This is a genomic window from Pseudomonas jinjuensis (assembly GCF_900103845.1).
In the GTDB taxonomy this organism is placed as follows: domain Bacteria; phylum Pseudomonadota; class Gammaproteobacteria; order Pseudomonadales; family Pseudomonadaceae; genus Pseudomonas; species Pseudomonas jinjuensis.
The window spans coordinates 1-109724 of record NZ_FNIJ01000007.1; the positions used below are offsets into that span (position 1 = coordinate 1).

Below are 109724 nucleotides of genomic sequence, written 5' to 3' on the forward strand. Positions count from 1 at the left end.
CATGGCCGCTCTTCGTAGGAGCCAGCTTGCTGGCGATCCATGGCTTCGACCGGTACTCACATCACCAGGGGAAACACCGGGTCGCGAGCAAGCTCGCTCCTACAAAAAGCATGCAGCTCGCCAGGAATGGTGGCGCTCAGAGGCTATCCGGATCCCCCGCGAACCGCGCGATCAGTACATCGCGTTGGCCAGCTTGCGCCGGTAGGCGCCCACCAGCGGGTGGTCGTTGCCGAGCAGGTCGAATACCTGCACCAGGGTCTTGCGCGGCAGGTCCTCGCCGTAGGCGCGGTTGCGCTGGAACAGGCGCAGCAGGCCGTCCAGCGCCGCCTCGTACTGCTGGCGCGCCAGTTGCTGGATGGCCAGCTGGTAGGCGGCCTCGTCGTCGCCGGCGTCGGCGGCCAGGCGCGTTTTCAGGGTCGCCGCGTCGGGCAGGTCGGCGGCCTGGCGGAGGAAGGTCAGTTGCGCCCTGGCGGCGGCCAGGGCCTGCTTGTGTTCGTCGCCCGTCACCGCGCCCAGCACGGTTTCCGCCTCGCCCAGTTCGCCGCGCTCGGCCAGGCAGCGGGCGTAAAGGATCAGCGCGCCAGCATTGCCGTTGTCTTCGCTGAGCAGCGCCTTGAGCTGCGCCTCGGCCTCGGCGAAGCGGCCTTCCTTGAACATTTCCTGGGCGCTGTCCAGCGGATTGCCGGCCGGTGCCGCGGGCTGCTGCACATGGGGTTCGAGCATGCTGCGGATCGCCGATTCCGGCTGCGCGCCGGCGAAGCCGTCGACCGGCTGGCCGTCCTTGAACAGCACCACGGTCGGCAGGCTGCGGATGCCGAAGCGCATGACGATGTCCTGCTCGATGTCGCAGTTGACCTTGGCCAGCAGCAGTTCGCCCTGGTAGGACTCGGTGATCTGCGCCAGCAGCGGCATCAGCGCCTTGCACGGTGCGCACCAGTCGGCCCAGAAGTCCACCAGCACCGGCTTGTGGAAGGAGTTCTGGATCACCAGTTGGTCGAAATTGCTGGTGCTGACATCGAAGATGTAGGGCGAATCGCTCATGTAGGATCTCGGTGTACGAAAAGGGCGACGGAATGGCCTGCCACTATAAGTGGGGTCGCCGCGCGGCGAAACAAGTCACTGGCGACGGGCGTGGTACAGGCTCACCCGGCGAAACTCCGCCGGCTCGGCCAGGTCCGGCCAGGTGCAGGCGTCCAGCACCGCCAGGCGCCGGTACAGCGGGTGCTGGAAGTCGCGCACGCGGGAGTCGGCGACCAGCGCCTCGCGGCCGCGGCTGAGGAATTCGTCGAGCAGGGGCAGGTTGGCGCGGTCGTAGAGCACGTCGGCGACGATGATCAGGTCGTAGCGGTCCTCTTCCTTGAAGAAGTCGTCGGAGTAGCTCAGCTCCACGCCGTTCAACGCGGCGTTGGCGCGGCAGGCGTCCAGCGCCAGCGGGTCGAGGTCGCAGGCCACCACCTCCGCCGCGCCGGCCCTGGCCGCGGCGATGGCGGCGATGCCGGAGCCGGCGCCGAAGTCCAGCACGCGCTTGCCGCGCACCCATTCCGGCTGCCCGGCCAGCCAGCGCGCCAGCACCAGGCCGCTGGCCCAGCAGAAGCACCAGTAGGGCGGTTCCTCGAGGATGCGCCGGGTTTCGTCGGGGCTGAAGGCGCGGTCCATGTTCGCCGCATCGATCAGCCACAGGTCGATATCGGTGCCGGGCAGGCGCTCGGCTGTCAGACGGGCGTCGCCGAGCAGTTCGCCGAGGGCCTGTTGCAGGCTGGCCGGCGGGGTCATGGCGCACGCTCCAGGCGCAGCTCGCCGAGGGCGCGGGATTCCGCCTGGAAGATGCGCACTGGCGGCAGGCGCCAGGCCAGTTGGCCGGACTGGCTGACGCGGGCGCGCAATTCGACGCGGGCGTGATTGGGGAAGGATTCTGGATTGAACACCAGGCGGAACGGCAGGGCCGCGCCGGTGGCCAGCAGCTTCGCGCTGGCGAGCAGCCGCTGCGGGCGGTCGCGCTCGTCGATCACCAGCAGCGCCACTTCCACTTCGCCGCCGGCGGGCAGCGGCCCCTGGATGCTGCTGAGCATGCCGGTCAGCTCGCGCATGTGGGCGGGCAGGGCGGGGGCGGCCTGGACGGTATTCGCGGTGGAGGCCTCGGCTTCGGGGGCGGGCTTGTCGCTGGAACAGGCGCCCAGCAGGACGAGCGCGAACAGGCAAAGCAGGCGTGGCGGCATGTGGGAGCTCCCTTGCAAGGTATTCCGGGCGGGCGCCTGTATAGCCTAGTTGCCCATGCCTTGTCTCGCGGCGGCGCAGGATGCGCTACCATGAAGCCCCTTTCCGCCCTGGAAGCCCCGCCCCATGCACTGTCCGTTCTGCAGCGCCCACGACACCAAGGTCATCGACTCGCGCCTGGTCGCCGAGGGCGACCAGGTCCGCCGCCGCCGCGAATGCCTGGCCTGCGGCGAGCGCTTCACCACCTTCGAGACCGCCGAACTGGTGATGCCGCGCCTGATCAAGCAGGACGGCAGCCGCCAGCCGTTCGACGAGGAGAAGCTGCGCGCCGGCATGCAGCGCGCGCTGGAGAAGCGTCCGGTCAGCGTCGAGCGCCTGGAAGCGGCGCTGGCGCACATCAAGCACAAGCTGCGCGCCACCGGCGAGCGCGAGGTGAAGTCGCGGGTGGTCGGCGAACTGGTGATGGCCGAGCTGCAGAAGCTCGACGAGGTCGCCTACATCCGCTTCGCCTCGGTCTACCGGCGCTTCCAGGACCTCAACGAATTCCGCGAGGAAATCGAACGCCTCGCCCGCGAGCCGGCCAAGCCATGAACCACTCCGACGAGATCTACATGGCCCGCGCGCTGGAACTGGCGCGCAAGGGACTGTATTCCACCCACCCGAACCCGCGCGTCGGCTGCGTGCTGGTGAAGGACGGCCAGGTGATCGGCGAAGGCTGGCACCTGCGCGCCGGCGAGCCGCACGCGGAAGTCCATGCCTTGCGCCAGGCCGGCGCGGACGCCCTCGGCGCCACCGCCTACGTGACGCTGGAGCCGTGCAGCCACTTCGGCCGCACGCCGCCCTGCGCCAACGCGCTGATCGAGGCCGGCGTGGGCCGGGTGGTGGCGGCGATGCAGGACCCCAACCCGCAGGTCGCCGGCAGCGGTCTGCAACGCATCGCCGAGGCCGGCATCGCGGTGCAGTCGGGGATGCTCGAAGCCGAGGCGCGGGAGATCAATGTCGGCTTCATCAAGCGCATGGAAACCGGCCTGCCGTTCGTGCGGGTGAAACTGGCGATGAGCCTCGACGGCCGCACCGCCATGGCCAGCGGCGAAAGCCAGTGGATCACCGGCCCGGCCGCGCGCCGCGCCGTGCAGCGCCTGCGGGCGCGCTCCAGCGTGGTGCTGTCCGGCGCCGATACGGTGCTGATGGACAACGCCCGGCTGAACGTCCGCGCCGAGGAACTCGGCCTGGACGACGAACTGACCGCCCTGGCCGCGCAGCGCCAGCCGTTGCGCGTGCTGGTCGACGGCCGCCTGCGGGTGCCGCTGGATGCACCCTTCTACCAGGCCGGCCCGGCGCTGGTCGCCAGTTGCGCGGCGGACGAAGGCATCGCCACCGCCGGCCATGAACTGCTGACGCTGCCGGGCGACGACGGCCACGTCGACCTGCGCCGGCTGCTCGCCGAGCTGGGCGCGCGCGGCGCCAACGAGGTGCTGGTGGAAGCCGGGCCGCGGCTGGCCGGCGCCTTCGCCCGGCTCGGGCTGGTGGACGAATACCGGATCTTCGTCGCGCCCAGGCTGCTGGGTTCCAGTGCGCGCCCGCTGCTGGAGCTGCCGCTGGAGCGCATGGCCGAGGCGCGGGAGCTGAAGATCGTCGACATCCGCGCGGTGGGTGAGGACTGGCTGGTCACGGCGCGGCCGGTGGTGCAGTAACTGCGGGGCGGTCATTGTAGGAGCGCGCCATGCGCGCGACCCTTTGGCCGGACATGTCGCGGGCATGGCCCGCTCCTACAGATTCCTGTCCGCCGTGCCAGGACGTGGGGACGATCGGCTGAGAAGTTTCCTACCGGTTCCTTCCCCACCGGCAACTGTGGTAAAACGCCACACGCGGTTGCATCGGCAGCCGCACGACGTTCTCAGGGCGGGGTGCAATTCCCCACCGGCGGTAATGGCGCGCAAGGTGCCTAGCCCGCGAGCGCTTGCCGGCAGCGGCAAGGTCAGCAGACCCGGTGCGATTCCGGGGCCGACGGTCACAGTCCGGATAAAGAGAGAACGGGAGCCAGCGGAAGCGCGTCATCGCGCGGCCGCGTCGTCCCTTCGATCCGATTCGCCCTGTTTTTTCCAAAACAGGAGTTGGCAAATGCAACATCCGATTCGATCCGCCACCGCCCTGCGCCTGCGCACCGCGGTGTCGGCTGCTGTCCGGGAGGGCGCATGTTCACAGGCATAATCGAAGCCATCGGCACGATCCGTTCGATCACTCCGAAGGGCGGTGACGTCCGTCTCTACGTGCAGACCGGCAAGCTCGACCTCGGCGACGTCAAGCTCGGCGACAGCATCGCCGTCAACGGCGTCTGCCTCACCGCCGTGGAACTGCCCGGCGACGGCTTCTGGGCCGACGTCAGCCGCGAGACCCTGGCGCGCAGCGCCTTCCACGCTCTCAAGGTGGGCAGCCGGGTGAACCTGGAAAAGGCCCTGACGCCGACCACCCGCCTCGGCGGTCATCTGGTCAGCGGCCACGTCGACGGCGTCGGCGAGATCGTCAAGCGCGAGGAGAACGCCCGCGCCATCCAGTTCACCGTGCGCGCGCCGCGCGAGCTGGCCAAGTACATCGCCCTGAAGGGCTCGATCACCGTCGACGGCACCAGCCTGACGGTCAACGCGGTGAACGGCGCCGAGTTCGAGCTGACCATCGTCCCGCACACCCTGGTCGAGACCATCATGGACGACTACCGTCCGGGCCGTCCGGTCAATCTGGAAGTCGACCTGCTGGCGCGCTACCTGGAGCGCCTGCTGCTCGGCGACAAGGCTGCCGAGCCCAGCGCATCCGGCATCACCGAAGCTTTCCTGGCCGAAAACGGCTACCTGAAGAAATAAGGAACCGCCCATGGCACTCAACAGCATCGAAGAACTGCTCGAGGACATCCGTCAGGGCAAGATGGTCATCCTCATGGATGACGAAGACCGCGAGAACGAAGGCGACCTGATCATGGCCGCCGAATGCGTGCGCACCGAAGACATCAACTTCATGGCCAAGCACGCCCGCGGCCTGATCTGCATGCCGATGGACCGCGAGCGCTGCGAGCGTCTCGGCCTGCCGCTGATGGTGCAGCGCAACGGCTCCGGCTTCGGCACCAAGTTCACCGTCTCCATCGAGGCCGCCGAAGGCGTCACCACCGGCATCTCCGCCGCCGACCGCGCGCGCACCGTGCAGGCCGCCGCGGCAAAGGACGCGGTCGCCGCCGACATCGTCAGCCCCGGCCATATCTTCCCGCTGATGGCCCAGCCTGGCGGCGTGCTGGCCCGTGCCGGCCACACCGAGGCTGCCTGCGACCTGGCGCGCATGGGCGGCTTCGAACCCTCCGGCGTGATCTGCGAAATCATGAACGACGACGGCACCATGGCCCGTCGTGCGGAGCTGGAAGCCTTCGCCGAACAGCACGGCATCAAGATCGGCACCATCGCCGACCTGATCCACTACCGCCTGATCCACGAAGGCACCGTCGCCCGCCTCAGCGAACAGCCGCTGGACAGCGAACTCGGCCACTTCAACCTGATCACCTACCGCGACTCGGTGGCCGATCAGGTTCACCTCGCGCTGACCGTCGGCGAGATCAGCCCGGAAGAGCCGACCCTGGTGCGCGTGCACAACATGGACCCGCTGCGCGACCTGCTGCAGGTCAACCAGCCGGGGCGCTGGAGCCTGCGCGCGGCGATGGCCAAGGTTGCCGAAGCCGGCAGCGGCGTCGTCCTCCTGCTCGGCCACCAGAGCGCCGGCGACGACCTGCTGGTGCAGGTCCACGACGGAGCGACGGCCAAGGCGCCGACCACCTACAGTACGGTGGGTACCGGTTCGCAGATCCTCCGCGATCTCGGCGTGCGCAAGATGCGCCTGCTGAGCGCGCCGATGCGCTTCAACGCGATATCCGGCTTCGACCTGGAAGTTGTAGAATACCTGCCCGCTGAATGAACCTCGCCGCCGTGCCCAGGCACGGCGGGCGGTTTCTTCTACCCTATCTCTCACGGGGCGCCATCGCCGCTGCCCCGGCTCTTTGACAGACGAGACCTGCACATGACCCTGAAGACCATCGAAGGTACCTTCATCGCCCCCAAAGGCCGTTACGCCCTGGTGGTCGGCCGTTTCAACAGCTTCGTGGTTGAAAGCCTGGTCGACGGCGCCGTCGACGCCCTGGTACGCCATGGCGTGTCGGAAGACGACATCACCATCATCCGCGCTCCGGGCGCCTTCGAAATCCCGCTGGTGACCCAGAAGGTCGCCCAGCAAGGCCAGTACAGCGCCATCATCGCCCTCGGCGCGGTGATTCGTGGCGGCACCCCGCACTTCGAATACGTCGCCGGCGAATGCACCAAGGGTCTGGCGCAGGTTTCCATGGAGTTCGGCGTACCGGTCGCCTTCGGCGTGCTGACCGTCGACTCCATCGAACAGGCCATCGAGCGCTCCGGCACCAAGGCCGGCAACAAGGGCGCCGAAGCCGCTCTCTCCGCCCTGGAAATGGTAAGCCTGCTGGCGCAGCTGGAGGCCAAGTGAGCAACAGCGAAGGCGGCGCCCCGGCGCCCAAGGGCGGCAAGCCGAACAAGATCGCCATGCGTCGCAAGGCCCGCAGCCTCGCGGTGCAGGCCCTGTATTCGTGGCAGATGGCCGGCCAGCCGCTCAACGAGATCGAGGCGCAGTTCCGCACCGACAACGATTTCAGCGAAGTCGACGGCGCCTACTTCCACGAGATCCTGCACGGCGTGCCGCGCCTGAAGAGCGAGCTGGACGAGGAGTTCACTCCCTGCCTGGACCGCCCGCTGGACGAAGTCGACCCGGTCGAGCTGGCGATCCTGCGCCTGTCCACCTACGAGCTGCGCAACCGCGTCGACGTGCCGTACAAGGTGGTGATCAACGAAGGCATCGAGCTGGCCAAGGTCTTCGGCGCCACCGACGGCCACAAGTTCGTCAACGGCGTACTCGACAAGCTGGCGCCGCGCCTGCGCGCGGCCGAGCTGCGCGGCGGCAAGCGCTGAGCCACCGCCGCGCCTGATGGGTGAGTTCGAACTGATCCGCCGCTTCTTCGCCTCGGCCGCCTGCGCGGCCGGGGCCGAAGGCGTGGCACTGGGAATCGGCGACGACTGCGCCCTGCTGGCGCCCGCACCCGGCGAGCAGATCGCGGTATCCACCGATACCCTGGTCGCCGGCGTGCATTTCCCCGAATCCTGCGACCCGTGCCTGCTCGGCCAGCGCGCCCTGGCGGTTTCCGCCAGCGACCTGGCGGCAATGGGCGCGGCTCCCCTCGCGTTCACCCTCGCCCTGACCCTGCCGCAGGCCGATGCCGCCTGGCTGGAAGGTTTCGCCCGCGGGCTCGACCTGAAGGCGCGCGAATGCGGCCTGGTGCTGGCCGGCGGCGATACCACACGCGGTCCGCTGTGCATGACCATCACCGTGTTCGGCCGGGTGCCGGCCGGGCAGGCGCTGACCCGCGCCGGCGCGCGCCCCGGCGACCTGCTCTGCCTTGGCGGCCGTGTCGGCGAGGCGGGCGGCGCACTGGAGCTGGTGCTCGAACGCCGCCAGGCCGCGGCGGAAATCGCCGAACCGCTGCTCGCCCGCTACTGGTCGCCGCGGCCGCAACTGGCCTTCGGGCAGGCCCTGCGCGGCAAGGCCACGGCGGCGCTGGACGTCTCCGACGGCGTGCTCGCCGACTGCGGCCATATCGCCCGCGCATCCGGCGTGGCCCTGCTGATCGAGGCCGAACGCCTGCCGGCCAGCCCGGCGCTGGAAGCGCTGCTCGGCGCCGAGCTCGCCCTGCGCCAGAAGCTGACGGCCGGCGACGACTACGTGCTGGCCTTCACCCTGCCGCCGCAGTATCTGCCTGAGCTGCAGGCGCAATGGCCGGAGCTGGCGGTGATCGGCCGCGTCGAGGCCGGCGAGGGCGTGCGGGTGCTGGACGGCGAGGGACAGGACATCACGCCGCGCCAGGGCGGCTATCTGCATTTCATGGAGTAGCAGTGACCGAGCATCCCGATCAGGCACCGGCACAACCGGTACCGCATTCCGTCTGGCACAACCCCTGGCACTTCATCGCCTTCGGCTTCGGCTCCGGCACCCTGCCCAAGGCGCCGGGCACCTGGGGTTCGCTGGTGGCGCTGCCGTTCATTCCGCTGTGGCAGATGCTGCCGGACTGGGGCTACTGGCTGATGCTCGGGGTGACCATGCTGTTCGGCTTCTGGCTGTGCGGCAAGGTGGCCGACGACCTGCGCGTGCACGACCATGAAGGCATCGTCTGGGACGAGATGGTCGGCATGTGGATCACCCTCTGGCTGGTGCCGGAAGGCTGGTGGTGGCTGCTGATCGGCTTCGTCGTGTTCCGCATCGTCGACATCGCCAAGCCCTGGCCGATCAGCTGGATCGACCGCAACGTCCACGGCGGCGTCGGCATCATGCTCGACGACGTGCTGGCCGGGGTGTTCGCCTGGCTGGTGATGCAGGGGCTGGTCTGGGGCTGGGTGCACTGGCTGGTGTGACCGGCGTCCCGACGCTGGGTTATCTTCATCGAGCGCCAATGGACCTGATCGCCAAGGAGACCCGAATGCTGCGCACCGTGCTCGCCCTGACCCTTTCCGTTCTCGCCACGCTCGCCCTGGCCGCGCCCCAGGTGCGGGTGGTCGGCCTGTTCTCCGGCGCGGCGGTGCTCAACATCGACGGCCAGCGGCGCCTGCTCAAGGTCGGCCAGACCAGCCCGGAAGGCGTGCAGGTGGTCAGCGCCGACAGCCGCAAGGCGGTGCTGCGTATCGACGGCGTCGAGCGCACCTTCGAACTTTCCCGCGAGTACAGCGACGGCTACTCGGTGCCGCAGCAGCAGGCGCTGAGCATCGCCCGCGGCGTCGGCGGGCACTACTGGGTGGCCGGTTCGATCAACGGCCAGTCGGTGCAGTTCCTGGTCGACACCGGCGCCACCGCGGTGGCGATGAACGAGGCGCAGGCGCAGCGCCTCGGCCTGGATTTCCGCGTCAACGGCCAGCCGATGCTGGTCAACACCGCCAGCGGCTCGGCCAGGGCCTGGCGGATGAAGCTCGACCGGGTCAAGGTCGGCAGCCTGGAAGTGCTCGGCGTCGAGGCGATCATGATCGAAGGCGGCTCTCCCGCCGACGTGCTGCTCGGGATGAGCTACCTCAACCGGGTCGGCTGGCGCGAAGACCAGGGCATGCTGATCCTCGAGGCCAAGCACTGACCTACAGGTAGCGGCTCCACAGCAGGGTGGCCTGGCTGGTCTGCTCGCCTTCCTGCCCGCAATCGCCCTGGCACGGGTCCTCGCCACCCATGCCGGGGATGCCGCCCGGGTCGAAGCTTTCCGGCAGGTTCTCCAGGTCGATGGTGGTGTTGCCGCGCCAGTCGGTGCCGGTCGCGTTGCCCTGCTTGGCTACGGTGACGTAGCCCTTGATCAGGGACTGGCCATTGGTTTCCAGCACATTGCCGGCGATCACGCTGCCATATACCTGCGTCGAGGCCCCGAGGGCGATGTTGCCGCCGTTGAAGGCGCTGCCGACGTAGCCGCCGGCGAGCAGGCCGATATTGCCGAGGGCGTTGGACTTCAGCTTCTGTGTGCCGATGTCGCAGAAATTGCTCGGGTACAGGCCGGAGTAGAAGGCGCTGTTGCAGGTCTCGGCATAGCCCGCGAAGTTGACCGACCAGGTGCGGTGGCTGCCGCGGGTGGCGATATTGCCGGTGGCGAGGATGGTGTTGCGGTACTTGCCGCTGTCCAGGTCCAGATTGCCGTCGAACCAGAGCGCGCCCGGGGCGACCACTGCGGGAGCGTTGTCCCCGCCGTCGCCGCTGAGCCTCCAGGTGCCATTGTCGTAGGCGATGCTCTGGGCGCCGTCCCAGGTGCCCTGGGTGATCTTGCGCAGCCTGTCGGCACCGACACCGGCGCAGCTGCCGTTATTCACCGTCGAACACTCTTCCCGGCAATAGCCGTTGCCGTCCAGCGCCGAGCACAGGTAGCCCCAGCGGTCGTTGTAGTTCTGCCTGATCTTGCCGAGACGGTAGGCGCCGTCGGCGATGCCATTGACATTGCGCACGCTGACCTGGACCTGCCCGTTGCGGTACTCGAACACGTAGTTGGCGAGATCCTTCAGTTCGTAGGCGTCGACGCGCGGCTTGGGCGGGACGAAAGGCTGCAATGGCTGCATCTCGTCGAGCCTGTTCTCCGCGATCCGGTCCGGAGCGAGCGGGCAGTCGAAGACGCTCTTGCCGGCGCGGATGCTCACGAAACGGCTCCACGAGGTGTCGACGCAGTAGACGTTCCCCAGCGCATCCACCGTGCCCACGCTGCCGCCGCCATTTCCGAACCGCACGTTGCCGTTGGCGTAGAACTTCCCCTGGCTGCCGGCGCTCTGGACATTGATGTTGCCCAGCGCGGAAGCCTTGGTGGCGGCGGAAGAACCATGCAGGGTGATATTGCCGTTGGTGAACAGCTCGTAGACCTGCACGGCTCCGCCAAGCTCGATGTCGCCGGTGGCGCGCATGGTCTTGATGCCGGTGACGCTGCCGCCGAGGTCGATCCTGCCGTCGACGTTGAAGTTCGCGTTGTCGCCGCCTTTCACGTCGACGCTGCCGCGCATGTCCAGGTCGCCGCTGATGTTGATCACGTTGTCCCAGGGATTGGACGGGTTCGACTGGCCGCCACCGGGCGCCACCGCGTACACCGCCTGGATGGTCGAGGTGGCGCGCGCGGCGTCGTCCTGGTTGCGGATGTTGGCGGTCACCCGGTAGCGCCCCGCGTCGATCTCTTCCGGGCTGCTGGCGATGCTGGCGTGCAGTTCCCGTTCACCGACCGTCATGACGATGTCGTCGCCTTCCTGCAGCTGCCCCAGTTCAGTTTCGTCGAGCTGTTCGAGGTACTGGCGGAAGATTTCCGTGCCCGCCCAGGCGCCGGCCTGGGCGTGGGTGCTGGCGTGCACCGCCACCTGCTTCTGCTGGGCGCCGCGCACCGCGTGCATCACGCCGAGGGCGGTGGCGGTGAGGGCGAGGCCGGCGAGCAGGACGATCAGGATGGTCGCCATGCCGCGCTGGCGGGTGGGAGAGGGGGTTCGGGTGATCCTGGGCATGACCAACTACTCCGCGATGTTGGACAGGCAGATGCGGTAGCTGAGCAGGTCGATCTCATCGTTGCCGGCGAGCCGCACGCTGTTGTGGGCGCTGAGCGTCACCTGCGGGTGCCGCGCCGCTTCGCCGAAGCCGAAGGGCGTGCATTCGACGCTGGGGGTGATGAGGAACCCGGTCAGGGGCTGCGCTGCCGGGTGGTGCTCGGGCACGACCTGGCGGGCCAGGTCCTGGCGCACCTTCCATTGCAGTCCGCCCAGGCTGGCATTCGCGGTGCAGTCGTCGGCCTGCAGCAGGGACAGGATGCGCAGCGCCTTGCCGCTGGCGGAGTCGGTGCCGGGGCGGTCGGTGAGGCCGCGGCACTGATAGCCGAGGCTGTCCTGGTAGCGCCAGAGCAGCGCGCGCTGGGTGCTGCCGCCCACGGTTATGCCGGGATCGTCCAGGTTGATGCCGGACTCCATGCCGAAACCGGCGCTCTGCAACTTGAGCTGCGCGGTGAGCAGGCCGGCGGCGATCTGCCCGTCCTGGTTGGCGTCCTGGGTGGCGACCACCGCGGTATGCACCAGGTTGCGGTACAGACCGAGCATGGCGAGGATGCACAGGCTCGACAGGAGCATGCCGATCAGCAGGCTGATCAGGGTGAGGCCGCGCTGGCGACGCATCACAGTCCGCCTCCGACGCGCACTTCGCCGCCGAGAGCCGGGTCGCTGACGGAAAGCGTCAGCGGCACCGGCACTGCATTGAGCTCCTTGAGGTCGCCGTTCTTGCCCACCCGGGCGCTCTGCGTCGCGCAGCCGTCGACGCTGACCGGCAGGCTGAGCTGCCTGGTCAGCCTGATCTGGTGGCTGCCGCTGCACAGGTCGAGGGTGCCGCTGCCATTGCTCTGCAGCAGGTCGCGCAGCTGGCTGACGGCCATGGCCTGCAGGTTCATGTCCTTCTGGCTGACCGCCACCCGTGAGGTGGAATACACCACGCCGAGGCCGACGATGCAGGTCAGCAGCATGCCGATCAGCGCTTCGATCAGGACGTCGCCGCGCTGGCGCCGGCTAGTTGAACGTGACATCCACATGTTCGTTGCCTGCGCTGAGGGAGAAGGTCTGGCCGCTGCCGCAGTTGCCCGTGTCGATGGGCAAGGCCCGGCCGTCCAGGGCCAGGCAGTGGAAGTCGCTGGCGTCGTTGCCCACGGCGACCCGGATGGGCAGCTGGGCGCTCCAGGTCCGGGTCGTCGAGCAATTGGCCGGCTGGCTGGGCGAGGCCGCTTCGTGGAGGCTGAGCAGGTTGTCCTGGCTCAGGCACAGCAGCGCCGCCGGCTGGACATCGATCATCCCGTAGCGGTTGCGCAGGGCGCTCGCCTTGGCGCGGCCGATGCCCTGGTTGAGGGCGCCCTCGGCCTCGCGCAACTGGGCGCTGTCGGCCCAGTGCGCGGTGAAGGGCGCGGCGATCCCGACCAGGATGCCGACCAGCGCGACCACGATCATCAGCTCGATCAGGCTGACGCCGGCCTGGCGTTTCATTGCCAGCTCCCGTTGTAGCTGCCGCAGCTGGCGATGCTGCGCACGTGGTCGTGGGTCAGGCTGATGGTGCAGCCGGCGAGCCGGCCGCCGTTGCCGGTGGCGGTTACCGTATAGGCCGCTGCCGAGGCGTTGACGCTGTAGCCGAAGCTGCTCTCCGCCGGATGCCAGGCGGGGAATCTGTCCTTGACGGCGGTAGTGCTGGCCAGCGTCGCGGCGGGGTAGGCGAGGGTGCGCTGGTAGGCGTTCTCCAGGTTCAGGCTGAGCGCCACCAGGTCGGCCTGGGCGGCGCGGATGCGGCTCCTGTCGATGTGCGAGTGGTACGCCGGCAGGGCGATGCTGGCGAGGATGGCGACGATCGCAACGACGATCATCAGCTCGATCAGGGTGAAGCCTCTATGCTTTCCGGGCATGGATCATCCTCCGGAGTGGGGGTGGGGATGTCCCGTAAATGTGATGGAGTTGGCAATATGCTGGCCGATATGCCCGCAAACGGGCCTGATCCAGGGCAGGGTTTGTGGAACTGTCGTGCCTGTTCGCGAACAAGCCTTGGCAAACGCCGGGGTATCGGGCGTTTCGATCCGAATGAGCCGCTTTTTGCCTGACTGCCGGGCGTTCGCTGCTGTTACAATGCCTGCCCTTCGAAATTTTCAAGACAGGAGCATCCGGTGTCCGTCGTCTTCGTCGCCGCCTCCAAGCTGCCCACACCTTTCGGCGAATTCACCATGCACGGCTTCCTCGACGAGGACACTGGCAAGGAACATGTCGCCCTGACCATGGGCACGATCGACGACGGCCAGCCGGTGCTGGGTCGTCTGCACTCCGAGTGCCTGACCGGCGACGCCCTGTTCAGCCTGCGCTGCGACTGCGGCTTCCAGCTCGAAGGCGCGCTCGCCGCCATCGCCCAGGAAGGCCGCGGCGTGCTGCTCTACCTGCGCCAGGAAGGTCGCGGCATCGGCCTGCTGAACAAGATCCGCGCCTATGACCTGCAGGACCAGGGCGCCGATACCGTGGAAGCCAACCTGCAGCTGGGCTTCGGCGCCGACCAGCGCGACTACGCCATGTGCCTGCCGATACTCCAGCATCTGGGCGTCTGCTCGCTGAAGCTGATGACCAACAACCCGCGCAAGGTGAAGGCGCTGGAAGGCTACGGCCTGACGGTCGCCAAGCGCGTGCCCCTGCAGAAGGGCCTGAACCCGCACAACAGGCATTACCTGGCGACCAAGGCCGGCAAGCTCGGCCACCTGCTGGGCAACATGCACCAGGGCGAAGCCGAGGCCGAGATCCAGTGAACCGCAGCGTTATTCGCAACCGCCTGGCCCTGCGCTGGTGGTTGCACCTGATCCTCGCCATTGCGCCGCTGGTGCTGGTAAGCGTGCTGGCCGGCGACAACACCTGGCTGGCCGAACTGGCCACCCCCGCCTTCGTCGTCGGCCTGATGTCGATGTTCCTCACCCTGTCGCTGTTCCGCGGCTACAAGAAGGCGCTGGTGGCGACCCAGCAGGCCCTCGATACGCCTGCCGAGGAATCCGCCTGGGTGACCCTGGGCGAGGCGCGCCGCAGCGGCGCCCTGGGCGCCAGCATCCCGGCCTGGATCGGCGCGGTGGCGGCACTCTTCGGGCTGAACGGCGTGGCGCTGTTCCTGCTCGGACTGACCAGCGTGATCATCCTCTGCCTGTACCGCATTCCCCGCCAGCTGCGTTGATGCGCCAGCTCTTCGCCGCGCTGTGCCTGCTCGCCGCGCTGCCTCTGGCGGCGGCCGAGCGGGTGATCAGCCTGGCGCCCTCGCTGACCGACATCGTCCTCGAACTGGATGCCAGCGAGTGCCTGGTCGGCGTGCTCGACGGCGGCGAGCGCAGCCCCGCGCTGGCCGGCCTGCCGTCGGTGGGTCGCTACGGGCAGGTCAATCTCGAACAGCTCCTCAGCCTGCGCCCGGACCTGCTGCTGGTCTGGCCCGGCAGCGTGCCGCAGGCGCAGTTGGAAAAGCTGAAAGGCTTCGGCATTCCGATGTACGTCGCCGATCCGCACCGGATGCAGGACATTTCCCGGCAACTGGCGGAAATGGGCGAATTGCTCGGTCATGGCGACCAGGGCCGGCGCCTGGCCCGGAGCTTCGACCAGCGCGTGGCAGACCTGCGCGACCAGTACCGCCGCGAGCGGCCGCTGCGGGTGTTCTACCAGGTGTGGAACCGCCCGCTGTACACCCTCGGCGGCCGCCAGGTGATCAGCGATGCGCTGCAGGTCTGCGGCGCCGAGAACCTGTTCGCCGATCTCGCCCTGCCGGCGCCGCAGGTCAGCACCGAATCGGTGCTGGCGCGCGATCCGGACGTGATCCTCGGCGGCAGCCACGCCGAGCTGGACGGCTGGCGCGACATGCCGCAACTGACCGCAACCCGCCTCGGCCAGCTCTGGCCGATCCCCGACAAGAACCTGGAACGGCCGAGCTACGGCATGCTCGAGGCGACCGAGAAGCTCTGCCGGCTGCTGGCGACGGCGCGGAACTGAGAAGCGGCGGATGACGCTGGCGCGTCATGCGTCCTACGAAAGCCCCGCCGAACCCTAGGGTGGATGAGTCTCCTTTCATCCACCATTGCGGGGCCGCATGCGCGGCCATGGTGGATCGATGGAGCCTGATCCACCCTACGCGAACCCCTCCAGCACGATCTTGCCCTTGGCCCTGCCGCTCTCCAGCAGCGCATGGGCGCGGCGCAGGCTGGCGGCGTCGATGCGGCCGAAGTGTTCGCCGAGGGTGGTCTTCAGCACGCCCTGGTCGATCAGCTCGGCGACCCGCTCCAGCAGGCGGTGCTGCTCGATCATGTCCGGGGTCTGGAACATCGAGCGGGTGTACATGAACTCCCAGTGCAGCGACAGGCTCTTCTGCTTGAGCAGCCGCACGTCGAGGCTTTCCGGATCGTCGATCAAGGCCAGCCGGCCCTGCGGGCGCAGCGCCGCGACCAGTTGCGGCAGGTGCGCGTCGGTGTGGGTGAGGCTGGCGACGTGGGTCACCTCGGGGTGGCCGATCCGCCGCAGTTCCTCGCCCAGCGGCTTGTCGTGGTCGATCACGTGGTGGGCGCCGAGTTCGAGCACCCACTGGTGGGTTTCCGCGCGGGAGGCGGTGCCGATCACCGTCATCCCGGTCAACTGGCTGGCCAGTTGGGTGAGGATCGAACCCACGCCGCCGGCGGCGCCGACGATCAGCAGGCTCTGCCCGGCGCTGGACTGGCCCTCGGTGATCTGCAGGCGGTCGAAGAGCAGTTCCCAGGCGGTGATGCCGGTCAGCGGCAGCGCCGCGGCCTGGGCGAAGTCGAGACTTTGCGGCATGTGCCCGACGATGCGCTGGTCCACCAGCTGCAATTCGGCGTTGCTGCCCGGGCGGGTCAGGTCGCCGGCGTACCAGACCCGGTCGCCGGGGCGGAACAGGTGCACGTCGCTGCCCACCGCGCGGACCACCCCGGCGGCATCCCAGCCGAGCACCTTGTATTCGCCCGCCGGCGGTTCGGCGCGCATGCGTACCTTGGTGTCCACCGGGTTCACCGAAATCGCCCGCACCTCCACCAGCAGATCGTGCGGCCCGGGCGTGGGCTCGGGCAGCTCGATGTCGAGCAGCGCCTCGGGGTGGTCGATGGGATGGCTGCGGGTGTAGCCGACGGCTTTCATGGGGCGGACCCTCGATGCGGTTCGTCAGGCATCTCAGTGTAGGGCGAATGGCGCGGCGATGGCGGCGGATGACGCTGGCGCGTCATGCGCCCTACGCGGAGCACGGCACCCCTGTAGGAGCGGGCCATGCCCGCGACCGCGCGGACAGCGCGTCTCTACAACGTCAAAGCGGCCGATAACGCAGCATCGCCTCGCTCAGTCCCCAGCCACTGCCGACCGCGAGCACCGCCAGGGCGGCCGGCAGGATCAGCCACCAGATGCGCGGCGACAGCGCCGGCAGCGGGTCGCGCCACTGGGTCAGGCCCAGGCAGGTGGCGCACACCGCGGCGGCGAGCAGGGCGCCGGCGATGATGTCGCTCGGCCAGTGCGCGCCGAGGTAGACCCGCGACAGGGCGATGCTGGCCGCCGGGATCAGCGCCAGCAGCAGCCAGGTCAGGCGCACCCGCGGGGATTTCTCGCGGCTGGCGAGCAGGCCGAGGACCAGGAAGAAGGCGAAGGACGCCGAGCTGTGCCCGCTGGGCATGCTGAAGGCGGCCAGCGGATCGGCGATCACCTCCGGACGGGCGCGGCCGAAGAGCTTCTTCAGGGGGTCGTTGAGCAGCGCGGTGCCGAGCATGCAGGCCGCGGCGAAGGCCGCGTGGCGCCACTGGCGCAGGATCAGCAGGAGGACCGCGAGCAGCACGCCGGCGGCCAGTTGGGTGCGCAGGTCGCCGATCCGGGTCACCGCCACCATCAGCTGGTTCGCCCAGGACGAGCGGTTCTCCTGCACCAGCGCCATCAGGCCGTGGTCAAGGGCGTCGAGGTGTGGCCAGCCGATCAGCAGGGCGAGCAGCAGGACGAAGCTCAGCCCGGCGCCCAGCGCGGAGGTCCAGCGGTGCTGGCCGAGGTTGGCGCGGATCAGCAGGCCGATCAGCAGTGCCAGGCAGCCCGCCACGACCCCGGCTTCGGCCCAGAAGCCCGGCGGCAGCGGCAGGCGCATCGCCGCACCGGTGGCCCAGCCCGGCAGCAGGTAGGCGACCGACCAGCCGGCGGCGGCCAGCGTCGACACCGCGAGGAAGCGGCCGAACGGCATGTCGAGCATGCCGGCGACCATCGGCAGGAACGGCCGCAGCGCGCCGATGAAACGGCCGACAAGCAGGCTGGCGACGCCGTAGCGGGCGAAGAAGGTTTCCGCGCTGGCGATCCACACCGGATGGTGGCGCAGCACCGGCAGGCGGCGGATGTTCTGGTGGAAGTGGCGGCCGATCCAGTACGACGAGATGTCGCCGAGCATGCCGCCGGCGAAGGCCAGCAGCAGGGTTTCGCCGAGGCCCAGCGTACCGCTGCCGGCCAGCACGGCGATGGCGAAGAGCATCACCACGCCGGGCAGGAGGATGCCGACGATGGCGGCGCATTCGAGGAAGGCGACGACGAACAGCACCAGCGCCAGCCACTGCGGGTTGGCGCCCATCCAGGCGTTGAAGGCTTCGAGGTTCATCGCAGGTGGGCGTCCTGGCTGCCGAGAAGGTGGAAATCCCTGCCTTCGACCTGTCCGCGGCGCAGCGGGTTGCGCGTGCAGAAGGGCGCGAAGGCGGCGTCGACGAAGCGGTAGGGCAGGTGCTCGTCGCGGCCGTGGGGAATGCCCAGGCGGGTGGTCTGGATGACCTGCGCGGGATGTTCGCCGATGTCGTCGACGAACAGCCGCTGCGGGTCGAAGCGCCGCGCGTCCCAGTCCGGCACCTTGAGGCCGAGGGCCTTGCAGAGGAGCGTCTGGCCGGCGCAGAGCCTGCCGTTCGGGCGCGCGCCGCCCTGGCTGTCGGGATTCAGGCGCTGCATGCAGGCCAGCGCCTCGTCGCCGGAGACGCGGTCCAGCCAGGGATGCCCGGACTTGATCAGCACCGCGTTGCCGGCGCCGCCGGCGCTGAAGTTCAGCGAGTCGCCGCCGCGCGCGTAGTACATATAGATATGCCCGCCGTCGAGGAACAGCGCCTTGCGCTTCTCGGTGTAGCCGAGGGAGGCGTGGCTGCCCCGTTCCGCCAGGTAGTAGGCCTCGGTCTCGATGATGCGGGCGGACAGCCAGAGGTCGCCGCGGCGGTGGCGGATCACCTTGCCGAGCAGTTCGCGGGCGACCTGCAGCGCGTCGCGGTCGAAGAAGCTGTCCGGCAGCGGATTGGCTTCCGGCCAGGGCAGGCTGGGGATGGTCATGGTTCGAGTTCCGGGTCGGCCATCGAGGCCGGGGATGATACTTTGCACGCCCGCCGCCGGTCACGACGCAGGCTTTCTGTAACGGAGGGTTGCATACCGGCCGGCTGCTGTGGCTGGGCGGGAGGGGGCGGGGTCGCTATAATCGCGCATTTCCCTCACGCCAGACGCCGAGACCATGACCGAGTCCGTCCTCGACTATATGAGCCGCCTGGGCCGCGCCGCCCGTGAAGCGTCGCGCGTCGTCGCGCGCGCAACCACCGCGCAGAAGAACCGTGCCCTGCTGGCCGCCGCCGATGCCCTGGACGCCGCCCGCGCCCAGCTGACCGCCGCCAACGAAAAGGACCTGGCCAACGGCCGCGCCAACGGTCTGGAGCCGGCCATGCTGGATCGCCTGGCCCTGACCCCGGCGCGCATCGACGACATGATCGAGGGCCTGCGCCAGGTCGCCGCACTGCCGGACCCGATCGGCGAGATCCGCGACATGCGCTACGTGCCGTCGGGCATCCAGATCGGCAAGATGCGCGTGCCGCTGGGCGTGGTGGGGATCATCTACGAATCGCGGCCGAACGTGACCATCGATGCCGCCAGCCTGTGCCTGAAGTCGGGCAACGCGACCATCCTGCGCGGCGGTTCCGAGGCGATCCACTCCAACCAGGCGATCGCCGCCTGCATCCAGGCCGGTCTGGCCGAAGCCGGCCTGCCGGCGAGCGCCGTGCAGGTGGTGGAAACCACCGACCGCGCCGCCGTGGGCGCGCTGATCACCATGCCCGAGTACGTCGACGTGATCGTCCCGCGCGGCGGCAAGAGCCTGATCGAGCGCATCAGCCGTGACGCCAAGGTGCCGGTGATCAAGCACCTGGACGGCATCTGCCACGTCTACATCGACGTCGCCGCCGACCTGGACAAGGCGATCCGCGTCGCCGACAACGCCAAGACCCAGCGCTACGCGCCGTGCAACACCATGGAAACCCTGCTGGTGCACGCCGCCATCGCCGAGCGCGTGCTGCCGCCGCTGGCCGCGATCTACCGCGACAAGGGCGTGGAACTGCGCGGCGACGCCGCCACCCGCGCGCTGCTGGGCAGCGACGTGCTGGTGGCGACCGAGGACGACTGGCGCACCGAGTACAACGCGCCGATCCTGTCGATCCGCATCGTCGACAGCCTCGAACAGGCCATCGAGCACATCAACACCTACGGCTCGCAGCACACCGACGCCATCATCACCGAGAACTTCACCGACGCCCGCCGCTTCCTCACCGAAGTGGATTCGGCCTCGGTGATGGTCAACGCCTCGACCCGTTTCGCCGATGGCTTCGAATACGGCCTGGGCGCGGAGATCGGCATCTCCACCGACAAGCTGCACGCACGCGGTCCGGTCGGCCTGGAAGGCCTGACCAGCGAGAAGTACGTGGTGTTCGGCGACGGTCACGTACGCACCTGATGGGCAACGCGGGCTCCCGGCGGATCGGCCTGTTCGGCGGCACCTTCGATCCGGTGCACATCGGCCACCTGCGCAGCGCGCTGGAGGTCGCCGAACAGCTCGGGCTCGACGAACTGCGCCTGCTCCCCAGCGCGCGGCCGCCGCACCGCGAGACGCCGCAGGTGTCCGCCGCGCAGCGGCTGGCGATGGTCGAGCTGGCGGTGATCGGGGTCGATCCGCTACGGGTCGACGACCGCGAGCTGAAGCGCGACAAGCCGTCCTACACCATCGACACCCTGGAATCCGTGCGCGCGGAACTGGGCGGGAACCACCCGCTGTTCCTGCTGATGGGCTGGGATGCCTTCTGCGGGCTGCCGACCTGGCATCGCTGGGAAGAACTGCTGGAGCACTGCCACATCGTCGTGCTGCAGCGCCCGGATGCCGACAGCGAGGCACCGGAAGCCCTGCGCGACCTGGTCGCGGCACGCAGCGTGGCCGATCCGGGCGCGCTGGGCGGGGCGGGCGGGCAGATCGCCTTCGTCTGGCAGACGCCGCTGGCGGTCTCCGCCACGCAGATCCGCGACCTGCTGGCGCAGGGACGTTCGGTCCGCTACCTGGTGCCGGACGCGGTATTCAACTACATCGAGGCGCACGGGCTGTACCGGGCGCCAAACTGAACCAAGCAATTAGAGAGTCACTCATGCAAACCGAACAACTGGTCGATCTGACCATCCTCGCTCTGGAAGACCTGAAGGCGCAGGACATCACCGTCATCGACGTGCGCGACAAGACCAGCATCACCGACGTGATGGTGATCGCCACCGGCAGCTCCAGCCGCCAGGTCAAGTCGCTGGCCGACAACGTGCTGGAGAAGGTCAAGGAACAGGGCGTCAAGCCGATCGGCAGCGAAGGCCAGGAAGGCGGCGAGTGGGTGCTGATCGACCTGGGCAACGTCGTGGTCCACGTCATGCAGCCGGCCACCCGCCAGTTCTACGACCTGGAGCGCCTCTGGCGCGGCGCCGAGCAGAGCCGCGCACACCACCAGGAGTGATGCGGCCGTGCGTCTGCGTCTGATCGCCGTCGGCTCGCGCATGCCGCGCTGGGTGGAGGAGGGCTGGCAGGAGTACGTCAAGCGCCTGCCTTCCGAGCTGTCCCTGGAGCTGGTGGAGATCCCGCTGAACACCCGTGGCAAGAACGCCGACGTCGCCCGCCTGATCCGCCAGGAAGGCGAGGCGATGCTGGCGAAGGTGCAGCCCGGTGAACGGGTGGTGACCCTGGAGGTCGAAGGCCGTCCATGGAGCACCGAGCAGCTGGCGAAGGAGCTGGACCGCTGGCGTCTCGATGCGCGCACCGTCAACCTGATGGTCGGCGGCCCCGAGGGCCTGGCGCCGGAGGTCTGCGCGCGCAGCGAGCAGCGCTGGTCGCTGTCGCCGCTGACCCTGCCGCACCCGCTGGTGCGCATCCTGGTCGGCGAGCAGATCTACCGGGCCTGGACGTTGCTGTCCGGGCACCCCTATCACAAGTAGTCGTCGATGCCCCAGCCGATCCAACTGAAAGACCACGAGAAGGACGCGCGCCAGGTCCGCAGCCGGGTCATCGTCGGCGCGGTGGCGATCTTCCTTCTTGCGCTGGTGCTGGTGGCGCGCATGTACCACCTGCAGGTGACGCAGTACGACTACCACTCCACCCTGTCGGAGAACAACCGCGTCCACGTGCAGCCGATTCCGCCGAATCGTGGGCTGATCTTCGACCGGAACGGGGTGATCATCGCCGATAACCGCCCCAGCTTCAGCCTGACCATCACCCGCGAGCGGACCCAGAACCTGTCCGAGGTGATGCAGACGCTGGTCGAGGTGCTGGGCCTGACCGAGGAAGACCGGGCGATCTTCGAGAAGCGCATGAAGCAGGGGCGCCGACCGTTCGAGCCGGTGCCGGTGATGTTCGAGCTGTCCGAGGAGCAGATCGCCCGCGTCGCGGTGAACCAGTACCGCCTGCCCGGCGTCGAGGTCACCGCGCAGTTCGTGCGCCACTACCCGATGGGCGAGCACTTCGCCCATTCGGTCGGCTACGTCGGGCGGATCAACGAGGCGGAGCTGAAGAAGCTCGACCCGGTGGCCTATTCCGGCACCCACCACATCGGCAAGACCGGCGTGGAGAAGTTCTACGAGAACGAACTGCACGGCACTGTGGGCTACGAGGAAGTCGAGACCAACGCCCGCGGCCGCGTGCTGCGCGTGCTCAAGCGCACCGAGCCGGTATCCGGCAAGGACATCGTGCTGAGCATCGACAGCAAGCTGCAGGCCGCCGCCGAGGAGGCGCTGGCCGGGCGCCGCGGCGCCATCGTGGCGATCCAGCCGTCCACCGGCGAGGTTCTGGCGATGGTCAGCCAGCCGAGCTACGACCCCAACCTGTTCGTCACCGGCATCAGCTTCAAGGCCTACGCCGAGCTGCGCGACTCCATCGACCGTCCGCTGTACAACCGCGTGCTGCGCGGGCTGTACCCGCCGGGCTCGACGGTGAAGCCGGCGGTGGCCATCGCCGGTCTCGATGCCGGCGTGATCACCCCGACTTCGCGGGTGTTCGACCCCGGTTATTACCAGTTGCCCAACTATGACCACAAGTACCGCAACTGGAACCGCTCGGGCGAAGGCTGGGTGAACCTGGAGCTGGCGATCATGCGCTCCAACGACACCTACTTCTACGACCTCGCCCACAAGCTCGGCATCGACCGCCTGCACGACTACATGAGCCGCTTCGGCTTCGGCCAGCGGGTGGCGCTGGACATGTTCGGCGAGGCGGAAGGGCTGATGCCGTCGCGCGAGTGGAAGCGCGCGCTGCGCCGCCAGGCCTGGTTCCCCGGCGAGACGCTGATCCTCGGCATCGGCCAGGGCTACATGCAGGCCACGCCGCTGCAGCTGGCGCAGATGACCTCGCTGATCGCCAACCATGGCAAGTGGATCCGCCCGCACCTGGCCAGGACCATCGACGGCCAGCCGCCGGTCGACCCCGATCCGATGCCGGACATCGTCCTGCGCGACCCGGGCAACTGGGAAATGATCGACAACGACATGCAGCAGGTGGTGCACAACGCCCGCGGCACGGCGAAGAAGGTCGGCGACAAGGCGCTCTACCGCATCGCCGGCAAGTCCGGTACCGCGCAGGTGGTGGCGATCCGCCAGGGCGAGCGCTACGACCGTTCCAAGCTGCTCGAACGCCACCGCGACCACGCGCTGTTCGTCGGCTTCGCCCCGGCGGACAATCCGCAGATCGCCATCTCGGTGATGGTGGAGAACGGCGAGTCCGGCTCCGGCGTCGCCGCGCCGATCCTCAAGGCGGTGGCCGATGCCTGGCTGCTGGACGAACAGGGCCGGCTGAAGCCCGAATTTGCCCCGCAGGTGACGGCGGAGTCGAAGCCGTGAGTGAATCCACATGACGATGAACGCCAACTTCGACCGCACCCTGTCCAACGAGGACGTGATGCGCCGCCGTGCCAGCCTGCTGCAGCGCCTGCACATCGACGGCCTGCTGCTCCTGCTGCTGCTGATCCTCGGCGCGGCGGGGCTGTTCGTGCTGTATTCGGCCAGCGGCAAGAGCTGGGACCTGCTGCTCAAGCAGGCCACCTCCTTCGGCCTCGGGCTGGGCGCGATGATCGTCATCGCCCAGCTGGAGCCGCGCTTCATGGCGCGCTGGGTGCCGCTCGGCTACCTGATCGGCGTGGCGCTGCTGGTGGTGGTGGACGTGATGGGCCACAACGCCATGGGCGCGACGCGCTGGATCAACATCCCCGGGGTGATCCGCTTCCAGCCGGCGGAGTTCATGAAGCTGCTGATGCCGATGACCATCGCCTGGTACCTGTCCAAGCGCAGCCTGCCGCCGGGGCTGAAGCACAGCCTGATCAGCCTGGCGCTGATCGTGGTGCCCTTCGTGCTGATTCTCAAGCAGCCGGACCTCGGCACGGCGATGCTGGTGCTGGCCTCCGGCTCCTTCGTGCTGTTCGTCGGTGGGTTGCGCTGGCGCTGGATCATCATGGCGGTCTCGGCGGCGGTGCCGGTGGCGGTGGCCATGTGGTTCTTCGTCATGCACGACTACCAGAAGCAGCGCGTACTGACCTTCCTCGACCCGGAAAGCGACCCGCTCGGCACCGGCTGGAACATCATCCAGTCGAAGGCGGCGATCGGTTCGGGCGGCGTGTTCGGCAAGGGCTGGCTGCTCGGCACCCAGTCGCACCTGGATTTTTTGCCGGAAAGCCACACGGACTTTATCATTGCCGTGCTCGGCGAAGAGTTCGGCATGGTCGGCGTGTGCCTGCTGCTGGTGCTCTACCTGCTGGTGATCTATCGCGGCCTGGTGATCACCGTCCAGGCGCAGACGCTGTTCGGCAAGCTTCTGGCCGGCAGCATTACCATGACCTTCTTCGTGTACGTATTCGTCAACATCGGCATGGTCAGCGGCCTGTTGCCCGTCGTGGGCGTGCCGCTGCCCTTCATCAGCTATGGGGGAACTTCGCTGGTGACGCTGATGTCAGGGTTCGGGGTTTTGATGTCGATCCACACTCACCGGAAATGGATCGCCCAGGTTTGAAGACAAAAGTGAATAAAGGAATGCAGACACTGCGCGCATGGGCGGCCAGGGGCGTCCATTGGCTTGGTCTTGCGGGGATGATCGGCCTGTCCGGCACCGTCCACGCGGGCGACTACGATGGCTCGCCGCAGGTGGCGGAGTTCGTCGGCGAGATGACCCGCGACTACGGCTTCGCCGGCGAGCAACTGGTCGCGCTGTTCCGCGACGTCGAGCGCAAGCAGTCGATCCTCGATGCCATTTCCCGCCCCGCCGAGCGCGTCAAGACGTGGAAGGAATACCGGCCGATGTTCATCAGCGACGGGCGCATCTCCCGTGGCGTGAGCTTCTGGAACGAGCACGCCGACGCCCTGGCCCGCGCCGAGAAGGAATACGGCGTGCCGGCGCAGTACATCGTCGCGATCATCGGCGTGGAGACCTTCTTCGGCCGCAATACCGGCAACTTCCGGGTGATGGACGCGCTGTCCACCCTCGGTTTCGACTATCCGCCGCGCGCCGATTTCTTCCGCAAGGAGCTCAAGCAGTTCCTCCTGCTGGCCCGCGAGCAGCAGGTCGACCCGCTCAGCCTGACCGGCTCCTACGCCGGCGCCATGGGCCTACCGCAGTTCATGCCGAGCAGCTTCCGCGCCTACGCCGTGGATTTCGACGGCGACGGCCACATCAATATCTGGAGCGACCCGGACGACGCCATCGGCAGCGTCGCCAACTACTTCAAGCAGCACGGCTGGCAGACCGGCGAACCGGTGGTGTCGCGCGCCGAGCTGGGCACGCAGAGCGCCGAGGAAGCGCTCACCCAGGGCCTCGACCCGCAGATGAGCCTCGGCCAGCTGCGCAGCGCCGGCTGGCGCACCCATGACGTGCTGCGTGACGACCAGATGGTCACCGCGATCCGCTTCGAGGGCGGGCAGGGCGTCGAATACTGGGTCGGGCTCCCCAACTTCTACGTGATCACCCGTTACAATCGCAGCGCCATGTACGCCATGGCGGTCCATCAGCTGGCCGGCGAGATCGCCCGCGCGCGAGGTGTCCATTGAACGACCGACTGAGCAGTCCGGGCCTCTGGTCCGCCGCCCTGTGCTTCGGCCTGACCGCCGCCCTGCTCGCCAGCTGCACCAGCAGCCGCGCGCCGCAGCCGACCCAGCCCAGCGCTGGAATTTCCGGCCCGTCCGACTACAACCGCCCGCACCGCGACGGCGCGCCCTGGTGGGACGTGGACGTCTCGCGCATTCCCGACGCCGTGCCGATGCCGCACAACGGGCCATTCAAGAACAACCCCTACACGGTGCTGGGCAAGACCTACTACCCGCTCAACGACTCGCGCAGCTACAACGTGGTCGGCACCGCGTCGTGGTACGGCACCAAGTTCCACGGCCAGGCCACCGCCAACGGCGAGCAGTACGACCTCTACGGCATGACCGCCGCGCACAAGACGCTGCCGCTGCCGAGCTACGTGCGGGTGACCAACCTGGACAACGGCAAGAGCGTGATCGTGCGCGTCAACGATCGCGGGCCGTTCTATTCCGACCGGGTCATCGACCTGTCCTTCGCCGCGGCGAAGAAGCTCGGCTATGCCGAAACCGGCACCGCGCGGGTCAAGGTCGAAGGCATCGATCCGCAGCGCTGGTGGGCGCAGCAGGGCCGCTCGATGCCGCTGGTCATGGCGCCGCCGAAGATGGCTGCGGCGCAGCCCGCCGCCGTGCAAGCGCAGGCGGTGGCCATGGCCCAGCCGGTCGAGGTCTATACTCCGCCGCCGGCACAGCACGCCGCGCCGGTCGTGCCGGTACAGATCGACGCAAAAAAAAACGCTTCACTACCAGCCGATGGCCTGTATCTCCAGGTGGGTGCCTTCGCCAACCCGGACGCTGCAGAGCTGCTCAAGGCCAAGATCGGCAGCCTGACGGGAGCCCCGGCGTTCGTCAGCTCGGTCGTGCGCAACCAGCAGACCCTGTACCGGGTGCGCCTGGGGCCGATCGGAACGCAGGCTGAAGCGAGCCGGATGCAGGACAGCATCCGCGTAGCCAATCTAGGGACCCCCACACTGGTGCGGCCGGACTAGCCCGCGCGGCCCCCAGGCTCTTTCCCGCAAGGGATCATTTGACCATTAGTTAGCGACCCAGAGAGACGGATGAACATCACCACCTTCGCCAAACGCCTGTCAATGCTCGTCCTGCTGGCCACTCCGGTGGCCGGCTGGGCGGCTGAATCCATGGTTCCGGCCGCGCCGCAGCTCGCAGCCAAGGCCTACGTGCTGATGGACGGGGCCAGCGGCCAGGTCCTGGTCGAGAACAACGCCGACGAGCGCCTGCCGCCCGCCAGCCTGACCAAGCTGATGACCGCCTACATCGCCACCAAGGAAATCGAAGGCGGCCGCATCAAGGAAAGCGACCTGGTCACCGTCAGCGAGCACGCCTGGCGCACCGGCGGTTCGCGCATGTTCATCCAGGTCGGCAGCCAGGTTTCGGTCAGCGACCTGCTGCACGGCATCATCATCCAGTCCGGCAACGATGCGTCCGTCGCCCTGGCCGAGCACATCGCCGGCAGCGAAGACGCCTTCGCCGACATGATGAACACCACCGCGCAGAAGCTGGGCCTGAGCAACAGCCACTTCATGGACGCCACCGGCCTGCCGAATCCGGATCACTACTCCTCGGCCCGCGACATGGCGACCCTGGCCCGCGCCATCATCTACGGCGAGCCGAGCCACTACGCGATCTACGCGCAGAAGGAATTCCTCTGGAACAACATCAAGCAGCCGAACCGCAACCTGCTGCTGTGGCGCGACAAGACCGTCGACGGCCTGAAGACCGGCCACACCGAGGAAGCCGGCTACTGCCTGGTGGCCTCCGCCATGCGTGACGGCCAGCGCATGATCGCCGTGGTGTTCGGCACCAACAGCGAGCAGGCCCGCGCCGCCGAGACCCAGAAGCTGCTGACCTACGGCTTCCGCTTCTTCGAATCGCAGACCTTTTACAAGAAGGGCACCGAGCTGACCAAGAGCCTGGTGTGGAAGGGCGCCGAGTCCGAAGTGAAGGCCGGCCTCGCCGAAGACCTGACCATGACCGTACCGCGCGGCCAGCTGAAGAAGCTGCAGGCCAGCATGGTGCTCGAGCCGCAACTGATGGCGCCGATCCAGCAGGGCCAGGTGATCGGCAAGGTCGAAGTGAAGATGGACGACAAGGTGATCCGCACCTCGGACCTGATCGCCCTCAACGCGGTCGAGGAAGGTGGCTTCTTCCGCCGCATGTGGGATAGCATCCGTCTATTCTTCTACGGCCTGTTCAACTGATCGTTCCACTCCAGGACGCCCCAACCCGGGGCGTCCTTCCTGATGCGGACCACGAGCCCGCCGCAGCCATGACCGATACCGAAACTCCTGCCCCGAAAATCGAATTTCCCTGCGAACGCTACCCGATCAAGGTGATCGGCGACGCCGGCGACGGTTTCTCCGATCTGGTGATCGAGATCATCCAGCGCCATGCGCCGGATTTCGACAGTTCCACCCTGACCATCCGCGACAGCCGCAACGGCCGCTTCCTCTCCGTGCAGGTGTTCATCACCGCCACCGGCGTCGAGCAGCTGCAGAACATCCATGCGGACCTGCGCGCCACCGGCCGCGTGCACATGGTGCTTTGATGCGCTATCCGGTGCTGGGTTTTCGCGAACTCGGCGTGCTTCCCTACGAGCCGACCTGGCATGCCATGCAGCGCTTCACCGCCGGGCGGGATGCGCAGACGCCCGACGAGGTCTGGCTGCTCGAACACGAACGCGTGTTCACCCAGGGCCAGGCCGGCAAGGCCGAGCATGTGCTGTTCCCGGGCGACATTCCGGTGGTCAAGGTCGACCGCGGCGGCCAGGTGACCTACCACGGCCCCGGCCAACTGGTCGCCTACCTGATGCTCGACGTGCGGCGCTCCGGCATCGGCGTGCGCGAACTGGTGTCGCGCATCGAGCGAAGCCTGATCGCCCTGCTCGAAGGCTACGGCGTGCAGGCGGCGTCCAAGCCGGACGCGCCGGGCGTCTACGTGGACGGCGCGAAGATCGCCTCCCTCGGCCTGCGCATCCGCAACGGCTGCTCCTTCCATGGCCTGGCCCTGAACGTGGACATGGACCTGGAACCCTTTCGTCGTATCAATCCCTGCGGCTACGCAGGCATGGCAATGACCCAGCTCAGCGAGCTGGCAGGCCCCCTCACCGTGGCCGAAGTGCGCGAGCGTCTGCGTGGCGAACTCGTTTCACACCTTGGCTACGCAGAACAGAAGACCCTCATGGGCGGGATCGAAATCTGATGAGTACCGTTGAGACTGCCGGCAAGCCGGCCAAGGTGGAAGTCGGCGTGAAATTGCGCGGCGCCGAGAAGGTGGCGCGCATTCCGGTGAAGATCATCCCCACCGAAGAACTGCCGAAGAAGCCTGACTGGATTCGCGTGCGCATCCCGGTATCGCCGGAAGTCGACCGCATCAAGCAGCTGCTGCGCAAGCACAAGCTGCACAGCGTCTGCGAAGAGGCGTCCTGCCCCAACCTCGGCGAGTGCTTCTCCGGCGGCACCGCGACCTTCATGATCATGGGCGACATCTGCACCCGCCGCTGCCCGTTCTGCGACGTCGGCCACGGCCGGCCGAAGCCGCTGGACGTCGACGAGCCGAAGAACCTCGCCATCGCCATCGCCGACCTGCGCCTGAAGTACGTGGTGATCACCTCGGTGGACCGAGACGACCTGCGCGACGGCGGCGCCCAGCACTTCGCCGACTGCCTGCGCGAGATCCGCCAGCTGTCCCCGGGCGTCCAGCTCGAGACCCTGGTCCCGGACTACCGCGGGCGCATGGACATCGCCCTGGAAATCACTGCCAACGAGCCGCCGGACATATTCAACCACAACCTTGAAACCGTACCGCGCCTGTACAAGTCCTCGCGCCCGGGCTCCGACTTCGAATGGTCGCTGGACCTGCTGCAGCGCTTCAAGCAGATGGTCCCGCACGTGCCGACCAAGTCCGGCCTGATGCTCGGCCTGGGCGAGACCGACGACGAGGTCATCGAAGTCATGCAGCGCATGCGCGAGCACGATATCGACATGCTCACCCTCGGCCAGTACCTGCAGCCGTCGCGCAACCACTTGCCGGTGCAGCGCTTCGTCCATCCGGACACCTTCGCCTGGTTCGCCGAGGAAGGCGCGAAGATGGGCTTCAAGAACGTCGCCTCCGGCCCGCTGGTGCGTTCCTCCTACCATGCCGACCAGCAGGCACACGGCGAGAAGATCGGCTAGTCCGCCGATACCTCTGCAAAGGAACGCCGCTTTCCCGTGAGGGAAAGCGGCGTTTTCGTTTGTGGGTTATGCACCGTCATGGTGCTGCACGCACTGCAATGGTGCGTCCAGTGTCAGCTAAAAAGCTTTTGGATATAAGGGGTTACGTCAACTCGTGATGTGAACTGCTGCCGATTGCCAAGTATTTCGGAGTTATTGGTATTACCAGATCAGAAATTTCCTTCAACTGTGCTGGAAAGGCCTGATTCCTCCTCGTATTTGCTCCCCGATAGAGTCGTCCCAGGCATGGACGATGGTCCCAGGATGGATCCGGTCCTGCCGAGTGAGCCTCCTTCAGGAGGCGCCAGCACAGAGCCAATCGAGGAAATTTGAGATGAAAAAGCTTCATGCCGCCGTCGCCCTGGTCGCCCTGGGGTTGGGCAGCAACGCCTTCGCCTATGACGCACTGGTGAACTTCAATGGCGAGGTGACGGACCAGACCTGCAAGATCGACGGTAGCGACAGCGCTGTCACCAAGACCGTCAACCTGCCCACCGTGAGCGTCAATGCGCTGGCAAACGTGGGCGACTGGGCGGGGCGGACTCCGTTCAACTTCCAGCTGACCGACTGCAGTTCGGCGCGTGCCACGGCGCACTTCGAGCCGGGCCCGACCATCGATACCGGGAACGGCAACCTGAATAACCAGGCTTCCGGTGGTTCGAACGCGCAGATCCAACTCCTCAACGACGGCTTCACGCCGATCAACCTGGCCACCAATACCGGTTCCCAGACGGTGGACACCTCCAGCGGCAGCGCGACTCTGCAGTACTACGCCCAGTACTACGCCAAGGTCGCACCAGCGACCGCCGGTCTCGTGACGTCCAGCGTCTACATGACCCTCGACTATCAGTAAGCCTCGTTCCGGGGCCTCGGCCCCGGACGTTTTTCGCGATTTGAATTGTGGTGATGCGATGCGCAGGTCCCTTTCCCGTACGCTCCTGACTTCCCTGGCCGTTACCGTTGCCCTGTCGTCCATGGCGGCGCAGGCCAATGTGGTGATCACCGGAACCCGCGTGGTCTATCCCGCGAACGAGCGGGAAGTCACCGTGAAGCTGACCAATGCGGGGACAACCCCCGCCCTGGTGCAAGCCTGGGTGGACAGGGGAGACCCCAAGACCCGTCCCGAGAAGTCCGACGCTCCGTTCGTGGTGACCCCACCGGTCGCCAGGATCGACGCAAGCAAGGGACAGACGCTGCGCGTCGCATTCACCGGCGAGTCCCTTCCCGGCGATAGAGAGAGCGTGTTCTGGCTGAATGTTCTGGATGTCCCGCCACTGCCCACGCAGAAGGACATCAACTACATGCAGGTGGCCTACCGCTCGCGGATCAAGCTGTTCTATCGCCCGGCGGGCTTGCCCGGCAATCCCTCGCAGGCGGCCGAAAAGCTGGCATGGACACTGACGCCGGACGGTCACGGTCTGGCTCTGCATTGCACCAATGCCAGCGCCTACCACCTGTCCCTCGGCAAGGTGACGTTGCACATCGCCGGCAAGCGCTTCACCAGCGATGTCGATGGCATGGTCAGGCCGGGTTCCGCCATGAATTTTCCGTTGAAGGGACTTGCCACTCCACCAACCGGCGAGATGAAGGTCACCTACAGCTGGATCAACGACTACGGTGCGTCGATCCAGGGTGAGTCTCTACTGCGACGCTGATCCAAGTATTACAGCCCATCGCTTCTTCCTTATTTCTCGCGTCTTTCCGGGATGAACGTCCCGGCTGCCGCACGGCATTCGCATGCCCGGCAGGCGAAGGGGAATCATGAACAGGATCAGAAGTTTTCAACGAATTTCCCGCCTTGGAAATGCTGGGAGGCGGGAGTGCGGACTGCGTTCCGCCAGGCCATGGTTGATGCTGGGAATGCTGTCTGCCGTCGGCCTCTGTGCCGAGGCGCTGGGGGATGTTTCCAACCAGTTCGCTGCCTTCAACCCCAGCTTCTTCGGCAATGGCGAGGGTGACACCTCCGTCGACCTCTCGCGCTTCGAGAATGGCAACCCCGTCGATCCGGGCAACTACCGGCTGGATGTCTACGTCAATGGCAACTGGATCGGCCGGCAGGACGTGCGGGTCGTCAGCGGGGAGGGCAAGAACGCTGCGCCCGGCTACTGCTTCAAGCGCAGCCAGCTTCGCGCCATGGGTGTCGATTTCACCAAGCTGCCCGAGGGCAGCCAGGGTAACGGCACTGAGCCGGAATGCCTGGATCTGCAGCAGACCGTTCCCGGCAGCACACTGGATGTCGACATGTCCGAACAGCGCGCCAACATCAGCGTGCCGCAGGCTTATGCAGGCCGGCGCGCGCGCGGGTATGTCGATCCCGGTGAATGGGACGGGGGCGTGACCGCCGGCTTCCTTTCCTACAATGCCAACGTCTTCCGGACCGACAGCAGCGATGGCGCCGATAGCACCCAGTACTACACCGGCCTCAATGCAGGCTTGAACCTGAGCGACTGGCGTTTGCGCTACAACGGCTCGTACAACCGCAGCCAGACCCAGGGCGCTCCTTCCACCAGCAATTACGACTCGCTGAACGCCTATGCGCAGCGGGATATCACCGCCCTGAAGTCGCAACTGACCCTGGGTGAGTACTACAGCCCGAGCGACCTGTTCGACAGCGTTCCCTACACCGGCGTCCAGCTGGGATCGGACGATCGCATGCGTCCGGATTCGCAGAACGGCTTCGCGCCGACGATCCGAGGCGTTGCCGATACCAATGCGCGGGTCACGGTCAAGCAGGGCGAGAACACCCTGTACGAGACCACGGTGGCGCCCGGCCCGTTCGTCATCGATGACCTGTACAACACTGGCTATGCCGGCGACCTGACGGTGGTAGTCACGGAATCAGACGGTCGTGTGAAGTCATTCCTCGTACCCTATGCGTCGGTGTCGCAGTTGGTGCGCCCCGGGGTTAGCCGCTACAACATCACAGCCGGCCAGTATCGCGACGACAACCTGCACGATGCGCCCAACTTCCTGCAGGGCACCTACCAGTACGGCGTCTCCAACCTCATGACCGCCTATGCCGGGGGCATCGTCGCGGAGAACTACCTGTCCGGACTGGGCGGCTTGGCTTTCAGCACGCCGTTCGGCGCATTGGCGGCGGATGTCACTCATTCCCAGGCCAGTGGCCTGCCGGACACCATCGACACCAGCAGTTCCATGAGCGGGCAGAGCTACCGGCTCACCTACAGCAAGCTGCTGGACGCCACCAGCACCAACTTCACGGTGGCTGCCTATCGGTTCTCCAGCGAGGGTTTCCTGAGCCTGCAGGACTATGCATGGCTCAGCGACAGCGACGATCTGAACTATCAGATATATCGCCAGCGCAACCGTTTCCAGCTCAGCGTCACCCAGCCGCTGGGTGAGTACGGCAGCTTCTACTTTACCGGTTCCAAACAGAACTACTGGAATCGCAGTCAGGCCGATACCACCTTCCAGGCCGGCTACAACACCGGCTTCAGTTGGGGCAGCCTCGGTTTGTCGGCCTCGCGCACGCGAAATGAGGACGGCAACTTCGACAGCACCTACATGGTGACCGTCAACCTGCCCATCGGCGCCGCCTCGTCGAGTCCGATGTACCTGAGCACCACCGCCAGCTATTCCGACAGCCGGAACAACAACCTCCAGACCAACCTTGGCGGCACTTTGGGCGAGCAGCACCAGCTCAGCTACAACCTCTACGCTTCGTCGTTGAAGAACGATGGCGACAGATCCGGCAGCGAAGGGTTGTCCGCCACCTACAACGCGCCGATGGCCGCCTTCAGCGCCAGTGCGAGCAATGGCGATGGCTACAGACAGGCCAGTTTCGGTGCACGTGGCAGCCTCGTGGCGCACCCCGGCGGGGTCAACTTCACCCAGGACCAGGGCGAGACCATGGCCATCGTCGAGGCCAAGGGCGCGGGCGGTGCGAAGGTGCTCAACAACGTTGGCGCCAAGGTCGCCGACAATGGCTACGCGGTGGTATCCGGCCTGATGCCCTACCGGCAGAACGATGTCGAGATCGACCCGAAGGGAATCTCTCAGGACGTGGAGCTGGAAGTGACCTCGCAATCGGTGGCGCCCCGTTTCGGCTCCATCGTCCTGCTCAAGTACCCGACGGTGACGGGAAGGCCGCTGCTCTTCCAGGTAACCCGGGATGACGGTATCGCCATTCCGCTCGGTGCCGAGGTGCTGGACGCCGATGGCAAGTCACTGTCGATGGTCGGCCAGGGCGGGCAGGTATTCCTTCGCGGCATCAAGGACCAGGGTCGGCTTCTGATTCGCTGGGGTGAAGGGGATGGGCAGAGCTGCCGCGTCGGCTACAGCGTGCCCTCCGAGCCTGAGAAGGGGGCTGCCGTGCAGAAAGTCGTAGTGCGCTGCCAGGTCGTTACCCGCGGCGGCGCCCTGGCGCTTTCCGGGACATGAGCAACCCCATCAATCGAAATGAGGTTTGACGGATGCATTGCAACCCTTTCTTCAAACTGCCATGCAGGCAGTTGGCTCTCGCACTGCTCATGCTGGCAGCGGCTCTTTCACAGAGCGGTCCAGCCTGGGCGGACTGCAAGGCGTTCAGCGGCAGCCTGCCGCAGAGCCTGAACTACAACATGAGCGTGGTGGTGCCAGCAGGCCTGTCGGCCGGGGCGACCATTCCCGGTACCTATCGACCCTTCAACATCACCGGCGCCTGCACGCCGGATGCGTGGGCTGGCCGTCCCGCTCCGGCGGTCGGTTCCACTATCGTGGCCTGCGTGGTCAGTGGAACGGCCAGCCCTGTACCGGGCATTCCCGGCGTATATACCACCGGTATCGCCGGCGTGGGCATGGCCCTGCTGGATGCGTCGGGCAACCGCCTCCTGAATGCACAGAACCAGCAGTGCGCCTCGCATTTCGGTCAGCTCCAGGGCGGCGGCGCGGCACCGTACACGCTCACCTACAACCTCAATGGGGCCATGGAGCTGGTCAAGACCTCTTCGGCCGGAACTCCGGTGGGTTCCGGCGTGCTGACCAGCGTCAACGCGGCGTGGCTGTTCGGTGTCTATGAGACGCTCTGGGTACTGAACTACAGCGACGGTGCCCTGGGGCCCTCCATGATCTCTCCAGCGGGAAACCTGCAGATATCCAGCGTGACCTGCACGGTCACCAGCCCGAGCACGGTGCAGTTGCCCAAGGTAGGGCTCTCCGCGCTGTCCCAGGTGGGGGATGTCGCCGGTGGCACGCCGTTCAATATCGGCCTGCTCTGCAACAAGGACCTGAAAGTCGGGATCAGGATGGAAGCGGCGCCTGGCGTGACCGCGATAGATCCACAGTCCGGGATACTGAGCTCCCAGGGTTCCGCCCAGGGCGTCGGCATTCAGTTGCTGAAAAGCGACTTCTCGCCCATGCCGCTCGACCAGCGCGTGGACCTGGGCAACATTTCCGCCAATGGCCAGGTCAGTTTCGGCTATTACGCCCGGTACAACAGAACGGGTACCACCCTCGCGCCCGGGACCGTGCAGAGCCAGATGGTGTTCACCTTCGATTACCAGTGATCATTGCCCGCCACGGCCGGCCCCATGGCAGGCCGTGGTTGTCGTCCCTATCTTCCGGAGCGCAGCCGGCTGAGCAATGCGGGGGTTGGATACCCATCCGCCGGGAGCCCCTGGGACTGCTGGTAGGCGCGGATGGCCTTGCGCGTATTGGCGCCGATGATGCCGTCGGCGGCTCCCGGTGAGTAACCTCGCGTGGCCAGACCTTCCTGCAGCTCGATACGCTCGCTGCGGCTCAGCGGCACGTCCTCCAGCGGCCAGTTGCCGGCGATCTGTCCGCCGCCCTTGAAGCTGTCTGCCAGCAGGCCCACCGCCAGCGCGTAGGCCGTGGAATTGTTGTACCTGAGGATGGCGCGGAAGTTGTCCGTCACCAGGAAGGCCGGGCCGCGATGGCCGGCCGGCAGCAGCAGCGAGGCGCCGGCCTGCGGGTTGGCCGGCAGGTTTCCGCTGGCCGGTTGCACGCCCAGGCTTTGCCATTCGGCGATGGGTTTGCGGATGGTCATCTCCGCCAGGGAGTAATCGAAGTTCGCCGGCAGACGTACCTCGAAGCCCCAGGTCTGGCCGGGTTGCCAGCCGGACGACTGCAGGTAGTTCGCGGTGGACGCCAGCGCGTCGGTGGGCGAGCGCCAGATGTCGCGCTTGCCGTCGCCGTCGAAATCCACTGCGTACTGGTTGTAGGTGGTCGGAATGAACTGGGTCTGCCCCATGGCGCCGGCCCATGAGCCGACCATGTAGTTCGCCGGCACGTCGCCGTGCTGGAGGATCTGCAACGCGGCGACCAACTGGCTGCGGGCGAACTCCGGGCGGCGGCCTTCGTAGGCCAGGGTCGCCAGCGAGCGGATGACGTTCTTGTCGCCCATGTGCACGCCGAAGTTGCTTTCCATTCCCCAGATCGCCACCACCGCCTCGGCGTCGACCGCATAGCGGGCGTCGATCTGGCGCAGGATGTCGGCGTTTTCCGCCAGCTTGCCCTGGCCGTTGCGCACCCGCAGCGGCGAAAGCGCACCCTCCAGGTACTGCCACACGGGGCGGACGAATTCCGGCTGGCTGCGGTCGGCCTCGATCACCGCGGGATCGGGCGTGATGCCGGCGAATGCGCGGTCGAAAGTGTCGGCGCTGATGCCGCTGGCCAGGGCGTGCTGGCGGAAGGTGTCGCGCCAGGTTTCGAAGCTTTCTGCGGGCATCGACGCCGGCACCGCTTGCGTAGCGGGTTTCGCCAGCGCGACGTTGAGCGGTTGCTGTCTTTCCGTGGAGGAGTGAGCGGGGGAGTCGGCGCAGGCGGCCAGGATTCCGATGGTGATCAACGACAAGGCCGCCAGGACGACACGGCCATTACCCGGTTCTTTCGCGAATCTGTTCCGCATCGTACTCCTCGGCGGGACGTTTTCAGGCAGGGGCTCACCTTAACACGGGCACCCGCACGCGTCCTGCCTTGTCCGGTGCGCGCGGGTGCTGGATAACTATGGGCAATCAATATTCGGAATCGTTCGACGGCTGGGTTTCCCGCTCGACCTTCGGTGCGCTCTGGTCGAGTTCCTTGAGCATGTCGTCATACGCCGCGCAGGCATCGGGGCGTTCCTCGCTCGAGCGTTCCTTGTCGATCGCCCGCAGCTTCTCGTTGAGCTTCTCGGCGCGTTCGGGATCGCTCTGGGTGATGGAGGCGACCTTGGCGGCTACCTGTTTGCCTTTGACTTCCGCGTCATGGTCGGTGCAGAACGCCCAGGCGGAGCCGCTCGCCTGCATCAGCAGGAGGGTGCAGCAGGTGGCGATGATGGGGGATTTCATGGTCGAGCCTCCGTTGCCGGTATGACCGGTGGAGCGCTCGGGCAGCGGCGAAGTTCAGCTTTTCCGCCGGCGGGAGGGAAGGGGCGCGCGGTTTTCAGGCCGCCAGAAAGAACGAAGCCTCCCAGTTGTGGGAGGCTTCGCGGCGGTAGCTGCCTTTGCCTTTCAGTGGCGTTTCCTGGCGGTTGCGGAACAGCGGTTGCGCTACCAGGGATTTGGCCTTGTTCGGCCGGCGGGTCTTCTTCGCCATCGCGGGGTCCTCGTGCGGAGCCCGGCCAAGGTGCCGGGCGAGCGCATCTTCTGCCTATCGGCAGCCGCTGTCCAGACCGTTCGTCAGTGGAGGCTTTCAGCCTGCCGGCAGACTGATGCGCTGGCCGGCGACCAGCAGGGTGAGGCGGGCGAGGCCGTTCCACGGATCGCCCGGCGCCTGGCCCTTGATCTGCGCGTCGATGAGCTGGGCGTCCAGCAGGAACTGGCTCCAGCGTGCGGCGGTGTGGCGCTGCAGGGCTTTGCCCAGCAGTGGCCGGCGCTTGTCCCATACCGGCGGCCTGGCGCTGGCGAAGACCCGGTCCAGCGGCATGCCGTCGGAATGCTGCTGGGCGAAGCCGGCCAACTGGCGGATTTCCCGGGCCAGGGCCCAGAGGATCACCGGCGGCTCGACGCCTTCGCCGCGCAGGCCTTCGAGCATGCGCAGGCTGTGCGCGGCTTCGCCGTTGAGGGCGGCGTCGATCAGGCCGAACACGTCGAAGCGCGCGCTGTCGGCCACCGCGGCCTGCACGGTGTCCACGTCGATCTGGTTGCCCTCGGCGAGCAGCTTGAGTTTCTCGATCTCCTGGGCGGCGGCCAGCAGGTTGCCTTCCACCCGCGCGGCGATCAGCTCCACGGCTTCCTGGCTGGCGGCGAGGCCGGCCTGGGACAGGCGCTGGCGAATCCACTGCGGCAGCTGGTGCGCGTCGATCGGCCAGATCTGGATGAACTGGGCGACGTCGCCGTCGATCAGGGCCTTGGCCCATTTGGTCTTCTGCGTGCTGCCGTCGAGCCTGGGCAGGCTGATCAGCAGGACGGTGTCTTCCGGCGGGCGGCGCAGGTATTCGAGAAGGATCGCGGCGCCCTTGTCGCCCGGCTTGCCGGACGGCAGGCGCAGTTCCAGCAGGCGCTTCTCGGCGAACAGGGAGAGACTGGCGCCGGCTTCGATCAACTGGCCCCAGTCGAAATTGGCTTCGGCATTGAACACCTGGCGCTCGGCGAAGTCGCGCTCGCGGCAGGCGGTGCGGATGGCGTCGCAGGCTTCCTGGCAGAGCAGGTGCTCGTCACCGCTGACCACGTAGACCGGGGCCAGGTTGCCCTGGAGATGCTTGGCGAGTTGCGCGGGATTGAGCTTCATGGGGGGAGCGGGGCCGGGTGTGCCGGCCCCGGGAACTCACTGCTGGTCCGGCAGTTCGATCGGCGACTGCTGCGGTTGCTGGGCGCGGGCGGCCTCGTCGGCGGCGCGCATGGCGTCCTGCTCCGCCTTGGCCTTGGCTTCGGCCTTCTGCTGCAGGCTGTCCAGCTGTTCAGGGGTGAGCATCTGCAGACGCATGGACAACTGCTGGACCAGTTCGCGGCGCATTTCGTTGCGCAGCTGGGCGGCTTCCTGGTCGGAGCCGGTCAGGTTGTTCTCGTCGTGCAGGTAGACCTTCTGCACCTGGATCTGGTCGGCGATCAGCAGCAGGTCGTTGCTGCCGCGCACTTCGTAGCTGAGGGTGTTGGTCAGCTCGTACTCGGCGCTGCGCGCGGCGCTGGTGTAGCTGGCGGTGCGCTGGGTGACGTCCTCGCGGGCCAGGATCAGGTGATAGGGCGCGCGGGTCACCACTTTCACGCCGCTGCTTTCCAGAACCCGGCGCAGATCCTGGACGGTCTCGCCGTAGGCGTTGCGTGCGGAAACGTCGATTTCCTTCAGCGCAAAGTTCGTCTCGCCCAGCCCGCGCAGGTGGAAGCCGCAGGCGGCCAGCACGGTGGTCATGCCGATCAGCGCGATGCCGGTCAGGATACGTTTCATCAAGCTTCCCTCACTCCTGTTGATCCATGCCCCGTGGCGCCCGGCCACGGGGTATGCGTCATGCTCAGTTGGCGACGATATTGACCAGTTTGCCCGGAACCACGATCACCTTGCGAATGGTCAGGCCATCGGTGAAGCGCAGCACGTTCTCGTTGGCGCGGGCCGCCGCCTCGACTTCCTCGCGGCTGGCGCTGGCCGGCACTTCGATATGGCCGCGCAGCTTGCCGTTGACCTGTACCACCAGTTGCAGGCTGTCCTGCACCAGCGCTTCCTCGTCGACCTGCGGCCAGGAGGCGTCGATCACCGCGCCCTGCTTGCCCAGTTCGTGCCAGAGCACGTGGCTGATGTGCGGGGTGATCGGCGCCAGCAGCAGGGTCACGGCCTCCAGGCCTTCCTGCAGCAGGGCGCGGTCTTCGGCGGTCTCCTGCGGGGCCTTTTCCAGCACGTTCATCAGGGTCATCACGGCGGCGATGGCGGTGTTGAACTTGTGATTCTGGCCGATATCCTGGCTGGCCTGGCGGATCGCCAGGTGGATGGCGCGGTGGATGCCCTTCTGCGCGTCGTCCAGCAGCGAGCGGTTCACCGCACCGACGAAGCCCTTCTGCACGTGGCCCTGGGCCAGGCGCCAGACGCGGCGGAGGAAGCGGCTCGCGCCCTCGACGCCGGAGTCGGACCATTCCAGGCTCATGTCCGGCGGCGAGGCGAACATCATGAACAGGCGGCAGGTGTCGGCGCCGTAGGCGTCGATCATCGCCTGCGGGTCGACGCCGTTGTTCTTCGACTTGGACATCTTCTCGGTGCCGCCGATTTCCACCGGCAGGCCGTCGGTCTTCAGGCGCGCGCCGATGACCTTGGCCTTGGCGTCACGCTCGACTTCCACGTCGGCCGGGTTGAACCAGTCCTTGCTGCCGTTCGGATTGGTGCGGTAGTAGGTCTCGGCGACCACCATGCCCTGGGTCAGCAGGTTCCTGAACGGCTCGTCGGAGTCGATCAGGCCCTCGTCGCGCATCAGCTTGTGGAAGAAGCGCGCGTAGAGCAGGTGCAGGATGGCGTGCTCGATGCCGCCGATGTACTGGTCGACCGGCAGCCAGTAGTTGGCGGCCTTCTTGTCCAGCATGCCGTCTTCGAACTGCGGGCAGGCGTAGCGCGCGAAATACCAGGACGATTCGACGAAGGTGTCCATGGTGTCGGTTTCGCGCTTGGCCGGCTGGCCGCATTTCGGGCAGCTGCACTCGTAGAATTCCGGCATCTTCGCCAGCGGCGAACCGGCGCCGTCCGGCACCACGTCTTCCGGCAGGACCACCGGCAGCTGGTCGGCCGGCACCGGCACGTCGCCGCAGGCGTCGCAATGGATGATCGGGATCGGACAGCCCCAGTAGCGCTGGCGGCTGATGCCCCAGTCGCGCAGGCGGAACTGGGTGCGCGCCTGTCCGAGGCCCTTGGCTTCGAGATCGGCGCCGATGGCGTCGAAGGCAGCCTGGTAGCCGAGGCCGTCGTACTTGCCGGAGTTGACGGTGACGACGGACTCGTCCTTGACGCCGTACCACTCTTTCCAGGCGGTCGGCTCGAAATCGTTGTCGACGCCGACCTGGGCGATCACCTGCTGGATCGGCAGGGCGTACTTGTTGGCGAATTCGAAGTCGCGTTCGTCATGGGCCGGAACCGCCATCACCGCGCCTTCGCCGTAGCTCATCAGCACGTAGTTGGCGATCCACACCGGCAGTTTCTCGCCGGTCAGCGGATGCTCGACGAACAGCGAAGTGGCCACGCCTTTCTTTTCCTGGGTGGCGATGTCCGCCTCGGCGACGCCGCCGCGCTTGCACTCGTCGATGAACGCCTGCAGCGACGGATCGCGCTGGGCGGCGAGGGTGGCCAGGTGGTGCTCGGCGGCCACGGCGACGTAGGTGGCGCCCATCAGGGTGTCCGGACGGGTGGTGAAGACCTTCATCTGGCCGGCTTCGCCGATGGAGGCCTGGTCATAGGGGAAGGCGATCTCCATGCCGCGCGACTTGCCGATCCAGTTGCGCTGCATGGTCTTGACCTGTTCCGGCCAGCCCGGCAGGTGGTCGAGGCTTTCCAGCAGCTCTTCGGCGTAGGCGGTGATCTTGAAGTAGTACATCGGGATCTCGCGCTTCTCGATCAGCGCGCCCGAGCGCCAGCCACGGCCGTCGATGACCTGTTCGTTGGCCAGTACGGTCTGGTCCACCGGGTCCCAGTTCACGGTGCCGTTCTTGCGGTAGATCACGCCCTTCTCGAACAGGCGGGTGAACAGCCACTGCTCCCAGCGGTAGTAGTCCGGCTTGCAGGTGGTGACTTCGCGGGTCCAGTCGATGGCCAGGCCGAGGCTGTTCAGCTGGGCCTTCATGTAGGCGATGTTGTCGTAGGTCCAGGCGGCCGGCGCGACGTTGTTCTTCATCGCGGCGTTTTCCGCCGGCATGCCGAAGGCGTCCCAGCCCATCGGCTGCAGCACGTTCCTGCCGTGCATGCGCTGATAGCGGCTGATCACGTCGCCGATGGTGTAGTTGCGCACGTGGCCCATGTGCAGCTTGCCGCTCGGGTAGGGGAACATCGACAGGCAGTAGAACTTGTCCTTGCCGTCGGTTTCCTCGACGCGGAAGGAGTTGTGTTCGTTCCAGTATTTCTGGGCCTGGGATTCGACTTCGAGGGGCTGGTATTGCTCGTGCATGGCGCTGCTTGGACCTGTGCAGAAAAGGGTGTGCAGTCGGGAAAACGGATCGCCGTTTTCGTCCTGCCGGAACCGCGCGCGGCGGGGCGGCGGATTCGCTGGCAAGTAGCTACAGAAAGCCCCGTAGCATACATGACCCCTCCCCGAGCCGGTAGCCCGCGCCGTTTGTCGCACGCTCGGTGGCTGCTGGGCCGGAACGCTAAGCTTTGCCGTGAAGGCGGGAGGTTTCCGTCTGTTCGAGGTGACTGATGGCTGAGCTGCATCGCGCAAGTGTGTCCGGGTCCGGTTTGTATGAACGGTTGCTGCAACGTCTCGCACTGGCTCTGGATGAAGCCGATACCGCCGAACGATTGCGCGACGAGCATCCCCAGGAACTGGAACTTCGCGGGCTCAGCAGTGCGGAAATGGAACTGATCCGGGCCTATCTCGACCAGGATGTGAACTGGCTGCGTGGCTGGCATGCGGCGGCGGAAGAACTGGCGCTGCTCGAACGCTCCTCCGCCCGTGGCGGACGCAAGCCGCGCCAGGCGGCGAGCGTACCCAAGCCGCGGCTGGCGGCGCGCCGGCAGATGCTGTTGTGCGCGCTGTGCGGTTCGCCGGTGGCCCTGAGCCGTTCTCAGGGCGTGCTGCCCTGCGCTTCCTGCGGTTCCCAGCTGTTCCGCAGCGCACGGATGAACCAGTCGGTCCGCTGATCCGTTAGGCTTTGGCGCTCTGCAAGGAGCCGCCAATGCCGATTCGCTATTTGCTCAAACAGATCTTCATGCCGCCGGGCCTGCTGCTGGCGCTGTTGCTGTGCGCGTTCTTCCTGCGCCGGCGCCTCCCGCGGCTGGCCGCCGCCTGCTTCGTCGGCGGCTTCGGCGGATTGCTGCTGATGAGCCTGCCGGTCGGCGTGGAGTGGGGCGCCCGTCTGCTCGAAGCGCATCCGCCACTGGAACGTTCCGAATGGTCGAGCCTGGCCACGCGCGCGGATGCCATCGTCATCCTCGGCGCCGGCCGCGAGCGCGGCGATCCGTCCTGGGGCGCCGACCAGCCCGGCGTGATGGCGCGCGAACGGCTGCGCTACGCGGCGCGCCTGGCCAGGGCCAGTGGGCTGCCGATCCTGACTTCCGGCGGGCTGCACTACGGCACCCCGCCGAGCGAGGCGCAGATCATGGCGGAAAGCCTGCGCGACGATTACGGCGTGGCGGTGCGCTGGCAGGAAGGGCGCAGCCGCACGACCTGGGAAAACGCCACGGAAAGCGCACAGATCCTGCGCCAGGCGGGCGTTCGCCGGGTCGTGCTGGTGACCCAGGCGCTGCACATGCGACGGGCGCTGTGGAGTTTCGAGACGGTCGGGCTGGAGGTGGTGCCGGCGCCAGTCGGCTTCATCGGCGTGGACAATGCCCGTCCGTTCGGCGGCTGGCTGCCGGAGGGCAAGGCCGTCTGGCAGAGCGAGCAGTTGCTCAACGAGGCGATCGGGCTGGTGGGGTATCGGCTGTTCTATCGGCAGTGATCGTTCCGGGCATTCCCGGTCTGTAGGAGCCAGCTTGCTGGCGATCCGGTTTCCATCCGGCATGGGCGGGGCCGGATAGCGCGGATATCGCCAGCAAGCTGGCTCCTACACGAAAGGTCGGGGCATCAGCCGAAGATGCGCCGCTGCTCCGGATGCGTCTGCCGGCGCACCAGGGTCCAGGCGACCAGCGCCAGCGAGAGGATCGCCAGCGGCCAGATGCGCCATTGCAGGTAGGGCGTCAGGCCCTGCATCGGGGTGATCTCGCCGCGCAGCACGGCGCGCTGGAACTGCGGCACCTCGGCGGCCAGCCTGCCCTGCGGGTCGATCAGCGCGGTGACGCCGTTGTTGGTGCCGCGGATCATCCAGCGGCCCGCCTCCAGCGCACGCATCTGCGCCATCTGCAGGTGCTGCAGCGGGCCGATGGAGGTGCCGAACCAGGCGTCGTTGCTGATGGTCAGGAGGATCTGGCTCTGCGCGGCGAGGCCGGCGGCGAATTCCGGGTAGACCACCTCGTAGCAGATGTACGGCGCGATGGCGTAGCCCTTGGCCTTGAGCAGCGGCTGTTCGGCCGGGCCGCGGGCGAAGTCGGACATCGGCAGGTCGAAGAAGGCGATCAGCCCGCGCAGGACGTCCTGCAGCGGCACGTACTCGCCGAACGGCACCAGCTTCTGCTTCAGGTAGTCGCCGCTGCCGTCGCCGACCACGGTGATGCCGTTGTAGTAGCGGGCGCCGTCCGGCGTGCGCTGGCGCACCGGCACCCCGGTGATCAGCGCGGCGTGCTTGCCCCTGGCCAGTTCGTCGACCATGCCCAGGTAGCCGGTGGCGAGGTCCTTGAGCACCGGCACGGCGGTTTCCGGCCAGACGATCAGGTCGACATCCTGCAGCTCGGCGGTGAGGTCGCGGTACATGCCGAGCTGGGCGGCGACGTGTTCGGGATTCCATTTCATTTCCTGGGCGACGTTGCCCTGGATCGCGGCGATCTTCAGCGGCGCGCCGGCCGGAACGGTCCACGCGTGGCCCTTCAGCGCGACGCCGGCGATCCACGGCGCCAGCAGCAGGAGCAGCGCGGGCACCAGGCGTACTGGCGAGCGCAGCAGTTCACCGGCATTGCAAATCAGCGCGGCGCTGAGGGCGATGGCGAAGGAGATCAGCCAGACGCCACCCACCGGCGCCAGCCCGGCCAGCGGGCCGTGCAACTGGCTGTAGCCGGTGTAGAGCCAGGGGAAGCCGGTGAGGAACCAGCTGCGGAACAGTTCCAGCCCCATCCACAGGGCGGCGAAGGCCAGTGCGTCGCTGATCGGCGCGCTGTTGCGCCGCAGGTAGCGCACCCACAGCCAGGCCGGCAGGGCGAAGAAGAAGGCCACGCCGGCGCTGAAGCCGCCGACCAGGAAGGCCGCCAGCGGGCCGGAGGCGCCGCCGAAGTCGTGGATGCTGTAGTAGATCCAGCTGGTGCCGGCGATGAAGGCGCCGAAGCCGTACCACCAGCCGCGCCACAGCGCCGCGTGGGGCGTGGCGTGGCGCAGGCCGAGATAGAACAGCGCGACCGAGAGCAGGGCCAGCGGCCAGAAGTCGAACGGGGCGAGGAAGAGCGGGGTGAGGGCGCCGGCGGCGAATGCCAGGAAATGGCCCGGCCAACCGGGGCGGGTGATCCAGCGCATCGGTGTTCCTTGGGATCGTTGAGCGATGCGCAAGAGTAATGGAGAGACGAACGGCAGGCTACCGGGGCTTGGCCAGAAGCCATTACCGGCGGTGTCGGATGCTTCCGTGGAATTGGTGGATAACGCTGCGCGTTATCCACCCTACGGGGAGGGCCAGGTGCGTCCTTCAGCCCGTAGGGTGGATAAGCGGAACGCTTATCCACCAACCGGTGAGGCTCAGTCCTGCAACGGCGTCAACCGCAGCAGGTGCAGGCGGCGGCTGTCGGCGTTCAGCACGCGGAAGCGGAAACCGCCCAGCTCGGTGGTCTCGTTGCGCTTGGGCATGTAGCCGAAGGCGCTCATCACCAGGCCGCCGACCGTGTCGAATTCCTCGTCGGAGAACTCCGCGCCGAAGAAGTCGTTGAAGGCATCCACCGGGGTCAGCGCCTTGACGATGAAGTCGCCGCTGGGCAGCGGCTTGATGTAGCTGTCTTCCTCGACGTCGTGCTCGTCCTCGATGTCGCCGACGATCTGCTCCAGCACGTCCTCGATGGTCACCAGGCCGGCCACGCCGCCGTACTCGTCGATGACGATGGCCATGTGGTTGCGGTTGGCGCGGAACTCGCGCAGCAGGACGTTGAGGCGCTTGGATTCCGGGACGAAGGTCGCCGGACGCAGCAGGTCCTTGATGTTGAAGCTGTGGTTGGCGTCGTGGAGGATCAGCGGCAGCAGGTCCTTGGCCAGCAGCACGCCGACGATGTCGTCGAGGCTCTCGCCGATCACCGGATAGCGCGAGTGCGCCGCCTCGATCACCGACGGGAGGAATTCCCGCGGCGTCTGCGTCGAGCGGATGGTGATCACCTGGGACCGCGGGACCATGATGTCGCGCACCTGCAGGTCCGCGACCTGGATGGCGCCCTCGACGATGGACAGCGCCTCGCTGTCCAGCAGCTTGTTGTCGTGGGCTTCGCGCAGCAGCTCGAGGAGCTCCTGGCGGTTTCTCGGCTCATGGGCAAAAGCCTGGGTGATCTTGTCCAGCCATGACTTGTGCCCGTTGCTCAATCGATCTTCGCTCATTGTCGTGCTCGGTGGCTCTCTTATTGTTCGTCTGCCGCGTAAGGGTCGGGATGGCCCAGTTCAGCAAGCAATTCCCGCTCCAGTTGTTCCATTTCTTCCGCTTCCGCGTCTTCGACATGGTCGTAGCCGAGCAGGTGCAGGCAGCCGTGGATGACCAGGTGCGCCCAGTGCGCCGGCAGCGTCTTGCCCTGCTCGGCCGCCTCGCGGGCGACCACCGGGGCGCAGATCACCAGGTCGCCGAGCAGCGGGATGTCCAGCAACTCGTCGGGCACGTCGGCGGGGAAGGACAGCACGTTGGTGGCGTAGTCCTTGTGCCGCCAGGTGCGGTTGAGTTCGCGGCCTTCCGCCTCGTCGACCAGGCGGATGGTCAGCTCGGAGTCGTTCTGCCGCTGGCGCAGGGCCAGTTCGCACCAGCGGCGGAAATCCGCTTCCGTGGGCAGGCCGGGGGCTTCCGATGCGATCTGCAGGTCGAGTTCAAGCACCATCGCGGCTGTCCTTCGCCGGTTCGCCGTGCAGGCGGTTCTCGTGACGCTCGTAGGCCTCGACGATGCGCTGCACCAGCGGGTGACGCACCACATCCTTGGGCTTGAAGTGGGTGAAGCTGATCCCCGGCACGTCGCGCAGCACCTCGATCACGTGGTGCAGGCCGGAACGCGTGCCGCGCGGCAGGTCGACCTGGGTGATGTCACCGGTGATCACGGCGGTGGAGCCGAAGCCGATACGGGTCAGGAACATCTTCATCTGCTCGATGGTGGTGTTCTGACTCTCGTCGAGGATGATGAAGCTGTTGTTAAGGGTGCGGCCGCGCATGTAGGCCAGCGGCGCGACCTCGATCACCTGGCGCTCGATCAGCTTGGCCACGGTCTCGAAGCCGAGCATCTCGTACAGCGCGTCGTACAGCGGGCGCAGGTAGGGGTCGATCTTCTGCGCCAGGTCGCCGGGCAGGAAGCCGAGCTTCTCGCCGGCCTCCACCGCCGGGCGCACCAGCAGGATGCGGCGGATCTGCTCGCGCTCCAGCGCGTCCACCGCGCAGGCCACGGCGAGGTAGGTCTTGCCGGTGCCGGCCGGGCCGATGCCGAAGTTGATGTCGTGATCGAGGATCGCCTTGACGTAGCGCTGCTGGTTGGCGCCGCGCGGGCGGATGTGCGCCTTGCGCGTCTTCAGCGTGATCGCCGGGGCGTCGTGCGGGCCGGCCAGGTCTTCCAGGCCGGATTCCTGGAGGAACAGGTGGACCATGTCCGGGGTCAGGTCGGTGCCGGTCTGCGCCTCGCGATAGAGGCGCTGCAGCAGGTGCTCGGCGGCCTGGGTGCGGATCGGGTCGCCGACCAGTTCGAACTGGTTGCCGCGGTTGCGGATCTCGATGTCCAGGCGTTTCTCGATCTGGTGCAGATGCTCGTCGAATTGTCCGCAGAGGTTGGCAAAGCTGCGGGCGTCGAAGGGATCGAGGGTGAAGCGATGAAATTCCAGGGGGGCGTTCAAGGTGTTGTGCAGTCGCCGTTCAGCTATGGGAATGTCCGAAGAATAACCCCGGAGAACCGAGTGGGAAAGTTCGACCTCCGGGGGATTGTGCTCAGTGGGCGCTGCCTTCGATCAGCGTGCCACGCAGGGAATTGGGCAGCGCCTCGTAGATTTCCACGTCCACGAACTGGCCGATCAGGCGCGGATTGTCGCTGGCGAAATTGACGATGCGGTTGTTGCCGGTGCGGCCCTGCAGCTTGCCCGGGTCGCGTTTGGAGTAGTCGGTGACGAGGATGCGCTGGACGCTGCCGACCATCCGCCGGCTGATCTCGAAGCTCTGCTGCTGCAGGCGGCTGTTGAGGGTCAGCAGGCGCTGCTTCTTCACCTCTTCCGGGGTGTCGTCGGCCAGGTCGGAGGCCGGGGTGCCGGGGCGCGGGCTGTAGATGAAGGAGAACGAGTGGTCGAAGCCGACGTCCTCCACCAGCTTCATGGTCTGCTCGAAGTCCCTGTCGGTCTCGCCGGGGAAGCCGACGATGAAGTCCGAGCTGATGCAGATGTCCGGTACCGCCGCCTTCAGCTTGCGGATGCGCGACTTGTATTCCAGCGCCGTGTGGTTGCGCTTCATCGCCGCCAGCACGCGGTCGGAGCCCGACTGCACCGGCAGGTGGACGAACGGCACCAGCTGTGGCACCTCGGCATGCGCGGCGATCAGCGCGTCGGAGAACTCCAGCGGGTGCGAGGTGGTGTAGCGGATGCGCTCGATGCCGTCGACCTCGGCGACCACGCGGATCAGCTCGGCGAAATCGGCGATGCGCCCGTCATGGGTGGCGCCGCGGTAGCCGTTGACGTTCTGCCCGAGCAGGGTGACTTCCCGCACGCCGTTCTCGGCCAGGTGGATGACCTCGGCGAGCACGTCGTCGAACGGCCGGCTGACTTCCTCGCCGCGGGTGTAGGGCACCACGCAGAACGAGCAGTACTTGCTGCAGCCTTCCATCACCGAGACGAAGGCGGTCGGGCCGTCGACGCGCGGTTCGGGCAGGCGGTCGAACTTCTCGATCTCCGGGAACGACACGTCCACCTGCGGTTTGCGGGTGGCGCGTGCGGCGTCGATCATTTCCGGCAGGCGGTGCAGGGTCTGCGGGCCGAACACCACGTCGACGTAGGGCGCGCGCTCGCGGATGGCGGCGCCTTCCTGGCTGGCCACGCAGCCGCCGACGCCGATCACCAGCGCGGGATTCTGCTGCTTCAGCGAGCGCCAGGCGCCCAGCTCGGAGAACACCTTCTCCTGGGCCTTTTCGCGGATCGAGCAGGTATTCAGCAGGATCACGTCGGCTTCTTCGGGCTTCTCCGTGAGTTCCAGGGCCTGGTGCTCGCCCAGCAGATCCGCCATGCGCGAGCTGTCGTACTCGTTCATCTGGCAACCGTGGGTCTGGATGAAAAGCTTCTTGGCCATGGATCTCGTCGAAGAATGAAAAATGGACCGCGCATTATAGTGGGGCGCCGGGCTCCTTCCTAGGGTTGCGCGCCGGATGGCTGTGCTATGATTCGCGCCCCGATTTGCAGCCTGACTGTCACCTGCCGTTCATGAACAAGCGCGAAAACCCGATCTACAAGGTGGTCTTCCTCAACCAGGGCCAGGTGTACGAGATGTACGCCAAGCAGATCTACCAGAGCGATCTGTGGGGCTTCCTGGAAATCGAGGAATTCGTCTTCGGCGAGCGCACCCAGGTGGTGGTCGACCCGAGCGAGGAAAAGCTCAAGGCCCAGTTCGAAGGCGTCATCCGCAGCTTCGTGCCGATGCACGCGATCATCCGCATCGACGAGGTCGAGCGCCTCGGCACCGCGAAGATCAGCGAGGCCAAGGCGACCGGCAACGTCATGCCGTTCCCCGTCCCCATGCCGGACAAGAACTGAAGCGGGTCGCAGGAGCGAGCTGGCTCGCGAATTGCCACGCGCCGAGGGTTCGCGAGCAAGCTCGCTCCTACGGGCGGCGTCGATTGTCAGGGCAGCGGCGCGAACGGCGTGTTGCCGGCGGTCTGCAGTTCGATCAGGTAGTTGCGGAAGATCTGCCCGAGCACCTTGGTGGCGATGTCCAGCTCGTTGCGGTTCATCTGCTCGGCGACCAGGTCGGCGCTGTCCATGGCTTCCTCGGCGCCGTTCACCGCGGCCATCTTCAGCACGATGTAGGCCTGCACGTTGTTGGCCTTCACCCCTTCGCCACGGAAGAACATGGTGCCCAGACGCAGCTGTGCCTGGGCATGGCCCTGCAACGAGGCCTTCTCGAACCAGTGCAGCGCGGCCTGGAAGTCGCGCGGCGCGCGTTCGCCGGTATAGAAGAATTCCCCCAGCTCGTACTGCGCCTGCGCGTCGCCGCCATTGGCGACCTGCTGGCAGGCGGCCAGCGCCTGCTGGAGCTGCTCGGGCACGGTATTCAGGGTGCAGCGGCCGGTCGCCGGGATCAGCAGGGGATTGCCCCCGGCTTCTGCCAACAGGGGGGCGCACAGCAGGCAACCCAGAATCAGGGCGCGACCGGAGCGGAACATGGGGGGAAAGGGCCTCCAGCATCGGGGCGGGCATCCGCCCGGCCAGCGAAATGCGCTGGCCCTCACATTATGAAATAAGCCCGTGGTTCCTTACAAAGCCTTTGCCGCGTTTTCTGGCCGAGTGGAAGGGCGGTGTGTCTTCGTAGGGTGGATGGCGCTCTTCCATCCACCATTGCGCGGCCATGGTGGATCGATGGAGCGTGATCCACCCTACGTCGGCACTTACTTCAGTGCGGCGAACGCCCGCTCGGCCGCATCCAGGGTCAGCTTCAGCTCGGTCTCGCCGTGGGCGATGGAGGTGAAGCCGGCCTCGAAGGCGCTCGGCGCCAGGTACACGCCGCCGTCCAGCATCAGGTGGAAGAAGCGCTTGAAGCGTTCCACGTCGCTGCCCATCACATCCTCGAAGGTGACGATGTCGTCGGCACCGGTGAAGTACAGGCCGAACATGGCGGCGCCCGCCTGGGTGGTGACGAACGGCACGCCCGCCGCATCGGCGCGATCCTGCAGGCCCTGCAGCATCTTCGTGGTGTAGGCGGTCAGCTCGTCGTGGAAACCCGGGCGGCTGATCAGGCGCAGGGTGGTCAGGCCGGCGGCCATGGCCAGCGGGTTGCCGGACAGGGTGCCGGCCTGGTAGACCGGGCCGAGCGGGGAAATCTGCTCCATGATCTCGCGCTTGCCGCCGAAGGCGCCCACCGGCATGCCGCCGCCGATGATCTTGCCGAAGGTCGACAGGTCCGGCTTCACGCCGTAGAACGCCTGGGCGCCGCCGAGGGCGACGCGGAAGCCGGTCATCACCTCGTCGAAGATCAGCACCACGCCGTGCTTGTCGCACAGGCTGCGCAGGCCTTCGAGGAAGCCCGCGGCCGGCGGCACGCAGTTCATGTTGCCGGCCACCGGCTCGACGATGATGCACGCCACTTCCTGGCCGACTTCCGCCAGGGTCTTCTCCACCGCGGCGATGTCGTTGAACGGCAGGGTCAGGGTGTGCTTGGCGAAGGCCGCCGGTACGCCGGGGGAGTTCGGCACGCCGAAGGTCAGGGCGCCGGAGCCGGCCTTCACCAGCAGGCTGTCGGAGTGGCCGTGGTAGCAGCCCTCGAACTTGATGATGCTGTCGCGGCCGGTGTAGCCGCGGGCCAGGCGGATGGCGCTCATGGTCGCCTCGGTGCCGGAGCTGACCATGCGCACCATGTCCATCGACGGCACCAGCGAGCAGACCAGGTCGGCCATTTCCACTTCCAGCGCGGTCGGCGCGCCGTAGGAGAGGCCGTGATCCAGTTGCCTGCGCACCGCGTCGAGCACGTCCGGGTGGCTGTGGCCGAGGATCATCGGGCCCCAGGAGCCGACGTAGTCGACGTAGCGCTTGTCGTCTTCATCCACCACGTAGGCGCCTTCCGCGTGCTTGAAGAACAGCGGAGTGCCGCCGACGCTCTTGAACGCGCGGACCGGGGAGTTGACGCCGCCGGGGATGTGCTTCTGGGCGTTGGCGAACAGGGTTTCGGAACGGGACATGGGAACCTCGCAGATGTCTCTGAATTCGGAAGGCGGCCTCAGTCGGCCTGGAACAGGGCGCTGAAGGCGCGGGCGCGGCGCTCCACCTCGGCGGCGGAATCGGCGGCGAACAGCGCGTGGATCACCGCCAGCAGATCGGCGCCGCGGCCGATCAGCTCCGGCGCGTTGTCGATGGTGACGCCGCCGATGGCCACCAGCGGCAGGCCGAAGCGGCTGCGCGCCTGCTCCAGCAGGTCGACGGTGGCGGCCGGCGCGCCGGGCTTGGTCTGGGAATTGAAGAAGCGGCCGAAGGCGATGTAGCTGGCGCCTTCGCCCGCCGCCTGCGCGGCCAGCTCCAGGCTGGCGTGGCAGGTGGCGCCGACCACCGCGTTGCGGCCGAGCAGGGCGCGGGCGGCGGCCAGCGAGCCGTCGGTCTGGCCGAGATGCACGCCGACGCCCAGGCGCGCGGCCAGTTCGGCGTCGTCGTTGATGATCAGCTGGGCGCCATGGCGCTCGCAGAGTTCGCGCAGGCTTTCCGCCTCGCGCAGGCGCCGCGACTCGTCATGGGACTTGTCGCGGTACTGCAGCAGCTGGGCGCCGCCCTTCAGCGCCGCTTCGACGTAGGGCAGCAGGCGGCCGTCGGCGAGCAGCTGGCTGTCGGTGATGGCATAGAGTCCACGCAGTTTCATGGGCGCCTCTCAGGAGCAGAAATCCAGCGGCAGGCGACGCGGCACGTACTGGCCGTGGCCGGGCGCCTCGGCGTCGCGCAGGGTGCGCCAGGTGTAGTCGAGGGCGCTGCGCACGGCGCTGACCAGTTCCTCGCCGAGGGCGAGGCGGCCGGCCAGGGTGCTGGCCAGGGTGCAGCCGGAACCATGATAGCTGCCCGGCAGGCGCTGGCAGGTGAAGCTGTGCTGCGAGCCGTCGCGGCAGTACAGGCGGTTGTGCACCTCGGCCTCGTCGCCGTGGCCGCCGGTGATCAGCAGGTGCTGCACATGGGGCAGCAGCTTCTCCGCGCACTGCTCCGGCGTGCCTTCCGGCAGTTCGGCGAGGATGCGCGCTTCCGGCAGGTTCGGCGTGGCGATGGTGGCGACCGGCAGCAGGCGTTCGCGCATGGCGTAGCCGACGTCGTCCTTGCCCAGGGCGCCGCCGCCGCCGGCGCGCAGCACTGGGTCGCAGACCAGCGGCACGCCGGGTAGCGACTGCATGATTTCCAGCACCGTCTCGACCATCTCCACCGAGCCGAGCATGCCCAGCTTGACCGCTGCCACCGGCAGGTCGGCGATCACGGCGCTGGCCTGGGCCAGCACCCACTCGCGGTCGAGCACGCGGAAGTCGGAGACGTTGACGGTGTCCTGCACGGTCAGCGCGGTGACGGTCGGCGCGGCGTGGCAACCCTGGGCGATCAGGGCTTCGATGTCGGCCTGCAGGCCGGCGCCGCCGCTCGGGTCGTGACCGGAGAGGCAGAGAACTACGGGGCGGGAGGTGGGTGTTTTCATGGCGCGGCAGCTTATCATCAAAAGTGGGCCGGGCCCCGTTATGGGGCGCGGCGGGAAACGCTGCTAGGTACCACAATAAGGACAAGTCTGCGAGGAGTGCGTGCATGAAGACCATCGATCAGTGGTTCGACGAATACGGACAGAGTCACCGCAACCCGCTGAACAAGCTGCTGCACTGGATCTGCGTGCCGCTGATCACCTTCAGCCTGCTCGGCATCCTCTGGGCCGTCCATCCCTGGCTGATGGGCGCCTTCATGGTCCTGGCGATGCTCTTCTACCTCAGCCTGTCGTGGCGCATGTGCCTGACCATGGGCGTGCTCGGCGCGCTGTCGGCGTGGATCTTCAGCCAGATGCCGGCGGTGTTCTGGCCCTGCGTGGCGATCTTCGTGCTGGCCTGGATCGGCCAGTTCGTCGGCCACGGCGTCGAAGGCCAAAAGCCTTCGTTCTTCAAGGACGTGCAGTTCCTGCTGATCGGCCCGCTGTGGGTGGTGGCCTTCGTCTTCCGCCGCCTGGGGCTGGCCTATTGATGGCTGTGCTAGAGTTCGCCGGTTCGACATTCCGGGGGCTGCGCGCGGCGACATGTGGTACTGGCTGACTCTTTTCCTGTGCATCCTTTCGCCGCTGGCGAACGCCGTGACCTTCGACGAGCACGTCGAGAGCCTGCCGCTCGGCCGCGCCATCGACGTGTTCGAGGACGTGCGCGGCAACGCCGACATCAGCGAGATCGCCTCGCCCGCGCTGGAAGGCAGCTTCCACCGGCATGAGGAGGACGTGCTCAACGCCGGCTATTCGCGCTCGGTGTTCTGGCTGCGCCTGGACCTGGAATACCGCCCGCAAGAGGACCACCGCGCTACCACCCGCCTGCTGGAGCTGGCCTACCCGCCGCTGGACAAGCTCGACCTCTACCTGCCGGACGGCAAGGGTGGCTACCGCCTCGACCAGCGCACCGGCGACACCCTGCCGTTCGCCAGCCGCCCGGTGAAGCAGAACAACTACCTGTTCCGCATCCGCGTGGAGCCGGACCAGACCCAGCGCATCTACCTGCGCCTGGAAAGCCAGGGCTCGATCCAGGCGCCGCTGACCCTGTGGACGCCGCGCGCCTACCTGGAAGAGCAGCCCGGGCGCATCTACGTGCTCGGCATGATCTACGGCGTGCTGCTGGCGATGCTGGTGTACAACCTGTTCATCTTCCTCAGCGTCCGCGACACCAGCTACCTCTACTACATCCTCTATATCGCCTCGTTCGGCCTCTACCAGGTGTCGGTGAACGGCGCCGGGATCGAGTACTTCTGGCCGGACAGCCCCTGGTGGGCGAACGCCGCGACGCCCTTCCTGATCGGCGCGGCCGGCCTGTTCGGCTGCCAGTTCGCCCGCAAGTTCCTCCACACCCGCGAGCACAGCCCGTGGATCGATCGCCTGCTGCTGGTCCTGATGGCGGTCGGCGCGCTGACCATGCTGCTGGCGCTGGGCGCCAGCTACGGCATGGCCCTGCGCCTGGCGACTTCGCTGGCGCTGGTATTCACCGTGGCGATCTTCGCCGCCGGGGTGGTCTCCTGGCTGCGTGGCATGCGCGTGGCGCGCTACTTCATCTTCGCCTGGAGCGCCTTCCTCCTCGGCGGCGCGGTGAACACCCTGATGGTGCTGGGCTTCCTGCCCAATGTGTTCCTCACCATGTACGCCAGCCAGATCGGCTCGGCGCTGGAGGTCGGGTTGCTGTCGCTGGCGCTGGCCGACCGCATCAACGCGATGCGCGAAGAACGCGCGCGCATCCTCCAGGAAAGCAGCGCCAAGCTGGAGCAGCTCAACCTGGAACTGGCCAACAGCAACCGCCTGAAGGACGAATTCCTCGCCACCGTCACCCACGAGCTGCGCACGCCGATGAGCGGGGTGATCGGCTCGCTGGAGCTGATGCAGACGGTGCCGATGGAGGTCGAGCTGGCGGAGTACCAGCGGACCGCCATAGGCTCGGCGCGGGACATGCTGCGCATGGTCAACGACATCCTCGCGCTGATCGAGCTGCAGGCCGGCAGGCTCTACCCGCGGCGCGAGCCGTTCAGCCTGCGCGGCCTGTGCGACAGCCTGCGCGCGCAGTACGCGCCGCGCGCCGAGGAGAAGGGCCTGCGTTTCGCCCTGCAGCTCGACGAAAGCCTGCCGGACACCCTCGAAGGCGACTCCGCCAAGCTGGCCCAGGCGCTCGGCTACCTGCTGGACAACGCCATCAAGTTCACCGCCCGGGGCAGCGTGACCCTGCGCGTGAACGGCGAGAAGCATGACGACGCCATCGCCCTGCGGGTCGAGGTGGCGGACACCGGTATCGGCTTCGCCACGCCGTCGGACGAGACGGTGTACCAGCGCTTCTTCCAGCTGGATGGTTCGTCGACCCGCGAATACGGCGGCCTCGGCATCGGCCTGGCGCTGTGCCGGCAACTGGTCGAACTGCTCGGCGGCGAGCTGAGCCACGGCTCGCTGCCCGGCCAGGGCAGCCGCTTCGCCCTCGCCATCGAACTGGCCCGCCCGACCCAGGCCCTGGTGCCGCCGCCACGCCGCGCCGGCGGCCAGGCCCGGCGCCGGCCGGAACAGTGCAGCGTGCTGGTGGTGGAAGACGACGCGATCAACCAGCTGGTGCTGCGCGGCATGCTGCTCAAGCTCGGCTACCGGGTGCGCACCGCCGACAACGGCGCGGAGGCGGTGGAGCTGCTGAGCCGGGAATCGCCGGACGCGGTGCTGCTGGACTGCCAGATGCCGGTGATGGACGGTTTCGCCACCTGCCGGGCGATCCGCGCGCTGCCGCGTTGCGCCGACCTGCCGGTGCTGGCGATCACCGCCAACAGCCACAGCGGCGACCGCGCCCGCTGCCTGGCGGCGGGGATGAGCGACTACCTGGCCAAGCCGGTGAAGTTCGAGGAACTGCAGACCCTGTTGCACGACTGGCTGCTCTGCCAGCCGGCGCTGCCCAGCCAGGCCTGACGGTCGGCGCTGCGCGGGATCACCCCTGTAGGAGCGGGCCATGCCCGCGATCGCGCGCATGGCGCGCGGCTTTGGGCTTTTCGCCCGGCTCCCATGAAAAACGCCGCGATACCTCCCGGCATCGCGGCGTTCTTCTTGAGCGAGCGGCTTTCCGATCAGAGCCGGGAAGCTGCTGCGGCTCGGTATCAGACCTTGACGATCCAGCCTTCCGGGCCTTCCACGTCGCCGGTCTGGATGCCGGTCAGCTCTTCGTAGAGACGACGGGTCACCGGGCCGACGTCTTCGCGGCTGAAGAACACGTGCAGATGGTCCTTGTACTGGATGCCGCCGATCGGCGTGATCACCGCCGCGGTGCCGCAGGCGCCGGCTTCCTTGAAGCGCGCCAGGTCGTTGATCGCTACGTCGCCCTCGATCACTTTCAGGCCCAGGCGCTGTTCGGCCAGTTGCATCAGCGACAGGCGGGTGATGCCCGGCAGCACCGAGCTGGAGCGCGGGGTAACGAACTCGTCGTCGTGGGTGATGGCGAAGAAGTTGGCCGAGCCCACTTCCTCGATGCGGCTGTGGGTGGCCGGGTCGAGGTAGATGCAGTCGGCGAAGCCTTCCTTCTTGGCCTGGGAGCCCGGTAGCAGGCTGGCGGCGTAGTTGCCGCCGACCTTGGCGGCGCCGGTGCCGTGGGGCGCGGCGCGGTCGTAGGTGGAAATCACGAAGTCATGGGGCTTCATGCCGCCCTTGAAGTAGGCGCCGACCGGGATGCAGAACACCGAGAAGATGAACTCCGGGGCCGGGCGCACGCCGATGTTGTCGCCCACGCCGATCACGAACGGGCGCAGGTACAGGGCGCCGCCGGAGCCATAGGGCGGAATGAAGCGCTCGTTGGCGCGGACCACCTGCTTGCAGGCGTCGATGAACTGCTCCTCGGACACCTGCGGCATCAGCACGCGGGCACAGCTGCGGGCCATGCGCGCGGCGTTCTGGTCCGGGCGGAACAGGTTGATCGAACCATCCTTGCAGCGGTAGGCCTTCAGGCCTTCGAAGCACTGCTGGCCGTAGTGCAGCGCCGTGGAACCCTCGCTGATGTGCAGGGTGTTGTCCTCGGTCAGCTTGCCGTCGTCCCACAGACCATCGCGCCAGTGAGAGATGTAGCGGAAGTCGGTCTTGATGTAATCGAATCCGAGCGTGCCCCAATCGATGTCTTTCTGTTCCATGGTTATCTCGTTAAATGGGATGGACTATGGCCTGCCGCCTGCCTGGCGCGGCAGGCGAGCATCCGGACAGATGAGATGTTGCGGACTCCTGGCGGCGGGCTCTGCCTGAATCGACCAGGATTCGTGGGCGCGGCAGGAACGGCGTTCTCCACTTGATGGCCACCACCAGGACTCCATCACGACGTGCCACGATACCGGTGATATTCGCTGCTGTGGGGGTTGCCTGACGAATATTCCTGCCACCAGTCGCATTCGCAGCCGGCGATGCCCCGGGCTCGCGGCAGCCCGCCTGTCGCTCGCCTGGGATCATTGATGTCTGATTTTTAGGAATGCATTTCCGTATGCTGAATGAATGCTTGGGTGTTCTGCTGCGCCAGGTCAGCTCTGCGGGAACAGCGAGCGGCTGATGAATCGGGCGGTTTCGTGCAGGCTGGCGCCGATCTGTTCCAGTTTTTCGCGGTCGTGCTGCGCGCTGATGCCGATGCCGGAAATGACGAAGCGCGGCTGGCAGTCGTGGTCGATGATCGGGCTGGAGACCATGCTGACGCCGCGGTACAGGTGGCTCTCGTCGATGGCCCAGCCGCGCTCCAGGGCGGCGGCGGCGTCGCTGCGGTACTGCTCGAAGCTGGGCGGGTTCTCCCAGCGGACGCGCGTCAGGCGGCGGCGCAGTTCATCCTCGGGGAGGTTGCGCAGGCCGGCGATGCAGCGCCCGGCAGCGCCGACCAGTTCCGGCAGGCGCGAGCCGATGGCGACGTTGATGTGGGCGATGGCCGGGGTGGAGGCCGCGATCACGCGGATGTGCGCATCGTCCGTGACCTGCCACAGGGTGATCAGGATGTTATGGGTGGTGCTCAGGCGCTCCAGTTCCGGCTGGATCAGGTCGGCATAGCTGCGGCCGATGAAACTCACCGCCAGCTCGGACAGGCCCAGCCCCAGGCGGTAGGTCTTGGTGTCGTTGTCGAACGAGGTCAGCTGCTCGTTGCTCAGCGTGCGCAGGATGTTGAAGGTGGTGCTCGGGCTGATGCCCGTGGCGCGGGCGATGGCGGTCGCGCCTTCGGGGCCTTCGGCGTTGGCCAGGTGGCGCAGGATCTGGATGGCGTTCACGACGGCGCCGACATCCTTGGTGCTGGGTCGCTTGCTGCTGGTTTCTTTGGCGGTTTTGTTGGTTGGCATATTCTGCATTCTGATTGATATTCTGTATGGTGAATGTATTCTGCTCCTGCGATGCCTGCAACGGCCGCAGTTCGGCAGGATGGGCATCGGCGGTAACGCACTTTGCAACAAGGCAGAACAAGAACAAAGGAGAAACCTCATGGTGGATTTCCCCGACCGCAGCATGCCAGGGCCCGAGGCACAGTACCTCGCGTTTCTCGCCGAGGGTCGTTTCATGTTGCAGCGCAGCGCCTCCACCGGACGCTATGTGTTCTACCCGCGCGTGCTGATTCCCGGCAGCGGTGAAACCGACCTGGAATGGGTCGAGGCCAGCGGCACCGGCACTATCTATGCGATCACCGTCAATCGTGCGCGCACCGGCAGCCACAACGTGGCGCTGATCGACCTCGACGAGGGCGTGCGCATGATGTCGCGCATCGAAGGCGTGGAAACCGCTGCCATCGGCAGCCGGGTCAAGGCGCGCATCGTCGAGGTGGATGGCGTGGCCGGAGTGGTGTTCGATCTGCTGGAGGGCCAGGCATGAACCAGGCAATCCGCGGCAAGACCGCCATCGTCGGCATTGGCAGCGCCGGCATCGGCGAGGCCCACGGCTTCAGCCCCATCGAGCTGCTCGGCCAGGCTTCATTGAAAGCCATCGCCGACGCCGGCCTGCAGCTCTCGGACATCGACGGCGTGTTCGCCGCCACCAGTTCGCATGCCTTCCCGACCCTGTCGGTGTGCGAATACCTGGGCATCAAGCCGAAGTTCGTCGACGGCACCAACGTCGGCGGTTCCAGCTTCGAGATGCACCTGCTGCAGGCGACCCTGGCCCTGGAGGCCGGCCTGTGCAACGCCGCGCTGATCTGCTATGGCTCCAACCAGCGCACCGCCGGTGGCCGCCTGGTGTCGATGAGCGAGCCGCAGTGGCACGAAACCTTCTACAAGCCGCGCCATCCGATCACTTCCTACTCGCTGGCGGCCAGCCGCCACATGCACCAGTTCGGCACCACCCGCGCCCAGCTCGCGGAAGTCGCGGTATCGGCGCGCAAGTGGGCCAACCTCAACCCCGAGGCCTTCGCCCGTGGCCCGCTGAGCATCGACGACGTGCTGGCCAGCCGCATGGTCAGCGACCCGCTCAGCTCGGCTGACTGCTGCCTGGTCACCGACGGTGGCGGCGCCTGCGTGCTGGTCCGTGCCGACCGCGCCCGCGACCTGCCGAACGAGCCGGTGTACTTCCTCGGCGCCGCCGGCGCGCAGTGGCATCGTTCGATCCAGGCCATGCCCGACCTGACCGTCACCGCCGCCTCGGAAAGCGGCCCGCGCGCGATGGAAATGGCCGGGGTGAAGCACGCCGACATCGACCTGGTGATGCTCTACGACGCCTTCACCATCAACACTATCCTGTTCCTCGAGGATCTCGGCTTCTGCCCGAAGGGCGAGGGCGGTCGCTTCGTCGAAGGCGGGCGCATCGCCCCCGGTGGCGAGTTGGCGGTGAACACCAACGGCGGCGGGCTGTCCTGTGTGCATCCGGGCATGTACGGCATGTTCCTGATCATCGAGGCGGTCACCCAGCTGCGTCGTCAGGCCGGTGAGCGCCAGCTGAAGAAGTCCGAGGTGGCGCTGCTGCATGGCAACGGCGGCACCTTGTCCAGCCAGGTTACGGCACTGCTCGGCACCCAAGCGGTGCTCTGAAATTCTGTGTTCTTGAACTCAGGGCTCTGAAACTCAGGGCCGACGCTCCCGGTGGCTGCTGCCCGCAGCCTGCCGTGGACGCGCTCGCCCTCGCGCCGGCACGCAAGCGTCCGGCACCCGCTACTTGTTCAGGTGGAACGTCATGTCAGTGAGTCACTTGCAACACACCGGTTTCTCCAGTCTTACCCCCCTGGTGCAGCCGCGCTCGGTCGCCGTCGTCGGCGCCTCCAGCGACCCCCACCGCATCGGCGGCCGACCCATCGCCTACATGCTGCGCAACGGCTTCACCGGCCGCATCCTGCCGGTGAACCCCAACCGCACCGAGATCCAGGGCCTGCCGGCCTACGCCAGCGTCGACGCGCTGCCCGAGGCGCCGGACGTGGCGATCATCGCGGTGCCGGCGCCGCAGGTGCTGGAGACCGTCCAGGCGCTGGGGCGCAAGGGCGCGCGCAGCGCCATCGTGTTCTCCTCCGGTTTCAGCGAAGTCGGCGAGGAGGGCGTGGCCATGCAGGACGCCATCGTCGACGCCGCCCGCGCGGCGAACATGCGCCTGCTGGGGCCGAACGCGCTGGGCGTATTCAACGCCAACCTCGGCTACTACGCCTTCTTCTCCACCAGCCTGGAGCGCGGCATTCCGCTGGCCGGGCGGGTCGGCATCGCCACCCAGTCCGGCGCCTACGGCGCGCACCTGCTCGGCCTGTCGCGGCAGCGCGGGCTGGGCACGCCGATCTGCGTCGCCACCGGCAACGAAGCCGACGTCACCCTGGGCGACGCCATCGGCTGGCTGGTGGAATCGCCGGAGATCGACGTGGTGATGGCCTACGCCGAATCGATCCGCAACGTCGACAGCTTCCTCGCCGCCCTCGAGGCGGCCCACCGCGCGGGCAAGCCGGTGATCCTGCACAAGGTCGGGCGCAGCGAACTGGGCGGCCGCGCGGCCATGTCGCACACCGCTTCCCTGGCCGGCGACGACAAGGTGCTCGACGCGGTGCTGGCCGACTACGCCGTGGTCCGCGCGCGCACCACCGAAGAACTGGTGGACATCGCCTACCTCGCCACCCAGCGCATCTACCCGGTGAATAACAGCCTGGGGATGATCACCGTCAGCGGTGGCGCCGGCATCATCGTCAGCGACGCCGCCGAGGACTTCGGCCTGCCCATGCCGCCGATGCCCGAAGCGGCCCAGGCACGCCTGAAGCAGCGCCTGTCCTACGCCTCGCCACTCAACCCGGTGGACTGCACCGCCCAGGCGCTCAACGACCTGAGCCTGGTGCACGACTTCACCGAATCCATGGTGGTGGACGGTGGCTACCGTTCGCTGATCGCCTTCTTCACCCAGGCCGGCACCGCCGCCTCCATCGGCCCGCGCCTGGCCGAGCAGTTCGCGCGGATCAAGGTCGATCACCCGGACCGCCTGTTCGTGGTCTCGGTGATGGGCGAGGGCGAGGAGTTGGCGCCTTACCAGAAAGCCGGCTTCGCCCTGTTCGAGGATCCGACCCGCGCGGTGCGCGCCATCCAGGCCATGGGCCAGCTGGGTGAGGCCTTCGCCCGACCGCTGCGCAAGATTCCCGCGCCCGGCGGCGTCGAACTGCCGGCCAGCACGCCCGGCGAGGCCGAGGCCAAGCAGTTGCTGGCACGTGCCGGCATCGAGTCGGCGCCCGAGCGCGTACTGAAGAACGCTGCGGAAGCCGCCGCCTTCGCCGAGCAGATCGGCTTCCCGGTGGTACTGAAGATCGCCTCGGCGGACATCCTGCACAAATCGGAAATCGGCGGCGTGCTGCTCAACGTGAACACTGCCCAGGCCGTGCGCGAGGGCTATGACCTGTTGCTCCAGCGTGCCGCCGAACACGCGCCCGATGCGCGCCTCGACGGCGTGCTGGTCGCCCGCCAGCTGCAGGGCGGCGTCGAGTGCTTCATGGGCATCCAGCGCGACCCGCAGTTCGGTCCGGTGGCGGTGTTCGGCCTTGGCGGCATTTTCGTCGAGGTGCTCAAGGACGTAGTATTCCGCCGCTGCCCGTTCGGCGTCGACGAAGCCGAACAGATGATCCGCAGCATCAAGGGCGCACCGCTGCTGCTGGGCGCCCGTGGTCGCCCGGTGACCGACATCAAGGCGCTGTCGCGGGTGCTCGCGCAGCTCTCGCAGTTCGCCGCCGAGGCTGGTCCGCGCCTGCGTTCGGTCGATCTCAACCCGGTCTTCGCCATGCCCGAGGGGCAGGGCGCCTGGGCCGCCGACGCGGTGCTGGAAGTGGAGGAGGTGGCCCATGGCGCTGAATCCTGAGCACCTGCTGAACTACCCGATCCCCGAAGTGCGGCAGCGTTTCAGCCGCCACGACAGCGCCTTCTATGCACTGTCGGTGGGCCTTGGCGCCGACCCCATGGACGAGCACCAACTGGCCTTCGTCGACGCCAACCGCGACCTCCAGGCGCTGCCCTGCATGGCGGTGGTGCTGGGGCATCCCGGCTTCTGGCTGGGCAACCCGGACACCGGCGTCGACGCCCTGCGCCTGGTGCATGGCGAGCAGAGCATCGAGTGGCTCAAGCCGCTGCCGGTGGAAGGCGAGGTGATCGGCCGCACCCGCGTCACCGGACTGGTGGACAAGGGCACCGGCAAGGGCGCGCTGCTCTACAGCGAGAAGGTCGTCAGCGACGCGCAGAGCGGCGAAGTGCTGGCAATCGCCCGCGGCACCACCTTCCTGCGCGGTGACGGCGGCTTCGGTGGCGACAGCCAGTCGCTGAGCCAGCCGCACCGCCTGCCCGAGCGTGCGCCGGACCTGCTCATCGACCTGCCGACGCGCCCCGAGCAGGCGTTGTACTACCGGCTCAACGGCGACGACAACCCGATCCACGCCAGCCCGGCGGCGGCCGCGCGCGGTGGCTTCCCACGGCCGATCCTGCATGGCCTGTGCACCCTCGGCGTGGCCTTCCACGCGCTGCTGCGCGGTGTCGCCGACTACCGCGCGGAGCGCTTCGCCCACCTGCAGGTGCGCTTCTCCGCCCCGGTGTTCCCGGGCGAAACCCTGCGCACCGAAATCTGGAACGACGGCTCCTTCCGCACCCGCGTCGTCGAGCGCGACGTGGTGGTGCTGGACAACGGCCACGTGCGCCTGACCCCGGGGAGTACCGACTGAACCGGGCAGGCATGGCGTGACGACGACCTCAACCAACCTTCGAGAACAACAACAATGAACGGATCCGACAGCTTGGCCCAGGGCACCGCGATACCGCGGCGGACCCTGGTCATCGCATTCCTCTTCTGCTTCCTTGGCCTGCTGGCCGACGGCGCGGACCTGATGTTCCTCGCCTACAGCCTGAACAGCCTCAAGGCCGAGTTCGGCCTGAGCAACTTCGAGGCGGGCTCGCTGGGCAGCATCACCCTGGCCGGCATGGCCATCGGCGGTATCTACGGTGGCTGGGCGTGCGACCGCTTCGGCCGGGTGCGCGTGGTGACCTGGACCATCCTGGTGTTTTCCGTGGGCACCGCCCTGCTGGGGCTGGCGCACAACTACTGGGCGTTCGCGCTGATCCGCTTCGTCTCCTCGCTGGGCCTGGGCTCGCTGTTCGTGGCCTGCAACATCCTGATGTCCGAGTTCGTCACCGCGAAGTACCGCACCACCATCCTGGCGACCATGCAGGCCGGCTGGACCGTGGGCTACCTGGTGGCGACGGTGCTCGCCGGGCAGATCATCCCGGACTACGGCTGGCGCGCGCTGTTCTTCACCGCCATTGGCGCGGCGCTGATCTGCCTGGCGTTGCGCCCGTGGGTGCCGGAGTCGCCGTCCTGGCTGGCCGCCCGCGCGCAACGCGGGCAGCAGGCAGTCAGCGGCCGCCAGCAGAGCGCGCCCAGCGGCGGCATGCGCCAGTTGCTGGTCGACCCGTCGACACGGCGCATGTTCGTGCTCTGGAGCCTCACCTCGTGCTTCCTGCTGTTCGGCTACTACGGCACCAACAACTGGATGCCCTCGTACCTGGAAAGCGAGCTGGGCATGAACTTCAAGTCCATGACCGGCTACATGGTCGGCACCTACACCGCGATGATCCTCGGCAAGGTGCTCGCCGGCATCGCCTCGGACCGCTTCGGCCGCCGCGCCACCTTCGCCGCCGGCGCCATCGGCACCGCCATCTTCATGCCGGTGATCGTGTTCTGGCACACCCCGGACAACATCGTCTGGATCCTCGCGCTGTTCGGCTTCATCTATGGCGTGCCGGTGGGCGTGCTCGCCACCTACATGACCGAGAGCTTCTCCACCCAGGTGCGCGGCGCTGCCGTCGGTACCTCCTACAACCTCGGCCGCATCGGCGCGGCGGTGGCCCCGGCGGCCATCGGCCTGCTGGCCTCCCACGTGTCCATCGGCGCGGGCTTCCTGGTGATGGGCATCACCTACGTCATCACCGGCCTGATCCCGGCGCTGTTCATCCCCAACCGCCTGTTCGACCCGAACCGCGAGGCGCGCAGTGCGCAAGCCGACGCGGTAGCCGCGCCGCAAGCGCATACGGCGATGAGCAGCGCGACCCGCCCGCTGGGCCAGCCGGCCACCGGGGAGAGCCCGCGATGACCGACCTCGCTGCAGCAGGAACCGCGACCGGGCTGGAGATGTTCCCCAGCGGCAGATTCACCTTCCAGGAGTTCCTCGGCCTGGAGCGCTGGGTCGATGGCGAGGTGGTGCGGGTGCGCCTGCGCCACCGCCCGGAGCTGATGAACTACATCGACAGCTTCCACGGCGGGGTGCTGATGAGCGTACTCGACGCCGCCATGGCCGGGGCGATCCGCGCTGTGCTGCCGGGTTGCTCGATGGTCACCATCGACATGGCCACCCACTTCATGGGCAGCACCCGCGGCGAGCTCAACGCCGTCGGCCGGGTGCTGCGCCGCACCCGCACGCTGTGCTTCTGCGCGGCGGAAATCTTCGACGAAGCCGGCGAGCTGATCGCCAGCGCCACCGGCAGTTTCAAGTACCGGCCCGCTGCGGCCGGCACTGTTCAACCGACACGGGAATGACGATATGAGCGACAACACCGCGATGGCCGAGGAACGCGAAGAGCGCCTGCGGCTGATACGTGACAGCGCCGCCTCACTGGTGCCGCGCGGCGGCGACCTGGGCCGGGTGCGCCAACTGCGCTTCCAGGCGCAGGGCATCGACCGTGACGCCTGGAGCGAAGTCTGCGCCATGGGTTGGCCGGGCCTGCGCCTGGGCGAAGAACAGGGCGGCAGCGGCCTGGGCATGGCCGAGTACGCGGCGCTGCTGGAGGAGCTGGGACGCGGCCTGCTGCCCGAGCCGTTGATCGAGGCGAACCTGGTGGCGCCGCTGCTGCCCGTCGCCGAGCGCGCCGCGCTGCTGGCCGGTGAGCGGCTGATCCTGCCCGCCGGAATCGGCTACGAAGCTGGCGCCGCCTTGCCGGTGCTACGCGACGGCCAACTGCGTGGCGAGATCGCCCACGTTGCTCTGGGTGCTGCCGCCGATGCGTGGCTGGTGGCCTGCAACACTGGCCTCGCGCTGGTACAGCGCAATGCCGAGGGGCTGAGCGTTCACCAGGAACCGACCCAGGACGGTGGCCACCTGGCGCGCCTGCGGTTCGATGGCACGCCCGCGCAATTCGTCGAAGCTGCACCCGCTGCCCTCGATGAATCGGCACTGGCCTGCGCCGCCTACCTGGTGGGGCTGATGGACGCAGCCTTCGAACAGACCCGCGACTACCTCGGCGTGCGCCGCCAGTTCGGCCGCGAGATCGGCAGCTTCCAGTCGCTGCAGCACCGCATGGTCGACCTGAAGCTGCAGATCGAACTGGCCCGCGCCATCGTCGGCGAGGCGGCCACCGCGCTGGACGAAGGCGCACCGGCCCCGCAGGTGCAGCGCCTGGTGTCCACCGCCAAGGTGCGCGCCGCCGAAGCGGCCATGCTGGTGACCCGCCAGGCGATCCAGCTGCACGGCGGTATCGGCTACACCGACGAGGCTGACATCGGCCTGTTTCTGCGCCGCGCCATGGTGCTGCTCAACAGCCAGGGTTCGCTGGCCTTCCACCGGGCGCGCTACATCGCCCTGCTGCAGGCGGAGGTGGCGTGATGAGCGAGATGCTGCTGCAGGAAACACTCGGTACGGTGCGCCTTCTGCGCTTCAACAACCCAACGCGGCGCAATGCGCTGTCCCCCGCGTTGCGCGCCGAGCTGCTCGAAGCGCTGCGCGAAGCGGACGCCGATCCCGCCGTGCGCAGCGTGGTCCTCACCGGTTCGGCGGACGTCTTCAGCGCCGGTGGTGACCTCAGCGACATGCACGTCACCGACCTCAACGCCGGCCGCGTGCGCATGCAGAAGAACGCCGACCTGATCCGCCAGATGCTGCGCATGGGCAAGCCGATCATCGCCGCCATCGAAGGCTGGGCGGTGGGCGCCGGGCTGTCGGTGGCGCTGGCCTGCGACAGCCTGGTGTGCGGCGGCTCGGCGCGTTTCGCCGCCGGCTTCGGCAAGGTCGGGCTGCTTGCCGACCTCGGCCAACTGCACACCTTGCCGGCGCGCATCGGTGTCGGCCGGGCGCGGCAGGTGCTGATGTTCGGCCAGGTGATCGACGCCGAGGAAGCGCTGCGCATCGGCCTGGTGGACCAGCTCTGCGCACCGGGTGCCGCGCTGGACGCCGCTCTTGCGCTGGCCGCGAAGGTCGAGCAACAGGCGCCGCTGCCACTGGCCATGACCAAGGCCCTGCTGGCCGATGGCCTGGAGCTGCTGCTCGAACGCGAGGGCGATTTCCAGAGCCAGCTGTTCCTCAGCGCCGACCATGCCGAAGGCAAGGCGGCCTTCCTCGACAAGCGTTCCCCCGTTTTCAAAGGCCAGTGAGCCGAGGACATTGAAATGACCGATTACAACGCCCTCGAAGATGGCGAGTTCCGCCGGCTGGTGCGCGACTGGGTCGCCGCCAACTACCCCCAGCGCATCCGCAACCCGGCCCACCGCCTGGGCCGCGACGACACCTGGGAGTGGTACCAGGCACTGTCGAAACAGGGCTGGCTGTGCCCCGGCTGGCCGGTGCAGTTCGGCGGCATGGGCCTTTCTGCCGGCAAGCAGCTGATCATGATCGAGGAGATGGAAAACTACGGCTGCGCGCGCCTGCCCGACAGCGGCATCACCATGCTCGGCCCGCTGCTGATCCGCTACGGCAGCGACGCCCAGCGCGAGCGCTTCCTGCCGCGCATCCTGAGCGGCGAGGACATCTGGTGCCAGGGCTACAGCGAACCCAACGCCGGCTCCGACCTCGCCAGCCTGCGCACCGAGGCAGTGCTGCGTGACGGCGAGTGGGTGATCAACGGCCAGAAGACCTGGACCACTATGGGTACCGAGGCCAACTGGATCTTCGTGCTGGCGCGCACCGAGCGCAGCGCCAAGGCGCAGCAGGGCATCAGCTTCCTGCTGGTGCCGATGGACAGCCCCGGCGTCGAGGTGCGGCCGATCCTCAACCTGGAGCTGCAGGGCGAATTCTGCGAGGTGTTCTTCAACGACGTGCGCGTGCCGCAGGAGAACCTGGTCGGCGCGGTCAACCATGGCTGGGGCATGGCCAAGGCGCTGCTCGGCTTCGAGCGCATCTTCCTCGGTTCGCCCAAGCAGGCCACCTTCGCCCTCGAACGCCTGGTGCGCCTGGCTCGCCATCAGGGCCTGTGGGACGACCCGGTGTTCGCCCAGCGCTTCGCTGCCCTGAGCATGGACCTGGACTGCCACAAGGCGCTCTACGAACGCTTCGCCGAACGCCTGCGGCGCGGCGAGGAACTGGGCCCGGACGTTTCCCTGCTGAAGATCCACCAGTCCGAGCTGTACCAGCGCATCAGCGAGCTGGGGCTGGAGATCGCCGGCGCGGATTCGGCGCTGCTCAACCCCTTCGCCGACGATCCCGAACTGCACCCGGCGGGCATCTTCATCCAGTCGCGGCCGACCACCATCTACGGCGGCACCAACGAGATCCAGCGCAACATCCTGGCCAAGGCCGTGCTCGGCCTGCCGAGCTGATCTGCGCGCAACGAACTCCCCGATTGAACGAACAGTAAGGAATTAGCGATGACCCAACGACTCAACGAAGGCAAGGTAGCGATCGTCACTGGCGCCGGTGGCGGCATCGGCCGCGAGATCGCCCTGGCCCTGGCCGACAGCGGCGCGCGGGTGCTGATCAACGACATCGGCGTGTCCCTGCAGGGCGAGGGCGGCTCGGCTTCCCCGGCCGAGGAGACCCTCGGGCTGATCCGCCAGCGCGGCGGTGACGGCGCCATCAACACCGACAGCGTGTCGGACTGGGACAGCGCCCGGCGCATCGTCTCCAGCGCCATCGACGCCTTCGGTCGCGTCGACATCGTGGTGAACAACGCCGGCATCCTGCGCGACACCATCTTCCACAAGATGAGTGCCGAGGACTGGCTGTCGGTGATCAACGTGCACCTCAACGGCAGCTTCTTCGTCAGCCGCGCCGCCGCCGAGCACTTCCGCGCGCAGAACAGCGGCACCTTCGTGCATATGAGCAGCACCTCGGGGCTGATCGGCAACTTCGGCCAGGCCAACTACTCGGCGGCCAAGCTGGGCATCGTTGCGCTGAGCAAGTCCATCGCCCTCGACATGCAGCGCTACAACGTGCGCTCCAACTGCATCGCACCCTTCGCCTGGAGCCGCATGACCGACTCCATCCCGGCCGAGACGCCGGAGCAGAAGGCGCGGGTGGAAAACCTCCAGCGCATGACCCCGGACAAGAACGCGCCGCTGGCCGTTTACCTCGCTTCCGACGCCGCCAGTGCGGTCAACGGCCAGGTGTTTGCCGCGCGCAACCACGAGATCTTCCTGATGAGCCAGAGCCGCCCGCTGCGCAGCGTGCACAGCGACAACGGCTGGACCCCGCAGAGCATCGCCGAGCACGGCATGCCCGCGCTGCGCGGCAGCTTCATGGACCTGGCGCGCAGCCCGGACGTGTTCTCCTGGGACCCGATCTGAGCCACCGGCCCTCCGCGCGTCGACGAGCGCTCCACCGACCTGATCATGCGCAACCCGCGCCATACCGCGCGGGTCACCCACGGCGCGGTGAATCGGGAAGTGCGGGGCATCGTGGCGCGCGGCGGCGCCACCCGCGCCTGCAGGGCAGGCCCGCCGGCCGACTCACGGCGCGGCGCCTTCAGGAGCGGCGCCACCTCACCTGAAGAAGAGATACAACAATGAAGAATCTTCCCGTACGGGCGCTCGTTTCGAGCTTCGCCTGCCTGCCCCTGTTCGCCCACGCGGACTTCATCGCGGACAGCAAGGCGAACCTGGAACTGCGCAATTTCTACTTCAACCGCGACTACCGCCAGAGCAATGCGGCGCAGTCTAAATCCGAGGAGTGGGCGCAGGGCTTCCTGCTGCGCTACGAGTCGGGCTACACCGAGGGCACGCTGGGCGTGGGCGTCGATGCCCTCGGCCTGCTGGGGATCAAGCTGGACTCCAGCCCCGACCGCACCGGTTCCGGCCTGCTGCCGTACTCGGCCAGCGACAAGCGCGCCGCCGACGACTACAGCTCTCTCGGCCTGACCGCCAAACTGCGTGCCTCGAAAAGCACCCTGAAGGTCGGCACCCTGCTGCCCAAGCTGCCGGTGGTGCAGTACAACGACACCCGCCTGGCGCCGCAGACCTTCCAGGGTGGCCTCGCCGAGGTCAACGAGATCGACGGCCTCAGCGCGCAGCTCGGCCAGCTGCGCCAGGTGAAGCAGCGCGACTCGACCAACGCCGAAGACCTGTCGATGACCCGTGGCAACAAGCGCAACATCGTGCTCGGCAGCCACACCAGCAGCGACCGCTTCAACCTCGCCGGCGGCACCTACCGCTGGACCGACAACCTCACCACCAGTTACCACTACGGCGGCCTGGAAAACTTCTACCGCCAGCACTACCTGAGCGTGGTGCACACGTTGCCGATCGCCGAGGGCCAGTCGCTCAAGTCGGATATCCGCTGGGCGCGCTCCACCGATGATGGCGGCAGCAACGTCGACAACCGCGCGCTCAACGCGCTGTTTACCTATCGCATCGGCGGCAGCGGCTTCGGCGTCGGTTACCAGCGCATGTCCGGCGACACCGGTTTCGCCTACCTCAGCGGCACCGACCCGTACCTGACCAACTTCGTGCAGATCGGCGACTTCGCCAACAAGGACGAACGCTCCTGGCAGGCACGCTACGACTACGACTTCACCGGCCTCGGCCTGCCCGGCCTGACCTTCATGACCCGCTACCTGCAGGGCGACCACATCGATCTGCTGAACGGCCAGGGGCGCGGCAAGGAGTGGGAGCGTGACACCGACATCGGTTACGTGGTGCAGACCGGCCCGCTGAAGAACCTCGGCTTCAAGGTGCGCAACGGCGCCTTCCGCAGCGACTTCGGCAACGACATCGACGAGACGCGGGTGATCGTCAGCTACCAGATGCCGCTCTGGTAATCGGGAGTATGGGGGGGCGGTTTGGCCGGAATCACTCCGCCTGTGGCGGGAATGTCCCTTTCAGTAAAAGTCTGAACCATGATTCACTGAATTTCATGCAGTGAATCCGGATTCAGACCATGGCCTATCGACATTCCCCAGCGCGGCTGCAAAAGGACGGCGAGCTGCGCGAACGCATCCTTAAGCTGGCGTTGGCGCGTGTCGCCGACGGCGGTTTCGCCGCATTGACCATGCAGACCCTGGCCGATGCCGCCGGCATCGCCACCGGCAGCCTGTACCGCCATTTTCGCGGCAAGGGCGAACTGGCCGCCGAAGTCTTCGCCCGTGCCAGCCAGCGTGAGGTCGACGCCCTGGCTGTGCTGCTGAACGCTCCCGGCAGCGCCGCCGAGCGCCTGAGCCGGGGCTTGCGGCAGTTCGCCACGCGGGCCTGGGGCAGCCGGCAACTGGCCTTCGCGCTGATCGCCGAGCCGGTCGATGCGGAAGTCGACGAGCAGCGCCTGATCTACCGTGAAGCCTATGCCGAGCTGTTCGCCACCCTGCTGGAGCAGGGCATCGCCGCCGGCGAATTCCAGCCGCAGCCCGTACAACTGAGCGCCGCCTGCCTGGTCGGCGCCATCGCCGAGGCCCTGGTCGGCCCCCTCTCGCCGCCGGCCCGCGCTGTGCGGGACGCCGGCCACTCCAGCGTTTCCCTGGCGGACGTCAGCGACGCTCTCGTGCATTTCTGCCTGCGCGCCGTCGGTGCGCCAACGCCTGCCCTGTCCATACCTGCTACGGAGGACCAGCCATGATCCCGCACCAATACGCCGAAACCCACGAAGTGACCAACCAGGTGCCGCCGCTGGATGGCGCCAACCTCTACCGCATCGACGTACCGCTGCAGGAGTGGGTGCGCCGCTACGGCGGCGGCTGGGCCGAGCAGAAACTCGACGCCTATGGCGCGCTGGCCGGCGGGCCGCTGATGGCGGCGGGTTTCCTCGCCAACGAGAACAAGCCGGTGTTCAAGTCCCACGATCGCTATGGGCACCGCGTCGACCTGGTGGAATTCCACCCGGCCTACCACGAGCTGATGCGCGCGGCCATCGAGGCCGGCATCCCGTCCATGCCCTGGACCGACCCGCGCGCCGGCGCCCACGTCGCCCGCGCCGGCCTGAGCTACCTGCACAGCCAGGCCGAGGCCGGTACCGGCTGCCCGCTGACCATGACTTTCGCCAGCGTGCCCGCCCTGCGCCTGCAGCCGGACATCGCCGAGAAGTGGCTGCCGAAGATCCTCTCCACCCAGTACGACCCGCGCAACCTGCCCATCGAGCAGAAGACCGGCGCCACCATCGGCATGGCCATGACCGAGAAGCAGGGCGGCACCGACGTGCGCGCCAATACCACCCGCGCCTACCCGGTGGGGATTCCCGGCCCGGGCCAGGCCTACGAACTGGTCGGCCACAAGTGGTTCTGCTCGGCGCCCATGTGCGACGCCTTCCTCACCCTGGCCTATACCGACAAAGGGCTGACCTGCTTCCTGCTGCCGCGCCACCGCCCGGACGGCAGCCGCAACGAGTTCTACATCCAGCGCCTGAAGAACAAGCTGGGCAACTGGTCCAACGCCTCCAGCGAAGTGGAATACCGTGGCGCGCTGGCCTGGATGGTCGGCGAGGAAGGCCGCGGCGTGCCGACCATCATCGAGATGGTGGCGCTGACCCGCTTCGACTGCATGGTCGGCTCCAGCTCGCTGATGCGCCAGGCGCTGACCCAGGCCGCGCACCACTGCGCCTACCGCCAGGTAGGCGGCCGCGTGCTGGCCGAGCAGCCGCTGATGCAGAACGTGCTGGCCGACCTCGCCCTGGAAAGCGAAGCCGCGCTGGCCCTGACCCTGCGCATGGGCCGCGCCCTGGACCATCTGCACGACGAGCAGGAGGACAAGTTCGCCCGCCTGGTCACCGCCGTGGGCAAGTACTGGATCTGCAAGCGCGCCCCCGCGATGATCAACGAAGCCGCCGAATGCCTCGGCGGCGCCGGCTACGTCGAGGACACCATCCTCCCGCGCCTGTACCGCGAAGCGCCGGTCAACTCCACCTGGGAAGGCTCGGGCAACGTGCAGTGCCTGGACGTGCTGCGCGCCCTGTCCAAGGAACCGGGCGTGCTCGATGCGCTGTTCGCCGAACTGGGCGATGGCCACGGCGACGCGCGACTGGCCGCGTTCATCGGCAACCTCAAGGCATCCTTCGCCGACACCAACGACATCCAGTACCGCGCCCGCCAGCTCACCGAAAACGTCGCCATCGCCCTGCAGGCCAAGCTGCTGCTGGAGGCCGGCAACTCGGTGGTCTCCGATGCCTTCATCGCCAGCCGCCTGGATGGCGGTGGCCGCGTCTACGGCACCCTGCCGCGCGGAGTGGATGTGGAGGCGCTGGTGGCGCGGGCGACGCCGCACCTGGCGTGAGGTCGAAGCGGCGGGGCGTGTGCGCCCCGCCGTTCAGCCCAGCAGGCGCTTGCTCAGCAATTGCTGGAAGTCGCGCCGCCCGTCGATCACCAGATAGACGTGAACTGTCTTGTCACTGATGCGGTAGATGACTCGGTACGGTTTGAAGAACACCTGACGGTATTCCTGGATACCCAGTTTCATCAGTTCGCGAGGATGGGTTCCGCGTTGTGGCTGTTGGCGCAGATCGCCGATGGTTTGCAGCAACTGGTCGAGTACGTAATCGGCGTTTTCAGGGCAATCGAAATCGGCGATGTACTCGTGGATGCTTTCCAGGTCCCGCTCCGCGCCACGGGTGATCCGGACCAGGTAGGTATCGCGGCTCACGGTTGCTGGCGGCGCTTGCGCAGGCGCCCGGCCACATCCTCGACCGAGCTGGTTTCACCTGCCGCGATTTCCTGGTTGCCCAGCGCAAGCACCTTCAGCAGGGCCAATGTCTCCTGGGTTTCCTCGTAGGAGCGCACGTCCTGGATCACGGCTTTGGCCTCGCCGTTCTGAGTGATGATCAGGGGTTCCCGTTGCTCGCCGAGTTGCTTGAGTACCTCGGCGGCATTGGCTTTCAGGTAGCTGATGGGTTTGACCTGGCTGGAGTAGCGCACGGTATTTGCCTCTGAAGCAGGATCGAATTAAGACTTTATAAAGTCTGGATGCTGCATGGTGTCGCTGGTCAGCCGGAAGATCAAGGGCGAAATCTGTCATCCCTTTCTGTCATGGAAGTAGGCAAGATGGAGTCGATCGTTCAGACAGGATGCCAACCATGACTCTCTCGACTGGCGACGAGTTCTTCGTCGCCCAGACCGCCGAAGAGGCCGTCGATCAACTGGCCGCATTGCATGAGCGAGCCACCGGTGCCTTGAGCCAGGCGCTCAAGCGCTACCTGAAGGAGCGCACGGCGCCCGATGCCGGGCAGCGCGCGCTGTTCCGCTATCCGCTGCTGCGTCTGACCTACCTCTGCCAGGGCGAGGTGCCCTCGACCACCCGCGCCTTCGCCAAGGTGCAGGTGCCGGGCAACTACAGCGTGACCATCACCCAGCCGGCGGCCTTCCGCAAATACCTGCTGGAGCAGCTGCGGCCGCTGATGGAGGACTTCACCGTGCGGGTGGAGGTCGGCCCCAGCCAGCAGAACATCCCCTATCCCTACGTGGTCGAGCAGGGCGACGAACTGGCCGGTTCCGGCGTGACCGCCGCCGAGCTGGCGCGGGTGTTCCCCAGCACCGACCTGTCCGCCACCTCCGACGGCATCGCCGACGGCCTGTACCAGTGGGAGAACGCCGACCCCATGCCGCTGGCGCTGTTCGACGCCGCGCGGGTGGATTTCTCCCTGCGCCGCCTGGTGCACTACACCGGCAGCGACTGGCGCCACGTGCAGCCGTGGATCCTGCTGACCAACTACCACCGCTACGTCGACCAGTTCATCCACGCCGGCCTGGCGCGCCTGCGCGACGATCCGCGCTTCGTGCGCATGGTGCTGCCGGGCAACGTGATCATCGAGCGCGGCATGGACGCGGGCGAGGCCAATGCCATCATCGCCGGCGTCGAATGGCACCGCTTCCAGATGCCGGCCTACCATCTGATCGCCAGCGACGGCGACGGCGTGACCCTGGTGAACATCGGCGTCGGCCCGTCCAACGCGAAGAACATCACCGACCACCTGGCCGTGCTGCGTCCGCACTGCTGGCTGATGATCGGCCACTGTGGCGGCCTGCGGCAGTCGCAGACCATCGGCGACTACGTGCTGGCCCACGCCTACATGCGCCGCGACGGCATCCTCGACCGCGTGCTGCCGCCGCACATCCCGATCCCGGCGCTGGCCGAGGTGCAGGTGGCGCTGCAGGAAGCCGCTGCGCTGGTCACCGGCGAGCGCGGCGAGGACCTCAAGCGGCGCCTGCGCACCGGCACCGTGCTCACCTACGACGACCGCAACTGGGAACTGCACTGGGCGCAGGAACGGCCGCTGATCAACCTGGCGCGGGCCATCGCGGTGGACATGGAAAGCGGCACCATCGCCGCCCAGGGCTACCGCCTGCGGGTGCCCTACGGCACGCTGCTGTGCGTGTCGGACAAGCCGCTGCACAGCGAGATCAAGCTGCCCGGCGCGGCCACGGCCTTCTACCAGCGGGCGGTGAGCCAGCACCTTTCCATCGGCATCGCGGCGGTGGACCTGCTGCGCACGCAGCTGAATTCGCTGCACTCGCGGAAGCTGCGGAGCTTCGATGAGCCGCCGTTCAGGTAATGGAAGCGGCATTGTGACCCCATGACGCGCCGTTCCTGTAGGAGCCAGCTTGCTGGCGATCCCGTACTTGCCGGCAACCACGGAGTGGCCTGGCACGACTGATCGCCAGCAAGCTGGCTCCTACGAAGAGCGGCCTCTTCGAGGCCAAGGAGAAACCCCATGACCGATCCACGCGAAACCCTGGCAGGCCGAGTCCTTCCCCTGCTCGACCTGACTTCCCTGAATCCCGGCGACGACATGCCCCACATCGTCGACCTCTGCCGCCGGGCCCTGACGCCCTTCGGCGACGTGGCAGCGGTGTGCGTCTATCCGCGTTTCGCCCATGTCGCCCGGCGCACGCTCAACGGCCTCGGCGGGCGCACGGTGCGGGTGGCCAGCGTGTGCAACTTCCCCGCGGGCGATGCGCCGGCGGCGGAAGTGGTAGAGGAGGTCCGCCGCACCCTCGGCGACGGCGCCGACGAGATCGATCTGGTCTACCCGTACCACGCGCTGCTGGAAGGCCGACCGACCGGGGCGGTGGAGCTGATCCGTTCCTGCAAGGCGCTGTGCGGGCCGTACCACGGCCTCAAGGTGATCATCGAAAGCGGCGAGCTGGACGACCCGGAACTGATCCGCACGGCCTGCCGCGAAGCCATCGAAGGCGGCGCCGATTTCCTCAAGACCAGCACCGGCAAGCAGCCGCGCAACGCCACGCCGGAGGCCGCGCAGGTGATGCTCGAATGCATCGCCGAGGCGGGCGGCACGGTCGGTTTCAAGGCGTCCGGCGGGCTGCGCACGCTGGAGGATGCGCTGGTCTACCTGCAACTCGCCGAGCGTCTGCTGGGCAAGGACTGGATCACGCCGCAACACCTGCGCTTCGGCGCTTCCAGCCTGCTCGGCGACCTGCTCAGGCGGCTGGCTGATCAGCAGGTGGAGGAGACGCTGCCCGGTCAGGCCTGATCTGCCGGGGTGCCGGCGCGGCGGGGCGCAGTGCGTCCACGTGCCAGTGTTCGCCGGGCTGCGGCACGCGGAAGCGTTGCGGGTCGACGCCCTGCGCGGCGAGCGCCTCGGCCAGGTCGCGGGGCGGGGCGAACTGGTCCTCGTCGCTCAGTTTGAAGGTGCCAAAGTGGATCGCCATGCTGCACTGCGATTCGAGGATGCCATGCGCCTGCACGGCGTCCGCCGGGTTCATGTGGTGGCGTCCCATGAACCAGCGCGGCTCGTAGGCGCCGATCGGCAGGGCGGCGAAGCGCAGCGGGCCGAAGCGCTGGCGGATCAGCGCGAATTCCGGGCCGAGGCCGCTGTCGCCGGGGAACAGCACCGGCCCGTCCGGCGACTCCAGCACGAAGCCCAGCCACAGGCTGCGGTTGGTGTCGCGGTTGGTGCGCGCCGACCAGTGCTGCACGGGCACGCCGGTCAGCAGCAGGCCCTGGGCCAGCGGCACGCTCTGCCACCAGTCGATCTCCTGCACGTCGCGGCAGCCGCAGGCGCGGATCAGCGCGGCATTGCCCAGGCCGGTGACGACTTTCGCTTCCGGGAAGCGCCGGGCGAGCTCGGTCAGGCTGTAGAGGTCGAGATGGTCGTAGTGGTTGTGGCTGACCAGGATCAGGTCGAGCGGCGGTAGCTGGTCCAGCGTCAGGCCCGGCGGATGGTGGCGGCGCGGGCCGATGAAGGCGAACGGGCTGGTGCGCTCGCCCCACAGCGGATCGGTGACGATGTTCAGGCCGCGATGCTGGATCAGGATGCTGGCGTGGTTGATGTAGGTGACCCGCAGTTCGTCGCCCGTCACCCGCTGCGGCACCTGCGGCGGGCTGGCCGGGCCGGGCTGCTCCACCCAGCGCTGCTGCGCCGCGCGGCTGAGCTGCCATCTGAGGACGTCGCGCCAGCTGTGGTGCGGCCGGGCGTCGACGTTGCGGAAGCGGCGGCCATCGAAGTGATCGCCCGGCGACCCGCGCCAGTTCGGGGTGTAGCGGCCGGCGAGGGTCAGCAGGCTGAGCAGCCAGGGGGGAAGCGGGACGTTCGGCATGCGCGTTCGCTCTTGCGATGGGCTGTTGCTGAACCTAGCATGCCGGGCAGCCTCCCGTAGCTTCCATCCTTTTCCAGTCGTTGCCGCCATGTCCCGTCCCCCACGCCAAGACCAGCGCCGCGCCGCGGCCCGCCCCGTGCCACGCCGCGTAGCCAAGGCGCCGCCGGTGCAGGCGCGGCTGATCCTGCTGAACAAGCCGTTCGACGTGCTGACCCAGTTCAACGACAGCGAGGGCCGGGCGACGCTCAAGGACTATGTGCCGATCCCCGGCGTCTATCCGGCCGGGCGCCTCGACCGCGACAGCGAGGGCCTGCTGCTGCTGACCAACGACGGCCGCCTGCAGGCGCGCATTGCCGACCCGAAGCACAAGCTGGCGAAGACCTACTGGGTGCAGGTGGAAGGGGAGCCGGACGAGGAACAGCTGCAGCGCCTGCGCGACGGCGTGCAGCTCAACGACGGCCCGACCCTGCCGGCCGAGGCGCGGCGGATCGACGAGCCGCAGCTGTGGGAGCGGGTGCCGCCGGTGCGTTTCCGCAAGTCGGTGCCGACCTCATGGCTGGAACTGGTGATCCGCGAAGGGCGCAACCGCCAGGTGCGGCGCATGACCGCGGCGGTCGGCCTGCCGACCCTGCGCCTGGTGCGGGTGCGCATCGGACCGTGGAGCCTGGAGGGGTTGCAGCCGGGGGAATGGCGGGAAGTCGATCCCGCCGGTTGAGGTCATTGCCGGCGGAAACAGAACCTGTAGAAAGGCGGTGCGGGTGCAACCCGCCACATCGAAGCGGGATCAGAACCCGCCTTCGATCCCCGCGACCACGAAGGACTTGATGACGAAGCCGAGCACACCCAGGCCGAGGGCGAAGAACAGCACCATGGTGCCCATGCGGCCGGCCTTGGATTTCTTCGCCAGGTCCCAGACGATGAAGGCCATGAACAGGACCAGGGCGCTGACCAGCCCGTACATCATCAGGTCTTCGAAACTCGAATTCATTGCTACTCCTGCCCGGCAGGGCGTAATCACGACCTAGGCTCGCCGGGCTCTCCGGCGGGCACGACAAAGCCGCGCATTATACGCCTCCTGTCCTGCAGTTGAACAAATGTCGATCAGCTGCGCAGGTGTTCCAGCGGCAGCTCGGTACTCGCCATCACCTGCCGCAGCACGAAGCTGGAGCGCACGCTGGTCACGCCCTCGATGCGCGTCAGGGTGCCGAGGAGGAACTGCTGGTAGTGCTCCATGTCCGGCACTATCACCTTCAGCTGGTAGTCGGCGTCCATCCCGGTGACCAGGCTGCACTCCAGCACTTCCGGGCACTTGCCGACGGTTTCCTGGAAGTGCTCGAAGCGCTCCGGGGTGTGGCGGTCCATGCCGACCAGGACGAAGGCGGTCAGGCTCAGGCCGAGCTTCTTGCTGTCGAGCAGGGCGACCTGGCGGACGATGTAGCCGTCGTCTTCCAGCTGCTTGACCCGCCGCGAGCAGGGCGAGGGCGAGAGGCCGATGCGTTCGGCCAGCTCCTGGTTGGAAATGCGCGCGTCGCGCTGCAATTCGGCGAGGATTCGCAGGTCGTAGCGGTCCAGCTTGTTCATGAAGCCCCCTTTGTATATATCAGATTGCTGTTGTTCTTCTGTTTTGGGTGAATTATTGCGGAGTGACTATATTATTGAGCAATCTTAGCAATCCTTTGCCGGTTCGTCTGCCGTACTATTTCTTCCAGATTCACGGCCCGGACATCGCGTCCAGCACGATCCGCCCAATCAGGCGCATCGTGGCCGCCGACCCCACAGGGTCGAGCCGGCCCCCGGGCTACGCACCGCCCAGAAGGTGGAGCGAGGTGAGCCGGCGCCAACAGCGACGAGCCAGGACGAGTTTCCCGAAGGGAGGTCAATGACCTCCCTTTTTTCTTGCCTGCGAGATTGATGGGTATCGCTGCGCTCAACCCATCCTACGGGCTCGCCTGCGAATCTGTGGGGGCCGGGAGTGAGTAGGATGGGTTGAGCATCGCGATACCCATCGCCCCGGCAGGCAAGCGGTGTCAACTGGAGATACTCTTTCTTCATCACAGTCAGCAGGTGCCCGGCAGGCCGGGGGTGAGGAAACCATGAAATCGAGCGTCTGGCGCATCGCCGGGGCGGGCCTGTTCACATTGCTCGTGGCGCCGGCCTTCGCCGCCGATGAGGGTACGGATTCCGGGCCTCCGGTGGGCCAGTGGCTGCAGCGTTCCAGCGGCTACTACGCCAGCCCGCACGGCGGCGTGGGCCAGTGGCTGGACCAGTATTCCTACCCGGTCTATCCCGCCTTTCCCGACAGCCAGCGGCTGAACCCGGACCGCCGGATCGGCCAGTGGCTGGACACCATGTCCTACCCCGGCCCGCCGCAGGACCAGCCGCAGGCGCTGGGGCCGGGGCAGTTGCCGGGAACGCCGATCTACGTCGGCGCGCAGTGGGTGCTCGGCACCACCGCGCCGCTGCCGAAGGATGCCTATGGCGACGTGGTCGGCATGCCGCCCGGTCCGCCGCCGCCCAGGCCGCCGGGCGCGGACAAGGCGGGGCGCGGCAACTGGGGGCCGCATCCGCCGGACTGGCGTCCGGGACGGATGGTGGACCGGGTGCCGGACGGCAACAGCGAGGTGTCCTGGCAGGGGCGCCGCTTCTACTTCAAGGATGGCTACTGGTACCGCCCGATGGGCGCGCGCTACATGCTGATCGTGCCGCCTTACGGGGTGAGCATTCCGTACATGCCGAGCTATGCGCAGCAGCTCTGGGTCGGCGCCGTGCCGTACTTCTTCGCCGCCGGCAACTACTACGTCTGGCAGGCGGAGACGCAGACCTACCAGTCGGTCGCGCCGCCGCAGAGCGAAGAGTCCAGCCTGGCGTCGAACAGCTACGACGTGGTCGCCTCCCCGGAAAGTGGCCAGCCGCCGGAACAGCAGGATCGCGATCGCTACGAGTGCCACCGCTGGGCGGTAGGGGAGAGCCAGTTCGACCCGGCGGCCGCCACCAACGCGCCGCCGCCGGAAGTCGCCGAGCAGTACCGCAACGCCATCGGCGCCTGCCTGGCCGGGCGCGGCTACAGCATCAACTGATGGTTTCCTTGCCCACCACTTCCTGCGGGTCGGCGTGCACCAGCACCTCGGCCCGCGGGAACTCCCGGTGGATCGCCAGCACCGCCTCGTCGCACAGGGTGTGGGCGCGCGACAGGGTCAGCTCGCCGGGCAGTTCCAGATGCAGCTGGACGAACCAGTGGGTGCCGGAAATCCGCGTGCGCAGGTCATGCGCGCCGAGCACGCCGGGGACGCTGCAGACCAGCTGGTGCATGCGCTCGCTGACCTCCTGCGGCAGTTCCTCGTCCATCAGCACCGCCACCGACTCGCGGGCGATGTGCAGCGAGCTCCACAGGATGTACAGCGCGATGCCCAGCCCGAACACCGCATCCAGGCGCTGCCAGCCGTAGCCGGCGAGGATCAGCGCGACCAGGATGCTGCTGTTGAGCAGCAGGTCCGAGCGGTAGTGCAGCGAATCGGCGCGGATGGCGGTGGAGCCGGTGAGCTTCACCACGTGGCGCTGGAACGCCAGCAGGCCGGCGGTCAGCGCCAGCGACAGGATCATCACGGCGATGCCCCAGCCGGTGGCCTCTAGCGGTTGCGGATGCAGCAGGCGGTCACCCGCCTGGGCGCCGACCAGCAGCGCGCTGACCGCGATGAACAGCGCCTGCGCCAGGCCGGACAGGGACTCCGCCTTGCCGTGGCCGTAGCGGTGGTCGTCGTCCGCCGGGCGGATCGCGTAGTGCACCGCCAGCAGGTTGAGGAAGGAGGCGGCGCCGTCCAGCAGCGAGTCGGTGAGGCCGGCGAGCAGGCTGACCGAGCCGCTCAGCCACCAGGCGATCGCCTTGGCGACGATCAGGGTGAACGCCACGCCCAGCGAGGCGAGCGTCGCCAGCCGCATGAGACGACGGGCTGGCAGGGCGCTTGAGATCATTGGGTGTCCTGGCGTTCGGGCAGGAAATAGATGTAGTCGAGCATCGGGGCGGGCTGGCCGAGGGCGGTCAGCGCCGCGCTCATCTGGCCGCGGTGATGGGTGCCGTGGTTGACCAGGTGCTGGATGACGTCCAGCAGCGACTGGCGGAGGTCCTGGCCGGCCATGTTGCGGTAGTCCAGTGGCAGGCGCAGGGACGTGTCGTCCTGTTTCGCCAGCCAGTCCTTCCACTCCGCCATGCCTTCGGCGAGGTAGGCGGCGAGTTCGTCGCGCTCGTGGGCGACCTCGCTGTCCAGCCGCTCGAACTGCCAGGGCTGGCCGGTCACGCGGCCGAGCCAGATGCGGTCGACCATCGCCAGGTGGTTGAGGGTGCCGTGCAGGCTGCCGAAGAACAGCCCGCGCTCGGCGCGGTAGTCCGCATCGTCCACCGGTGCCAGGGCGCCGAGGATGCGTTCGTAGGCCCACTGGTGGTAGGCGAGCAGTTTTTCCACGTGTGCGACGAGCGGACCTTTCATTTTCAGGCTCCTCTGTGGAGGCCAAGACTTGCCAGTTGCTGGAGGTCACCGTTGCGCTGGAGCAGACGCGGGTCGTCGAGCGGCAGGCTGCGGCCGGTCTCGCGCTGGATGATCGCCTTGAGCTTGGCTCGGTCGATGCTGCCGTCGGGGCCGACGGCGTCCTTGAGTTTTTCCGGGGCCACCGAAACCTTGTCGTCGGGCAGGTAGATGGCGCCGGTGGCGAAGTCTACGCCGAAGGCGATCAGGCCCGGGATGACATAGAACAGCAGTCCGATGGCATCGAACACGGCGATGGCCGGGTCGATGCGGCCGTCGATCTGGCCACGGCGGTCGGGATAGAAGATGGTCCCGCAGGCGCTCAGCTGGGCGAGCAGGGCGGCACTGAGAACCGCGCAGGAAACACGGGTGGCAAGACGCATGGATGACCTCCGGAACGATGGTTCGAACAACTATATCAACGCCGTATGTCGGCCTCTATCGGGCTGGCGGGAAATACCTGCCCTCGCTTTCCTTGACCGCCGGCGGTTGCGTCCGGTTCGGCGTTTATAATCGCCGGTTTGCATTCGCCATTGCGCAGTTCTCCAGGAGCCGGCATGAATTCCCTTCCCATCGACAGCGTGCTTCCCGCCCTGCGCGAGGCCCTGACCGAGCGCCACGAGGTGGTGCTGGAAGCGCCGCCCGGCGCCGGCAAGACCACCCGCGTGCCGCTGGCGCTGCTCGACGAACCCTGGCTGGCCGGGCAGGGCATCCTCATGCTCGAACCGCGCCGGCTGGCCGCGCGGGCGGCGGCCGAGCGGCTGGCGAGCGAACTGGGGGAGAAGATCGGCGAAACCGTCGGCTACCGCATCCGCCTGGAGAGCAAGGTCGGGCCGAGGACGCGCATCGAGGTGGTCACCGAAGGCATCCTCGCCCGCCGCCTGCAGGACGATCCGGCGCTGGAAGGCGTCGGCCTGGTGATCTTCGACGAGTTCCACGAACGCAGTCTCGACGCGGACCTCGCGCTGGCGCTGACCCTCAACGGCCGCGCCCTGCTGCGCGACGAGCCACCGCTGAAGGTGCTGGTGATGTCCGCCACCCTGGAGGGCGAACGGCTGTCCGCGCTGCTCGACGCTGCGCCGGTGGTGCGCAGCGAGGGGCGCATGTTCCCGGTGGATATCCGCTGGGGCCGGCCGTTCCAGCCCGGCGAATTCATCGAGCCGCGGGTGGTGCAGACGGTGCTGCAGGCGCTGGCCGACGAGCCGGGCAGCCTGCTGGTGTTCCTCCCCGGGCAGGCCGAGATCCGTCGCGTCGCCGAACAACTGGGCGAGGCGCTGGCCGGGCGCGACGAGGTGCTGCTCTGCCCGCTGCATGGCGAACTGGAGCTGTCCGCCCAGCGCGCCGCCATCGAGCCGGCGCCGGCCGGAAAGCGCAAGGTGGTGCTGGCGACCAACATCGCCGAGACCAGCCTGACCATCGACGGCGTGCGCGTGGTGGTGGATGCCGGCCTGGCGCGGGTGCCGCGCTTCGATCCGGGCAGCGGCATGACCCGCCTGGACACCCAGCGCATCTCCCGCGCCTCCGCCACCCAGCGCGCCGGTCGTGCCGGGCGACTGGAGCCCGGCGCCTGCTACCGGCTGTGGTCGGAAACCCAGCACGACCAGCTGGCGGCCCATGGCACGGCGGAAATCCTCCAGGCCGACCTCGCCGGCCTGGCCCTGCAACTGGTGCGCTGGGGCGTGGCGCCGGGCGAACTGGCCTGGCTGGATGCGCCGCCGTCCGCCGCCTACGCCCAGGCGCTGGACCTGCTGGAACGCCTCGGCGCGCTGGCCTCCCGTTCCGGCGGCGGCAGCCTGACCGCCCACGGCCAGGCCATGGCCGAGCTGCCGGCGCACCCGCGCATCGCCCATCTGCTGCTGCGTGGGCATGCCCTCGGCCTGGGGCAGATGGCCTGCGATCTCGCCGCGCTGCTCGGCGAGCGCGACATCCTGCGTGGCGGCGACGCCGACCTGCACCAGCGCCTGGCCCTGCTCGCCGGCGAAGCGGGCGCGCCGCGCGGCAACCGTGGCGCGGTACAACGGGTGCGGCAGCTGTCGCGGCAGTTCCGCGGCTACCTGCGCGGCCAGCCGGCCGAGCCGGTGGCCGACCCGGATCATCCGCGCTGGCTCGGCGGCCTGCTGGCCTTCGCCTATCCCGACCGCATCGCCCAGCAGCGCCGCGCCGGCGGCGGCGAATACCGCCTGGCCAACGGCCGCGCCGCGCTGTTCGCCGAGCCGGACGCGCTGATGAAGGAAGCCTGGCTGGTTGTCGCCGACCTCGGCAGCCGCCAGGGCCAGCGCGAGGAGCGCATCTACCTGGCGGCGGCGCTCGATCCGGCGCTGTTCGAATCGATCCTCGCCGAGCAGGTGACGGTGCGCGACGAACTGGACTGGGACGAACGCGAAAACGTGCTGCGCGCCGAACGCCAGCGCCGCGTCGGCGAACTGGTGCTGAGCCGCGAGGCGCTGCCCGGACTGGACGCGGAAGCGCGCGGCCGCGCCCTGCTCGGGCTGGTCCGGCGCAAGGGCCTGGAGCTGCTGCCGTGGACTCCGGAATTGCGCCAGTGGCAGGCGCGGATCGGCCTTTTGCGGCGTCTCGATCTGGACGGCAAGGGCGAGAGCGAGTGGCCGGACGTCAGCGATGCTGCGCTGCTCGATTCGCTGGAAGACTGGCTGCTGCCGTACCTCGGCAAGGTCTCGCGGCTGGCGCACTTCGCCAACCTGGAGCTGCCCGGCATCCTCCACGGCCTGCTGCCCTGGCCGCTGCCGCAGCGCCTCGACGAACAGGCGCCGCGCACCCTGCAGGTGCCCTCGGGCTCGAACATCCGCCTGGACTACAGCGAGTTCCCGCCGGTGCTGGCGGTGCGCCTGCAGGAACTCTTCGGCCTCGCCGACACCCCGCGCATCGCCGGCGGCCGGCTGGCGGTGAAGCTGCACCTGCTGTCCCCGGCGCAGCGCCCGGTGCAGGTGACCCAGGACCTGGCGAACTTCTGGCGCAGTACCTATGCCGAGGTGAAGAAGGACCTGAAGGGGCGGTATCCGAAGCATTACTGGCCGGATGATCCGTTGATCGCCGAACCGACGGCGCGGGCCAAGCCGCGCAAGTAGGGCACAGAACCTGTAGGAGCCAGCTTGCTGGCGATCATTGATGTTTCGCCGGATACCTGGTTGCCAGTTGAAGCCTCGGATCGCCAGCAAGCTGGCTCCTACATGTCCGGGGCTCAATGCGGCAACAGGAACCGCCCACTCAACGGCAGGTGATTGGAAATCCGCAGCGTGTCCTCGCTGCGCACCGCCGCATCGAGGCGGCTGAGCGACGGGCTGTGGAACAGGTAGTCCAGCGTGCGGTCCGGTCCCTTCACCCGCGGGTCGTTGGGGAAGTAGGTGTACCAGCGCTGCTGGTCGGTGCCGCTGGCTTCCGGCAGGGAGGGGACCATCGGGTAGCGCGCGGTCAAAAGGTTCAGCTCGCTGTTGGCGCGGTACGGCCGGCGCAGCACGTCCGGCAGGTAGGGATACTGCCCCAGCGGCAGCAGGCCGAAGTCGCCGCCGAGCAGCCAGGGCGCGCCGGACGCCTGCAGGCGCGCCAGGTGGTCTTCCAGCACGCCGATCTGTTGCGCCGGATGGTCGCCGGCCTTGCTCCGCGGCCGCTGCAGGCGGGTGTTGAGCAGCGTGAGCGGCTTGCCGTCGCGAATCGGCAGTTCGCTGAGCAGCAGCGCCGGCTGGCGGGCGAACAGGCGGGCCAGCGGGATGCCTTCGTGGTGCAGCAGGGACAGGCGTTCCGCGCGGGCGATCTGGAAGCGGCTGAAGGTGACCAGCTTGCGCCCCACGCTGCCGAACACGTGCGGGTTGGGGTTGAAGCGCGACTTCCAGTCGAAGGTCTGGGCGCTGCACGGGTAGAGATCGGCCAGGCGCTCGGCGAGCAGCGCCTGCTGGTCCTGATGGCCGGTGGCGGCGGCGCCGGCGTCGACATCCTGCAGCAGCAGCACGTCCGGCGCTTCCTCGCGGACCACCCGCACTACTTCGTCGAGGGTGTAGGCGATGTCCTCGGCGGTCGGCTTCTCGTCCGGGCCGACGGCGTCCGGCAGGTCGTCCCAGAACACGTAGCGCTTGCCGGCCAGGTACTGCACGTTCCAGGTCATCACCTTCAGCGCCTGGCCGGGCTGCAGTTGTGGCGCCGGGGTGCGGCATACCGGCGTCAGCGTTTCCCGCGCGGCGGGATGCCAGGCGAGCAGGTAGGCGAGGGCGGCGAGGCTGGCGATGAGCAGGAGCAGGGCTGACAGGGCGATGCGCAGGGTTCGGGACAAGCTCATGGGTTCCCAGGGCTATGCTTGGATGGACGAGAGCATAGTGGCTGCGACCGCGCATTTCACCCGCTGTTCCGCGCGGCCCCTTCGAGGAAACCGGCAATGCGGCGCAAGGTCTTCTCCAGCAGGGTCTACCAGCACAAGGTGGCGCTGGTCACCGGCGGCTGCTCGGGAATCGGCCGGGCGCTGGTGCTGCGCTTCGCCCAGGCCGGGGCGAAGCTGGTGATCCTCGACCTCGACCAGGCCGCGCTGGACAGTCTCACCCAGCACCTGCGGCAACACCTCAACGCCGAGGCCCTCGGCCTGCGCTGCGACATCACCGACGCCGAGGCGGTGCGCAGCGCGGTGGCGCTGGCCATCGAGCGCTTCGGCGGCATCGACGTGCTGGTGAACAACGCCGGCATCACCCACCGCAGCCTGTTCGCCGACACCGACCTCGCGGTGTTCCAGCGGGTGATGGCGGTGAACTTCCATGGCGCCGTGCACTGCACCCAGGCGGCGCTGCCCAGCCTGCTGGCGCGGCGCGGGCAGATCATTGTGCTCAGTTCGCTGACCGGCTTCGCCCCGCTGCTCTACCGCAGCGCCTACAACGCCAGCAAGCACGCCCTGCACGGCCTGTTCGACACTCTGCGCATGGAACTCGACGGCAGCGGCGTGGCGGTGACGCTGGTCTGCCCGGGCTTCACCGCCACCGACCTGCGCAAGAACGCCCTGCTCGGCGATGGTTCGGTGATCCGCCAGCCGGCGGCGGTGCTGGGCAGCGAAGTGGCCTCGCCGCACGACGTCGCCGAGGCGATCATCCAGGGCGCGATGCGCCGCAAGCGGCTGCTGATCCTGTCCAACGTCAACTGGCGCGCGCGCATCCTGGCGCGTTTCTTCCCGCGCCTGTTCGAGAAGCTGCTGGTGCCCAGGATGTCCGGGCTGAAGCCGGGGAAACCCTGATCTCGACGCCGGGCACGGTTTTCGTAGGGCGCATGACGCGCCAGCGTCATCCGCCAGAAACCAACGGCGCATGAAGCGCCTCGCTCAGGCGGTCGGGGTCTGCTGCTCGTCAGGGCAGAGGATGAAGATGCGGTAGGCCGCCACCGTCAGCAGCAGCTGGAAGAAACTGCTGATCGAGTTCAGCACGATGCCGAGCAGCGGCGAGCCCTCGGTGGCCTGGAGAATCCAGCCGTTGGCCAGCCACACCGGCGCGAGGATCGCCATGGCGGTGAGCAGCAGCAGGAAGAAGTGCCCGGTGGTCAGCCGGTAGCTCTCGCGCATCGCGTCTATCGGCCGCAGCCCGCGGGTGATCAGGAGGAATTCGGCGAATGCCAGCTTGATCATGATGTAGATGCCGGGCAGGAACATCAGCGACAGGCCGATCACGATCAGCAGCGAGGTCAGCGCCGAGAGCAGCGCGAAGGCCGGCCACAGGCGCAGCGCCGCGTTCCAGATTTCGCCGATGCCGCGCTCCCGCCCTTCGCCGCGGTCGACCAGGAAGAGGATCAGGCTGGCGGTGTACAGCGGGTAGAACACCAGCCCGGCGGCCAGCCCCCAGGGGCCGAACTGCGGCGAGCCGGAGGCCTGCTCGATCTGCTGCTGGACCAGGGTTTCCAGGACGATCCATGGCAGGCACAGCGGCAGCAGCGTGCCGATGTGGCGGCTGAAGAAATACCAGGCGTCGCGCAGGATGGAAATGGGATTCATCGGGGCTGCAACAAGACAGAGCGGGCCTTGGACTCTAACCGATGCGCCCAGCGCCAGGCCAGCATGGCACGGTGGAGTCCCTTCACTGGCCAGGAACTCGTTTTCCGGGCCATCGATCCAAATCTAGGTGCAAATCCGCATTCGTACCCGAGGCCACGGCAAATGAAATCCGGGGCGACGACGGCGGCTTCGTCCAGTCGCACTGGCGGAATGCCGGCGGGCTGCGATAATGCCGGCCCGCCGTCATTCCGGAGCCGCCCTTGAAGACCATCGCCCTGTTCGCCGACGTGCAGAACCTCTACTACACCGTGCGTCAGGCCTATGGCTGCCATTTCAACTATGCGGCGCTGTGGAAGGACGTCAGCCGCGAGGGGCAGATCGTCGAGGCCTATGCCTACGCCATCGACCGCGGCGATGCGAAACAGCAGCAGTTCCAGCAGATCCTGCGCAACCTCGGCTTCACCGTGAAGCTGAAGCCCTACATCCAGCGCAGCGACGGTTCGGCCAAGGGCGACTGGGACGTCGGCATCACCATCGATGTGCTCGACGCCGCCGCGCGGGTCGACGAGGTGGTGCTGGCTTCCGGCGACGGCGACTTCGACCTGCTGCTGGAACGGGTGCGTGCCGGCGGGCGCGAGGCCGTCGCCTACGGCGTGCCGGGGCTGACCGCCCACGCGCTGATCCGCGCCGCGACGCGCTACGTGCCGATCGAGGGTGGGTTGTTGCTGCGGAACTGACCTCCAGTATTCCTTCACTCACTCTCACGTCGAGCCTGGCGGCGGATGACGCTGGCGCGTCATGCGCCCTACACGACGGCGATGCCCGCAACTCCGGACCGTCTGTAGGAGCGGGCCATGCCCGCGATCTCCAGGCCAGCGCTGAAGTCTCCCCCCAGCGCGTCGGTTACAATTCCCTCATTACTTCCGTTTCTCTGCGAGCCCTCCATGACCTTCGCCTCCCTCGGCCTGATCGAACCCCTGCTGCGCGCCCTCGAAGGGCTCGACTACAAGACGCCGACGCCGGTGCAGGCCAGGGCCATTCCCGCCGTGCTCAAGGGCCGCGACCTGCTCGCCGCGGCGCAGACCGGCACCGGCAAGACCGCCGGTTTCGCCCTGCCGCTGTTGCAGCGTCTGCTCCAGGAAGGTCCGCAGGTGGCGGCCAATTCGGCGCGGGCGCTGGTGCTGGTGCCGACCCGCGAGCTGGCCGAGCAGGTCCACGCCAGCTTCCGCGCCTACGGCCAGCACGTGCCGCTGCGCACCGCCGTGGCCTACGGCGGGGTGAGCATCAACCCGCAGATGCTGAAGCTGCGCAAGGGCGTCGACGTGCTGGTGGCGACGCCGGGGCGGCTGCTCGACCTGTACCGGCAGAACGCGGTGAAGTTCGCCCAGCTGCAGACCCTGGTGCTCGACGAGGCCGACCGCATGCTCGACCTCGGCTTCGCCCGCGAGCTGGACGAGCTTTTCGCCGCGCTGCCCGCGCGCCGGCAGACCCTGCTGTTCTCCGCGACCTTCTCCGACGCCATCCGCCAGATGGCCGCCGGACTGCTGAGCGATCCGCTGACCATCGAGGTCACCCCGCGCAACACCGCGGCGAAGACGGTGAAGCAATGGCTGGTGCCGGTGGACAAGAAGCGCAAGGCCGAGCTGTTCCTGCACCTGCAGCAGGCCAACCGCTGGCGCCAGGCGCTGGTCTTCGCCAAGACCCGCAAGGGCGTCGAGGAACTGGTCGGGCTGCTGCAGCAGGCGGGCCTGGCCGCCGACTCGATCCACGGCGACAAGCCGCAGCCGGCGCGTCTGCGCGCATTGCAGCGATTCAAGGCCGGCGAGGTGGACTTCCTCGTCGCCACCGACGTCGCCGCCCGCGGCCTGGATATCGAGGAAATGCCGCTGGTGGTCAACTTCGATCTGCCCATCGTCGCCGAGGACTACGTGCACCGCATCGGCCGCACCGGCCGCGCCGGGGCGACGGGGCAGGCGCTGTCGCTGGTCTGCGCCGACGAGGTGCAGCTGCTGGCGGCCATCGAGACGCTGATCGGCCAGACCCTGCAGCGCCGCGAGGAAGAGGGCTTCGAGCCGGAGCACCGGGTACCGCAGACTACCGCGGGCGGCCAGGTGCTGAAGAAGCCGAAGAAGCCCAAGCAGCCGAAGGTGCCGGACGCCGGCAAGGCGGGGCGCATCCACCTCGGCGGCCTGCTCGACGACAAGCCGCAGGTGAAGGCCGTGCGCAAGGCGCCGGGGTTCGCCAGGGCGGTGCCGGGGAAGGCGAAGAAGCCGAGGTAGGGGCCTTTCGTTGTCGCGGGGATGACTACGCGCGATGAACCTGTAGGAGCCAGCTTGCTGGCGATCAGCCGGCCCCTCCGTCGCTGCCGGTAAGTCCAGTCGCCAGCAAGCTGGCTCCCTACAAGGTTCGAGCGAGAGCTAGATATTCTGCGCAACCCTCCACAACACCCCGCTCGGGTCATGCAGGGTGAAGTCGCGCATCTTCCACGGCTGGTCCAGCAGTTCGCTGCAACGCACACCGTAGCGCCCGGCGAGGTCGGCATCGCGGACCCTGCGCCACCAGCCATCCACGTCCTCCACCAGCAGATGCATCATCAGGTTCTCGGCGAACTCCCGGACGTAGAAGTTCTGCAGCAGGAAGGCGCAGTGGTCGCCGTGGTGGAAATAGGTCAGCTCGTCCGAGACCCAGCCGGTGGAAAAGCCCAGGTCGCGGTAGAAGTCCTGCGACAGGGCGTAGTCGCGGGCGGGGAGGAAGACTTTCAGTTCGACGCTGCCGAGCGTGCTCATGGGCGGGTTTCCTGCTGGAGAGGTGACGGGCAGTCTAGCCCGCCGCGGAGCCCCATGATGCAAGGATCGTGCGCCAATGCTGGCACCCCGCCGCTTCTTGACTATCTTTAGAGGTTACGAGGCGGCCGGCAATGTTCCGGCGCCCGTTGCCTGATCAGGAGACGCACGATGGATATGAACCGTCGGCAATTCTTCAAGGTCTGCGCCCTAGGCCTTGGAGGATCGAGCCTGGCGGCTCTGGGGGTAGCGCCCCCGGCAGCCTTCGCCGACCAGGTCCGCCATTTCAAGCTCGCGCGTACCGTCGAGACGCGCAATACCTGCCCCTACTGCTCCGTTGGCTGCGGCCTGCTGATGTACAGCCAGGGCGACGCAGCGAAGAACGTCGCGCAGAACATCATCCACATCGAGGGTGACCCCGATCACCCGGTCAACCGCGGCACGCTCTGCCCGAAAGGCGCCGGCCTGCTGGACTTCGTCCACAGCCCGAACCGCCTGAAGTACCCGGAAGTGCGCGAACCCGGTTCCAGCGAGTGGAAGCGCATCAGCTGGGACGAGGCGCTGGACAGCATCGCCAGGCTGGTGAAAGAGGACCGCGACGCCAACTTCATCGAGAAGAACGACAAGGGCCAGACGGTGAACCGCTGGCTGAGCACCGGCTTCCTCGCCGCCTCGGCGTCGTCCAACGAGGCCGGCTACATCACCCACAAGGTGGTTCGTTCCCTCGGCATCCTCGGTTTCGACAACCAGGCGCGTGTCTGACACGGCCCGACGGTAGCAAGTCTTGCTCCGACGTTTGGCCGCGGCGCCATGACCAACCACTGGTCCGACATCAAGAATGCGGACCTGGTACTCATCATGGGCGGCAACGCCGCCGAAGCGCACCCGTGCGGATTCAAGTGGGTGACCGAAGCCAAGGCGCACAACAACGCGCGGCTGGTGGTGGTCGACCCGCGCTTCACCCGTTCCGCCTCGGTGGCCGACCTCTACGCGCCGATCCGTGCCGGTACCGACATCGCGTTCCTCGGCGGGTTGATCAGCTACCTGATCCAGAACGACAAGATCCAGCACGAGTACGTGAAGAACTACACCGACGCCAGCTTCATCGTGAAGGAAGGCTTCGGCTTCCAGGACGGCCTGTTCAACGGCTACGACGCCGAGAAGCGCGCGTACCCGGACAAGTCCGCCTGGAGCTACGAGCTGGGCGAGGACGGCTTCGCCAGGGTCGACCCGACGCTGCAGCATCCGCGCTGCGTGTTCAACCTGATGAAGGAGCACTACAGCCGCTACACGCCGGACGTGGTCAGCAACATCTGCGGCACGCCGAAGGAACGGATGCTGAAGGTCTGGGAGACCATCGCCGAGACCTCGGTGCCGAACAAGACCATGACCATCATGTACGCCCTCGGCTGGACCCAGCACTCGGTGGGCTCGCAGATGATCCGCACCGGCGCCATGGTGCAGTTGCTGCTGGGCAACATCGGCATGCCGGGCGGCGGGATGAACGCCCTGCGCGGTCACTCCAACATCCAGGGGCTGACCGACCTCGGCCTGCTCTCCAACCTGCTGCCGGGCTACCTGACCCTGGCGGGCGACGCCGAGCAGGACTACGCCGCCTACATCGCCAAGCGCACCACCAAGCCGCTGCGTCCGGGGCAGCTGTCGTACTGGCAGAACTACGAGAAGTTCCACGTCAGCCTGATGAAGTCCTGGTACGGCAAGAACGCCACGGCGGGCAACAACTGGGGTTACGAATGGCTGCCGAAGCTGGACATCCCCGGCTACGACGTGCTCAAGGTCTTCGACATGATGTACCAGGGCCAGGTCAACGGTTACTTCTGCCAGGGCTTCAACCCGATCGCCTCGTTCCCCAACAAGGCCAAGGTCGGCGCCGCGCTGGCCAAGCTGAAGTACCTGGTGATCATGGACCCGCTGGCCACCGAGACCTCGGAGTTCTGGCGCAACGCCGGCGAGTACAACGACGTCGACACGGCCAGCATCAAGACCACCGTGTACCGCCTGCCGACCACCTGCTTCGCCGAGGAGAACGGCTCGCTGATCAACAGCGGGCGCTGGCTGCAGTGGCACTGGAAGGGCGCCGAGCCGCCCGGCCAGGCGCGCACCGACATCTCCATCATGGCCGGCCTGTTCATGCGCCTGCGCGAGATGTACAGCAAGGATGGCGGCGCCTATCCCGCGCCGATCCTCAACATCGACTGGCCGTACCTGCAGCCGGACGAGCCGTCGGCCGAGGAACTGGCCCGCGAGTTCAACGGCAAGGCCCTCGCCGACATCACCGACCCGGCGACCGGCGCGGTGCTGGTCAAGGCCGGCGAGCAGGTCCCGGGCTTCGCCGTGCTGCGGGCGGACGGTTCGACCGCCAGCGGCTGCTGGATCTTCGCCGGCTGCTGGACGCAGCAGGGCAACCAGATGGCCCGGCGCGACAACGCCGACCCCTATGGCATGGGCCAGACCCTCAACTGGGCCTGGTCGTGGCCGGCCAACCGGCGGATTCTCTACAACCGCGCCTCGGCCGACCCCAGCGGCAAGCCGTGGGACCCGGTGAAGAAACGCCTGGTGTGGTGGAACGGCACGTCCTGGGCCGGTACCGACACGCCGGACTTCAAGCTCGACTCGCCGCCGGAGGCAGGGATGACGCCGTTCATCATGAACCCGGAAGGCGTGGCGCGTTTCTTCGCCGTCGACAAGATGACCGAAGGGCCGTTCCCCGAGCACTACGAGCCGTTCGAGACGCCGATCGGGCGCAACCCGTTGCACCCGGACAACCCGAAGGCCACCAGCAACCCGGCGGCGCGGGTGTTCAAGGGCGACATGGAAGTGTTCGGCAAGGCGGATGAATTCCCCTATGTCGCCACTACCTATCGCCTGACCGAGCACTTCCACTTCTGGACCAAGCACTGCCGGCTGAACGCGATCACCCAGCCCGAGCAGTTCGTCGAGATCGGCGAGGCGTTGGCCAACGAGCGGGGGATCAAGGCCGGCGACCGGGTGCAGGTTTCCTCCAACCGCGGCCACATCAAGGCCGTGGCGGTGGTGACCAAGCGCCTGATGCCGCTGCAGGTGGACGGCAAGACCATCCACCAGGTCGGCATCCCGCTGCACTGGGGCTTCTCCGGCGTGGCGCGCAACGGCTACCTGACCAACACCCTGACTCCCTTCGTCGGCGACGGCAATACGCAGACGCCGGAGTTCAAGGCGTTCCTGGTCAACGTGGAAAAGGCATGAGGAGCTGAGCCATGGCATCACAAGACATCATCGCCCGCTCCGCCACCACCACGCCGGTATCCTCGGTGCGCCAGGTCGACGAAGTGGCGAAACTCATCGACGTGTCCAAGTGCATCGGCTGCAAGGCCTGCCAGGTCGCCTGCTCGGAATGGAACGAGCTGCGCGACGACGTCGGACAGAACCACGGCACCTACGACAACCCGGCGGACCTGACCGGCGAGACCTGGACGCTCATGCGCTTCACCGAGTACGAGAGCGAGCCGGGCAAGCTGGAATGGCTGATCCGCAAGGACGGCTGCATGCACTGCGCCGAGCCGGGCTGCCTGGCGGCCTGCCCGAGCCCGGGGGCGATCGTGAAGTACGCCAACGGCATCGTCGACTTCAACCAGGACCACTGCATCGGCTGCGGCTACTGCATCACCGGCTGCCCCTTCGACATCCCGCGCATCTCGCAGAAGGACCACAAGGCGTACAAGTGCACCCTGTGTTCCGACCGCGTCTCGGCGGGGCTGGAGCCGGCCTGCGTGAAGACCTGCCCGACCGGCGCCATCGTCTTCGGCACCAAGGACGACATGAAGGAGCATGCCGCCGGGCGCATCGCCGACCTGAAGTCGCGCGGCTTCGAGCACGCCGGGCTGTACGACCCCGAAGGCGTCGGTGGCACCCACGTGATGTACGTGCTGCACCACGCGGACAAGCCATCGGTGTACACCGGCCTGCCGGACGAGCCGGCCATCAGCCCCATGGTCAGCCTGTGGAAGGGCGTGACCAAGCCGCTGGCGCTGCTCGGCATGGGCGCGGTGGCGCTGATGGGCTTCTTCCACTACGTGCGCACCGGGCGCAACGTGGTCGAGGAAGACGAGCCGCACAACGTCGAGCCGGCGGTGCACAAGATCGATCCCTCGGTGCATCCATACGATCCGAAGGGGCCGCAGTGACAGGTCGATCCCCTCTCCCGTTGCGGGGGAGGGGATCCGGGGAGTCGCATCATGAAGAAAGAAATCCAGCGCTACACCGCCAACGAGCGCAGCAACCACTGGGCCGTGGCGATCCTGTTCATCCTCGCCGGGCTGTCCGGGCTGGCGCTGTTCCATCCGGCGCTGTTCTGGCTCAGCCACCTGTTCGGCGGCGGACCGTGGACGCGCATCCTGCACCCGTTCCTCGGTGTGGCGATGTTCCTGTTCTTCATCGTCCTGGCGATCCGCTTCGCCAGCCACAACGGCATCGACCAGCGCGACCGCCAATGGCTCAAGCAGTGGCGCGACGTGGTCAACAACCGCGAGGAAAAACTGCCGGAAGTCGGCCGCTACAACGCCGGGCAGAAGCTGCTGTTCTGGGTGCTGCTGATCAGCATGCTGGTGCTGCTGCTGACCGGCTTCATCATCTGGCGCGAATACTTCAGCGCCTGGTTCGGCATCGAGATCATCCGCCTCGCCGTGCTGCTGCACGCCTTCTCCGCCTTCGTGCTGATCTGCTCGATCATCGTGCACATCTACTCGGCCATCTGGGTCAAGGGCTCGATGGACGCGATGCTCGGCGGCTGGGTCAGCCGCGCCTGGGCGCGCAAGCACCATTCGGCCTGGCTGAAGGAAGTGGGCAAGGGGAGGGAGCCGTAAGCCGCTGGTTCCGACCGTCTGCGTCCACGGATGCATCGGACCTGTAGGAACGGGCCATGCCCGCGAACCCCCGGCGCTGCCAATATGTCGCGCGCATGGCGCGCTCCTACAAGGAACACCGACAGCCGATAGGGAGAATGATGCGACTTGGCACCGCTCTTCGTAGGAGCCAGCTTGCTGGCGAAAGCCGCACTATCCGGCCACACCGGCGCTGAAGGAAAACCGGATCGCCAGCAAGAACCAGGCGTCCCCCTGGCTCCTACAGGTCCGGTGTCAAGCGGGCCATGTCTGCGAACGCGGGGGTCCGATAAACCTGTAGGAGCGAGCTTGCTCGCGAACGATCCCGCACCGGAACAACCCTGGGGTGGACGTATCTCTTCACGTCCACCAGATTTTCACGATGGGTCTTCCCATCAACCCGTTCACATCGCCCCTGGGGGCCAAGGAGTCCTGCGTGCCAGGCACCATTCTCGAACCGGGCCAGATCGAGGCCTCGGCGAACATCCCGCCTTTCCTCAACCTGCCGCCCCACGACCTGTTCGCCCGCCGCGCCGCGCGCCTGCGCCAGCTGGCCGAGGGCCATCCGCTGGGCGACTACCTGAAACTGCTCGCCTCAATCTGCAACACCCAGCAGCGGCTGCTCGACCGCACCCATCTGCCGTTGCCGGACACCACCGCCCTCGAACGCAGCCAGAAGCACGGCATGCCGCCCCTGGCCTACGAGACCCTGGTCCGCGAAGGCGCCTGGCTGCCGATGCTCGACGGCCTGCTGGAGCTCGCCCATGTGGACAATCCCGCCGTGGGCGACGCGCTGAATCGCCTGCGCGAAGCGGAGGACGGCCAGCGCAAGGCCTGGGCGCTGGCGCTGCTCAACGGCCAGTTCGACCTGCTGCCGGCGGCACTGGTGCCGTTCCTCGGCGCCGCCCTGCAGGTCGCCTTCAGCCACTGGCTGCTGTCGCTGCCAGAAGACGCCGTCAGCGAAACCGGCGCCTGCACCCTCTGCCCGGTCTGCGGCGCGCCGCCGGTGGCCGGCATGATCCGCCATCGCGGCCGGCACAACGGCCTGCGCTACCTGTCCTGCTCGCTGTGCTCCTGCGAATGGCACTACGTGCGGGTGAAGTGCAGCCACTGCGAGGAGAGCAAGGGACTGGCCTACTACTCGCTGCAGCGCGAAGGCATCGCCATCGACCAGGCACCGCTGCGCGCGGAAACCTGCCCCGGCTGCCAGGGCTACCTCAAGCAGTTCTACCTGGAGTACGACCCCGACGCCGAAGCCCAGGCCGACGACCTCGCCAGCCTGGCGCTGGACCTGCGCCTGTCCGAGGACGGCTACCTGCGCCGCGCGCCGAACCTGCTGCTGGCGCCGGGGGGAGAGGATTGACCGGCGGCTCCCTGCCCCTGAGAGAGGGCAGGGGGCATCGGCAACTCCGTAACTTCAAGTCTTCTAGACTGACCCATACCTCCCCGAACAAGGCTCCCCCATGACCTCGGTTCGCCTCCCGTCCATCGACCGCCTGCTGCGCAGCCCCGCGTGCCAGCCCCTGCAACAGCGCTACGGCCGCGAGGCCCTCCTGCAAACCCTGCGCGACCTGCTCGACGAACTGCGCGAACCGGTCCGCCATGGCCAGCTCGCCGCCGTCGAACTCAGCGAGGCCGTGCTCGCCGGCCGCGCCGGCGAACGCCTCGCCGCCTGGCACACGAGCAAGGTGCGGCGGGTGTTCAACCTCACCGGCACCGTGCTGCATACCAACCTCGGCCGCGCCCTGCTGCCGGACGAGGCGATCGAGGCGATCACCCTGGCTGCGCGCTACCCGCTCAACCTGGAATTCGACCTCGCCAGCGGCAAGCGCGGCGACCGCGACGACCTCATCACCGGCCTGATCCGCGAGCTGACCGGCGCCGAGGCGGTCACCGTGGTCAACAACAACGCCGCCGCCGTGCTGCTGGCGCTGAACAGCCTGGGCGCGCGCAAGGAAGGCATCATCTCCCGCGGCGAGCTGATCGAGATCGGCGGCGCCTTCCGCATCCCCGACATCATGGCCCGCGCCGGCGTGAAGCTGGTCGAGGTCGGCACCACCAACCGCACCCACGCCCGCGACTACGAAAACGCCATCGGCCCGCGCAGCGGCCTGCTGATGCGTGTGCACACCAGCAACTACAGCGTGCAGGGCTTCACCGCCAGCGTGCCCACCGCCGACCTGGCCGCCATCGCCCATGCCCACGGCCTGCCGCTGCTGGAAGACCTCGGCAGCGGCACCCTGGTCGACCTGACCCGCTGGGGCCTGCCCAGGGAACCCACGGTGCAGGAAGCGCTGCGCGACGGCGCCGACATCGTCACCTTCAGCGGCGACAAGCTGCTCGGCGGCCCGCAGGCCGGGCTGATCCTCGGCAGCCGGGAACTGATCGGGAAGATCAAGAAGAACCCCCTCAAGCGCGCCCTGCGCGTCGACAAGCTGACACTGGCGGCGCTGGAAGCGGTGCTCAACCTCTACCGCGATCCGGACCGCCTCGCCGACCGCCTCACCACCCTGCGCCTGCTCAGCCGCCCGCAGGCGGACATCCGCGCCCAGGCCGAACGCCTCGCGCCGCCGCTCGCCGGCCTGCTCGGCGGGGAATGGAACGTGGGCGTGGAAGACGCCCTCGGCATGATCGGCAGCGGCGCCCAGCCCATCGCCCGCCTGCCCAGCGCCGCCCTGTGCCTGCGCCCGCAACTACCCAAGCGCCTGCGCGGACGCGCCCTGCTGGCGCTGGAAGAGCGCCTGCGCTGCCTGCCGATCCCGATCATCGGCCGCCTCGACGACGACGCCCTGTGGCTCGACCTGCGCCAGCTCGACGACGAGCCGGCGTTCGTCGCGCAACTGCCGCTGCTGGCGGAGGGCGAGGCTTGATCGTCGGAACCGCCGGCCATATCGACCACGGCAAGACCGCCCTGCTGCGCGCCCTCACCGGAGTGGAAGGCGACCGCCGCCCGGCCGAGCGCGAACGCGGCATCACCATCGACCTCGGCTACGTCTACGCCGACCTCGGCGACGGCGCGCTGACCGGTTTCATCGACGTTCCCGGCCACGAGCGCTTCGTCCACAACATGCTGGCCGGCGCCTGCGGCATCGACCTGGTGCTGCTGGTGGTGGCCGCCGACGACGGCGTGATGCCGCAGACCCGCGAGCACCTGGCCATCGTCGAACTGCTCGGCATCCCCCGCGCGCTGGTGGCGCTGAGCAAGATCGACCGGGTGACGCCGCAGCGACTCGCCGAAGTGCGGGCGGAAGTCGAGGCGCTGCTGGCGCCGGGGCCACTGGCGGGAGCGCCGATCCATCCGGTTTCCAGCATCAGCGGCGAAGGCATCGAAGCCTTGCGCGCCGCCCTGTCCGAAGCCGCGCGGGAGACACGGGAAAAGGCCGGCGAGGGCGGTTTCCGCCTGCCCATCGACCGCGCCTTCAGCGTCAGCGGCAGCGGCGTGGTGGTCACCGGCACGGCATTCTCCGGCCGTGTGCGGATCGGCGACGAACTGCTGCTCGGCAGCGCCGACCGCCGCGTGCGGGTACGCGGCCTGCACGCGCAGAACCGCGCCGCCGAAAGCGCCCACGCCGGCCAGCGGGTGGCGCTGAACATCGCCGGCGAACGCCTGGGCGTGGACGACATCCATCGCGGCGACTGGCTGCTGGCGCCGGAGCTGCACGCGCCGACCACCCGCATCGACATCGACCTGCGCCTGCTCCCCGGCGAACCCCGCGCCCTGGCGCACTGGACGCCGGTCCACCTGCACCTCGCCGCCCAGGACGTCACCGGCCGCGTCGCCCTGCTCGAAGACGAACAACTCGCCCCCGGCCAGCGCGGCCTGGCCCAGCTGGTGCTGAACGCCCCGGCCCATGCCGTGCACGGCGACCGCCTGGTCCTGCGCGACCAGTCCGCCCAGCGCACCCTCGGCGGCGGCCGCGTCCTCGACCCCTTCGCCCCGGCCCGCAACCGCCGCAGCCCGGAACGCCTGGCACAGCTCGACGCGCTACGCGGGGCCGGTCTGGAAGAAGCCCTGCCGGTCCTGCTGGACCACGCCGACAACGGCCTCGACCCGGCGCTGCTGGCGCGCCAGTTCAACCGCCCGCGGGAAAGCTGGAAATTGCCAGACGGCGTCGAGCAGATCGCCACCCGCCAGGGCCAGCGGCTGTTTTCCTCGGCGCGTCTGATAGAGCTGGAAAGCCAGCTGCTGCATGCGCTGCAACGCTTCCACGAAGACCAGCCCGACGAACTCGGCCCCGACCGCGACCGCCTGCGCCGCTACGCCCTGCCGCAACTGGAACGCCCGGTATTCATCGCCCTGCTGGAACGCCAGCTCGCCAGCGGTGCCATCCACAGCAGCGGCCCCTGGCTGCACCTGCCGGATCACCAGGTCCAGCTCGGCGCGGAAGACGAACGCCTGAAGGAACGCCTCTGGCCGCTGCTGGAACAAGGCGGCTTCGACCCACCCTGGGTCCGCGACCTCGCCCGCGAAACCACCACCGACGAAGCCGCCGTGCGCCTGCTGCTGCGCAAACTGGCCCGCCTCGGCCTGCTGCACCAGGTGGTCAGGGACCTGTTCTACCCCGAGGCCACCCTCCGCCAGCTCGCCAGCCACGCCCTGCAATTGCGCGGCGACACCGGAATCATCCAGGCCGCCACCTTCCGCGACCGCATCGGCATCGGCCGCAAACGCAGCATCCAGCTACTCGAATACTTCGACCGCATCGGCTTCACCCGCCGCATCGGCAATGAGCATCGGATCAGGGAAGATTCAGCGCTGGCCCAGCCGCTGATCCAGCAACAACGGAGTGGATTCACATGAACTTCAGACACCGCACAAAACAACGAGGACCCGAGCCGACGCGGGAACTCACCTGTCAGCAAAGCAATGCCCAGGATTACGACGAATATCTGGAGCGCAAGATCGAGGCGGGCCGTGCTTCGATGAAGGCGGGGCGTGGTCGCTCAAATGAGGAAGTTGAAGCCGCTTTCGCTTTTCGCCGTGAGCAGGCGCTGGGCTGCGCTTCGGCGGAATATGGTCACCCGCCCGAGGCTGAGTGAAGAGAGCCTTGCGCCAGGGCGGTGGCAACACGTACTGTCCTGTAGGTTATCGACGACACTTCGACACTTCACCGGAAACGACAACGGAAGTCGGGGAAAAAGCCTTGTAAATCAATATGGAAGGCAATCACGCCCGGTGGCGTGGCCGGGCTTCAAACCCGGTGGGGGACGGCAGCCGTTCCTGGGTGAGTTCGACTCTCACTGCCTTCCGCCATTTTCCCCAGCCGTATCCTCGCCACCCTGCATCCACGCAGGGATATCCCTCATCCCATGCAGCACCCGCCACACGTCGATGTGGTCGTCGCGTTCGATGTAGAACACCAGATGGGGATAGCGCTTGAGCGCCCGGCACTGCAGGCCGGGGAGGTCGAGTTCGTGGGCGTCGCGGGATGAGCCGCTGTGGGGATGGCGGTCGATGTGGGCGAAGGCTTTTTCCAGGGTGTCGATGAAGCCGGGGGCTGTTTGCTCGGAAGCTTCGTTCAGGTAGTAGGTGACGGCGTCTTCGATATCCTGGTTGGCGAGCTCTCGCGGGATGACCGGCCTGGCTTTCATCCCCGGGGTTTCCGGACCCGGTTGCGCAACGATTCGAAGTAGGCGCCATCGGCAGGGGCGGTCGGCGCCGATTCCGCGCCGGCGAGCAGCAGGTTGCGCAGGCGCTGGCGGTCCTGGTCCCTGCGGATCAGTTCGCGCACGTATTCGCTGCTGGTGCCGTAGCCGCGCTGGGTGACCTGTTCGTCGACGAAGTCCTTGAGCGCGTCCGGCAGGGAGATGTTCATGGTGCTCATCGGCAAATCTCTTCCGAATGACAAAATTTGCCAAAACATACTAGCACCGCCGGCGTTGGCGGAAGGGCACGGCGGCCCCCACATATCCGCAAACCTCGCTACGCTAGATCATTGACCGGTCCGCGCCATACATCCCGCAGCAGCCACCGCAGGGGGTGCAGTATCAACGGCAAATTGCGTATCGCCTTTCTGTTCCTTGCCGCCCTGGGGGCTTGCGGGGTGGTGGTTGCCGATGATGGTTGGCAACTGGCGAAAGAGGAGAACGGCATCAGGATCTACCTGAAGGACGTGCCCGGCTCGAAGTACCAGAGCTTTCGTGGCGTGGTGCGGATCAAGGCCAGCGTGCAGACCATCGGCGACCTGCAGGAGAACCTGCGGGTCGCCTGCAAGTGGCTGTATGCCTGCAAGCAGCTGCGCCTGCTGAAGAACGACGGCGACGACACCTGGGTCTACATGACGCTCGACCTGCCGTGGCCGGTGGTGCCGCGCGATCTGGTCATCCACGTCAACACCTGGCGTACCGACGATGGCGGAATGGTGCGGGACTTGAATGGTGTCCCGGACTACCTCCCGCCAGTGCAGGGAGTTATTCGCGTGCCAGAGCTGGCCGGGCACTGGAAGCTGGTGCCGAAGGGACAGAACCTGACCGAGGTGAGCTACGAGATGCGCGGCGAGCCCGGCGGCAGCGTGCCGTCCTGGCTGTCCAACAGCTTCGTGGTGGATGCGCCGCTGGAAACGCTGCGCACCCTGCGCGCGGTGGCCGAGCGCCAGGGTGTGCGGGCGCCCAGCCAGTAGCGGCGGACCTACTTGCCGGTCTTGATGGTGTTCCAGGTGCGCGTGCGCACGCGGTCGATCTTCAGCGGCATGGCTTCGAGGGCGAACAGCCTGGCCATCTTGTCCTCCGGCGGGTAGATCGCCGGGTCGGCCTTGATCGCTGCGTCCACCAGCGGGTCGGCCGCCAGGTTGCCGTTGGCGTAGTGCACCGAGTTGCTGATGCCGGCCATCACGTCCGGGCGCAGCAGGTAGTTCATGAAGGCGTAGCCGGCCTTCTCGTCGGGTGCGTCGGCCGGCATGGCGACCATGTCGAACCACAGTGGCGAGCCTTCCTTCGGTGTCGAGTAGCGGATTTCCACGCCGTTGTTCGCTTCCTTCGCGCGGGCGGCGGCCTGCAGCACGTCGCCGGAGAAGCCGACCGCCATGCAGATTTCGCCATTGGCCAGATCGCTGATGTACTTCGAGGAATGGAAGTAGCGGATGTACGGGCGGACCTTCGCCAGCGCCTCTTCGGCCTTCCTGTAGTCCGCCGAGTTCTTGCTGTGGTGCGGCAGCCCCAGGTAGTTGAGGGTGATCGGCAGCAGCTCGGGGCCGTTGTCCAGTACGGCGACGCCGCACTTGCTGAGTTTCTCCATGTACTCCGGCTTGAAGAACACATCCCAGGAATCCAGTGGCGCGTCGTCGCCCAGCGCGGCCTTCACTTTCGCCGGGTTGTAGCCGATGCCGGTGGTGCCCCACAGATAGGGGAAGCCGTGTTCGTTGCCGGGATCGTTGACCTCCAGCGCCTTCATCAGCACCGGGTTGAGGTTCTTCCAGTTCGGCAGCTGGCTCTTGTCCAGCTTCTTCAGCGCGCCGGCCTGGATCTGCTTGGCCATGAAGTGGTTGGACGGCACCACGATGTCGTAGCCGGACTTGCCGGTCATCAGCTTGCCGTCCAGCGTCTCGTTGCTGTCGTAGACGTCGTAGCTGGTCTGGATGCCGGTCTCCTTGCTGAAGTTCGGCAGGGTTTCCGGGGCGATGTATTCGGACCAGTTGTAGATCTTCACCGTTTCGGCCTGGGCGGCGCCGGCGGAAAGGGAGATCGCGATGGCGAGGGTGCGGAGCAGCGGGGCGGTGCTTTTCATTGTTCTGGTTCCTGGCGTGACGCACATTCGAAGCGGGCGACCGGTGGCCGCGTTGCGCAAGAATTAACCTGATCGGCGGAGGATGGGGAGGGGCGCCGGTTGTCTGCGGGTCCGCAGAGAAGAACCGGCCTCCCCTGTTCCGCCGCCAGCCGCTGCGGCATCATCGGCAGCCATGCAGCCAAACGAATCCCCCGCGGCGGACAGCCACCTCACCGAAAGCACCCGCGAAGTCGTGCTGCGCTACCACCACAGCTGGAAGCGCCGCGACCTCGAGGCGGCGCTCGCGCTCTACCATCCCGAGGTGGAGTACAACGACTATTTCCAGAACCTGCGGATGGGCCTGGCCGACCTGCGCGACTACGTGAAGGCGACCATGCCCAGCCGGCAGGACGAATTCCTCGACCATATCGACCGCGTCCGCGTGGACGGCGACACCGCCTTCATCCAGTACCGCACGGCGATCACCTTCGGCGGCAGCCTCGCGGTGTTCCATTCCAGCGAAGCGATCACTGTGCGCGACGGGCTGATCTGGCGGATCAACGAGTACGCCTCGCTGGTCCGCGAAGGCAGCGGGCAGCGCCAGCAGGTCAGCGATACCCGCTCGGCGACCAGCCGATTGGGGCTTTCCGCCCGGCAACTCAGTCAGCTGGCGAACGACCTTGAAGACTATTTCCGCAAGGCGCAGCCCTATCTCGCGCCCGACCTCGACCTGTCGCAGGTGGCCAGCGCCACCGGCTACACGCGCAACCAGATTTCCTACCTGCTCAACCAGGTGATGGGACTGAGCTTCTACCAGTACGTGAACCAGACGCGCCTGCGCCACCTGCTGGAGCAGTTGCGCCCGCCGCTGCCCGAACGCATCGACGAGATGGCCTTTGCCGCCGGCTTCAATTCGCTCTCGGCCTTCTACCGCTGCTTCCGCCAGCACACCGGCAAGTCGCCGCGCGAGTACATGCGCCAGCTGAAAGGCTGAGCCGGCGTTTTTCTCCGCGTACCCGCGCGCACGACAGAAGGTCCGTGCCCTTCTAGCCTTGCCGTCATTCCTACCACCCGTTTCCGGAGTCGCCCATGTCGGCATGGCGTCATATCAGCTTGTGGATGAATCAACTGGACGACGACCTGGTCCCGCGCCCGTCCCTGGAAGGCGCGCTGGAGGTCGACGTGGCGATCGTCGGCGCCGGTTATACCGGGCTGTGGACGGCCTACTACCTGAAGACCCAGGCGCCGCAGCTGAACATCGCCATCGTCGAGGCGGAAACCGCCGGCTTCGGCGCCTCGGGGCGCAACGGCGGCTGGCTGATGGGCAACCTGCTGGGTGAAGACCGCCTGCTCGCCGGGCTGCCCCGCGAGCGGCGCATCGAGTCCTACGGCCTGCTGCACGACATTCCGGACGAGGTCGCGCAGGTGCTGCAGCGCGAATCCATCGACTGCGACTACCGCAAGGGCGGCGTGCTGTACTGCGCCGCGCGCTATCCGGAACAGGCGCGGCGGCTGCGCGAATACCTCGCGGAACTGCGTGCCGAGGGCCTGGGCGAGGCCGACTACCGCTGGCTGACGCCGGCCGAGCTGAGCGGCCAGCTGCGCATCGAGGGCGCGCTCGGTGCGCTGTACACGCCGCATTGCGCGACCATCCAGCCGGCCCGGCTGGCCCGCGCCCTGGCCTCTGCCGTCGAACGCCTGGGCGTACAAGTCTTCGAGAAAAGCCGCGTCAGCCACTGGCAGCCCGGCCTGCTGCGCACCGAAAGGGGCGAACTGCGCGCGCAATGGGTGGTGCCGGCGGTGGAAGGCTATGCCGCCAGCCTGCCGCCGCTGGGCAACTACCAGTTGCCGGTGCAGAGCCTGCTGGTCGCCACCGAGCCGCTGCCGGAGTCGGTCTGGGCCGAGATCGGCCTGGAACGCGGCCAGGCCTTCAGCGAGAACAGCCGCCAGGTCACCTACGGCCAGCGCACCCTGGACAACCGCCTGGCCTTCGGCGCCCGCGGCGGCTACCGATTCGGCGGCAAGCTGCGCACCGACTTCAGCCTGACCGATGATGAAGTGGAGTTGCGCCGCTATCTGTTCGGCGAGCTGTTCCCGCAACTCAAGGACGCACGCATCACCCACACCTGGGGCGGCAACCTCGGCATGTCGCGGCGCTTCCATCCACATATGCTGGTCGACCGGCGCAACGGCATCGCCCTGTCCGGCGGCTATGGCGGCGAGGGCGTTGGCGCGACCAACCTCGCCGGCCGCACCCTGGCCGACCTGATCCTCGGCCGCGAAAGCCTGCTCACCCGCCAGCCCTGGGTCATCCACGACCGCCCACTGGAAGCCAGCCTGCGCCGCTGGGAGCCGGAGCCGTGCCGCTGGCTCGGCTACAACGCGATCATCCGCAGCTTCGTGCATGAGGACGACGTGCTGGCTAATCCCGCCAGCCCGCCGTGGCGCCGCCGCCTCGCGGAGAAACTGGCGGCGACCATGGAAGGCCTGATGGTCGGCTGAGCGCCACGAGAAGAAACCAACCCACCCTGGAGTCCCGAATGAACATCACCCACCTGAAGAACACCACCAACGCCGCGCTTGGCGAAGCCGCTGCGGTTGCCGTCCCGGTCGGCGAGCCGGTGCCGATGACGCGCGTGGAGGCCGTGGAGCGGCCGGACCAGGTCGAAACCGGCATCTGGGAATGCTCGCCCGGCCGCTTCCGCCGGCAGATCGTCGAGCAGGAGTTCTGCCACTTCATCGCTGGCCGCGGCACCTTCACCCCGGACGGCGGCGAGCCCATCGCCTTCGCCGCCGGCGATGCCTTCCTGCTGCCGGAGAACAGCCTGGGGGTGTGGGATATCCAGGAAACGGTGCGCAAGACCTATGTGATCATCCAGCGCTGAATAGGGCAGGTGGTGGATGAAAGAAGCCTCATCCACCCTACGGAAACGCATGCTTTTCGTAGGAGCGAGCTTGCTCGCGATCCATGGTTTCGACCGGCACCCCGTCATCAGGGGAAACACCGGATCGCGAGCAAGCTCGCTCCTACGAAGAGCGGCCCGATCCACCACGACCGCCCATCCGCCGCCAACATCACTCCACCGGAAAATCGAAATAGCTGTCCGGGAACGGCTCGTTGCGCAGGGTGTAGTGCCACCACTCTTCCGCGTAGGGCTCGAAGCCGTGGCGGGTCATCAGGTTGCGCAGGGTTTCGCGGTTCTGCGCCTGGGCCGGGGTGATCAGCGAAGTGTCGTGGTGGGAGATGGGGCCGAAGAAGTCGAACGGACTGCCCATGTCCAGTTCCCTGCCGCTGCCGTCGACCAGGGTGAGATCCACCGTGCTGCCGCGGGAGTGGCCGGACTTCTGGGCGATGTAGCCGAGGCGGAACAGGTCGCGTTTGTCCACGTCCGGGTAGAAACGGCTCTTCATCTGCGTGTCGCCGGGATCGGCCGCCCAGCGCTGGAAGTCGTTCACCGCCCGCTGCGGGCGATAGCCGTCGAAGATCTTGAAGCGCAGCCCCTGCCGGCGCAGGTCGAATTCGGCGGCGGCGAGGGCGGTGGCGGCGGGGCGGCTGAGGATCACCCGCTCCTCCTCGTAGCCGTCGATGCGGCGGCCGACGAAGTTGTCGCCGTTGTAGTAGCGCACATCGTAGATCGCCGAGGTCAGCACCTGGTCGAGGTAGACGAAGCCGGGTTGCAGCGGCGTGTCGCGCGGAGTGGCGCAGGCGCCGAGCAGGGCGAGCAGGAACAGCAGGAAGAGGCGGCGGTTCATCGCGCGATTCCTCCGGCAGGGTTGGGTTCAGGTTCTGAGGGCCTGGACGCCGTCGTCGTCGGGGTCGAAGGCGTCCAGGCGCATGCGTTCGGCGAAGGCGTCCAGCGCGGCCTGGCCCTGGAGCAGTTCGCCGCGGGCGGCGGGCCAGTCGTCCGGCTTCAGGCGGATCATCCAGCCTTCGCCGTAGCAGTCCTGGTTGATCAGGCCGGGGCGGCGCACCACCGCGTCGTTGCTCACCAGCACGGTGCCGGCCAGCGGGCTGCGGGCGGAGGAGGCGGCCTTGGCGAATTCCACCACGCCGAAGCCGCGGTCCTTGTCGATGTGCCAGCCGTCGCGCTTCGGGGTGAAGGCGAAGATCTGCCCGTACAGCGCGCAGCCGTAGGACGTCAGGCCGAGGGTCAGGCTGCCGTCGCCCTCCCTGCGCAGCCAGAGGTTGTACGCCGGGGCGTAGAGCAGCTCCTCGGGGAACTCCAGGCGGCCGAGCTTCACAGCGTCAGCACCCGGTCGTATTCGAGGATCATCCGCGCCAGCTCGCCGCCGCTGGCGATCTCGTCGAGCTCCTCGATCAGCGCCTCTTCGTCGATCGGCACGCCCGGCGCGCGGCACATCAGCAGGCGCACGCCGGCTTCCTTGGCCTGCTGGATGAAGTGGCTGATCGGCTCGCCGCCCTCGGCCGCGTAGAGGTTGTCGACCACGTCCTGGCGGGCCAGGCGGATGCCTTCGCCGCTGAGGAAGATGGTCACCTCGGCGTCCATGCAGGCCAGCAGGGTGGCGGTGTAGAAGGGCGCGGCGCAGCGGGCCGGGGTGCTCGGTCCGCTGTTGACCACGATCAGTACGCGCTGCGGCTCACTCAAAGGGGTTTCTCCAGTTGCACCAGGGCGACCCGATGGCCTTGCGGGTCGCTGCGCTCGACGATGCCGAACGGCCGGTATCCCAGCCGAGTGTAGAGCAACAGGCCGGCGGCGTTGGCGTTGAAGCAGGAGATCTTCATCGCCCGCGCGCGGTAGCGCTCGCGGGCCAGCCCTTCCATCACGCCGACCAGGTACTGCGCCACGCCATGCCCGCGCGCCCAGGGCGCGACCAGCATGTTGCCGAGGGCGCAGCTTTCGCCGGGATTCCACTGGTAGAAGTTGGCGAAGCCAGCGATGCGTCCGTCGAGCAGGGCGACGGTGCTTTCCCGGCGTTCGGCCAGGGCGGCGGCGAGCTGGCCGACGGTCAGCGGCCAGCTCGCCTTGGGGTAGGCGTAGAAGAGTTCGTCGCGGTCCTGGGGAAAGCCGACCACCTCGTCGAGGTCGCCGGCCGTGGCGGGTCGATGCGTCAGTGCGGGTTTTTCCACAGGCGTTCCTTCATCAGTGTGGCGGGTACTGGGCGAGCACCTTCTGCACGGCTTCGCGGATTTCCGCTTCGCGCTCGGCCGGATTCGGGCTGGTCTTGTACACCGTCTTCGCGCCGCTGCCGCGCCAGACCAGCTTGCCGTCCTTGCCGTCGAGCAGGTCGATCTGGATGGTGGCGACGTTGTAGTAGACGGTGCGCGACTCGACGTAGGGCGCGCCCCAGTAGCCGCCGCAGCAACCGCCACCCCAGCCGTACCAGCCGCCGTAGCTGCTGGTGTACTGGTCCTGGCGCTGGTCGACGATCAGGTAGGCACGCGCCTTCAGGTCGGCGGCGGAGCCGGACGCCGCCGGGCGCAGGCCGCGCTGGTCGAGCTGGCTGGCGACGGCGTCGCGGATGCGCTGTTCGGTGATGTCGCTCTTGATCCGCGGATCGTCGGGCTTGTATTCGAAGGGCGGTTGCGCCCAGGTCCAGGTGCGGTAGGCGGCGAAGTCGCGGCTCTTGTCGTAGTCCCGGTTCACGCTGATGGTTTCGCAGGCTGCGAGGCTGAGTACCAGGCCTAGCAGTAACAAGCGGCGGATCATGATCGCGGTCCTCAAGATAGAGAGTTCCATCGAAACGCAGACCCTGGCCGAACGCAAGTGATTCGTATCAACGCAGGGGCCCTGGCGCGCAGATTCCTGTCCGGAATTGTGGACAGCGGATTTCAGTACGGCGGATAGCCGGCGAGCGCCTGGCGGGCTGCTTCGTGCAGGCCGTCGGACTGCTCCTTCTGGCTGCCGCCGGCGTCGAATTCCGCGCTGCCGCTCCAGACGCGCTGGCCATTGCGGGCATCGATCATCTCGATGCGCAGCACGCCGACCTGCACGACGTAGGTACGGGTGACCGGGAAGGCCGCGCCGTAGCCGTACCAGGGATCGTGCCAGCCGTAGTAGCCGTAGGACGCGCCGTAGTAGTCGGTGACCTGGCGGGTGCGCATCTCGCTGCTCAGGCGTGCGTCGACGCGCAGGTCCGGCGCGTTGCCGGGGCGCGCCGGGCGCAGGCCGACGCGGTCGAGCTGCTGGCTCACCGCGTCCTGCAGCGGCGTGCCGTAGGCGCCGGCCGCCTCCGTGGCGCCGCTCCAGTTCCACGAGCGATAGCGGCCGTAGTCCAGCGGCGCGGCGGGATAGCTGCCGGGGTCGAGCCCGGGATTGGCTGCCGACGGTGGCGCCGGCGGATAGGGCAGGGCGGTGGCGGTGTAGGGATTGCCGGCCTGGCAGGCGGCCAGGGCGGCAAGCAGCGGCAGGAGGATCAGGCGAGGCATGGCGCACTCTCGCGGACGGAAGACTTCTTCCGATTCTGCGCCTAATCCACTGGCCGGCACAGCCAGTGCAGGTAGCGGCCGAGATTGGCGAAGGCCGGATGGCGGCGGTATTCCACCTCCATCTCCAGCAGGTCCAGCGGCTCGGCCCTGCTCTGGAATTCCACCGGCATGTAGTCGTGGAACACCCGCACGCCG

At 67.6% G+C, this 109724-nt stretch carries 114 protein-coding genes, 1 tRNA gene and 1 riboswitch (1 of these 116 running past the window's edge); of the genes, 66 read left to right on the plus strand and 49 right to left on the minus strand.

Going from position 1 to position 109724, the window contains the following annotated elements:
• Positions 1-171: 171 nt before the first annotated feature.
• The 3 genes from trxA to BLR75_RS11200 all read right to left on the minus strand — a co-directional run bounded on the left by trxA (position 172) and on the right by BLR75_RS11200 (position 2216).
• A complete protein-coding gene (gene trxA, locus BLR75_RS11190) occupies positions 172-1041 on the minus strand; it encodes a thioredoxin (protein ID WP_084314269.1) in 870 nt (289 codons plus the stop codon).
• Positions 1042-1116: 75 nt separating this feature from the next.
• Positions 1117-1773 (minus strand): class I SAM-dependent methyltransferase, encoded by a 657-nt coding sequence (locus tag BLR75_RS11195; RefSeq protein WP_084314268.1) that lies wholly within the window; start codon positions 1771-1773, stop codon positions 1117-1119.
• Complete coding sequence (locus BLR75_RS11200) at positions 1770-2216, minus strand: YbaY family lipoprotein (protein ID WP_084314267.1); 447 nt, start codon at positions 2214-2216, stop codon at positions 1770-1772. The genes BLR75_RS11195 and BLR75_RS11200 overlap by 4 nt, the downstream gene beginning before the upstream one ends.
• A gap of 124 nt (positions 2217-2340) precedes the next feature.
• Between BLR75_RS11200 and nrdR the strand changes: the two genes are divergently transcribed.
• From nrdR to BLR75_RS11245, 9 genes are all read left to right on the plus strand, one after another.
• Positions 2341-2805 carry a transcriptional regulator NrdR gene (gene nrdR, locus BLR75_RS11205; protein WP_084314266.1) on the plus strand — a complete coding sequence of 155 codons (465 nt, stop codon included), beginning with the start codon at positions 2341-2343 and terminating at the stop codon, positions 2803-2805.
• Positions 2802-3908: a bifunctional diaminohydroxyphosphoribosylaminopyrimidine deaminase/5-amino-6-(5-phosphoribosylamino)uracil reductase RibD gene (ribD, locus tag BLR75_RS11210; RefSeq protein WP_084314265.1), complete on the plus strand. Its 1107-nt coding sequence runs from the start codon at positions 2802-2804 to the stop codon at positions 3906-3908. Before nrdR ends, ribD begins: the two co-directional genes overlap by 4 nt.
• A 195-nt stretch (positions 3909-4103) precedes the next feature.
• A riboswitch (FMN riboswitch) is annotated at positions 4104-4253 on the plus strand.
• A gap of 156 nt (positions 4254-4409) precedes the next feature.
• Positions 4410-5072, plus strand: a complete 663-nt coding sequence (locus BLR75_RS11215) for a riboflavin synthase (RefSeq protein WP_084314264.1) — start codon at positions 4410-4412, stop codon at positions 5070-5072.
• 10 nt (positions 5073-5082) lie between these two features.
• On the plus strand, positions 5083-6165 hold the full coding sequence (gene ribBA, locus BLR75_RS11220; protein WP_084314263.1) for a bifunctional 3,4-dihydroxy-2-butanone-4-phosphate synthase/GTP cyclohydrolase II: 1083 nt from the start codon (positions 5083-5085) through the stop codon (positions 6163-6165).
• Positions 6166-6267: 102 nt separating this feature from the next.
• A complete protein-coding gene (gene ribH / locus BLR75_RS11225; RefSeq protein WP_084314262.1) occupies positions 6268-6744 on the plus strand; it encodes a 6,7-dimethyl-8-ribityllumazine synthase in 477 nt (158 codons plus the stop codon).
• The gene (gene nusB / locus BLR75_RS11230) at positions 6741-7223 is read left to right on the plus strand and encodes a transcription antitermination factor NusB (protein ID WP_084314261.1); all 483 of its coding nucleotides are present in this window, start codon (positions 6741-6743) and stop codon (positions 7221-7223) included. Before ribH ends, nusB begins: the two co-directional genes overlap by 4 nt.
• A gap of 16 nt (positions 7224-7239) precedes the next feature.
• Positions 7240-8199 carry a thiamine-phosphate kinase gene (gene thiL, locus BLR75_RS11235; RefSeq protein ID WP_084314260.1) on the plus strand — a complete coding sequence of 320 codons (960 nt, stop codon included), beginning with the start codon at positions 7240-7242 and terminating at the stop codon, positions 8197-8199.
• A 2-nt stretch (positions 8200-8201) separates the two neighbouring features.
• Entirely contained in the window at positions 8202-8717 is a 516-nt protein-coding gene (locus BLR75_RS11240) for a phosphatidylglycerophosphatase A family protein (protein ID WP_084314259.1), read from the plus strand.
• 65 nt (positions 8718-8782) lie between these two features.
• A complete protein-coding gene (locus tag BLR75_RS11245) occupies positions 8783-9424 on the plus strand; it encodes a retropepsin-like aspartic protease family protein (protein WP_084314275.1) in 642 nt (213 codons plus the stop codon).
• 1 nt (position 9425) lies between these two features.
• Here BLR75_RS11245 and BLR75_RS11250 read toward each other — a convergent pair whose 3' ends face one another.
• The 5 genes from BLR75_RS11250 to BLR75_RS11270 are packed head-to-tail and all read right to left on the minus strand — an operon-like array spanning position 9426 to position 13219.
• A complete protein-coding gene (locus BLR75_RS11250; RefSeq protein ID WP_139207017.1) occupies positions 9426-11300 on the minus strand; it encodes a DUF342 domain-containing protein in 1875 nt (624 codons plus the stop codon).
• 6 nt (positions 11301-11306) lie between these two features.
• A complete protein-coding gene (locus tag BLR75_RS11255) occupies positions 11307-11957 on the minus strand; it encodes a PilW family protein (RefSeq protein ID WP_084314257.1) in 651 nt (216 codons plus the stop codon).
• A complete protein-coding gene (locus tag BLR75_RS11260; protein ID WP_084314256.1) occupies positions 11957-12358 on the minus strand; it encodes a type IV pilus modification PilV family protein in 402 nt (133 codons plus the stop codon). The genes BLR75_RS11255 and BLR75_RS11260 overlap by 1 nt, the downstream gene beginning before the upstream one ends.
• Complete coding sequence (locus BLR75_RS11265; RefSeq protein ID WP_084314255.1) at positions 12342-12809, minus strand: pilus assembly FimT family protein; 468 nt, start codon at positions 12807-12809, stop codon at positions 12342-12344. Before BLR75_RS11265 ends, BLR75_RS11260 begins: the two co-directional genes overlap by 17 nt.
• The gene (locus BLR75_RS11270) at positions 12806-13219 is read right to left on the minus strand and encodes a type IV pilin protein (RefSeq protein ID WP_084314254.1); all 414 of its coding nucleotides are present in this window, start codon (positions 13217-13219) and stop codon (positions 12806-12808) included. The genes BLR75_RS11265 and BLR75_RS11270 overlap by 4 nt, the downstream gene beginning before the upstream one ends.
• Positions 13220-13474: 255 nt before the next feature.
• Between BLR75_RS11270 and ribA the strand changes: the two genes are divergently transcribed.
• The 3 genes from ribA to BLR75_RS11285 are packed head-to-tail and all read left to right on the plus strand — an operon-like array spanning position 13475 to position 15311.
• Positions 13475-14098 (plus strand): GTP cyclohydrolase II, encoded by a 624-nt coding sequence (gene ribA / locus BLR75_RS11275; RefSeq protein ID WP_084314253.1) that lies wholly within the window; start codon positions 13475-13477, stop codon positions 14096-14098.
• Positions 14095-14511, plus strand: coding sequence for an MFS transporter (locus tag BLR75_RS11280; protein WP_084314252.1), 417 nt, complete (start codon positions 14095-14097; stop codon positions 14509-14511). The genes ribA and BLR75_RS11280 overlap by 4 nt, the downstream gene beginning before the upstream one ends.
• Positions 14511-15311 carry a cobalamin-binding protein gene (locus BLR75_RS11285; protein ID WP_084314251.1) on the plus strand — a complete coding sequence of 267 codons (801 nt, stop codon included), beginning with the start codon at positions 14511-14513 and terminating at the stop codon, positions 15309-15311. The genes BLR75_RS11280 and BLR75_RS11285 overlap by 1 nt, the downstream gene beginning before the upstream one ends.
• 135 nt (positions 15312-15446) lie before the next feature.
• Here BLR75_RS11285 and BLR75_RS11290 read toward each other — a convergent pair whose 3' ends face one another.
• From BLR75_RS11290 to BLR75_RS11300, 3 genes are all read right to left on the minus strand, one after another.
• Positions 15447-16463, minus strand: a complete 1017-nt coding sequence (locus tag BLR75_RS11290; RefSeq protein ID WP_084314250.1) for a zinc-binding alcohol dehydrogenase family protein — start codon at positions 16461-16463, stop codon at positions 15447-15449.
• A gap of 163 nt (positions 16464-16626) precedes the next feature.
• On the minus strand, positions 16627-17940 hold the full coding sequence (locus tag BLR75_RS11295) for a bifunctional DedA family/phosphatase PAP2 family protein (protein ID WP_084314249.1): 1314 nt from the start codon (positions 17938-17940) through the stop codon (positions 16627-16629).
• Entirely contained in the window at positions 17937-18647 is a 711-nt protein-coding gene (locus BLR75_RS11300) for a DNA-3-methyladenine glycosylase (protein WP_084314248.1), read from the minus strand. Before BLR75_RS11300 ends, BLR75_RS11295 begins: the two co-directional genes overlap by 4 nt.
• Before the next feature lie 175 nt (positions 18648-18822).
• Between BLR75_RS11300 and BLR75_RS11305 the strand changes: the two genes are divergently transcribed.
• The 16 genes from BLR75_RS11305 (at position 18823) to BLR75_RS11380 (ending at position 35448) form a co-directional block, all read left to right on the plus strand.
• Complete coding sequence (locus tag BLR75_RS11305) at positions 18823-20088, plus strand: glutamate-5-semialdehyde dehydrogenase (RefSeq protein ID WP_084314247.1); 1266 nt, start codon at positions 18823-18825, stop codon at positions 20086-20088.
• A complete protein-coding gene (gene nadD / locus BLR75_RS11310) occupies positions 20088-20744 on the plus strand; it encodes a nicotinate-nucleotide adenylyltransferase (RefSeq protein ID WP_084314246.1) in 657 nt (218 codons plus the stop codon). Before BLR75_RS11305 ends, nadD begins: the two co-directional genes overlap by 1 nt.
• Before the next feature lie 23 nt (positions 20745-20767).
• Positions 20768-21118 (plus strand): ribosome silencing factor, encoded by a 351-nt coding sequence (gene rsfS, locus BLR75_RS11315; protein WP_084314245.1) that lies wholly within the window; start codon positions 20768-20770, stop codon positions 21116-21118.
• Positions 21119-21125: 7 nt separating this feature from the next.
• Positions 21126-21593, plus strand: a complete 468-nt coding sequence (rlmH, locus tag BLR75_RS11320; RefSeq protein WP_084314244.1) for a 23S rRNA (pseudouridine(1915)-N(3))-methyltransferase RlmH — start codon at positions 21126-21128, stop codon at positions 21591-21593.
• 6 nt (positions 21594-21599) lie between these two features.
• Positions 21600-23486, plus strand: a complete 1887-nt coding sequence (gene mrdA, locus BLR75_RS11325; RefSeq protein WP_084314243.1) for a penicillin-binding protein 2 — start codon at positions 21600-21602, stop codon at positions 23484-23486.
• A gap of 58 nt (positions 23487-23544) precedes the next feature.
• Entirely contained in the window at positions 23545-24648 is a 1104-nt protein-coding gene (rodA, locus tag BLR75_RS11330) for a rod shape-determining protein RodA (RefSeq protein WP_090416066.1), read from the plus strand.
• Positions 24649-24668: 20 nt separating this feature from the next.
• Positions 24669-25679, plus strand: coding sequence for a lytic murein transglycosylase B (gene mltB / locus BLR75_RS11335; RefSeq protein ID WP_084314241.1), 1011 nt, complete (start codon positions 24669-24671; stop codon positions 25677-25679).
• Positions 25676-26701, plus strand: coding sequence for a septal ring lytic transglycosylase RlpA family protein (locus tag BLR75_RS11340; protein WP_084314240.1), 1026 nt, complete (start codon positions 25676-25678; stop codon positions 26699-26701). The genes mltB and BLR75_RS11340 overlap by 4 nt, the downstream gene beginning before the upstream one ends.
• 69 nt (positions 26702-26770) lie before the next feature.
• Positions 26771-27931, plus strand: coding sequence for a D-alanyl-D-alanine carboxypeptidase family protein (locus tag BLR75_RS11345; RefSeq protein ID WP_084314239.1), 1161 nt, complete (start codon positions 26771-26773; stop codon positions 27929-27931).
• Positions 27932-27999: 68 nt separating this feature from the next.
• Entirely contained in the window at positions 28000-28278 is a 279-nt protein-coding gene (locus tag BLR75_RS11350; RefSeq protein ID WP_084314238.1) for a DUF493 domain-containing protein, read from the plus strand.
• A complete protein-coding gene (gene lipB, locus BLR75_RS11355; RefSeq protein WP_084314237.1) occupies positions 28278-28931 on the plus strand; it encodes a lipoyl(octanoyl) transferase LipB in 654 nt (217 codons plus the stop codon). Before BLR75_RS11350 ends, lipB begins: the two co-directional genes overlap by 1 nt.
• Positions 28931-29905, plus strand: coding sequence for a lipoyl synthase (gene lipA, locus BLR75_RS11360; protein ID WP_084314236.1), 975 nt, complete (start codon positions 28931-28933; stop codon positions 29903-29905). Before lipB ends, lipA begins: the two co-directional genes overlap by 1 nt.
• A gap of 373 nt (positions 29906-30278) precedes the next feature.
• Positions 30279-30797 (plus strand): fimbrial protein, encoded by a 519-nt coding sequence (locus tag BLR75_RS11365; RefSeq protein ID WP_084314235.1) that lies wholly within the window; start codon positions 30279-30281, stop codon positions 30795-30797.
• A gap of 58 nt (positions 30798-30855) precedes the next feature.
• Positions 30856-31599 (plus strand): fimbrial biogenesis chaperone, encoded by a 744-nt coding sequence (locus BLR75_RS11370; RefSeq protein ID WP_084314234.1) that lies wholly within the window; start codon positions 30856-30858, stop codon positions 31597-31599.
• Positions 31600-31804: 205 nt separating this feature from the next.
• Positions 31805-34345: a fimbria/pilus outer membrane usher protein gene (locus BLR75_RS11375; RefSeq protein ID WP_084314274.1), complete on the plus strand. Its 2541-nt coding sequence runs from the start codon at positions 31805-31807 to the stop codon at positions 34343-34345.
• Positions 34346-34377: 32 nt separating this feature from the next.
• Positions 34378-35448: a fimbrial protein gene (locus BLR75_RS11380; RefSeq protein WP_084314233.1), complete on the plus strand. Its 1071-nt coding sequence runs from the start codon at positions 34378-34380 to the stop codon at positions 35446-35448.
• A 47-nt stretch (positions 35449-35495) separates the two neighbouring features.
• On the opposite strand, the gene BLR75_RS11385 is transcribed toward BLR75_RS11380, so the two are convergent.
• From BLR75_RS11385 to leuS, 6 genes are all read right to left on the minus strand, one after another.
• Complete coding sequence (locus BLR75_RS11385; protein ID WP_084314232.1) at positions 35496-36809, minus strand: lytic murein transglycosylase; 1314 nt, start codon at positions 36807-36809, stop codon at positions 35496-35498.
• 106 nt (positions 36810-36915) lie between these two features.
• A complete protein-coding gene (locus BLR75_RS11390; protein ID WP_084314231.1) occupies positions 36916-37230 on the minus strand; it encodes a hypothetical protein in 315 nt (104 codons plus the stop codon).
• Between the two features lie 94 nt (positions 37231-37324).
• A complete protein-coding gene (gene arfA / locus BLR75_RS11395; protein ID WP_084314230.1) occupies positions 37325-37477 on the minus strand; it encodes an alternative ribosome rescue factor ArfA in 153 nt (50 codons plus the stop codon).
• Positions 37478-37573: 96 nt separating this feature from the next.
• Positions 37574-38611 carry a DNA polymerase III subunit delta gene (gene holA / locus BLR75_RS11400; protein WP_084314229.1) on the minus strand — a complete coding sequence of 346 codons (1038 nt, stop codon included), beginning with the start codon at positions 38609-38611 and terminating at the stop codon, positions 37574-37576.
• A 36-nt stretch (positions 38612-38647) separates the two neighbouring features.
• Positions 38648-39265: an LPS-assembly lipoprotein LptE gene (locus BLR75_RS11405; protein ID WP_084314228.1), complete on the minus strand. Its 618-nt coding sequence runs from the start codon at positions 39263-39265 to the stop codon at positions 38648-38650.
• A 64-nt stretch (positions 39266-39329) separates the two neighbouring features.
• A complete protein-coding gene (gene leuS, locus BLR75_RS11410; protein WP_084314227.1) occupies positions 39330-41951 on the minus strand; it encodes a leucine--tRNA ligase in 2622 nt (873 codons plus the stop codon).
• A gap of 248 nt (positions 41952-42199) precedes the next feature.
• Between leuS and BLR75_RS11415 the strand changes: the two genes are divergently transcribed.
• Together BLR75_RS11415 and BLR75_RS11420 are read left to right on the plus strand one after the other, a co-directional pair.
• A complete protein-coding gene (locus BLR75_RS11415; protein WP_084314226.1) occupies positions 42200-42643 on the plus strand; it encodes a hypothetical protein in 444 nt (147 codons plus the stop codon).
• A 35-nt stretch (positions 42644-42678) separates the two neighbouring features.
• Positions 42679-43443: a YdcF family protein gene (locus BLR75_RS11420; RefSeq protein WP_084314225.1), complete on the plus strand. Its 765-nt coding sequence runs from the start codon at positions 42679-42681 to the stop codon at positions 43441-43443.
• 125 nt (positions 43444-43568) lie between these two features.
• Here the strand turns inward: BLR75_RS11420 and lnt are convergent, their stop codons facing one another.
• From lnt to miaB, 5 genes are all read right to left on the minus strand, one after another.
• Entirely contained in the window at positions 43569-45101 is a 1533-nt protein-coding gene (gene lnt, locus BLR75_RS11425) for an apolipoprotein N-acyltransferase (RefSeq protein ID WP_084314224.1), read from the minus strand.
• Between the two features lie 216 nt (positions 45102-45317).
• Positions 45318-46157 carry a CorC family transporter gene (locus BLR75_RS11430; RefSeq protein ID WP_084314223.1) on the minus strand — a complete coding sequence of 280 codons (840 nt, stop codon included), beginning with the start codon at positions 46155-46157 and terminating at the stop codon, positions 45318-45320.
• Between the two features lie 20 nt (positions 46158-46177).
• Positions 46178-46642 carry an rRNA maturation RNase YbeY gene (gene ybeY, locus BLR75_RS11435; RefSeq protein WP_090416055.1) on the minus strand — a complete coding sequence of 155 codons (465 nt, stop codon included), beginning with the start codon at positions 46640-46642 and terminating at the stop codon, positions 46178-46180.
• Positions 46632-47636 (minus strand): PhoH family protein, encoded by a 1005-nt coding sequence (locus BLR75_RS11440; RefSeq protein ID WP_084314222.1) that lies wholly within the window; start codon positions 47634-47636, stop codon positions 46632-46634. The genes ybeY and BLR75_RS11440 overlap by 11 nt, the downstream gene beginning before the upstream one ends.
• Positions 47637-47727: 91 nt before the next feature.
• Positions 47728-49068 carry a tRNA (N6-isopentenyl adenosine(37)-C2)-methylthiotransferase MiaB gene (gene miaB, locus BLR75_RS11445; protein ID WP_084314221.1) on the minus strand — a complete coding sequence of 447 codons (1341 nt, stop codon included), beginning with the start codon at positions 49066-49068 and terminating at the stop codon, positions 47728-47730.
• A 131-nt stretch (positions 49069-49199) separates the two neighbouring features.
• Between miaB and BLR75_RS11450 the strand changes: the two genes are divergently transcribed.
• A complete protein-coding gene (locus BLR75_RS11450) occupies positions 49200-49529 on the plus strand; it encodes a DUF1820 family protein (RefSeq protein WP_084314220.1) in 330 nt (109 codons plus the stop codon).
• 86 nt (positions 49530-49615) lie between these two features.
• On the opposite strand, the gene BLR75_RS11455 is transcribed toward BLR75_RS11450, so the two are convergent.
• The 4 genes from BLR75_RS11455 to BLR75_RS11470 form a co-directional block, all read right to left on the minus strand.
• Positions 49616-50158: a tetratricopeptide repeat protein gene (locus tag BLR75_RS11455; RefSeq protein ID WP_084314219.1), complete on the minus strand. Its 543-nt coding sequence runs from the start codon at positions 50156-50158 to the stop codon at positions 49616-49618.
• A gap of 222 nt (positions 50159-50380) precedes the next feature.
• Complete coding sequence (hemL, locus tag BLR75_RS11460; protein ID WP_084314218.1) at positions 50381-51667, minus strand: glutamate-1-semialdehyde 2,1-aminomutase; 1287 nt, start codon at positions 51665-51667, stop codon at positions 50381-50383.
• A 38-nt stretch (positions 51668-51705) separates the two neighbouring features.
• Positions 51706-52335 carry a thiamine phosphate synthase gene (gene thiE / locus BLR75_RS11465; RefSeq protein WP_084314217.1) on the minus strand — a complete coding sequence of 210 codons (630 nt, stop codon included), beginning with the start codon at positions 52333-52335 and terminating at the stop codon, positions 51706-51708.
• Positions 52336-52344: 9 nt separating this feature from the next.
• Positions 52345-53142: a hydroxymethylpyrimidine/phosphomethylpyrimidine kinase gene (locus BLR75_RS11470; RefSeq protein WP_084314216.1), complete on the minus strand. Its 798-nt coding sequence runs from the start codon at positions 53140-53142 to the stop codon at positions 52345-52347.
• A 104-nt stretch (positions 53143-53246) separates the two neighbouring features.
• Between BLR75_RS11470 and BLR75_RS11475 the strand changes: the two genes are divergently transcribed.
• Positions 53247-53669 (plus strand): Mpo1 family 2-hydroxy fatty acid dioxygenase, encoded by a 423-nt coding sequence (locus tag BLR75_RS11475; protein WP_084314215.1) that lies wholly within the window; start codon positions 53247-53249, stop codon positions 53667-53669.
• 52 nt (positions 53670-53721) lie between these two features.
• Positions 53722-56109 carry a hybrid sensor histidine kinase/response regulator gene (locus tag BLR75_RS11480; RefSeq protein ID WP_084314214.1) on the plus strand — a complete coding sequence of 796 codons (2388 nt, stop codon included), beginning with the start codon at positions 53722-53724 and terminating at the stop codon, positions 56107-56109.
• A 185-nt stretch (positions 56110-56294) separates the two neighbouring features.
• Here BLR75_RS11480 and BLR75_RS11485 read toward each other — a convergent pair whose 3' ends face one another.
• Positions 56295-57314, minus strand: a complete 1020-nt coding sequence (locus BLR75_RS11485; protein WP_084314213.1) for a branched-chain amino acid aminotransferase — start codon at positions 57312-57314, stop codon at positions 56295-56297.
• A 378-nt stretch (positions 57315-57692) separates the two neighbouring features.
• A complete protein-coding gene (locus BLR75_RS11490; RefSeq protein ID WP_084314272.1) occupies positions 57693-58487 on the minus strand; it encodes an IclR family transcriptional regulator in 795 nt (264 codons plus the stop codon).
• Positions 58488-58626: 139 nt separating this feature from the next.
• On the opposite strand from BLR75_RS11490, the gene BLR75_RS11495 reads away from it, so the two are divergent.
• The 13 genes from BLR75_RS11495 (at position 58627) to BLR75_RS11555 (ending at position 73011) form a co-directional block, all read left to right on the plus strand.
• Positions 58627-59010, plus strand: coding sequence for a Zn-ribbon domain-containing OB-fold protein (locus tag BLR75_RS11495; RefSeq protein WP_084314212.1), 384 nt, complete (start codon positions 58627-58629; stop codon positions 59008-59010).
• Positions 59007-60158 (plus strand): thiolase, encoded by a 1152-nt coding sequence (locus tag BLR75_RS11500; RefSeq protein WP_084314211.1) that lies wholly within the window; start codon positions 59007-59009, stop codon positions 60156-60158. The genes BLR75_RS11495 and BLR75_RS11500 overlap by 4 nt, the downstream gene beginning before the upstream one ends.
• Before the next feature lie 142 nt (positions 60159-60300).
• Positions 60301-62436 (plus strand): acetate--CoA ligase family protein, encoded by a 2136-nt coding sequence (locus BLR75_RS11505; RefSeq protein ID WP_084314210.1) that lies wholly within the window; start codon positions 60301-60303, stop codon positions 62434-62436.
• On the plus strand, positions 62420-63286 hold the full coding sequence (locus tag BLR75_RS11510) for a MaoC/PaaZ C-terminal domain-containing protein (protein WP_084314209.1): 867 nt from the start codon (positions 62420-62422) through the stop codon (positions 63284-63286). Before BLR75_RS11505 ends, BLR75_RS11510 begins: the two co-directional genes overlap by 17 nt.
• A 54-nt stretch (positions 63287-63340) precedes the next feature.
• Complete coding sequence (locus tag BLR75_RS11515) at positions 63341-64711, plus strand: MFS transporter (RefSeq protein WP_084314208.1); 1371 nt, start codon at positions 63341-63343, stop codon at positions 64709-64711.
• Between the two features lie 38 nt (positions 64712-64749).
• The gene (locus tag BLR75_RS11520) at positions 64750-65154 is read left to right on the plus strand and encodes a PaaI family thioesterase (RefSeq protein ID WP_090416056.1); all 405 of its coding nucleotides are present in this window, start codon (positions 64750-64752) and stop codon (positions 65152-65154) included.
• A 4-nt stretch (positions 65155-65158) separates the two neighbouring features.
• A complete protein-coding gene (locus tag BLR75_RS11525) occupies positions 65159-66217 on the plus strand; it encodes an acyl-CoA dehydrogenase family protein (RefSeq protein ID WP_084314206.1) in 1059 nt (352 codons plus the stop codon).
• A gap of 8 nt (positions 66218-66225) precedes the next feature.
• On the plus strand, positions 66226-66981 hold the full coding sequence (locus BLR75_RS11530; RefSeq protein WP_169720282.1) for an enoyl-CoA hydratase/isomerase family protein: 756 nt from the start codon (positions 66226-66228) through the stop codon (positions 66979-66981).
• A gap of 15 nt (positions 66982-66996) precedes the next feature.
• A complete protein-coding gene (locus tag BLR75_RS11535) occupies positions 66997-68142 on the plus strand; it encodes an acyl-CoA dehydrogenase family protein (RefSeq protein ID WP_084314204.1) in 1146 nt (381 codons plus the stop codon).
• A 48-nt stretch (positions 68143-68190) separates the two neighbouring features.
• On the plus strand, positions 68191-69108 hold the full coding sequence (locus tag BLR75_RS11540) for an SDR family NAD(P)-dependent oxidoreductase (protein ID WP_084314203.1): 918 nt from the start codon (positions 68191-68193) through the stop codon (positions 69106-69108).
• A 218-nt stretch (positions 69109-69326) separates the two neighbouring features.
• Positions 69327-70577, plus strand: a complete 1251-nt coding sequence (locus BLR75_RS11545; RefSeq protein WP_084314202.1) for an OprD family porin — start codon at positions 69327-69329, stop codon at positions 70575-70577.
• Between the two features lie 119 nt (positions 70578-70696).
• Positions 70697-71365: a TetR/AcrR family transcriptional regulator gene (locus tag BLR75_RS11550; RefSeq protein WP_084314201.1), complete on the plus strand. Its 669-nt coding sequence runs from the start codon at positions 70697-70699 to the stop codon at positions 71363-71365.
• The gene (locus BLR75_RS11555; protein WP_084314200.1) at positions 71362-73011 is read left to right on the plus strand and encodes an acyl-CoA dehydrogenase family protein; all 1650 of its coding nucleotides are present in this window, start codon (positions 71362-71364) and stop codon (positions 73009-73011) included. The genes BLR75_RS11550 and BLR75_RS11555 overlap by 4 nt, the downstream gene beginning before the upstream one ends.
• Positions 73012-73044: 33 nt before the next feature.
• Here BLR75_RS11555 and BLR75_RS11560 read toward each other — a convergent pair whose 3' ends face one another.
• Positions 73045-73377 (minus strand): type II toxin-antitoxin system RelE/ParE family toxin, encoded by a 333-nt coding sequence (locus BLR75_RS11560; protein ID WP_084314199.1) that lies wholly within the window; start codon positions 73375-73377, stop codon positions 73045-73047.
• Complete coding sequence (locus tag BLR75_RS11565; protein ID WP_084314198.1) at positions 73374-73649, minus strand: type II toxin-antitoxin system Phd/YefM family antitoxin; 276 nt, start codon at positions 73647-73649, stop codon at positions 73374-73376. Before BLR75_RS11565 ends, BLR75_RS11560 begins: the two co-directional genes overlap by 4 nt.
• Before the next feature lie 149 nt (positions 73650-73798).
• On the opposite strand from BLR75_RS11565, the gene amn reads away from it, so the two are divergent.
• Together amn and deoC are read left to right on the plus strand one after the other, a co-directional pair.
• Positions 73799-75283, plus strand: coding sequence for an AMP nucleosidase (gene amn / locus BLR75_RS11570; protein WP_371858146.1), 1485 nt, complete (start codon positions 73799-73801; stop codon positions 75281-75283).
• Positions 75284-75442: 159 nt separating this feature from the next.
• Positions 75443-76222 carry a deoxyribose-phosphate aldolase gene (gene deoC / locus BLR75_RS11575; protein WP_084314196.1) on the plus strand — a complete coding sequence of 260 codons (780 nt, stop codon included), beginning with the start codon at positions 75443-75445 and terminating at the stop codon, positions 76220-76222.
• Here deoC and BLR75_RS11580 read toward each other — a convergent pair.
• Positions 76170-77288, minus strand: coding sequence for an MBL fold metallo-hydrolase (locus tag BLR75_RS11580; RefSeq protein ID WP_084314195.1), 1119 nt, complete (start codon positions 77286-77288; stop codon positions 76170-76172). The genes deoC and BLR75_RS11580 overlap by 53 nt on opposite strands.
• An 88-nt stretch (positions 77289-77376) precedes the next feature.
• Between BLR75_RS11580 and BLR75_RS11585 the strand changes: the two genes are divergently transcribed.
• Positions 77377-78003 carry a pseudouridine synthase gene (locus BLR75_RS11585; RefSeq protein WP_084314194.1) on the plus strand — a complete coding sequence of 209 codons (627 nt, stop codon included), beginning with the start codon at positions 77377-77379 and terminating at the stop codon, positions 78001-78003.
• A 69-nt stretch (positions 78004-78072) separates the two neighbouring features.
• On the opposite strand, the gene BLR75_RS11590 is transcribed toward BLR75_RS11585, so the two are convergent.
• Both BLR75_RS11590 and BLR75_RS11595 read right to left on the minus strand, forming a co-directional pair.
• The gene (locus BLR75_RS11590; protein WP_084314193.1) at positions 78073-78276 is read right to left on the minus strand and encodes a DUF2788 domain-containing protein; all 204 of its coding nucleotides are present in this window, start codon (positions 78274-78276) and stop codon (positions 78073-78075) included.
• 113 nt (positions 78277-78389) lie between these two features.
• Entirely contained in the window at positions 78390-78869 is a 480-nt protein-coding gene (locus BLR75_RS11595) for an Lrp/AsnC family transcriptional regulator (RefSeq protein ID WP_084314192.1), read from the minus strand.
• Between the two features lie 512 nt (positions 78870-79381).
• Between BLR75_RS11595 and BLR75_RS11600 the strand changes: the two genes are divergently transcribed.
• Positions 79382-80365, plus strand: a complete 984-nt coding sequence (locus BLR75_RS11600) for a DUF6515 family protein (RefSeq protein WP_090416057.1) — start codon at positions 79382-79384, stop codon at positions 80363-80365.
• On the opposite strand, the gene BLR75_RS11605 is transcribed toward BLR75_RS11600, so the two are convergent.
• Genes BLR75_RS11605 through BLR75_RS11615 form a run of 3 tightly spaced genes read right to left on the minus strand, consistent with a single transcriptional unit; the run spans position 80358 to position 82188 of the window.
• Complete coding sequence (locus BLR75_RS11605) at positions 80358-81257, minus strand: cation diffusion facilitator family transporter (protein ID WP_084314191.1); 900 nt, start codon at positions 81255-81257, stop codon at positions 80358-80360. The genes BLR75_RS11600 and BLR75_RS11605 overlap by 8 nt on opposite strands.
• Positions 81254-81769: a DinB family protein gene (locus tag BLR75_RS11610; protein WP_084314190.1), complete on the minus strand. Its 516-nt coding sequence runs from the start codon at positions 81767-81769 to the stop codon at positions 81254-81256. Before BLR75_RS11610 ends, BLR75_RS11605 begins: the two co-directional genes overlap by 4 nt.
• Positions 81770-81771: 2 nt before the next feature.
• Positions 81772-82188 (minus strand): polyribonucleotide nucleotidyltransferase, encoded by a 417-nt coding sequence (locus BLR75_RS11615; protein ID WP_084314189.1) that lies wholly within the window; start codon positions 82186-82188, stop codon positions 81772-81774.
• A 174-nt stretch (positions 82189-82362) separates the two neighbouring features.
• Between BLR75_RS11615 and hrpB the strand changes: the two genes are divergently transcribed.
• Positions 82363-84891: an ATP-dependent helicase HrpB gene (gene hrpB, locus BLR75_RS11620; protein WP_084314188.1), complete on the plus strand. Its 2529-nt coding sequence runs from the start codon at positions 82363-82365 to the stop codon at positions 84889-84891.
• Between the two features lie 113 nt (positions 84892-85004).
• Here the strand turns inward: hrpB and BLR75_RS11625 are convergent, their stop codons facing one another.
• Positions 85005-86093: an endonuclease/exonuclease/phosphatase family protein gene (locus tag BLR75_RS11625; RefSeq protein WP_084314187.1), complete on the minus strand. Its 1089-nt coding sequence runs from the start codon at positions 86091-86093 to the stop codon at positions 85005-85007.
• A gap of 96 nt (positions 86094-86189) precedes the next feature.
• On the opposite strand from BLR75_RS11625, the gene BLR75_RS11630 reads away from it, so the two are divergent.
• Positions 86190-87029 carry an SDR family oxidoreductase gene (locus BLR75_RS11630; protein ID WP_084314186.1) on the plus strand — a complete coding sequence of 280 codons (840 nt, stop codon included), beginning with the start codon at positions 86190-86192 and terminating at the stop codon, positions 87027-87029.
• Between the two features lie 84 nt (positions 87030-87113).
• Here BLR75_RS11630 and BLR75_RS11635 read toward each other — a convergent pair whose 3' ends face one another.
• Positions 87114-87776 carry a YciC family protein gene (locus tag BLR75_RS11635; protein ID WP_084314185.1) on the minus strand — a complete coding sequence of 221 codons (663 nt, stop codon included), beginning with the start codon at positions 87774-87776 and terminating at the stop codon, positions 87114-87116.
• Positions 87777-88036: 260 nt separating this feature from the next.
• Here BLR75_RS11635 and BLR75_RS11640 point away from each other — a divergent pair, with 260 nt between their 5' ends.
• Both BLR75_RS11640 and rhlE1 read left to right on the plus strand, forming a co-directional pair.
• Positions 88037-88513 carry a LabA-like NYN domain-containing protein gene (locus BLR75_RS11640; protein WP_084314184.1) on the plus strand — a complete coding sequence of 159 codons (477 nt, stop codon included), beginning with the start codon at positions 88037-88039 and terminating at the stop codon, positions 88511-88513.
• Between the two features lie 207 nt (positions 88514-88720).
• Complete coding sequence (gene rhlE1 / locus BLR75_RS11645; protein WP_084314183.1) at positions 88721-90055, plus strand: RNA helicase RhlE1; 1335 nt, start codon at positions 88721-88723, stop codon at positions 90053-90055.
• Positions 90056-90193: 138 nt separating this feature from the next.
• Here rhlE1 and BLR75_RS11650 read toward each other — a convergent pair whose 3' ends face one another.
• Positions 90194-90562, minus strand: coding sequence for a VOC family protein (locus BLR75_RS11650; RefSeq protein WP_084314182.1), 369 nt, complete (start codon positions 90560-90562; stop codon positions 90194-90196).
• 168 nt (positions 90563-90730) lie between these two features.
• Here BLR75_RS11650 and fdnG point away from each other — a divergent pair, with 168 nt between their 5' ends.
• The 8 genes from fdnG to BLR75_RS11695 all read left to right on the plus strand — a co-directional run bounded on the left by fdnG (position 90731) and on the right by BLR75_RS11695 (position 100693).
• Entirely contained in the window at positions 90731-93805 is a 3075-nt protein-coding gene (gene fdnG / locus BLR75_RS11660; protein WP_139207018.1) for a formate dehydrogenase-N subunit alpha, read from the plus strand.
• Positions 93806-93816: 11 nt separating this feature from the next.
• A complete protein-coding gene (gene fdxH / locus BLR75_RS11665) occupies positions 93817-94743 on the plus strand; it encodes a formate dehydrogenase subunit beta (protein WP_084314179.1) in 927 nt (308 codons plus the stop codon).
• Between the two features lie 51 nt (positions 94744-94794).
• On the plus strand, positions 94795-95421 hold the full coding sequence (locus tag BLR75_RS11670) for a formate dehydrogenase subunit gamma (protein ID WP_084314178.1): 627 nt from the start codon (positions 94795-94797) through the stop codon (positions 95419-95421).
• Between the two features lie 454 nt (positions 95422-95875).
• A complete protein-coding gene (gene fdhE, locus BLR75_RS11675; RefSeq protein ID WP_084314177.1) occupies positions 95876-96802 on the plus strand; it encodes a formate dehydrogenase accessory protein FdhE in 927 nt (308 codons plus the stop codon).
• A gap of 100 nt (positions 96803-96902) precedes the next feature.
• On the plus strand, positions 96903-98309 hold the full coding sequence (gene selA, locus BLR75_RS11680; RefSeq protein ID WP_084314176.1) for an L-seryl-tRNA(Sec) selenium transferase: 1407 nt from the start codon (positions 96903-96905) through the stop codon (positions 98307-98309).
• A complete protein-coding gene (selB, locus tag BLR75_RS11685) occupies positions 98306-100240 on the plus strand; it encodes a selenocysteine-specific translation elongation factor (protein WP_084314175.1) in 1935 nt (644 codons plus the stop codon). The genes selA and selB overlap by 4 nt, the downstream gene beginning before the upstream one ends.
• Positions 100237-100479 carry a hypothetical protein gene (locus BLR75_RS11690; RefSeq protein WP_084314174.1) on the plus strand — a complete coding sequence of 81 codons (243 nt, stop codon included), beginning with the start codon at positions 100237-100239 and terminating at the stop codon, positions 100477-100479. The genes selB and BLR75_RS11690 overlap by 4 nt, the downstream gene beginning before the upstream one ends.
• A gap of 118 nt (positions 100480-100597) precedes the next feature.
• Positions 100598-100693, plus strand: a tRNA-Sec gene (locus tag BLR75_RS11695).
• Here BLR75_RS11695 and BLR75_RS11700 read toward each other — a convergent pair.
• Together BLR75_RS11700 and BLR75_RS11705 are read right to left on the minus strand one after the other, a co-directional pair.
• Positions 100678-101031, minus strand: coding sequence for a type II toxin-antitoxin system RelE/ParE family toxin (locus BLR75_RS11700; RefSeq protein WP_084314173.1), 354 nt, complete (start codon positions 101029-101031; stop codon positions 100678-100680). The two genes, BLR75_RS11695 and BLR75_RS11700, sit on opposite strands and share 16 nt — an antisense overlap.
• A complete protein-coding gene (locus BLR75_RS11705) occupies positions 101028-101264 on the minus strand; it encodes a type II toxin-antitoxin system ParD family antitoxin (RefSeq protein ID WP_084314172.1) in 237 nt (78 codons plus the stop codon). The genes BLR75_RS11700 and BLR75_RS11705 overlap by 4 nt, the downstream gene beginning before the upstream one ends.
• A gap of 162 nt (positions 101265-101426) precedes the next feature.
• Here BLR75_RS11705 and BLR75_RS11710 point away from each other — a divergent pair, with 162 nt between their 5' ends.
• Positions 101427-102059: an START domain-containing protein gene (locus BLR75_RS11710; RefSeq protein ID WP_084314270.1), complete on the plus strand. Its 633-nt coding sequence runs from the start codon at positions 101427-101429 to the stop codon at positions 102057-102059.
• 8 nt (positions 102060-102067) lie between these two features.
• On the opposite strand, the gene BLR75_RS11715 is transcribed toward BLR75_RS11710, so the two are convergent.
• Complete coding sequence (locus BLR75_RS11715; protein WP_084314171.1) at positions 102068-103162, minus strand: polyamine ABC transporter substrate-binding protein; 1095 nt, start codon at positions 103160-103162, stop codon at positions 102068-102070.
• A gap of 235 nt (positions 103163-103397) precedes the next feature.
• On the opposite strand from BLR75_RS11715, the gene BLR75_RS11720 reads away from it, so the two are divergent.
• The 3 genes from BLR75_RS11720 to BLR75_RS11730 all read left to right on the plus strand — a co-directional run bounded on the left by BLR75_RS11720 (position 103398) and on the right by BLR75_RS11730 (position 106026).
• Positions 103398-104135, plus strand: coding sequence for an AraC family transcriptional regulator (locus tag BLR75_RS11720; protein ID WP_307638751.1), 738 nt, complete (start codon positions 103398-103400; stop codon positions 104133-104135).
• A gap of 95 nt (positions 104136-104230) precedes the next feature.
• Complete coding sequence (locus BLR75_RS11725; RefSeq protein WP_084314169.1) at positions 104231-105643, plus strand: NAD(P)/FAD-dependent oxidoreductase; 1413 nt, start codon at positions 104231-104233, stop codon at positions 105641-105643.
• A gap of 38 nt (positions 105644-105681) precedes the next feature.
• Positions 105682-106026 (plus strand): cupin domain-containing protein, encoded by a 345-nt coding sequence (locus tag BLR75_RS11730; RefSeq protein ID WP_084314168.1) that lies wholly within the window; start codon positions 105682-105684, stop codon positions 106024-106026.
• A 190-nt stretch (positions 106027-106216) separates the two neighbouring features.
• Here BLR75_RS11730 and BLR75_RS11735 read toward each other — a convergent pair whose 3' ends face one another.
• From BLR75_RS11735 to BLR75_RS11765, 7 genes are all read right to left on the minus strand, one after another.
• Positions 106217-106894, minus strand: coding sequence for a M15 family metallopeptidase (locus BLR75_RS11735; protein WP_084314167.1), 678 nt, complete (start codon positions 106892-106894; stop codon positions 106217-106219).
• 27 nt (positions 106895-106921) lie between these two features.
• Positions 106922-107383: a glycine cleavage system protein H gene (locus BLR75_RS11740; RefSeq protein ID WP_084314166.1), complete on the minus strand. Its 462-nt coding sequence runs from the start codon at positions 107381-107383 to the stop codon at positions 106922-106924.
• Positions 107380-107748 carry a DsrE family protein gene (locus BLR75_RS11745; protein WP_084314165.1) on the minus strand — a complete coding sequence of 123 codons (369 nt, stop codon included), beginning with the start codon at positions 107746-107748 and terminating at the stop codon, positions 107380-107382. The genes BLR75_RS11740 and BLR75_RS11745 overlap by 4 nt, the downstream gene beginning before the upstream one ends.
• Positions 107745-108230 carry a GNAT family N-acetyltransferase gene (locus BLR75_RS11750; protein ID WP_084314164.1) on the minus strand — a complete coding sequence of 162 codons (486 nt, stop codon included), beginning with the start codon at positions 108228-108230 and terminating at the stop codon, positions 107745-107747. Before BLR75_RS11750 ends, BLR75_RS11745 begins: the two co-directional genes overlap by 4 nt.
• Before the next feature lie 13 nt (positions 108231-108243).
• Entirely contained in the window at positions 108244-108810 is a 567-nt protein-coding gene (locus BLR75_RS11755; protein WP_084314163.1) for a DUF4136 domain-containing protein, read from the minus strand.
• Positions 108811-108932: 122 nt separating this feature from the next.
• The gene (locus tag BLR75_RS11760) at positions 108933-109529 is read right to left on the minus strand and encodes a DUF4136 domain-containing protein (RefSeq protein ID WP_084314162.1); all 597 of its coding nucleotides are present in this window, start codon (positions 109527-109529) and stop codon (positions 108933-108935) included.
• Between the two features lie 41 nt (positions 109530-109570).
• Positions 109571-109724 carry the 3' end of a methyltransferase domain-containing protein gene (locus tag BLR75_RS11765; RefSeq protein ID WP_084314161.1) on the minus strand. 599 nt of this gene lie beyond the right edge of the window, so only the last 154 of its 753 coding nucleotides appear in the window; the start codon falls outside the window, past its right edge; it ends in the stop codon at positions 109571-109573.

What these genes read in the sequence shown, in the direction of transcription:
- trxA (WP_084314269.1), bottom strand. Translation starts at nt 1,041, where the DNA reads ATGAGCGATTCGCCCTACATCTTCGATGTCAGCACCAGCAATTTCGAC.
- BLR75_RS11195 (WP_084314268.1), bottom strand. Translation starts at nt 1,773, where the DNA reads ATGACCCCGCCGGCCAGCCTGCAACAGGCCCTCGGCGAACTGCTCGGC.
- BLR75_RS11200 (WP_084314267.1), bottom strand. Translation starts at nt 2,216, where the DNA reads ATGCCGCCACGCCTGCTTTGCCTGTTCGCGCTCGTCCTGCTGGGCGCC.
- nrdR (WP_084314266.1), top strand. Translation starts at nt 2,341, where the DNA reads ATGCACTGTCCGTTCTGCAGCGCCCACGACACCAAGGTCATCGACTCG.
- ribD (WP_084314265.1), top strand. Translation starts at nt 2,802, where the DNA reads ATGAACCACTCCGACGAGATCTACATGGCCCGCGCGCTGGAACTGGCG.
- BLR75_RS11215 (WP_084314264.1), top strand. Translation starts at nt 4,410, where the DNA reads ATGTTCACAGGCATAATCGAAGCCATCGGCACGATCCGTTCGATCACT.
- ribBA (WP_084314263.1), top strand. Translation starts at nt 5,083, where the DNA reads ATGGCACTCAACAGCATCGAAGAACTGCTCGAGGACATCCGTCAGGGC.
- ribH (WP_084314262.1), top strand. Translation starts at nt 6,268, where the DNA reads ATGACCCTGAAGACCATCGAAGGTACCTTCATCGCCCCCAAAGGCCGT.
- thiL (WP_084314260.1), top strand. Translation starts at nt 7,240, where the DNA reads ATGGGTGAGTTCGAACTGATCCGCCGCTTCTTCGCCTCGGCCGCCTGC.
- BLR75_RS11245 (WP_084314275.1), top strand. Translation starts at nt 8,783, where the DNA reads ATGCTGCGCACCGTGCTCGCCCTGACCCTTTCCGTTCTCGCCACGCTC.
- BLR75_RS11250 (WP_139207017.1), bottom strand. Translation starts at nt 11,300, where the DNA reads ATGCCCAGGATCACCCGAACCCCCTCTCCCACCCGCCAGCGCGGCATG.
- BLR75_RS11255 (WP_084314257.1), bottom strand. Translation starts at nt 11,957, where the DNA reads ATGCGTCGCCAGCGCGGCCTCACCCTGATCAGCCTGCTGATCGGCATG.
- BLR75_RS11260 (WP_084314256.1), bottom strand. Translation starts at nt 12,358, where the DNA reads ATGTCACGTTCAACTAGCCGGCGCCAGCGCGGCGACGTCCTGATCGAA.
- BLR75_RS11265 (WP_084314255.1), bottom strand. Translation starts at nt 12,809, where the DNA reads ATGAAACGCCAGGCCGGCGTCAGCCTGATCGAGCTGATGATCGTGGTC.
- BLR75_RS11270 (WP_084314254.1), bottom strand. Translation starts at nt 13,219, where the DNA reads ATGCCCGGAAAGCATAGAGGCTTCACCCTGATCGAGCTGATGATCGTC.
- BLR75_RS11285 (WP_084314251.1), top strand. Translation starts at nt 14,511, where the DNA reads ATGCGCCAGCTCTTCGCCGCGCTGTGCCTGCTCGCCGCGCTGCCTCTG.
- BLR75_RS11290 (WP_084314250.1), bottom strand. Translation starts at nt 16,463, where the DNA reads ATGAAAGCCGTCGGCTACACCCGCAGCCATCCCATCGACCACCCCGAG.
- BLR75_RS11295 (WP_084314249.1), bottom strand. Translation starts at nt 17,940, where the DNA reads ATGAACCTCGAAGCCTTCAACGCCTGGATGGGCGCCAACCCGCAGTGG.
- BLR75_RS11300 (WP_084314248.1), bottom strand. Translation starts at nt 18,647, where the DNA reads ATGACCATCCCCAGCCTGCCCTGGCCGGAAGCCAATCCGCTGCCGGAC.
- BLR75_RS11305 (WP_084314247.1), top strand. Translation starts at nt 18,823, where the DNA reads ATGACCGAGTCCGTCCTCGACTATATGAGCCGCCTGGGCCGCGCCGCC.
- nadD (WP_084314246.1), top strand. Translation starts at nt 20,088, where the DNA reads ATGGGCAACGCGGGCTCCCGGCGGATCGGCCTGTTCGGCGGCACCTTC.
- rsfS (WP_084314245.1), top strand. Translation starts at nt 20,768, where the DNA reads ATGCAAACCGAACAACTGGTCGATCTGACCATCCTCGCTCTGGAAGAC.
- mrdA (WP_084314243.1), top strand. Translation starts at nt 21,600, where the DNA reads ATGCCCCAGCCGATCCAACTGAAAGACCACGAGAAGGACGCGCGCCAG.
- rodA (WP_090416066.1), top strand. Translation starts at nt 23,545, where the DNA reads ATGCGCCGCCGTGCCAGCCTGCTGCAGCGCCTGCACATCGACGGCCTG.
- mltB (WP_084314241.1), top strand. Translation starts at nt 24,669, where the DNA reads ATGCAGACACTGCGCGCATGGGCGGCCAGGGGCGTCCATTGGCTTGGT.
- BLR75_RS11345 (WP_084314239.1), top strand. Translation starts at nt 26,771, where the DNA reads ATGAACATCACCACCTTCGCCAAACGCCTGTCAATGCTCGTCCTGCTG.
- BLR75_RS11350 (WP_084314238.1), top strand. Translation starts at nt 28,000, where the DNA reads ATGACCGATACCGAAACTCCTGCCCCGAAAATCGAATTTCCCTGCGAA.
- lipB (WP_084314237.1), top strand. Translation starts at nt 28,278, where the DNA reads ATGCGCTATCCGGTGCTGGGTTTTCGCGAACTCGGCGTGCTTCCCTAC.
- lipA (WP_084314236.1), top strand. Translation starts at nt 28,931, where the DNA reads ATGAGTACCGTTGAGACTGCCGGCAAGCCGGCCAAGGTGGAAGTCGGC.
- BLR75_RS11365 (WP_084314235.1), top strand. Translation starts at nt 30,279, where the DNA reads ATGAAAAAGCTTCATGCCGCCGTCGCCCTGGTCGCCCTGGGGTTGGGC.
- BLR75_RS11370 (WP_084314234.1), top strand. Translation starts at nt 30,856, where the DNA reads ATGCGCAGGTCCCTTTCCCGTACGCTCCTGACTTCCCTGGCCGTTACC.
- BLR75_RS11375 (WP_084314274.1), top strand. Translation starts at nt 31,805, where the DNA reads ATGCTGTCTGCCGTCGGCCTCTGTGCCGAGGCGCTGGGGGATGTTTCC.
- BLR75_RS11380 (WP_084314233.1), top strand. Translation starts at nt 34,378, where the DNA reads ATGCATTGCAACCCTTTCTTCAAACTGCCATGCAGGCAGTTGGCTCTC.
- BLR75_RS11385 (WP_084314232.1), bottom strand. Translation starts at nt 36,809, where the DNA reads ATGCGGAACAGATTCGCGAAAGAACCGGGTAATGGCCGTGTCGTCCTG.
- BLR75_RS11390 (WP_084314231.1), bottom strand. Translation starts at nt 37,230, where the DNA reads ATGAAATCCCCCATCATCGCCACCTGCTGCACCCTCCTGCTGATGCAG.
- arfA (WP_084314230.1), bottom strand. Translation starts at nt 37,477, where the DNA reads ATGGCGAAGAAGACCCGCCGGCCGAACAAGGCCAAATCCCTGGTAGCG.
- holA (WP_084314229.1), bottom strand. Translation starts at nt 38,611, where the DNA reads ATGAAGCTCAATCCCGCGCAACTCGCCAAGCATCTCCAGGGCAACCTG.
- BLR75_RS11405 (WP_084314228.1), bottom strand. Translation starts at nt 39,265, where the DNA reads ATGAAACGTATCCTGACCGGCATCGCGCTGATCGGCATGACCACCGTG.
- leuS (WP_084314227.1), bottom strand. Translation starts at nt 41,951, where the DNA reads ATGCACGAGCAATACCAGCCCCTCGAAGTCGAATCCCAGGCCCAGAAA.
- BLR75_RS11415 (WP_084314226.1), top strand. Translation starts at nt 42,200, where the DNA reads ATGGCTGAGCTGCATCGCGCAAGTGTGTCCGGGTCCGGTTTGTATGAA.
- BLR75_RS11420 (WP_084314225.1), top strand. Translation starts at nt 42,679, where the DNA reads ATGCCGATTCGCTATTTGCTCAAACAGATCTTCATGCCGCCGGGCCTG.
- lnt (WP_084314224.1), bottom strand. Translation starts at nt 45,101, where the DNA reads ATGCGCTGGATCACCCGCCCCGGTTGGCCGGGCCATTTCCTGGCATTC.
- BLR75_RS11430 (WP_084314223.1), bottom strand. Translation starts at nt 46,157, where the DNA reads ATGAGCGAAGATCGATTGAGCAACGGGCACAAGTCATGGCTGGACAAG.
- ybeY (WP_090416055.1), bottom strand. Translation starts at nt 46,642, where the DNA reads ATGGTGCTTGAACTCGACCTGCAGATCGCATCGGAAGCCCCCGGCCTG.
- miaB (WP_084314221.1), bottom strand. Translation starts at nt 49,068, where the DNA reads ATGGCCAAGAAGCTTTTCATCCAGACCCACGGTTGCCAGATGAACGAG.
- BLR75_RS11450 (WP_084314220.1), top strand. Translation starts at nt 49,200, where the DNA reads ATGAACAAGCGCGAAAACCCGATCTACAAGGTGGTCTTCCTCAACCAG.
- BLR75_RS11455 (WP_084314219.1), bottom strand. Translation starts at nt 50,158, where the DNA reads ATGTTCCGCTCCGGTCGCGCCCTGATTCTGGGTTGCCTGCTGTGCGCC.
- hemL (WP_084314218.1), bottom strand. Translation starts at nt 51,667, where the DNA reads ATGTCCCGTTCCGAAACCCTGTTCGCCAACGCCCAGAAGCACATCCCC.
- thiE (WP_084314217.1), bottom strand. Translation starts at nt 52,335, where the DNA reads ATGAAACTGCGTGGACTCTATGCCATCACCGACAGCCAGCTGCTCGCC.
- BLR75_RS11470 (WP_084314216.1), bottom strand. Translation starts at nt 53,142, where the DNA reads ATGAAAACACCCACCTCCCGCCCCGTAGTTCTCTGCCTCTCCGGTCAC.
- BLR75_RS11475 (WP_084314215.1), top strand. Translation starts at nt 53,247, where the DNA reads ATGAAGACCATCGATCAGTGGTTCGACGAATACGGACAGAGTCACCGC.
- BLR75_RS11480 (WP_084314214.1), top strand. Translation starts at nt 53,722, where the DNA reads ATGTGGTACTGGCTGACTCTTTTCCTGTGCATCCTTTCGCCGCTGGCG.
- BLR75_RS11485 (WP_084314213.1), bottom strand. Translation starts at nt 57,314, where the DNA reads ATGGAACAGAAAGACATCGATTGGGGCACGCTCGGATTCGATTACATC.
- BLR75_RS11490 (WP_084314272.1), bottom strand. Translation starts at nt 58,487, where the DNA reads ATGCCAACCAACAAAACCGCCAAAGAAACCAGCAGCAAGCGACCCAGC.
- BLR75_RS11495 (WP_084314212.1), top strand. Translation starts at nt 58,627, where the DNA reads ATGGTGGATTTCCCCGACCGCAGCATGCCAGGGCCCGAGGCACAGTAC.
- BLR75_RS11500 (WP_084314211.1), top strand. Translation starts at nt 59,007, where the DNA reads ATGAACCAGGCAATCCGCGGCAAGACCGCCATCGTCGGCATTGGCAGC.
- BLR75_RS11505 (WP_084314210.1), top strand. Translation starts at nt 60,301, where the DNA reads ATGTCAGTGAGTCACTTGCAACACACCGGTTTCTCCAGTCTTACCCCC.
- BLR75_RS11510 (WP_084314209.1), top strand. Translation starts at nt 62,420, where the DNA reads ATGGCGCTGAATCCTGAGCACCTGCTGAACTACCCGATCCCCGAAGTG.
- BLR75_RS11515 (WP_084314208.1), top strand. Translation starts at nt 63,341, where the DNA reads ATGAACGGATCCGACAGCTTGGCCCAGGGCACCGCGATACCGCGGCGG.
- BLR75_RS11520 (WP_090416056.1), top strand. Translation starts at nt 64,750, where the DNA reads ATGTTCCCCAGCGGCAGATTCACCTTCCAGGAGTTCCTCGGCCTGGAG.
- BLR75_RS11525 (WP_084314206.1), top strand. Translation starts at nt 65,159, where the DNA reads ATGAGCGACAACACCGCGATGGCCGAGGAACGCGAAGAGCGCCTGCGG.
- BLR75_RS11530 (WP_169720282.1), top strand. Translation starts at nt 66,226, where the DNA reads ATGCTGCTGCAGGAAACACTCGGTACGGTGCGCCTTCTGCGCTTCAAC.
- BLR75_RS11535 (WP_084314204.1), top strand. Translation starts at nt 66,997, where the DNA reads ATGACCGATTACAACGCCCTCGAAGATGGCGAGTTCCGCCGGCTGGTG.
- BLR75_RS11540 (WP_084314203.1), top strand. Translation starts at nt 68,191, where the DNA reads ATGACCCAACGACTCAACGAAGGCAAGGTAGCGATCGTCACTGGCGCC.
- BLR75_RS11545 (WP_084314202.1), top strand. Translation starts at nt 69,327, where the DNA reads ATGAAGAATCTTCCCGTACGGGCGCTCGTTTCGAGCTTCGCCTGCCTG.
- BLR75_RS11550 (WP_084314201.1), top strand. Translation starts at nt 70,697, where the DNA reads ATGGCCTATCGACATTCCCCAGCGCGGCTGCAAAAGGACGGCGAGCTG.
- BLR75_RS11555 (WP_084314200.1), top strand. Translation starts at nt 71,362, where the DNA reads ATGATCCCGCACCAATACGCCGAAACCCACGAAGTGACCAACCAGGTG.
- amn (WP_371858146.1), top strand. Translation starts at nt 73,799, where the DNA reads ATGCCAACCATGACTCTCTCGACTGGCGACGAGTTCTTCGTCGCCCAG.
- deoC (WP_084314196.1), top strand. Translation starts at nt 75,443, where the DNA reads ATGACCGATCCACGCGAAACCCTGGCAGGCCGAGTCCTTCCCCTGCTC.
- BLR75_RS11580 (WP_084314195.1), bottom strand. Translation starts at nt 77,288, where the DNA reads ATGCCGAACGTCCCGCTTCCCCCCTGGCTGCTCAGCCTGCTGACCCTC.
- BLR75_RS11585 (WP_084314194.1), top strand. Translation starts at nt 77,377, where the DNA reads ATGTCCCGTCCCCCACGCCAAGACCAGCGCCGCGCCGCGGCCCGCCCC.
- BLR75_RS11590 (WP_084314193.1), bottom strand. Translation starts at nt 78,276, where the DNA reads ATGAATTCGAGTTTCGAAGACCTGATGATGTACGGGCTGGTCAGCGCC.
- BLR75_RS11595 (WP_084314192.1), bottom strand. Translation starts at nt 78,869, where the DNA reads ATGAACAAGCTGGACCGCTACGACCTGCGAATCCTCGCCGAATTGCAG.
- BLR75_RS11600 (WP_090416057.1), top strand. Translation starts at nt 79,382, where the DNA reads ATGAAATCGAGCGTCTGGCGCATCGCCGGGGCGGGCCTGTTCACATTG.
- BLR75_RS11605 (WP_084314191.1), bottom strand. Translation starts at nt 81,257, where the DNA reads ATGATCTCAAGCGCCCTGCCAGCCCGTCGTCTCATGCGGCTGGCGACG.
- BLR75_RS11610 (WP_084314190.1), bottom strand. Translation starts at nt 81,769, where the DNA reads ATGAAAGGTCCGCTCGTCGCACACGTGGAAAAACTGCTCGCCTACCAC.
- BLR75_RS11615 (WP_084314189.1), bottom strand. Translation starts at nt 82,188, where the DNA reads ATGCGTCTTGCCACCCGTGTTTCCTGCGCGGTTCTCAGTGCCGCCCTG.
- hrpB (WP_084314188.1), top strand. Translation starts at nt 82,363, where the DNA reads ATGAATTCCCTTCCCATCGACAGCGTGCTTCCCGCCCTGCGCGAGGCC.
- BLR75_RS11625 (WP_084314187.1), bottom strand. Translation starts at nt 86,093, where the DNA reads ATGAGCTTGTCCCGAACCCTGCGCATCGCCCTGTCAGCCCTGCTCCTG.
- BLR75_RS11630 (WP_084314186.1), top strand. Translation starts at nt 86,190, where the DNA reads ATGCGGCGCAAGGTCTTCTCCAGCAGGGTCTACCAGCACAAGGTGGCG.
- BLR75_RS11635 (WP_084314185.1), bottom strand. Translation starts at nt 87,776, where the DNA reads ATGAATCCCATTTCCATCCTGCGCGACGCCTGGTATTTCTTCAGCCGC.
- rhlE1 (WP_084314183.1), top strand. Translation starts at nt 88,721, where the DNA reads ATGACCTTCGCCTCCCTCGGCCTGATCGAACCCCTGCTGCGCGCCCTC.
- BLR75_RS11650 (WP_084314182.1), bottom strand. Translation starts at nt 90,562, where the DNA reads ATGAGCACGCTCGGCAGCGTCGAACTGAAAGTCTTCCTCCCCGCCCGC.
- fdxH (WP_084314179.1), top strand. Translation starts at nt 93,817, where the DNA reads ATGGCATCACAAGACATCATCGCCCGCTCCGCCACCACCACGCCGGTA.
- BLR75_RS11670 (WP_084314178.1), top strand. Translation starts at nt 94,795, where the DNA reads ATGAAGAAAGAAATCCAGCGCTACACCGCCAACGAGCGCAGCAACCAC.
- selA (WP_084314176.1), top strand. Translation starts at nt 96,903, where the DNA reads ATGACCTCGGTTCGCCTCCCGTCCATCGACCGCCTGCTGCGCAGCCCC.
- BLR75_RS11690 (WP_084314174.1), top strand. Translation starts at nt 100,237, where the DNA reads ATGAACTTCAGACACCGCACAAAACAACGAGGACCCGAGCCGACGCGG.
- BLR75_RS11700 (WP_084314173.1), bottom strand. Translation starts at nt 101,031, where the DNA reads ATGAAAGCCAGGCCGGTCATCCCGCGAGAGCTCGCCAACCAGGATATC.
- BLR75_RS11705 (WP_084314172.1), bottom strand. Translation starts at nt 101,264, where the DNA reads ATGAGCACCATGAACATCTCCCTGCCGGACGCGCTCAAGGACTTCGTC.
- BLR75_RS11715 (WP_084314171.1), bottom strand. Translation starts at nt 103,162, where the DNA reads ATGAAAAGCACCGCCCCGCTGCTCCGCACCCTCGCCATCGCGATCTCC.
- BLR75_RS11725 (WP_084314169.1), top strand. Translation starts at nt 104,231, where the DNA reads ATGTCGGCATGGCGTCATATCAGCTTGTGGATGAATCAACTGGACGAC.
- BLR75_RS11730 (WP_084314168.1), top strand. Translation starts at nt 105,682, where the DNA reads ATGAACATCACCCACCTGAAGAACACCACCAACGCCGCGCTTGGCGAA.
- BLR75_RS11735 (WP_084314167.1), bottom strand. Translation starts at nt 106,894, where the DNA reads ATGAACCGCCGCCTCTTCCTGCTGTTCCTGCTCGCCCTGCTCGGCGCC.
- BLR75_RS11755 (WP_084314163.1), bottom strand. Translation starts at nt 108,810, where the DNA reads ATGATCCGCCGCTTGTTACTGCTAGGCCTGGTACTCAGCCTCGCAGCC.
- BLR75_RS11760 (WP_084314162.1), bottom strand. Translation starts at nt 109,529, where the DNA reads ATGCCTCGCCTGATCCTCCTGCCGCTGCTTGCCGCCCTGGCCGCCTGC.